109 protein-coding genes, 4 tRNA genes and 2 pseudogenes (2 of these 115 cut by a window edge) are annotated in these 112,344 nt (G+C 65.1%); 48 read left to right on the top strand and 67 right to left on the bottom strand.

Going from position 1 to position 112,344, the window contains the following annotated elements; all coding sequences use genetic code 11:
- The 7 genes from QFZ30_RS04320 to QFZ30_RS04290 all read right to left on the bottom strand — a co-directional run.
- A protein-coding gene (locus QFZ30_RS04320) for a GNAT family N-acetyltransferase (protein ID WP_307073821.1) crosses the window boundary here: on the bottom strand, positions 1-1,010 show its 5' portion. It extends 109 nt beyond the left edge of the window; only the first 1,010 of its 1,119 coding nucleotides appear in the window; it begins with the start codon at positions 1,008-1,010; its stop codon lies beyond the left edge, outside the window.
- Between the two features lie 8 nt (positions 1,011-1,018).
- Positions 1,019-2,131, bottom strand: coding sequence for a GNAT family N-acetyltransferase (locus tag QFZ30_RS04315; protein WP_307073819.1), 1,113 nt, complete (start codon positions 2,129-2,131; stop codon positions 1,019-1,021).
- Between the two features lie 181 nt (positions 2,132-2,312).
- Positions 2,313-3,020 (bottom strand): 50S ribosomal protein L1, encoded by a 708-nt coding sequence (rplA, locus tag QFZ30_RS04310; protein ID WP_307073817.1) that lies wholly within the window; start codon positions 3,018-3,020, stop codon positions 2,313-2,315.
- A gap of 213 nt (positions 3,021-3,233) precedes the next feature.
- The gene (gene rplK / locus QFZ30_RS04305; protein ID WP_024365990.1) at positions 3,234-3,665 is read right to left on the bottom strand and encodes a 50S ribosomal protein L11; all 432 of its coding nucleotides are present in this window, start codon (positions 3,663-3,665) and stop codon (positions 3,234-3,236) included.
- Between the two features lie 128 nt (positions 3,666-3,793).
- The gene (gene nusG / locus QFZ30_RS04300) at positions 3,794-4,654 is read right to left on the bottom strand and encodes a transcription termination/antitermination protein NusG (protein ID WP_307073815.1); all 861 of its coding nucleotides are present in this window, start codon (positions 4,652-4,654) and stop codon (positions 3,794-3,796) included.
- Between the two features lie 117 nt (positions 4,655-4,771).
- Positions 4,772-5,056 (bottom strand): preprotein translocase subunit SecE, encoded by a 285-nt coding sequence (secE, locus tag QFZ30_RS04295; protein WP_307073813.1) that lies wholly within the window; start codon positions 5,054-5,056, stop codon positions 4,772-4,774.
- A gap of 81 nt (positions 5,057-5,137) precedes the next feature.
- Positions 5,138-5,210, bottom strand: a tRNA-Trp gene (locus tag QFZ30_RS04290).
- Positions 5,211-5,480: 270 nt separating this feature from the next.
- Here QFZ30_RS04290 and QFZ30_RS04285 point away from each other — a divergent pair.
- Positions 5,481-6,698 (top strand): pyridoxal phosphate-dependent aminotransferase, encoded by a 1,218-nt coding sequence (locus QFZ30_RS04285; RefSeq protein ID WP_307073811.1) that lies wholly within the window; start codon positions 5,481-5,483, stop codon positions 6,696-6,698.
- 135 nt (positions 6,699-6,833) lie between these two features.
- On the opposite strand, the gene QFZ30_RS04280 is transcribed toward QFZ30_RS04285, so the two are convergent.
- Both QFZ30_RS04280 and QFZ30_RS04275 read right to left on the bottom strand, forming a co-directional pair.
- Positions 6,834-7,523 (bottom strand): LuxR C-terminal-related transcriptional regulator, encoded by a 690-nt coding sequence (locus QFZ30_RS04280; protein WP_307073810.1) that lies wholly within the window; start codon positions 7,521-7,523, stop codon positions 6,834-6,836.
- A complete protein-coding gene (locus QFZ30_RS04275; RefSeq protein WP_307073808.1) occupies positions 7,520-8,983 on the bottom strand; it encodes an ATP-binding protein in 1,464 nt (487 codons plus the stop codon). Before QFZ30_RS04275 ends, QFZ30_RS04280 begins: the two co-directional genes overlap by 4 nt.
- A 124-nt stretch (positions 8,984-9,107) precedes the next feature.
- Between QFZ30_RS04275 and QFZ30_RS04270 the strand changes: the two genes are divergently transcribed.
- The 5 genes from QFZ30_RS04270 (at position 9,108) to QFZ30_RS04250 (ending at position 13,133) form a co-directional block, all read left to right on the top strand.
- Complete coding sequence (locus QFZ30_RS04270) at positions 9,108-10,610, top strand: PspC domain-containing protein (protein ID WP_307073805.1); 1,503 nt, start codon at positions 9,108-9,110, stop codon at positions 10,608-10,610.
- Between the two features lies 1 nt (position 10,611).
- Positions 10,612-10,902: a hypothetical protein gene (locus QFZ30_RS04265; RefSeq protein ID WP_307073803.1), complete on the top strand. Its 291-nt coding sequence runs from the start codon at positions 10,612-10,614 to the stop codon at positions 10,900-10,902.
- Between the two features lie 3 nt (positions 10,903-10,905).
- Positions 10,906-11,163 (top strand): PspC domain-containing protein, encoded by a 258-nt coding sequence (locus QFZ30_RS04260; protein ID WP_307073801.1) that lies wholly within the window; start codon positions 10,906-10,908, stop codon positions 11,161-11,163.
- Positions 11,164-11,363: 200 nt separating this feature from the next.
- On the top strand, positions 11,364-12,389 hold the full coding sequence (locus QFZ30_RS04255; RefSeq protein ID WP_307073800.1) for an ATP-dependent 6-phosphofructokinase: 1,026 nt from the start codon (positions 11,364-11,366) through the stop codon (positions 12,387-12,389).
- 27 nt (positions 12,390-12,416) lie between these two features.
- The gene (locus QFZ30_RS04250; protein WP_307073797.1) at positions 12,417-13,133 is read left to right on the top strand and encodes a GNAT family N-acetyltransferase; all 717 of its coding nucleotides are present in this window, start codon (positions 12,417-12,419) and stop codon (positions 13,131-13,133) included.
- A gap of 67 nt (positions 13,134-13,200) precedes the next feature.
- Here the strand turns inward: QFZ30_RS04250 and QFZ30_RS04245 are convergent, their stop codons facing one another.
- The 4 genes from QFZ30_RS04245 to QFZ30_RS04230 form a co-directional block, all read right to left on the bottom strand.
- Complete coding sequence (locus QFZ30_RS04245) at positions 13,201-13,587, bottom strand: ankyrin repeat domain-containing protein (RefSeq protein ID WP_307073795.1); 387 nt, start codon at positions 13,585-13,587, stop codon at positions 13,201-13,203.
- Positions 13,587-14,669: a CAF17-like 4Fe-4S cluster assembly/insertion protein YgfZ gene (gene ygfZ / locus QFZ30_RS04240; RefSeq protein ID WP_307073793.1), complete on the bottom strand. Its 1,083-nt coding sequence runs from the start codon at positions 14,667-14,669 to the stop codon at positions 13,587-13,589. The genes QFZ30_RS04245 and ygfZ overlap by 1 nt, the downstream gene beginning before the upstream one ends.
- Positions 14,670-14,758: 89 nt before the next feature.
- Positions 14,759-15,373: an FABP family protein gene (locus tag QFZ30_RS04235; RefSeq protein ID WP_307073791.1), complete on the bottom strand. Its 615-nt coding sequence runs from the start codon at positions 15,371-15,373 to the stop codon at positions 14,759-14,761.
- A gap of 168 nt (positions 15,374-15,541) precedes the next feature.
- Positions 15,542-16,309 (bottom strand): permease, encoded by a 768-nt coding sequence (locus tag QFZ30_RS04230; protein ID WP_307073789.1) that lies wholly within the window; start codon positions 16,307-16,309, stop codon positions 15,542-15,544.
- A gap of 347 nt (positions 16,310-16,656) precedes the next feature.
- On the opposite strand from QFZ30_RS04230, the gene QFZ30_RS04225 reads away from it, so the two are divergent.
- The 13 genes from QFZ30_RS04225 to asd all read left to right on the top strand — a co-directional run bounded on the left by QFZ30_RS04225 (position 16,657) and on the right by asd (position 29,203).
- A complete protein-coding gene (locus QFZ30_RS04225; protein WP_307073788.1) occupies positions 16,657-17,355 on the top strand; it encodes a winged helix-turn-helix transcriptional regulator in 699 nt (232 codons plus the stop codon).
- A gap of 238 nt (positions 17,356-17,593) precedes the next feature.
- Positions 17,594-18,577, top strand: a complete 984-nt coding sequence (mshD, locus tag QFZ30_RS04220) for a mycothiol synthase (protein WP_307073786.1) — start codon at positions 17,594-17,596, stop codon at positions 18,575-18,577.
- Positions 18,578-18,695: 118 nt separating this feature from the next.
- Positions 18,696-20,945: an RNA degradosome polyphosphate kinase gene (locus QFZ30_RS04215; RefSeq protein ID WP_307073785.1), complete on the top strand. Its 2,250-nt coding sequence runs from the start codon at positions 18,696-18,698 to the stop codon at positions 20,943-20,945.
- A 9-nt stretch (positions 20,946-20,954) separates the two neighbouring features.
- Positions 20,955-21,923: an NUDIX hydrolase gene (locus QFZ30_RS04210; RefSeq protein ID WP_307073783.1), complete on the top strand. Its 969-nt coding sequence runs from the start codon at positions 20,955-20,957 to the stop codon at positions 21,921-21,923.
- Between the two features lie 82 nt (positions 21,924-22,005).
- The gene (locus QFZ30_RS04205) at positions 22,006-23,655 is read left to right on the top strand and encodes a hypothetical protein (RefSeq protein ID WP_307073781.1); all 1,650 of its coding nucleotides are present in this window, start codon (positions 22,006-22,008) and stop codon (positions 23,653-23,655) included.
- Positions 23,652-24,077, top strand: coding sequence for a GntR family transcriptional regulator (locus QFZ30_RS04200; RefSeq protein ID WP_307073779.1), 426 nt, complete (start codon positions 23,652-23,654; stop codon positions 24,075-24,077). The genes QFZ30_RS04205 and QFZ30_RS04200 overlap by 4 nt, the downstream gene beginning before the upstream one ends.
- 2 nt (positions 24,078-24,079) lie before the next feature.
- Positions 24,080-24,883: a thymidylate synthase gene (locus QFZ30_RS04195; RefSeq protein WP_307073777.1), complete on the top strand. Its 804-nt coding sequence runs from the start codon at positions 24,080-24,082 to the stop codon at positions 24,881-24,883.
- A complete protein-coding gene (locus QFZ30_RS04190) occupies positions 24,880-25,464 on the top strand; it encodes a dihydrofolate reductase (protein ID WP_307073775.1) in 585 nt (194 codons plus the stop codon). Before QFZ30_RS04195 ends, QFZ30_RS04190 begins: the two co-directional genes overlap by 4 nt.
- 1 nt (position 25,465) lies before the next feature.
- Positions 25,466-25,684 (top strand): NF038396 family protein, encoded by a 219-nt coding sequence (locus tag QFZ30_RS04185; RefSeq protein WP_307073773.1) that lies wholly within the window; start codon positions 25,466-25,468, stop codon positions 25,682-25,684.
- A 168-nt stretch (positions 25,685-25,852) separates the two neighbouring features.
- Entirely contained in the window at positions 25,853-26,938 is a 1,086-nt protein-coding gene (locus tag QFZ30_RS04180) for a WXG100 family type VII secretion target (RefSeq protein ID WP_307073771.1), read from the top strand.
- 9 nt (positions 26,939-26,947) lie between these two features.
- A complete protein-coding gene (locus QFZ30_RS04175) occupies positions 26,948-27,601 on the top strand; it encodes a hypothetical protein (protein ID WP_307073769.1) in 654 nt (217 codons plus the stop codon).
- Positions 27,588-27,989, top strand: a complete 402-nt coding sequence (locus tag QFZ30_RS04170) for a hypothetical protein (protein WP_307073766.1) — start codon at positions 27,588-27,590, stop codon at positions 27,987-27,989. The genes QFZ30_RS04175 and QFZ30_RS04170 overlap by 14 nt, the downstream gene beginning before the upstream one ends.
- A gap of 83 nt (positions 27,990-28,072) precedes the next feature.
- The gene (gene asd, locus QFZ30_RS04165; protein WP_307073764.1) at positions 28,073-29,203 is read left to right on the top strand and encodes an aspartate-semialdehyde dehydrogenase; all 1,131 of its coding nucleotides are present in this window, start codon (positions 28,073-28,075) and stop codon (positions 29,201-29,203) included.
- Positions 29,204-29,296: 93 nt separating this feature from the next.
- On the opposite strand, the gene QFZ30_RS04160 is transcribed toward asd, so the two are convergent.
- Positions 29,297-30,259 carry a type IV toxin-antitoxin system AbiEi family antitoxin domain-containing protein gene (locus QFZ30_RS04160; protein ID WP_307073762.1) on the bottom strand — a complete coding sequence of 321 codons (963 nt, stop codon included), beginning with the start codon at positions 30,257-30,259 and terminating at the stop codon, positions 29,297-29,299.
- A 207-nt stretch (positions 30,260-30,466) separates the two neighbouring features.
- Positions 30,467-31,573, bottom strand: a complete 1,107-nt coding sequence (locus QFZ30_RS04155; protein ID WP_307073760.1) for a winged helix DNA-binding domain-containing protein — start codon at positions 31,571-31,573, stop codon at positions 30,467-30,469.
- Between the two features lie 86 nt (positions 31,574-31,659).
- Here QFZ30_RS04155 and QFZ30_RS04150 point away from each other — a divergent pair, with 86 nt between their 5' ends.
- Positions 31,660-32,145, top strand: coding sequence for a hypothetical protein (locus QFZ30_RS04150; protein ID WP_307073759.1), 486 nt, complete (start codon positions 31,660-31,662; stop codon positions 32,143-32,145).
- Here QFZ30_RS04150 and QFZ30_RS04145 read toward each other — a convergent pair.
- The 3 genes from QFZ30_RS04145 to QFZ30_RS04135 are packed head-to-tail and all read right to left on the bottom strand — an operon-like array spanning position 32,142 to position 34,118.
- Positions 32,142-33,209, bottom strand: coding sequence for a UDP-N-acetylmuramate dehydrogenase (locus QFZ30_RS04145; RefSeq protein WP_307073757.1), 1,068 nt, complete (start codon positions 33,207-33,209; stop codon positions 32,142-32,144). The two genes, QFZ30_RS04150 and QFZ30_RS04145, sit on opposite strands and share 4 nt — an antisense overlap.
- 7 nt (positions 33,210-33,216) lie before the next feature.
- Positions 33,217-33,654 carry a MaoC family dehydratase gene (locus QFZ30_RS04140; RefSeq protein WP_307073756.1) on the bottom strand — a complete coding sequence of 146 codons (438 nt, stop codon included), beginning with the start codon at positions 33,652-33,654 and terminating at the stop codon, positions 33,217-33,219.
- Between the two features lie 2 nt (positions 33,655-33,656).
- Entirely contained in the window at positions 33,657-34,118 is a 462-nt protein-coding gene (locus QFZ30_RS04135) for an FAS1-like dehydratase domain-containing protein (RefSeq protein WP_307073755.1), read from the bottom strand.
- Between the two features lie 108 nt (positions 34,119-34,226).
- Between QFZ30_RS04135 and QFZ30_RS04130 the strand changes: the two genes are divergently transcribed.
- Both QFZ30_RS04130 and QFZ30_RS04125 read left to right on the top strand, forming a co-directional pair.
- Complete coding sequence (locus QFZ30_RS04130) at positions 34,227-34,604, top strand: ArsR/SmtB family transcription factor (RefSeq protein WP_307073753.1); 378 nt, start codon at positions 34,227-34,229, stop codon at positions 34,602-34,604.
- Positions 34,601-36,277: a SulP family inorganic anion transporter gene (locus QFZ30_RS04125; RefSeq protein ID WP_307073751.1), complete on the top strand. Its 1,677-nt coding sequence runs from the start codon at positions 34,601-34,603 to the stop codon at positions 36,275-36,277. The genes QFZ30_RS04130 and QFZ30_RS04125 overlap by 4 nt, the downstream gene beginning before the upstream one ends.
- Here the strand turns inward: QFZ30_RS04125 and QFZ30_RS04120 are convergent.
- From QFZ30_RS04120 to QFZ30_RS04110, 3 genes are read right to left on the bottom strand one after another with little or no spacing between them, the layout of a single operon-like run.
- The gene (locus QFZ30_RS04120; RefSeq protein WP_307073750.1) at positions 36,267-36,491 is read right to left on the bottom strand and encodes a DUF3188 domain-containing protein; all 225 of its coding nucleotides are present in this window, start codon (positions 36,489-36,491) and stop codon (positions 36,267-36,269) included. The two genes, QFZ30_RS04125 and QFZ30_RS04120, sit on opposite strands and share 11 nt — an antisense overlap.
- Positions 36,492-36,513: 22 nt before the next feature.
- Positions 36,514-37,455 carry a DUF2797 domain-containing protein gene (locus QFZ30_RS04115; protein ID WP_307073748.1) on the bottom strand — a complete coding sequence of 314 codons (942 nt, stop codon included), beginning with the start codon at positions 37,453-37,455 and terminating at the stop codon, positions 36,514-36,516.
- A gap of 34 nt (positions 37,456-37,489) precedes the next feature.
- On the bottom strand, positions 37,490-38,353 hold the full coding sequence (locus QFZ30_RS04110) for an HpcH/HpaI aldolase/citrate lyase family protein (RefSeq protein WP_307073746.1): 864 nt from the start codon (positions 38,351-38,353) through the stop codon (positions 37,490-37,492).
- A gap of 336 nt (positions 38,354-38,689) precedes the next feature.
- Between QFZ30_RS04110 and QFZ30_RS04105 the strand changes: the two genes are divergently transcribed.
- Positions 38,690-39,712 (top strand): ABC transporter substrate-binding protein, encoded by a 1,023-nt coding sequence (locus tag QFZ30_RS04105; RefSeq protein ID WP_307073744.1) that lies wholly within the window; start codon positions 38,690-38,692, stop codon positions 39,710-39,712.
- 103 nt (positions 39,713-39,815) lie between these two features.
- Here QFZ30_RS04105 and QFZ30_RS04100 read toward each other — a convergent pair whose 3' ends face one another.
- The 4 genes from QFZ30_RS04100 to QFZ30_RS04085 are packed head-to-tail and all read right to left on the bottom strand — an operon-like array spanning position 39,816 to position 44,781.
- A complete protein-coding gene (locus tag QFZ30_RS04100) occupies positions 39,816-41,543 on the bottom strand; it encodes a glycoside hydrolase family 13 protein (RefSeq protein ID WP_307073743.1) in 1,728 nt (575 codons plus the stop codon).
- 51 nt (positions 41,544-41,594) lie between these two features.
- On the bottom strand, positions 41,595-42,521 hold the full coding sequence (locus tag QFZ30_RS04095) for a carbohydrate ABC transporter permease (protein ID WP_373462810.1): 927 nt from the start codon (positions 42,519-42,521) through the stop codon (positions 41,595-41,597).
- Positions 42,521-43,459 (bottom strand): carbohydrate ABC transporter permease, encoded by a 939-nt coding sequence (locus QFZ30_RS04090; protein WP_307073741.1) that lies wholly within the window; start codon positions 43,457-43,459, stop codon positions 42,521-42,523. Before QFZ30_RS04090 ends, QFZ30_RS04095 begins: the two co-directional genes overlap by 1 nt.
- A gap of 26 nt (positions 43,460-43,485) precedes the next feature.
- Positions 43,486-44,781 (bottom strand): ABC transporter substrate-binding protein, encoded by a 1,296-nt coding sequence (locus tag QFZ30_RS04085; RefSeq protein ID WP_307073739.1) that lies wholly within the window; start codon positions 44,779-44,781, stop codon positions 43,486-43,488.
- Positions 44,782-45,016: 235 nt separating this feature from the next.
- Here QFZ30_RS04085 and QFZ30_RS04080 point away from each other — a divergent pair, with 235 nt between their 5' ends.
- Entirely contained in the window at positions 45,017-46,213 is a 1,197-nt protein-coding gene (locus QFZ30_RS04080; RefSeq protein WP_307073736.1) for an ROK family transcriptional regulator, read from the top strand.
- A gap of 13 nt (positions 46,214-46,226) precedes the next feature.
- Here QFZ30_RS04080 and QFZ30_RS04075 read toward each other — a convergent pair whose 3' ends face one another.
- The 6 genes and pseudogenes from QFZ30_RS04075 to QFZ30_RS04050 all read right to left on the bottom strand — a co-directional run bounded on the left by QFZ30_RS04075 (position 46,227) and on the right by QFZ30_RS04050 (position 51,339).
- Positions 46,227-46,886 (bottom strand): SDR family oxidoreductase, encoded by a 660-nt coding sequence (locus QFZ30_RS04075; RefSeq protein WP_307073734.1) that lies wholly within the window; start codon positions 46,884-46,886, stop codon positions 46,227-46,229.
- A 52-nt stretch (positions 46,887-46,938) separates the two neighbouring features.
- Positions 46,939-47,496 carry a dihydrofolate reductase family protein gene (locus QFZ30_RS04070; RefSeq protein WP_307073732.1) on the bottom strand — a complete coding sequence of 186 codons (558 nt, stop codon included), beginning with the start codon at positions 47,494-47,496 and terminating at the stop codon, positions 46,939-46,941.
- Between the two features lie 40 nt (positions 47,497-47,536).
- Positions 47,537-48,358 (bottom strand): annotated as a pseudogene (gene yidC, locus QFZ30_RS04065) (membrane protein insertase YidC); the annotation flags it as partial.
- Between the two features lie 91 nt (positions 48,359-48,449).
- Complete coding sequence (locus QFZ30_RS04060; protein WP_307073728.1) at positions 48,450-49,799, bottom strand: permease prefix domain 1-containing protein; 1,350 nt, start codon at positions 49,797-49,799, stop codon at positions 48,450-48,452.
- The gene (locus QFZ30_RS04055; RefSeq protein WP_307073727.1) at positions 49,799-50,161 is read right to left on the bottom strand and encodes a PadR family transcriptional regulator; all 363 of its coding nucleotides are present in this window, start codon (positions 50,159-50,161) and stop codon (positions 49,799-49,801) included. The genes QFZ30_RS04060 and QFZ30_RS04055 overlap by 1 nt, the downstream gene beginning before the upstream one ends.
- A gap of 209 nt (positions 50,162-50,370) precedes the next feature.
- Positions 50,371-51,339 (bottom strand): hypothetical protein, encoded by a 969-nt coding sequence (locus tag QFZ30_RS04050; RefSeq protein ID WP_307073725.1) that lies wholly within the window; start codon positions 51,337-51,339, stop codon positions 50,371-50,373.
- A gap of 307 nt (positions 51,340-51,646) precedes the next feature.
- On the opposite strand from QFZ30_RS04050, the gene QFZ30_RS04045 reads away from it, so the two are divergent.
- Both QFZ30_RS04045 and QFZ30_RS04040 read left to right on the top strand, forming a co-directional pair.
- The gene (locus QFZ30_RS04045; RefSeq protein WP_307073723.1) at positions 51,647-51,784 is read left to right on the top strand and encodes a hypothetical protein; all 138 of its coding nucleotides are present in this window, start codon (positions 51,647-51,649) and stop codon (positions 51,782-51,784) included.
- An 18-nt stretch (positions 51,785-51,802) separates the two neighbouring features.
- Positions 51,803-51,958, top strand: a complete 156-nt coding sequence (locus tag QFZ30_RS04040) for a hypothetical protein (RefSeq protein WP_307073722.1) — start codon at positions 51,803-51,805, stop codon at positions 51,956-51,958.
- Between the two features lie 596 nt (positions 51,959-52,554).
- On the opposite strand, the gene QFZ30_RS04035 is transcribed toward QFZ30_RS04040, so the two are convergent.
- The 6 genes from QFZ30_RS04035 to QFZ30_RS04010 all read right to left on the bottom strand — a co-directional run bounded on the left by QFZ30_RS04035 (position 52,555) and on the right by QFZ30_RS04010 (position 57,355).
- Positions 52,555-52,628, bottom strand: a tRNA-Met gene (locus QFZ30_RS04035).
- Positions 52,629-52,690: 62 nt separating this feature from the next.
- Positions 52,691-52,762, bottom strand: a tRNA-Thr gene (locus QFZ30_RS04030).
- A 131-nt stretch (positions 52,763-52,893) separates the two neighbouring features.
- Entirely contained in the window at positions 52,894-53,400 is a 507-nt protein-coding gene (locus QFZ30_RS04025) for a LysM peptidoglycan-binding domain-containing protein (protein ID WP_307073720.1), read from the bottom strand.
- Positions 53,401-53,543: 143 nt separating this feature from the next.
- On the bottom strand, positions 53,544-53,837 hold the full coding sequence (locus QFZ30_RS04020) for a hypothetical protein (RefSeq protein ID WP_307073719.1): 294 nt from the start codon (positions 53,835-53,837) through the stop codon (positions 53,544-53,546).
- A gap of 278 nt (positions 53,838-54,115) precedes the next feature.
- Positions 54,116-56,293, bottom strand: coding sequence for a DEAD/DEAH box helicase (locus tag QFZ30_RS04015; RefSeq protein WP_307073716.1), 2,178 nt, complete (start codon positions 56,291-56,293; stop codon positions 54,116-54,118).
- A 405-nt stretch (positions 56,294-56,698) separates the two neighbouring features.
- Positions 56,699-57,355, bottom strand: a complete 657-nt coding sequence (locus QFZ30_RS04010; RefSeq protein ID WP_307073714.1) for an MOSC domain-containing protein — start codon at positions 57,353-57,355, stop codon at positions 56,699-56,701.
- 182 nt (positions 57,356-57,537) lie between these two features.
- On the opposite strand from QFZ30_RS04010, the gene QFZ30_RS04005 reads away from it, so the two are divergent.
- From QFZ30_RS04005 to QFZ30_RS03990, 4 genes are read left to right on the top strand one after another with little or no spacing between them, the layout of a single operon-like run.
- A complete protein-coding gene (locus QFZ30_RS04005; RefSeq protein ID WP_307073712.1) occupies positions 57,538-58,173 on the top strand; it encodes a Tat pathway signal protein in 636 nt (211 codons plus the stop codon).
- Position 58,174: 1 nt separating this feature from the next.
- On the top strand, positions 58,175-59,386 hold the full coding sequence (locus QFZ30_RS04000) for a glutathionylspermidine synthase family protein (RefSeq protein WP_307073710.1): 1,212 nt from the start codon (positions 58,175-58,177) through the stop codon (positions 59,384-59,386).
- Between the two features lie 31 nt (positions 59,387-59,417).
- Positions 59,418-60,950 (top strand): APC family permease, encoded by a 1,533-nt coding sequence (locus QFZ30_RS03995; RefSeq protein ID WP_307073708.1) that lies wholly within the window; start codon positions 59,418-59,420, stop codon positions 60,948-60,950.
- Between the two features lie 9 nt (positions 60,951-60,959).
- The gene (locus tag QFZ30_RS03990) at positions 60,960-62,168 is read left to right on the top strand and encodes an acyl-CoA dehydrogenase family protein (protein WP_307073706.1); all 1,209 of its coding nucleotides are present in this window, start codon (positions 60,960-60,962) and stop codon (positions 62,166-62,168) included.
- 65 nt (positions 62,169-62,233) lie between these two features.
- Here QFZ30_RS03990 and QFZ30_RS03985 read toward each other — a convergent pair whose 3' ends face one another.
- The 5 genes from QFZ30_RS03985 to QFZ30_RS03965 form a co-directional block, all read right to left on the bottom strand.
- Entirely contained in the window at positions 62,234-63,661 is a 1,428-nt protein-coding gene (locus QFZ30_RS03985) for a glycosyltransferase 87 family protein (protein ID WP_307073704.1), read from the bottom strand.
- Positions 63,662-63,810: 149 nt separating this feature from the next.
- The gene (locus tag QFZ30_RS03980; protein ID WP_307073702.1) at positions 63,811-65,163 is read right to left on the bottom strand and encodes a glycosyltransferase 87 family protein; all 1,353 of its coding nucleotides are present in this window, start codon (positions 65,161-65,163) and stop codon (positions 63,811-63,813) included.
- Positions 65,160-66,323, bottom strand: coding sequence for a cystathionine gamma-synthase (locus QFZ30_RS03975; protein ID WP_307073700.1), 1,164 nt, complete (start codon positions 66,321-66,323; stop codon positions 65,160-65,162). Before QFZ30_RS03975 ends, QFZ30_RS03980 begins: the two co-directional genes overlap by 4 nt.
- Before the next feature lie 52 nt (positions 66,324-66,375).
- The gene (locus QFZ30_RS03970; RefSeq protein ID WP_307073698.1) at positions 66,376-67,761 is read right to left on the bottom strand and encodes a cystathionine beta-synthase; all 1,386 of its coding nucleotides are present in this window, start codon (positions 67,759-67,761) and stop codon (positions 66,376-66,378) included.
- Positions 67,762-67,782: 21 nt separating this feature from the next.
- On the bottom strand, positions 67,783-68,220 hold the full coding sequence (locus tag QFZ30_RS03965; RefSeq protein WP_307080034.1) for a VOC family protein: 438 nt from the start codon (positions 68,218-68,220) through the stop codon (positions 67,783-67,785).
- A gap of 154 nt (positions 68,221-68,374) precedes the next feature.
- Between QFZ30_RS03965 and QFZ30_RS03960 the strand changes: the two genes are divergently transcribed.
- The 5 genes from QFZ30_RS03960 to QFZ30_RS03940 all read left to right on the top strand — a co-directional run bounded on the left by QFZ30_RS03960 (position 68,375) and on the right by QFZ30_RS03940 (position 73,175).
- Positions 68,375-69,391, top strand: a complete 1,017-nt coding sequence (locus QFZ30_RS03960) for a DNA-3-methyladenine glycosylase family protein (RefSeq protein WP_307073696.1) — start codon at positions 68,375-68,377, stop codon at positions 69,389-69,391.
- A gap of 116 nt (positions 69,392-69,507) precedes the next feature.
- On the top strand, positions 69,508-70,476 hold the full coding sequence (locus QFZ30_RS03955; RefSeq protein WP_307073694.1) for an ATP-binding cassette domain-containing protein: 969 nt from the start codon (positions 69,508-69,510) through the stop codon (positions 70,474-70,476).
- Positions 70,476-71,282: an ABC transporter permease gene (locus tag QFZ30_RS03950; protein WP_307073692.1), complete on the top strand. Its 807-nt coding sequence runs from the start codon at positions 70,476-70,478 to the stop codon at positions 71,280-71,282. Before QFZ30_RS03955 ends, QFZ30_RS03950 begins: the two co-directional genes overlap by 1 nt.
- A 106-nt stretch (positions 71,283-71,388) precedes the next feature.
- Entirely contained in the window at positions 71,389-72,768 is a 1,380-nt protein-coding gene (locus QFZ30_RS03945; protein ID WP_307073690.1) for a hypothetical protein, read from the top strand.
- A gap of 107 nt (positions 72,769-72,875) precedes the next feature.
- Positions 72,876-73,175, top strand: coding sequence for a hypothetical protein (locus QFZ30_RS03940; RefSeq protein ID WP_307073689.1), 300 nt, complete (start codon positions 72,876-72,878; stop codon positions 73,173-73,175).
- A gap of 83 nt (positions 73,176-73,258) precedes the next feature.
- Here the strand turns inward: QFZ30_RS03940 and QFZ30_RS03935 are convergent, their stop codons facing one another.
- Positions 73,259-74,935, bottom strand: coding sequence for an AMP-binding protein (locus tag QFZ30_RS03935; protein WP_307073687.1), 1,677 nt, complete (start codon positions 74,933-74,935; stop codon positions 73,259-73,261).
- A 103-nt stretch (positions 74,936-75,038) separates the two neighbouring features.
- On the opposite strand from QFZ30_RS03935, the gene QFZ30_RS03930 reads away from it, so the two are divergent.
- Positions 75,039-75,317: a putative quinol monooxygenase gene (locus QFZ30_RS03930; protein WP_307073686.1), complete on the top strand. Its 279-nt coding sequence runs from the start codon at positions 75,039-75,041 to the stop codon at positions 75,315-75,317.
- Positions 75,318-75,382: 65 nt separating this feature from the next.
- Here the strand turns inward: QFZ30_RS03930 and QFZ30_RS03925 are convergent, their stop codons facing one another.
- Positions 75,383-75,826, bottom strand: a complete 444-nt coding sequence (locus QFZ30_RS03925) for a thioredoxin family protein (RefSeq protein ID WP_307073684.1) — start codon at positions 75,824-75,826, stop codon at positions 75,383-75,385.
- A 251-nt stretch (positions 75,827-76,077) separates the two neighbouring features.
- On the bottom strand, positions 76,078-76,644 hold the full coding sequence (locus tag QFZ30_RS03920; RefSeq protein WP_307073682.1) for an acyl-CoA thioesterase: 567 nt from the start codon (positions 76,642-76,644) through the stop codon (positions 76,078-76,080).
- Positions 76,645-76,720: 76 nt separating this feature from the next.
- Between QFZ30_RS03920 and QFZ30_RS03915 the strand changes: the two genes are divergently transcribed.
- On the top strand, positions 76,721-77,455 hold the full coding sequence (locus QFZ30_RS03915) for a potassium channel family protein (protein WP_307073680.1): 735 nt from the start codon (positions 76,721-76,723) through the stop codon (positions 77,453-77,455).
- A gap of 346 nt (positions 77,456-77,801) precedes the next feature.
- A complete protein-coding gene (locus QFZ30_RS03910; RefSeq protein WP_307073678.1) occupies positions 77,802-78,803 on the top strand; it encodes a LysM peptidoglycan-binding domain-containing protein in 1,002 nt (333 codons plus the stop codon).
- Positions 78,804-78,880: 77 nt separating this feature from the next.
- Here QFZ30_RS03910 and QFZ30_RS03905 read toward each other — a convergent pair.
- Together QFZ30_RS03905 and QFZ30_RS03900 are read right to left on the bottom strand one after the other, a co-directional pair.
- Positions 78,881-78,962 (bottom strand) — tRNA-Tyr (locus tag QFZ30_RS03905).
- Positions 78,963-79,133: 171 nt separating this feature from the next.
- Positions 79,134-79,388, bottom strand: coding sequence for a hypothetical protein (locus tag QFZ30_RS03900; protein WP_307073676.1), 255 nt, complete (start codon positions 79,386-79,388; stop codon positions 79,134-79,136).
- A gap of 217 nt (positions 79,389-79,605) precedes the next feature.
- Here QFZ30_RS03900 and QFZ30_RS03895 point away from each other — a divergent pair, with 217 nt between their 5' ends.
- On the top strand, positions 79,606-80,097 hold the full coding sequence (locus QFZ30_RS03895; RefSeq protein ID WP_307073674.1) for a YajQ family cyclic di-GMP-binding protein: 492 nt from the start codon (positions 79,606-79,608) through the stop codon (positions 80,095-80,097).
- A 94-nt stretch (positions 80,098-80,191) separates the two neighbouring features.
- On the opposite strand, the gene htpX is transcribed toward QFZ30_RS03895, so the two are convergent.
- A complete protein-coding gene (htpX, locus tag QFZ30_RS03890) occupies positions 80,192-81,058 on the bottom strand; it encodes a zinc metalloprotease HtpX (RefSeq protein ID WP_307073672.1) in 867 nt (288 codons plus the stop codon).
- A gap of 58 nt (positions 81,059-81,116) precedes the next feature.
- Positions 81,117-82,387 (bottom strand): annotated as a pseudogene (locus tag QFZ30_RS03885) (MFS transporter).
- Between the two features lie 76 nt (positions 82,388-82,463).
- On the opposite strand from QFZ30_RS03885, the gene QFZ30_RS03880 reads away from it, so the two are divergent.
- From QFZ30_RS03880 to QFZ30_RS03865, 4 genes are all read left to right on the top strand, one after another.
- Positions 82,464-83,210: a hypothetical protein gene (locus QFZ30_RS03880; RefSeq protein ID WP_307073669.1), complete on the top strand. Its 747-nt coding sequence runs from the start codon at positions 82,464-82,466 to the stop codon at positions 83,208-83,210.
- Positions 83,211-83,240: 30 nt separating this feature from the next.
- Positions 83,241-83,726, top strand: coding sequence for a Fur family transcriptional regulator (locus QFZ30_RS03875; protein WP_307073667.1), 486 nt, complete (start codon positions 83,241-83,243; stop codon positions 83,724-83,726).
- Positions 83,727-83,733: 7 nt separating this feature from the next.
- Entirely contained in the window at positions 83,734-85,221 is a 1,488-nt protein-coding gene (locus QFZ30_RS03870; RefSeq protein ID WP_307073665.1) for a catalase, read from the top strand.
- A 149-nt stretch (positions 85,222-85,370) separates the two neighbouring features.
- Positions 85,371-86,006, top strand: a complete 636-nt coding sequence (locus QFZ30_RS03865; RefSeq protein WP_307073663.1) for a DUF2461 domain-containing protein — start codon at positions 85,371-85,373, stop codon at positions 86,004-86,006.
- Here the strand turns inward: QFZ30_RS03865 and QFZ30_RS03860 are convergent, their stop codons facing one another.
- Entirely contained in the window at positions 86,007-86,612 is a 606-nt protein-coding gene (locus tag QFZ30_RS03860) for a TetR/AcrR family transcriptional regulator (RefSeq protein WP_307073661.1), read from the bottom strand. It abuts the gene before it with no gap.
- 175 nt (positions 86,613-86,787) lie between these two features.
- On the opposite strand from QFZ30_RS03860, the gene QFZ30_RS03855 reads away from it, so the two are divergent.
- Entirely contained in the window at positions 86,788-87,222 is a 435-nt protein-coding gene (locus tag QFZ30_RS03855; RefSeq protein WP_307073659.1) for a hypothetical protein, read from the top strand.
- Positions 87,223-87,293: 71 nt separating this feature from the next.
- Here the strand turns inward: QFZ30_RS03855 and QFZ30_RS03850 are convergent, their stop codons facing one another.
- From QFZ30_RS03850 to QFZ30_RS03820, 7 genes are all read right to left on the bottom strand, one after another.
- Positions 87,294-88,862 (bottom strand): amino acid permease, encoded by a 1,569-nt coding sequence (locus QFZ30_RS03850; protein ID WP_307073657.1) that lies wholly within the window; start codon positions 88,860-88,862, stop codon positions 87,294-87,296.
- A gap of 189 nt (positions 88,863-89,051) precedes the next feature.
- Positions 89,052-89,501, bottom strand: a complete 450-nt coding sequence (locus QFZ30_RS03845) for a DUF779 domain-containing protein (protein WP_307073655.1) — start codon at positions 89,499-89,501, stop codon at positions 89,052-89,054.
- Positions 89,501-90,523, bottom strand: coding sequence for an alcohol dehydrogenase AdhP (gene adhP / locus QFZ30_RS03840; RefSeq protein WP_307073653.1), 1,023 nt, complete (start codon positions 90,521-90,523; stop codon positions 89,501-89,503). The genes QFZ30_RS03845 and adhP overlap by 1 nt, the downstream gene beginning before the upstream one ends.
- Before the next feature lie 46 nt (positions 90,524-90,569).
- Positions 90,570-92,093, bottom strand: a complete 1,524-nt coding sequence (gene exaC, locus QFZ30_RS03835; protein ID WP_307073651.1) for an acetaldehyde dehydrogenase ExaC — start codon at positions 92,091-92,093, stop codon at positions 90,570-90,572.
- 122 nt (positions 92,094-92,215) lie between these two features.
- Positions 92,216-93,607, bottom strand: coding sequence for a helix-turn-helix domain-containing protein (locus QFZ30_RS03830; protein ID WP_307073649.1), 1,392 nt, complete (start codon positions 93,605-93,607; stop codon positions 92,216-92,218).
- Between the two features lie 143 nt (positions 93,608-93,750).
- Positions 93,751-95,184 carry an FAD-dependent oxidoreductase gene (locus QFZ30_RS03825; protein ID WP_307073648.1) on the bottom strand — a complete coding sequence of 478 codons (1,434 nt, stop codon included), beginning with the start codon at positions 95,182-95,184 and terminating at the stop codon, positions 93,751-93,753.
- A 102-nt stretch (positions 95,185-95,286) separates the two neighbouring features.
- A complete protein-coding gene (locus tag QFZ30_RS03820) occupies positions 95,287-96,285 on the bottom strand; it encodes a DNA topoisomerase IB (protein ID WP_307073646.1) in 999 nt (332 codons plus the stop codon).
- Between the two features lie 120 nt (positions 96,286-96,405).
- On the opposite strand from QFZ30_RS03820, the gene rarD reads away from it, so the two are divergent.
- Complete coding sequence (gene rarD, locus QFZ30_RS03815) at positions 96,406-97,455, top strand: EamA family transporter RarD (RefSeq protein ID WP_373462881.1); 1,050 nt, start codon at positions 96,406-96,408, stop codon at positions 97,453-97,455.
- Between the two features lie 134 nt (positions 97,456-97,589).
- On the opposite strand, the gene QFZ30_RS03810 is transcribed toward rarD, so the two are convergent.
- From QFZ30_RS03810 to QFZ30_RS03775, 9 genes are all read right to left on the bottom strand, one after another.
- Positions 97,590-98,279, bottom strand: coding sequence for a spherulation-specific family 4 protein (locus QFZ30_RS03810; RefSeq protein WP_307073642.1), 690 nt, complete (start codon positions 98,277-98,279; stop codon positions 97,590-97,592).
- A 110-nt stretch (positions 98,280-98,389) separates the two neighbouring features.
- Complete coding sequence (locus QFZ30_RS03805) at positions 98,390-99,148, bottom strand: hypothetical protein (RefSeq protein ID WP_307073640.1); 759 nt, start codon at positions 99,146-99,148, stop codon at positions 98,390-98,392.
- 79 nt (positions 99,149-99,227) lie between these two features.
- Positions 99,228-100,238 (bottom strand): hypothetical protein, encoded by a 1,011-nt coding sequence (locus tag QFZ30_RS03800; RefSeq protein ID WP_307073637.1) that lies wholly within the window; start codon positions 100,236-100,238, stop codon positions 99,228-99,230.
- Positions 100,238-101,890 (bottom strand): hypothetical protein, encoded by a 1,653-nt coding sequence (locus tag QFZ30_RS03795; RefSeq protein WP_307073635.1) that lies wholly within the window; start codon positions 101,888-101,890, stop codon positions 100,238-100,240. The genes QFZ30_RS03800 and QFZ30_RS03795 overlap by 1 nt, the downstream gene beginning before the upstream one ends.
- Positions 101,874-103,265: a GT4 family glycosyltransferase PelF gene (gene pelF, locus QFZ30_RS03790; protein ID WP_307073632.1), complete on the bottom strand. Its 1,392-nt coding sequence runs from the start codon at positions 103,263-103,265 to the stop codon at positions 101,874-101,876. The genes QFZ30_RS03795 and pelF overlap by 17 nt, the downstream gene beginning before the upstream one ends.
- Positions 103,220-103,324, bottom strand: a complete 105-nt coding sequence (locus QFZ30_RS21945; RefSeq protein WP_373462809.1) for a DUF3492 domain-containing protein — start codon at positions 103,322-103,324, stop codon at positions 103,220-103,222. Before QFZ30_RS21945 ends, pelF begins: the two co-directional genes overlap by 46 nt.
- Positions 103,321-103,749 carry a hypothetical protein gene (locus QFZ30_RS03785; protein WP_307073630.1) on the bottom strand — a complete coding sequence of 143 codons (429 nt, stop codon included), beginning with the start codon at positions 103,747-103,749 and terminating at the stop codon, positions 103,321-103,323. Before QFZ30_RS03785 ends, QFZ30_RS21945 begins: the two co-directional genes overlap by 4 nt.
- Positions 103,750-104,474: 725 nt before the next feature.
- Complete coding sequence (gabT, locus tag QFZ30_RS03780) at positions 104,475-105,845, bottom strand: 4-aminobutyrate--2-oxoglutarate transaminase (protein ID WP_307073628.1); 1,371 nt, start codon at positions 105,843-105,845, stop codon at positions 104,475-104,477.
- Positions 105,846-105,872: 27 nt separating this feature from the next.
- Complete coding sequence (locus tag QFZ30_RS03775; protein ID WP_307073626.1) at positions 105,873-107,303, bottom strand: gamma-aminobutyraldehyde dehydrogenase; 1,431 nt, start codon at positions 107,301-107,303, stop codon at positions 105,873-105,875.
- 156 nt (positions 107,304-107,459) lie between these two features.
- On the opposite strand from QFZ30_RS03775, the gene QFZ30_RS03770 reads away from it, so the two are divergent.
- Positions 107,460-108,896, top strand: a complete 1,437-nt coding sequence (locus QFZ30_RS03770; RefSeq protein WP_307073624.1) for a PucR family transcriptional regulator — start codon at positions 107,460-107,462, stop codon at positions 108,894-108,896.
- Between the two features lie 23 nt (positions 108,897-108,919).
- On the opposite strand, the gene QFZ30_RS03765 is transcribed toward QFZ30_RS03770, so the two are convergent.
- The gene (locus QFZ30_RS03765) at positions 108,920-110,605 is read right to left on the bottom strand and encodes a CYTH and CHAD domain-containing protein (protein ID WP_307073622.1); all 1,686 of its coding nucleotides are present in this window, start codon (positions 110,603-110,605) and stop codon (positions 108,920-108,922) included.
- 165 nt (positions 110,606-110,770) lie between these two features.
- Here QFZ30_RS03765 and QFZ30_RS03760 point away from each other — a divergent pair, with 165 nt between their 5' ends.
- On the top strand, positions 110,771-111,991 hold the full coding sequence (locus QFZ30_RS03760; protein WP_307073619.1) for an MFS transporter: 1,221 nt from the start codon (positions 110,771-110,773) through the stop codon (positions 111,989-111,991).
- Positions 111,992-111,997: 6 nt separating this feature from the next.
- A protein-coding gene (locus QFZ30_RS03755) for a FadR/GntR family transcriptional regulator (RefSeq protein ID WP_307073617.1) crosses the window boundary here: on the top strand, positions 111,998-112,344 show its 5' portion. 334 nt of this gene lie beyond the right edge of the window; 347 of the gene's 681 nt are visible here — the first part of the coding sequence; the start codon lies at positions 111,998-112,000; the stop codon falls past the right edge of the window.

Raw genomic sequence — 112,344 nt, 5'->3', positions numbered from 1 at the left:
GGAGCGTTCCAGGTGTAGATGACCCGGGCGTCCGGAAACTGCTCGGTCAGCCGTTCCATGTTGGCCACTTTGATCAGCAGTCCCAGTTTGTTGCCCCGGTGCTCCTGGAGCACCAGCGTGTCATCCTGGAAGACGACGTCCGCGCGGTGGGCCAGCACACTGATCGTGGTCAGGCCCACAAGCGCTCCAGTGGCCAGATGTTCAACCGCCGTGACCACCGTCCGCCGGCCTTGCGCAATGGTGGCCTCCTCCGCTTCACGAAGGATACCGCCGTCGAAAATCATGTCCTGCTCAACGGGAGTCTCAAGGGAGGGGTCGACGTCGGCGCCCGCCTGGTTCTCTAGGACGGCCACGGCTTCCAGCCACTGATCCGGGCAGCGGTCAGTCCAGTGATGCAGGGCGTAGCGGCCGTTGTTGGCTTCATCAGCCTCCGATTGGAGGTCGGCCACCAGCTTGGTGTCCAGCGGCAGGGCGCACGAACTGAACTGTTCGATGTGCTGCAGGGTGTATCCCGTCTTGCGGGCAAACTCGACCTCCCTGCTGGCGAGGGGGACAAAGCCCTGCCCCGATCCAGGTACCAGTTGGGCCTTCTCGAACTCATGCAGCGAAGCCCCGGGATGGTTCGTGTCCACCAGGATCATGGTGCGGCCCTCGCCCCGTGCCATATGTTCAGCCGCGAGGAGCAGTTTCCGGCCCACCCCCTGCCGCTGGAATTCCGGCAGGATGTCAAGGGTGAATTCTGCGAGGTCAAGGTTGTCCGCCAGCGGAAGGGCAATGTCTACCGTTCCCACGATTTCACCGTCAATCTTGGCCACGAGGATGATCTGGCGTTCGTAAGGATCGGCCAGTTCCAGGAGTTTTTCCAGCGGCGCGTACGCCAGATCGTCGCTTCCCCACGTCTGCATCCGGACCTTGCGCCCCACCTCGACCGCGGCCACGAAGTCCGCCGCGTCCGGCGCGTCAAGCGAATCCGGAATCCAAAGCTGCTCGATCTTTACATCTCTTGTCATAAGGGGCATCATCCCAGCCGTTTCTGCCACTCACCTTCATAGCCAGCAGGCCTGAATCCAAGCGAAATATTTATCGCCAGCATATGCTGGTTTTCGCTGGCGTTCCATGTAAGTAGCGACCGGGCAGCAGGCCAGCGCTGCTGGGCGGAGCGAAGATTCGCAACCTTGACCAGCATCCCCAGGCGGTGTCCCCGATGCGCCGCGGACACCAGGGTGTCCTGTTGGGTGACGGCCGCCGGCACTCCCGGCCGCCAGGTCAGGACCGTGTATGCCACCAACTCCCCGGTGGCCTTGTGCATCGCGGCGGCCACCAGGCTCTCGACGCCACTGCGGATGAGGACCTGTTCCTCCTGGCGCACCCTGGCCGTATCCCAGACCTCGGCTTCCCAGTTCATCCCCGCCACCGGCACATCGGTGCTCATATGGCGCTTGAGGACAGCGTATTCGGCCACGAGTTGCTCCGGACACGTGTCAGCCCAGCCAACAGTGGTGTAGCTTCGCGCAAATGCGGCGGCCTCCGTTTCCAGTGCGGCAAGGTGCTCAGACGGCACCGGCAGGTACAGCCGGCTGGATCTCTCCACCTGCTCCAGTTCGTAGCCGGCGCCCGAAGCAAAGGCAACGGAAGCCTCCTCCGCGGGGAGTCCGCCCGCCCCGGATTTGGCGGGCAGGATACGGCCGGCACGCTCCACCGGCTCCGCGGGGAGTTCGCAATAGGCGTCAAGGGACGTCCTGCCGCGTTCCGCCGCAACCCCTTCGGCATGTTCCAGCAACCGGCGCCCCCAGCCCCGCCTCCGGTATGCAGCCGCCACCAGCACATCTATCCCTGCGGTGACGGTGTTTTCGCGCAGCGGCAAGGTCACGGAGCACGTGCCCACTATTTCCCGGTCCAGCCGTGCTACAAAAAGCAGCCGCTCCTCATAGTCGTTGCCACGCCAGTACTCCAAGCTCTCCAGGGCCGTGGGGCAGCGGTCAAGGTTGCCCCATTTCTCCAGCTCGTGCGCTTCCCTGAGTGCCTGGATGTCGTGGAAGTCCGTGTGGGGCCGGGTGCCCCCTGCAAGGGTTTCCCTCCTGCCGTCGGATGGCGGAGGGATGACGACGGCGGTAATCGCCAGGGCGGTCATGCCCCCAGCCTAGTAGCCAGCCGCACGGTTCAGTCGAAGGCACGGTTCAGTCGAACGCGCGGTTCAGTCGACGGCTTGGTGGGACTTCAGCCGGTGGCGTCGAAAAACAAAGGACCGCCCGGCGCAATGCCGGACGGTCCTTTGTGCGCCGGAAGGGATCCGGCACCAGGAACTGAAAGGATCAGACCTCGGTCAGAACCTTGGTGACGTTCGGGTCAACCGAGATACCCGGGCCGAACGTGGTGGCCACGGTAGCCTTCTGGATGTAGCGGCCCTTGGAAGCGGACGGCTTCAGGCGAAGCACCTCTTCCAGTGCTGCTGCGTAGTTCTCGGCCAGCTTGATGGCGTCGAAGGAAACCTTGCCGATGATGAAGTGCAGGTTGGAGTGCTTGTCGACGCGGAAGTCGATCTTGCCGCCCTTGATGTCGTTGACAGCCTTGGTGACGTCTGCCGTGACGGTGCCGGTCTTCGGGTTCGGCATCAGGTTACGCGGACCAAGGACCTTACCGAGTCGGCCAACCTTGCCCATGAGGTCAGGGGTGGCGACGGCTGCGTCGAAGTCGGTCCAGCCGGCTGCGATCTTCTCGATCAGGTCATCGGAACCAACGAAGTCGGCGCCAGCAGCGATTGCTGCTTCGGCCTTGTCGCCCGTTGCGAAGACGAGGACGCGGGAGACCTTGCCGGTACCGTGGGGCAGGTTGACGGTTCCGCGGACCATCTGGTCAGCCTTACGCGGGTCAACGCCCAGACGGAAGGCGACCTCAACGGTGGCGTCGAACTTGGACGGGTTGGTGTCCTTGGCGAGCGTTACTGCCTCGTACGGCGCGTAGAACTTCTCCGCGTCGATCTTGGCGGCTGCTGCCTCATATGCTTTGCTGCGCTTTGCCATGCTGCTTATTTCTCCTTGTGCAGTTGTGGTCTGCGGACCGCGCTGGGCCCTGCCACAGTTGGTCATCCGGGGTTTGTCCGGCGTTATATCCGGACGGGACTTCCAACATTTCCGATGGTGCCGGTTGTCCGGCGGTGGTGCCGGTTACCCGGCGGTGCTGCCCGTCGTCGTCGTCGGTTTCCCGATCCCGGCGCCGCTGCAGCGATGAGGGAATTAACCCTCGACGGTGATACCCATGGAGCGGGCGGTGCCGGCGATGATCTTGGCTGCGCCTTCGAGGCTCGTGGCGTTGAGGTCTTCCATCTTGGTGGTGGCGATCTCGTTAACCTGGGCCTGCGTCAGCTTGGCAACCTTGACGGTGTGCGGCGTGGGCGAACCCTTGGCAACGCCTGCAGCCTTCTTGATGAGCTCTGCAGCCGGCGGGGTCTTGGTGATAAACGTGAATGAACGGTCCTCGTAAACCGTGATTTCCACGGGGATGACGTTTCCGCGCTGGGCTTCTGTGGCAGCGTTGTACGCCTTGCAGAATTCCATGATGTTGACACCGTGCTGGCCAAGCGCAGGACCAATCGGCGGAGCCGGGTTAGCGGCACCTGCCTGGATCTGCAGCTTGATGAGGCCGGTGACCTTCTTCTTGGGAGCCAATGTAGGGTCCTTCTCTCAATTACGTCCTGGGACACAGGAGCGTGCCTCAGGTTTGTGGCCGCCATGGCGAGGCGGCCGGCCGTCCCGGGACTGCTAAGCGGGCAGTCCCGGAGCGAATTCTAGGGTGGTCAGATCTTGGTGACCTGGTTGAACGCCAGGGTGACCGGGGTTTCGCGTTCGAAGATGGAGACCAGGACCACGAGGGTCTGGGATTCCACCTTGATCTCGGAGATCGTGGCAGGAAGGGTCTCGAACGGACCTTCCTTGACGATGACGGACTCGCCGACCTCGAAGTCAACGTCAACCGGGGCGGCAGCGTGCTTGACCGGCTTGCCCTTTTCAGCCTGCTCTTCTTCGAAGACCGGGGCAAGCATGGAGAAGACTTCGTCCAGGCGCAGCGGGACGGGGTTGTGGGCGTTGCCCACGAAGCCGGTGACGCCGGGGGTGTGGCGGACGGCGCCCCAGGAGGCATCCGTCAGGTCCATGCGGACCAGCACGTAGCCGGGGATGCGGACGCGGTTGATGACCTTGCGCTGAGCGTTCTTGATCTCAACGACCTCTTCCATCGGCACCTGGATTTCGAAGATGTAATCTTCCATGTCCAGGGTCTGGATGCGGGTCTCAAGGTTGGCCTTCACGCGGTTTTCGTAACCGGCGTACGAGTGGATGACGTACCAGTCACCCTCCTGGCGGCGCAGCTTGCCCTTGAATTCCTCAGCTGGATCCACTTCAGCGGCAGCAGCAGCCGCCGCAAGGGCGTCGGACTCTTCTTCGGAGCCGCCTTCGGCATCGTCAGTGGCATCGCCGGCCTCTGAAGAGTCAGCTTCATTTTCCCCTGAGGGGTCAGCATCGTCAGAATCGGCATCGGCGGATTCGGGCGCAGCGGACTCAACCTCAGACTCTTCACCGGCTTCTGCCGTGGGGGCTGCCGTGATGTCCGTGGACTTTTCCTGCTCAGTCTCGGTTACCTCGAGCTCCTGCTCAGACACTTGGTCTCCTGCTTCCTCATTGCCTAACATGCCTATTTAAATGGCTCAATTCCGCACGCCCCGTGGATTCCCTCCGGTTACCCGGACAGGACCACGCAGCCTGCGGACGAATTCGCCTTAGCGGTCCGTGGGGGCGATGCCGCCGAAGACCCAGCTGACCGCGGTTCCAAAACCGAGGTCCAGCAGGCTGACGATGACCATCATGATGGCCACGAACACCAGCACCACGAGCGTGTAATTGATCAATTCCTTGCGGGTAGGCGCAACGACTTTCTTCAGTTCGCCGATGACCTGGCGGACAAAAAGTGCAATGCGAGCGAAGAAGTTTGCCTTGGCGTCCTTCTTAGCTGGGCGGCCCTTGGAGCTGCTGGCAGCTGTTTCGGTCACCTGGTCCTCACTCATCTTTGCAATGTTGGATTACCCGGTCCTGATCAGAACCATGGTTGCTGCGCTTGCTCCGGCATTCCGCCGGAACAGCTTGCGCAGGGCAGACAGGACTCGAACCTGCAACCTGCGGTTTTGGAGACCGCTGCGCTACCAATTGCGCCACTACCCTATGGATCGAAAACTGCACATTGCCGAACTTGCCAGTTTTCACTGGGGCGCACGCCATCATCCGTGTTTTCAACACCGGAGAACCAGTCTACGCAACAACTTCGCGTACGTCGAACCAGCTTCCATTCGGACCATCCGCCCCGCCGGGAGTCGATCTGACCTGCAGTCACATCCACGCCGGCAACCCGAAGGATCCGCTGAACAGCATAGAGTAGATCACGTCGAATTCCACCATTCAGCCAACGAGCTGCAAGCGAAGAACGGACCCGCCATGTCTGCCGCCCGCGTTTCCCAGCGCATTTCCGCTATTGCCGAATCCGCAACCCTGGCCGTTGACGCCAAGGCCAAGGCGCTTAAGGCAGCAGGCCGGCCGGTCATTGGCTTCGGTGCCGGGGAACCGGACTTCCCCACACCGGACTACATTGTTCAGGCCGCCATCGATGCCGCCAGCCAGCCGAAGTACCACCGATACTCCCCTGCCGGCGGCCTGCCGGAGCTCAAGAAGGCCATCGCGGAAAAGACCCTGCGCGACTCCGGCTACGCCGTGGACGCATCCCAAGTGCTGGTGACCAACGGAGGCAAGCAGGCCGTCTACAACACCTTCGCCACGCTGGTGGATCCGGGCGACGAAGTGATTGTGCCCACCCCGTTCTGGACCACTTACCCTGAGGCCATCAGGCTAGCCGGCGGTATCCCCGTTGAGGTCTTCGCTGGCCCGGAACAGGACTACCTGGTCACCGTCGACCAGCTCGAGGCGGCCGTTACGGACAAAACCAAGATCCTGCTTTTCGTATCGCCGTCAAACCCCACCGGCTCCGTTTACTCCCCTGAGCAGGTCGCTGAGATCGGCCAATGGGCCGCATCCAAGGGGCTGTGGGTGGTGACCGACGAAATCTATGAGCACCTGACCTACGACGGCGTCCCGTTCACCTCCATCGCCACCGCAGCTCCGGAGCTGGGCGACAAACTGGTGATCCTGAACGGTGTGGCGAAGACCTACGCGATGACCGGTTGGCGGGTGGGCTGGATGATCGGTCCGGCCGATGTCATCAAGGCCGCCACCAACCTCCAGTCGCACGCCACCTCCAACGTCTCCAACATCCCGCAGATCGCCGCCCTCGCAGCAGTCTCCGGCCCCCTGACCGCAGTCAATGAAATGAAGGTGGCGTTCGACCGCCGCCGCAAGGCGATCGTGGCCGGGCTTAACGCCATTGACGGCGTGGAATGCCCGACGCCGAAGGGCGCCTTCTACGTGTACGCGGACGTCCGTGCCCTGCTGGGTAAGGAATTCCCGACCGCGGCCGGTACGTCCACGCCGTCGACCTCCGCAGAACTGGCCACCCTTATCCTTGACGAGGTTGAAGTGGCCGTGGTGCCGGGTGAGGCCTTTGGGCCTTCGGGCTACCTCCGTCTCTCCTACGCCTTGGGCGATGACGACCTGGCCACGGGTGTGGCCCGGTTGCAGGACTTCCTAGGCAAGGCCAAGTAGGCACCCTCTCTCACTTCCTGCCTGAAAACGCTAAACGCTCTCTCACCCGTGAGAGAGCGTTCGGCGTTAAGCCACAGGAAGTGAGAGAGGGTTGGGGAAAAAGCGGCAGGACGTGAGAGAGCGTCTGCAAGGGGCTTAGAGGAGGCGGCGCTCGGCAGCCCACTTCGTCAGTTCATGCCGGCTTGAGAGCTGGAGCTTTCGCAGGACAGCCGAGACGTGTGTTTCCACTGTTTTGATGCTGATGAACAGCTCCTTGGCCACTTCCTTATAGCTGTAGCCGCGGGCTATCAGGCGCATGACTTCGAGTTCGCGGGCGGAGAGCCGGTCCAGTTCGTTATCGGCGATGTCTGCCGGGGCCGTGCCGAAGGCGTCCAGGACAAACCCCGCCAGCCGGGGCGAAAAGACGGCGTCTCCACCGGCCACCCGGAAGACGGCGTCCGTGATCTCGGCCCCGGAAATGGTTTTGGTGACGTAGCCCCGGGCGCCCGCCCGGATGACCGCCACGACGTCCTCGGCCGCGTCCGAGACGCTGAGGGCCAGGAATTTTGTGTTGGCCAGGAGAGCTGCCGAGCCGGCGATCACTTCCCGGCCGCCGCCGCCCAGCCCACCCGGCAGGTGAACGTCCAGGAGCACCACTTCCGGACGTTCCTGCGCGATCACGGCAATGGCCTGCTCCACGGTGGCGGCCTCGCCCACCACCTGGATGCTCGCATCAAGGTCAGCCTTGAGGCCGGAGCGGAAGATGGCGTGGTCATCCACAATCACCACCCGGACAGTGTTCATCGGGCGGACCGGACCGGTACCGGCCCCCTGTACGTTGTTCATGTCTTCCCTTCCCCGTTGTCCGTTTGGATCCCCGGCAGTCCCAGCCGCACTTCAGTCCCGTCAGGGGTGCTGGTGATGGAGGCACTGCCGCCGTGGCGCTTCATCCGGCCGATGATGGATTCCCTGACGCCCAGACGGTCCTCGGGCACGTCCTGGAGCGTGAAGCCGGGCCCCCGGTCCTTGATAAAGACCTCGGCGCGGCCGCCGGAAACTTCGAGGTAAACAGAGACGGTTCCGCCGCCGTGCCGGGAGGCATTAAGCATGGCTTCCCTGCTGGCCTGGACCAATGCCTCGTACGCTTCAGTCATGGCGGTGTCTCCCACGCTCACCACTTCCACAGCGTTGCCCAGGAAGTCTTCCACCTCCGCTGCGGTTGCCTTGATCCGGTCCGAGAGCTGGCCGGCGTCCTTGCCTGGATCCTGGAACAGCCAGCCCCGGAGTTCCCGTTCTTGCGCCCTGGCCAGCCGCACCACATCGTGCTCGTTGCCGGCGCGCCGCTGGATCAGGGCAAGGGTCTGAAGCACGGAGTCGTGAAGGTGGGCTGCGATCTCGGCCCGTTCGGTCTCACGGATCCTGCCCGCACGTTCGGATTCCAGATCGCGCCAGAATTTCAAAGCCCACGGGAGCAGCACCAGCACCACCCCGCCCAGGACCGCCACCGACGCCAACAGTGCCAGCCAGGTCTGCTCCCACGACCCGGAGCCGGACACCATCACCAGCACACCGGCCACCACCAGCGCCAGCCCGGCGGCGAGCCGCGCCCAACCACCGGCCTGGTCTGCCTTGGTCTTGTCCACCAGCCCCGCCCGGCGGGTCTCGTCCAGCTGCATCCAGGCGATGGCCGCGCCGCCCAGCACCGCCGCAGCCGGGATCAGGGTGCCCAGCGGCACGTTAACACCGAGGAGCTGGGCGATCAGGATGCCCGCGACCAAGAGGAGGCCGGAACCCAGCAGGATCTCCTTGCCGTACCGCATGCTGCGGGCCCTGAACCAGGGCGGACGGGCGGCCTCACCGTAACTGGCCAGAGGCGGGGAAACAGGCGAAGAACCGACCGCAGCGGGCATAGCCCCGGCAACAGAGGCGGCGGCAGCAGAGGCGGCGGCAGCACCGGCGTCGGGATTTTCCCAGAGCGGCCGCGCGGCGGCGTGCGGCCCGGCGTTCGAAGCAGCCGACGCTGACGCGGAGGCGCCGGCGGCTGGCGGCGGTTGGCTCACGGCCGGCGCAATGGGCGACGCCGGGCGGCGGGCGTTGCGCCGGGCACTTTCGTCAGCGGTGGGAACCATGATCCATAGCCAGGCGTAGAACGCCAGGCCCGCGCCGCCGGCCAGCGATGCCAGGACCATGCCGATCCGGACATTCCTCACTGGCCAGCCCAGATGCGCCGCAAGGCCGGCGCATACTCCGGCGATGAGGCGCTCGCTGCTGCGGACCAGCGGCGGGCGGGCCAGGGCGGTTGTCATGAGTCAATCCAAACACGGATCAGGGTTGCCCGGACCTGTTTCCGGCCCGAACCGGGGGTATCTCAGGGGCAGCTCAGGGTGTTACCCAGTAGAGCGGGCTGGTCCCAGACGGCAGGATCGAAGTATGAACTCGCAGACCCCCACCCCGGATGACAGCCAGCCCACGGAACCTCTCCCTGACTCGCGAAAGGAACAGCCCACCGAACCGCTCGTGCCACCTCCGCCGTCCACTCCGCAGGACGCACCACAGGATGCACCACAGGACGCACCGCACCAGGCGCCCTACAGCCAATACCCCGGCCCTTACCCCGGCGCCAAAGCGCCTGGCCAGCCACAGGATTTCTTCACGTGGATCCGCAGCCATGGTATCCAGCGCGGCCGCGAGCGCTGGATCGGCGGCGTTGCCGGCGGGATAGCGCAGCGGATGGGAATCGATCCCTTGATTGTCCGCGGCATCTTCATTGTCCTTACCCTTTTCGCCGGAATCGGTGTCCTGCTCTACGGTCTTGCCTGGGCTTTCCTCCCCGAACCTGATGGACGCATCCATGTCCAGGAGGCGGGCGCCGGACGCTGGTCCAGCGGAATGACAGGATCACTGATCACCACGGTGATGGGGCTCACGGGCCTCGGCGGCGGATTCTGGGGCTGGAGGGGCAACGGCTTCGGAGGCTTCTTCTGGACCGTGTTCTGGGTGGGCGGCGCCATGTACCTCATCTACTACCTGACCCAGCGCAACAAGGCCCGGAACGGAGCTCCGATGGGCACCACCCCGCAACGGGCCGGTCCAGGCGGGAACGCCGCCTTCGCCGCCGCCTACCCGTCAACCCCCTTCCCTTCTCAGTACTCGGCACCGGACGCCACCTCAACGGGCAACGGGCCCTACGCGCCCACGCCGCCCTCCGGTCCCACCGCGCCCTTCGGCGGCGGACCCTACAGCGGCGGATCGTACGGCGGTGGCTACCAACCGCCGCAGGGCCCGGCCCGCGCCCCAAAGGTCCGCCCCGGCGGCCCGGGCGCTCCGGCCGTGGCAATCACCGCGGGAGCAGCACTGCTGGTGGGCGGAGGCCTCAAAGCCCTCGATGCCGGCAACGTGATCAATCTGGGCGACTCCGCCAATGCCATCGTCTGGGCCAGCGCAGCAGCCGTCCTGGGCCTGGGCATCCTCCTGGCCGGGTTAAGGGGCCGGACCTCGGGTGTTCTGGGGTTCTTCGCCATCGTGGCCCTGGTGATCGGCGGAATCTTCAATGTTGCGGGCAACGGCGACCGGGTCCGCTTCGAGCAGGTTGACTGGACACCCTCGAGCCTCGAACAGGCCCGCGAAGGATTCGCTGTCACCGCCGGACGCGGAACCGTTGACCTTACGGCACTGGGCTCGAATGCCCCGCTGAGCTCCGACGTCGTGATTCCGCTGGATATCACGGCGAGCAACGTGACAGTGGTCATTCCCAACACCGTCCCCGTGGACATCAAGGCCGACATGACCCTGGGCAACCTCAACGAAGGGACCAGCCACCGCAGCGGCATCTCCACACGGGAAAGCACCTACAACACCGACAAGCCCGGCAGCCACCTGGTCATCCAGATCGACGGCACCGTCAGCAACGTCACCATCCAGGAAGGGCACTGACATGAGCAACGTTGATCCGTCACCGGATTCATACAACGCGGAAACCCAGACGGCGGACCAAGCCGGGGCAGACTCGGCCCGGCCAGCATCGGCCAGGGTGGGGACGGTGGTCTGGGGCCTGGTCATCCTGGCCCTCGCCGCCCTGATCATCATCGCCCAGTTGGGCATTGTGACCCTCAACGGCACCTATGTGCTGATCGGCCTCATGCTCGGCGCTGGCGCCGCCTTGGTGGTGGGCGGGCTGCTATCGGCCCGGAAACGTGACAACGAACCAAGAACAGGGAAGTCTTGAACCATGGATAAGTTCTTCAGCATCGTCAGGGGCTTCGGCCTGAAACGCGGACCACAGCGCTGGGTGGGCGGCGTGTGCGGAGGTATCGCTGACAAGCTCAACGTGGATGTGGCCTTTGTGCGCATCGCCTTCCTGGTCTTCTGCCTCCTGCCGGGCCCTGCAGTGGTCTTCTACCTCGCCGCATGGCTGATTCTTCCGGACCAGAAGAACTCCATCCCGCTGCAGACCTTCCTGGACAGACGATCCATCAACGGATCCTGACCCCGGACCCGTAACCGCCAGCCACAATGGCCCCCGCTCTCCTGAGCGGGGGCCATTGGAGTTCGCGGGCTGTGGTCCTGCAATGGAACGGGGCCTCTTGTAACGGGTTTGTGTCGTAACCCACACTCACCACTACAATCTAGGTGAGCTCAGCGTGGCGCTCTGCCTGTACACCTTCACACCAGGATTTGAGCAGAGACATGAAAATAGGAATTCTCACCAGCGGTGGCGACTGCCCCGGGTTGAACGCCGTCATCCGCGGCGCCGTCCTCAAGGGCATCGCCATCCACGGCCACGAATTCGTCGGATTCCTCGATGGCTGGCGCGGCGTTGTCGAAGGCGACATCATCGACATCCCCCGCACCATGGTCCGCGGCATCGCCAAGCAGGGCGGCACCATCCTGGGCACGTCCCGCACCAACCCGTTCGACAATGGCGGCGGGCCCGAGGTCATCAAGGCCCACATGGAGCGGCTTGGCATCGACGCCATCATCGCCATCGGCGGTGAGGGAACGCTCGCGGCGGCTAAGCGACTCACGGACGCCGGTCTCAAGATCGTAGGTGTCCCGAAGACCGTGGACAACGACCTGGACGCCACGGATTACACCTTCGGTTTTGATACTGCCGTTCAGATCGCCACCGAGGCCATCGACCGGCTGCGGACCACCGGCGAGTCCCACCACCGCTGCATGATCGCTGAAGTGATGGGCCGTCACGTGGGCTGGATCGCACTGCATGCGGGCATGGCTGCCGGAGCCCATGCCATTCTGATTCCCGAGCAGAAGGTCAGCATCGAACAGATCACCGAGTGGGTGCGCGAAGCCCACGACCGCGGCCGTGCGCCGCTGGTGGTGGTTGCGGAAGGCTTTGTTCCGGACCACATGGAATCCCCGCACTCCGAGCGCGGCCTGGATACCTTCGGCCGGCCACGACTGGGTGGTATCGCTGACCGGCTTGCCCCTGAGCTTGAGGCCCGCACCGGCATCGAGACCCGTGCCACGATCCTGGGCCACATCCAGCGCGGCGGAGTCCCGTCGGCCTTCGATCGGGTCCTGGCCACCCGGCTGGGAATGGCCGCCATCGACTCCGTGGTGGAGGGTTATTGGGGCACCATGGTGGCACTCAAGGGCACCGATATTGAGCACGTCGGCTTCCAGGAGGCCCTGGGCAAGCTGAAGACGGTCCCGCAGAAGCGCTATGACGAAGCCGCGGTCCTGTTCGGCTGAGCCGCCCGCCCGCCCTAGGCTGGGGACATGACTCTTGACCCCGGTTCCGCCGCCATCATCCAGCTCGCTTGGGCCAGGCGCCTGGGGCTCGACGACGATGCTTTCGGTGCGGCGCTCACATCCGGCGAGCGGATTGTCAGGGCCGACGACTCGGTGCAGACGGTGGAGTTCGTCCGCCTGTTCGGGAGTTCCGCCCTGGTGGGTCCGCAGTGGGTAATCGACGCTGCCGCAGGGATAACCGACCAAGAAATGGCACAGCACGTCACCCTGCTGACCCTGACCCGGTCCCATGGCGGGTACGGCCTTGGCGCTGCTGCACTCTTCTTCGCTGATGACCTGCCGCTGCGCCAACCGTCAGAGGAGTTGACCGTATCCCACGGCAATGCTGAAGCGATCGAGCTGGAAGGCCTGTGCCCGCCGGACGACGTCAATGAGGTTGGGCTTTCAGACCTGGAGAACCGCTACACCATCATCCATGAGGTAGAGGGCCGCAGGGTTCCCGTCGCCTGCGGAGCCTACACGGAATGGGAAGGGCTACTCGGCCAGCTGGGCGTCCTGGTGGACCCGGAATGGCGGCGCCGCGGGCTGGGATCCCTGGCGGCGTCCATCGCAGCCCACGAAGCGCTGGTTGCCGGGCTCACCGTCCAGTGGCGCGCCGAAGTCAGCAACACCGGAGCCGTGGCACTGGCGCGGAAACTTGGTCTGGCTGCCGGAGGCATCCAGACCAGCGTCCATCTGGGCTGAACTTCTCTGCTGGGGGCGGCGGGCCGGCGGTGGAACGGTCTAACGTGCCGATTATTGGCCGGGCAGGTTATTGGCCGAGCAGGTCAAGGATCTCAGTGCGGGCAAACATCTGCGCGGCCGCCCGCGCGGACGGCGAACCGGCGTCAGGATCAGCGCCCGCGTCCAGCAGCACCCGGGCCACGTCCGTGTAGCCCTTGAAGGCTGCCCCGGCCAACGGGGTCTGCCCGCGGTCGTTGACCGAGTTGGCCTCTCCCCCATGCTTGAGGATGAGCTGCACGGCCTCGGCGTGGCCGTGGTAAGCGGCCAGCATCAGCAGGGAATCCCCCGCGGCGTTGGTCATGGTGGCCGGCGCCCCGGCGTTGAGGTAGCTGCGCAGGAGAGCGGTATCGCCCTCCCTGGCGGCTTGAAACAGGGTGTGTGCGAGGGCCACGGCCTCTTCGTCGGGTCCAGTCATCAGTGGGTCCCCCTGAGGAATCCTGTCTGGCGCCCGACCACCTGGCCGGCGTCGGGGGCAACGATCACTTCCTGGGCGGCGACGTAGGCTTCCTCACCGTCCATCACGGTCAGTATTTCATCAGGCCCTACGGACCGCTTAATAAGGGCCAGCGCCACGGGGCCCATCTCATAGTGCTGGGCCACCGAGGTCACTACCCCCACTTTGCGCTCACCCAGCAGCACCTGGCTGCCCGGCACCGGCATGGTGTGCTGGGACCCGTCCAGCTGCAGGAACACCAGGCGCCGTGGCGGATGGCCCAGGTTATGGACGCGTGCAACCGTTTCCTGGCCCTTGTAGCAGCCCTTTGCCAGGTGAACGGCGGTCCGCAGGAGATCGAGCTCGTGCGGGATGGTTTTGTCGTCGGTCTCCGCGCCCAGGCGCGGACGCCACGCAGCGATCCGGAGGGCTTCCGCGGCCAGGACGCCGGCCAGCGGGCGGTCTCCCGCGGTCACTGCCAGGTCGGCCGCCGGAACCAGGTATTCGATCCAGGGCCGGTCCAACCCGGGGTGGTCCGCTTCCGCCACCACCGAATACGCATACCCGCCAGTACCGACGTGCGGCCACGGGTCGCGCCAGGACAGGAGTCCCGACCATTCCTCAACGGCCTTGGTGGAGCCGATCACGGCCCAATCTTCGGAGACGTCCTCGATCACGACACGCAGCATGAACTTCATCCTGTTCAGCCACTCCGCCAGCGGTGCCGCCTCGGCGGCCTCGACGATCAGCCAGGTGGTCCCGCCGTCGTCCACTACCCGGGCGTCAAACTCGATCCGGCCCTGCACGGTCAGCAGGAGCAGCTCGCTGGATTCACCCGGCTGCAGCCCGGTGAGCTGCTGTGAGGACAGCGTGTTCAGCCAGCTCAGCCGGTCGGGTCCGGTGACGGTCACCACGCCGCGGTGCGAAAGATCGACGACGGCGGTGCCTGCCGCCAGCGCGCGCTGCTCCCGCAACGGTTCACCATAGTGGGATGCGACGCCGGCGTCCGCGCCGGCTGCCTCAACGGCGCCAGGGCGCGACAGCAGTGGGCTGTGAGTAGTCATATGTAGTAGAAGTCCTTGATGGTCGGCGGTATTCCGGGTTTTCGGTATGGGATCGCGTTCCGGCCTTCTACATCGGGTCCGGTGGGGGGTCAGGAGACCTTCTTCAGGAAGGCTGAGGCGTGGGCCTCAAGTCCCCTGCCGGGCTGCGAGGTTCCGCCGGTGGCGACATCCCAGCGCCAGAGCAGATTACCGTCCACCAGGCCAAAGATCCGGGTGGCGGCGCTGTAGTCCTTGGAGTGGCTGCCGCGCATCACCATGTCCGTGGTGAGCTGGATCTGCGGTCCTTTGATCTGGCCGTAGTACAGCTCCGAGATCCCGCCGGGGTGCGAGATGGACACCGAGATGTCGAATCCGCCGTCGCTGTTGCGCAGGGCTTCGACCTCGTCGGCGCTCTTGAGGGCCGGGACGATGTCCGCCGGCACCAGGCCGGGACCGCCGTCGGCATCCAGCTGTTTGCGCTCCAGTGCCCAAAAGCCGGTCTCAACGGTGAGCGGCCGGAGCCGCGTACCGTCGTCGTCGGTCAACCAGCTTTCCGCGCGGTACTGCAGGTAGGCCAGCCCGTTATGCGTGAAGGATACGTGCTGGAAAAAGTGCTCCGAATCCTCGTCCCCGCTGCCGAGCCGGCCGTGGCCTTCCCACTCACCAATGAGCCAGGAAAGCGGAACAAGTTCTGGAGTCAGGTCTGTTGGAATCTCAATCGGCACGACAATTACCTCGGGAAATGGCTAGCTCGTCGAACGGACTACTTCTGGCCTTTGAAAAGGCGGTAGACCACATAGCCGGCGAACCATGCCATGGAAAGGCTGGCGATGCCGAGCAGGACAAGGAAGAAGATTTCAAATGCAAGTACGGACATGATGCCATCCTAACGCTTAGTAGATGAGTAGTTTGTCTATGAAGTAGGCCAGGGAACCGACCGCTGAGACCGGCGCCAGACCCATGCTAAGGGCCGCGGGAAGATTAAGCGGGGCGCCCCGAAGTGTGACGAGCCGGCGGAAGCTGACCAGCACGGCCCCCACCACCACACCGAAGATTGCCGCCGGCAGCACGGCAACATCCGAGAAGACCAGGCCCGCCAGCGGACCGGCAAGTCCTGCGAGCACGATGCCCAGCGGCGCCACAATGCTGTCCGGCCACCGGATCAGGCCGGCAAGCAGGGCCACCGCGGCGCTGACGGCTGCCACTAACAGCATCTCCCGGACGCCGTTGAAGCGCGCGCCGGCGATCCAGCCTGCGCCGAGGCAGGAAAGCAGCACGCCGGCGCAACAGCCCAGGGTGGACTCCAGCCGCTGCGCCTGTCCGGTGCCGCGGATCAGCTGCACCACAAATACGGCCATCATCCCCAGGGCGATGAAGGCTGGCGTCCAGTCCAGGAAACCAGGGGCCGGGACCAAACCGGCGGCCAGCGCCGACCCTGCACCCGGGAGGCCGATAACGGCTGCCAGCGTCTTTTTCGCAGGTATCCGGAGGAAGTGGGGCCAGCCGATGCCTACCGCCAAGGCAACAATGACTGCCACGGCGATCAGCGCCTCCCGGGAGCTGTACACGCCGGCAATGATGGCGGCCAGTCCGGCCATCCCGAACAGGCCGATGGTCCAAGAGCCCAACGAACGCACTGGGGTCTGCAGGTCCGCGGTCATACGTATCCCGGCCCTGGCGTGCCCGGCCTCGACTCTGCACTCAATTCGCTGCATTCCCATTCTGGCGGTGGTTCCGGGAAGGCAGCTGCGCCCTCCGTGGCAGGGCTTTGTACCCCTGGATCAATCCTGCCCTATGTGACCGGGATATGTCGCAAAACGAATACCCAGATGGGCCGGATCCATATCCGCGGGGCGGCCGTTGGGTATACTCGAAGCTCAGCTACGCTTCCTGTTAGGTTGCCGGCCGGTAGATCCATCACGGCCAAGACCGCAGCAGTGAGACAGTACCGGCCGGTGAAATCCCGGTTCAGTCGCCCAATGATGCGCGGACGGCCCTTGGAGGAATAATGTCGCACATCCTGTTATTGACGAACAGCACCGGCTCATCGGTGGACATCCTGCCTGCCCTCGAATTGCTGAACCACCGCGTGCACATCCTCGCCGCCGAGCCCACCGCACTGCTTGAGACCGACCCCTGCGACATCGTACTTCTGGACGCCCGCAAGGACCTGGTGGGCGCCCGTTCCCTGACCCAGCTGCTGAAGGCCACGGGCCTGAGCGCGCCGCTGGTGCTCATCCTGACCGAAGGCGGCATGGCTGCCGTTTCCTCCGCCTGGGCCGTGGATGACATTGTGCTCGACTCAGCGGGGCCAGCCGAAGTGGAGGCCCGGATCCGGCTCTCTGTGGCACGGGCCGTTCCGGACAAAGAGGACGTCCCCACGGAAATCCGGGCAGCCGGCGTCGTGATTGATGAAGCGAGCTACACCGCCCGCGTCAACGGCGCGCCCCTGAACCTGACATTCAAGGAATTCGAACTTCTCAAATACCTGGCCCAGCATCCGGGGCGTGTATTCACCCGCCAGCAGCTGCTCACCGAGGTGTGGGGCTATGACTACTACGGCGGCACCCGCACGGTGGACGTGCACGTCCGCCGCCTTCGGGCCAAGCTCGGCGCCGACCACGAAAACCTGATCAGCACAGTCCGCAACGTGGGCTACCGCCTCACCTTGGTACGGCAGCAGGAAGACGAACTGACCGAGGCCTGAAGGCAGCGACTACGCAATAAGAGCAACAGCCCCGGACCAGCGGTCCGGGGCTGTTGCTCTCGGTGGTGGAGGACATACGGGTCGAACGTATCGAGGCCACCCCAGTGGTGGATCCCCCTCGCATCCGGCGTCATGCTGCAAATCTCTGCCGGACGAGATATCGACTATACGTGCCTCCCCGCCGCCCATCAAATCGGCACACGCCCACCCTTGGGCGCATAGCGTATAGCCTAGCTACATGAGTCCTGCGCATCCGGAGAAGTGGCCTGTCCTTGTTGTCAAAGGCGGGGTGGATGACCAGCTGCTCAAAGACTGCAGGGCCCTCCTTGCTGCGGCCGAGGAATCGGACGGCACGCCCTCCTTGTCCGAGCAGACCGTCGTGACGCTTCGGGCCGGAGACTCGGCCGAGCATTCCCTTCTGACGCTTGCCCTGTATTCGCCGGACGAGGATTCGGACCCCGCCTCCGGCCAGGACCTGGCCGGGTTCGCCGTGGTGGTCGAGGAGGCAGACGGCAGCGGGGTGCTCGAAATTGCGGTCCACCCGAGCTACCGCAACCAGGGCGTCGCGGACCGCCTTGTGGGTGCCCTGAAATCCAGCCGGGGTTTTAGCGGGCTCAAGGCCTGGTCCCACGGCAACCACGAGGCCGCCGCTGACCTCGCCGCCCGCTACGGCTACGGCCCAGTGCGGGAACTGTGGAAGATGAGGCTGACTGCGGCTACCGCAGAACTTCCCGACGCCGGCCTCCCGGAGGGTGTTTTGCTGCGCGCCTTTGTGCCGGGCCAGGACGAGGACGCCTGGCTGGCCGCCAACCGCGCCGCTTTTGTCCACCACCCCGAACAGGGCGCGATGAGCCGCGCAGACCTGGACGCCAGGATGCAGGAGGACTGGTTTGATCCGGCAGGGTTCCTCCTGGCCGTGGACGGAGACGGCCGGCTGCTGGGTTTCCACTGGACAAAGGTCCATCCCCGGCACGGCGCCCACCCGGCGATCGGCGAGGTCTATGCGGTGGGTGTGACTCCGGCGGCGCAGGGCATGGGCTTGGGCAAGGCACTAACGGTGGCCGGCATCAGGTATCTGCAGGATCTTGGCCTTCACGCCGTCATGCTTTACACCGATGCGGACAACGCGCCGGCTGTGTCGCTGTACCGGAACCTTGGCTTCACACGCTGGGACACGGACGTGATGTACGGTCCGCTCGCGGGGGTTAGTCCAATCGACTGACGCATGGCCTCCTTAGCCCGAAACCTAGGGTTGCTGTGTACGGAATGATTGTAAGGTTGAAAGAGAACCGCGCCGGCCATGAGCGCCAGCAAATTAAGCGCCAGGTAGAAGGAGAGCCATGAAACCGGAACCCGCCGGAACAGTCACATCCGAAGGTGCTGCTGTGCCGGTGCGCGCCCGCTTCGGCTCATCCGAAGTACCCGCCTCACGCGCGACGCAGGACCGGATCGACATTCCTGAGTTCGCCCCCAACCTTGAGCCTGAAGGGGACATCCGCCCGGACCGGTTCCTGGACCGTGAACTGAGCTGGCTGGCATTCAACTCCCGCGTCTTGGAACTGGCCGAGGACCCCAACCTCCACCTGCTGGAGCGGGTCAGCTTCCTGTCCATCTTCGCCTCCAACCTGGACGAATTCTTCATGGTCCGCGTTGCCGGGCTGAAGCGCCGCATCGCGACCGGGCTGGCAGTGCCCTCACCGGCAGGTCTCAGCCCTGTGGAGGTGCTGGAAAAAATCGGCGAGGAAGCCCACCGGCTCCAGCAGCGCCACGCCCAGGTCTTCTCGGAGCAGATCCGCCCTGCCCTGGCTTACGAGCACATCCACCTCATGCATTGGGATGAGCTCGACGACGCCGCCAAGCAGCAGCTCAGCGCGATGTTCGCCGAAAAGGTGTTCCCCATCCTGACGCCGCTGGCGGTGGACCCGGCGCACCCGTTCCCTTACATTTCAGGGCTTTCCCTTAACCTTGCAGTGGTGGTCCGGAACCCGGTGAGCGACAAGGAACTGTTCGCCCGCCTGAAAGTGCCGGACCAGCTGCCGCGCCTCATTTCCATCGACGGGCCCCGGGCCGGAGCCGTTGCCGGGCGGGTGGCCCGCTTCATCGCACTCGAAGAAGTCATCGCCGTCCATCTCGACAAGCTCTTCGCCGGGATGGAAGTCCTGGAGCACCACATCTTCCGTGTCACCCGCAACGAGGACGTGGAGGTGGAAGAGGACGACGCCGAGAACCTGCTCCAGGCCCTGGAAAAGGAACTGTTGCGCCGCCGGTTCGGTCCTCCCGTCCGGCTTGAAGTCACCCACGACATCAACCCCAACATCCGTGCCCTGCTGATCCGCGAACTGGGAGTGGAGGAGTCCGAGGTCTACTCGGTCCCGGCACCGCTGGACCTCCGCGGCCTGTCCGTCATTGCGGGCATTGACCGGGCGGACCTGCATTACCCCAAGCACGTGCCGCACACCTCCCGGTACCTCAACGAGTCAGAGACGTCCAAGGCGGCCAATGTTTTCGCTGCCATGCGGCGCCGCGATATCCTGCTCCACCACCCGTACGACTCCTTCTCAACCTCGGTACAGGCATTCCTGGAGCAGGCAGCCGCGGACCCGAAGGTACAGGCCATCAAGCAGACCCTGTACCGGACGTCGGGTGACTCCCCCATTGTTGACGCCCTGATCGATGCAGCGGAGGCCGGCAAGCAGGTCCTGGCCCTGGTGGAGATCAAGGCCAGGTTCGATGAGCAGGCCAACATTTCATGGGCCCGCAAGCTGGAGCAGGCCGGCGTCCATGTGGTCTACGGAATCGTGGGCCTCAAGACGCACTGCAAACTTTCGCTGGTGGTCAGGCAGGAAGTGGACGGGCTCCGCCGGTACTGCCATATCGGCACCGGCAACTACCACCCCAGGACGGCCCGCTACTACGAGGACCTCGGCCTGCTCACGGCCAACGAACAGGTGGGAGAAGACCTCTCCAAGCTCTTCAACCAACTCTCCGGCTATGCGCCCAAGTCAACCTTCAAACGCCTCCTGGTGGCGCCGCGGTCGGTGCGTTCAGGTTTGATCGACAGGATCGAGACCGAGATCCGCAACGCCCGGGCGGGGCTGTCCGCCAGGGTCCAGATCAAGGTCAATTCGATGGTGGACGAGGCGACAATCGACTCCCTGTACCGCGCATCCCAAGCGGGAGTGAAGGTGGACGTGATTGTCCGCGGCATCTGTTCGCTGCGTCCCGGCGTGCCGGGCCTCAGCGAGAACATCACCGTTCGCTCGGTACTGGGCCGTTTCCTGGAACACTCCCGTGTGTTTGCCTTCGCCAACGGCGGCGATCCGGTGGTGTACATCGGCTCGGCCGACATGATGCACCGCAACCTGGACCGCCGCGTTGAGGCACTGGTCCAGCTGGCCAGCCCGGACGACGTCACCTACGTCCTCGAACTGCTGCGCCGCTACATGGATCCGGAAACGGCCAGTTGGCACTTGGACAACCAAGGCGACTGGATCCGCCACTACGTTGCGGACGACGGCTCCCACCTCGACGACGTCCAGTCGTGGCTGCTGGCATCGCGGCCCCGCCAGCGCAGCCTGAGCCGGCGGTAGGGCCGGAGCTTGTCGAGCGACGCACTCGTAGCAGACCAGACAGACCATCCGGGCGAACCGGTAGCGGTCACCGCTGCCGGAGCCCTGCCGTGGCGGGTCAACAAGGACGGGCTTGAAGTCCTGCTCATCCACCGGCCGCGGTATGACGACTGGTCCTGGCCCAAAGGCAAGATCGATGCCGGCGAGACTATTCCCGAATGTGCCGTCCGTGAAGTTCAGGAGGAGATCGGGCTATCCGCGCAGTTGGGCATTCCGCTTCCCCCCATCCACTACCACGTGGCTTCCGGATTGAAGGTGGTCCACTACTGGGCAGTCCAGGTGAACGGCGCCCGGCTCATTCCGGACGGCCAGGAAGTGGACAGCGTTATGTGGTGCACCCCCGAAAAGGCCGCCACACTGCTCTCCAACCCCTCCGACGCCGTCCCGCTTGAGAACCTGCGGGCGGCCCATGAACGCGGGGAACTGGACACCTGGCCCCTGATTGTGGTGCGCCATGCGAAAGCCAAACCGCGGTCATCCTGGAGCAAGGCCGAAGGCGAGCGGCCGCTGGCTGCTACTGGAATCAGGCAGGCGCAGGCTGTGGGACGGCTGCTGCAGGCCTGGAAGCCGCCGCGTGTGGTGAGCAGCCCGTGGTTGCGCTGTGTGGCCACGGTTGTGCCGTACTCAAAGGCCGCCGGGGCCAAGGTGAAGCTGGTGGACGCCCTGACGGAACATAAGCACGCCCGAAGTCCGAAGAAAACCGCGGCGGTCATTGAAGCACTCTTTGATAAGCAGCGCGCCGTCGCCGTGTGCACGCACCGCCCTGCCCTGCCCACGGTGATGGACCAGCTGGCCAAGCACATGCCGCCGGCGCTCCGCGCGCTTCTGCCCTCCTCCGAGCCTTACCTGTCGCCGGGAGAAGTGGTGGTGTGCCACGTGGTCCAAGGCAACAAAAACCGGATCGTGGCAGTGGAACAGTTCAAACCGTTCGACGACTAGGGTGCCACCGCGATCATCGCTTGACCCGGAAAGCTTTGTATCAAATACTTGGTACATTGATACAAAGTCTCTGGGGGATGAAGTGCCTGATACAAATGGATTTGATCTGGCGTTCCAGCATGTAGCGCCCATGGTCCTGCTGTGGCCCTTCCTCCTGGCCGCCGGTCTGTATGTCCTGCTGCGTTGGGTCATCTCGGCACCTGACGGCGGAACGTCCCGGGTCACTGTCTCCCAACACGCCCTCTGGATTGGTGTCATCGGCTGGCTGGCCAGCTCGCTGCTGCCAGCCGGGAATGCCGGAATTCTTCCCGCAGGCAATACGTCGCCCACTTTGGCCACCCCGGAAGCCATCCTGTCAGTGCTGGCCTGGCCCATCCTCGGCTGCCTCGGCGTACATGCCGTCGGCAAGTTGAGCTACCCCAGGCCGAGACTCCCCCAACGGCTGGCCACGCTCGAAGTCCGCCGGATCCGTGACTTCCTGCCACGCTCCCTGGCTTGGACTGTCGCTGCCGTGTTTGCCGGCTCCGCCTTGCTGATCTGCTGGGCGGGAACACTTCCCGGCTACGAGGCCATTCCCTACGACACGCTGCAGGACGGACCGCAGGGCTTCACCCGGCAAGGCGGGGACGGACGCATCCCCGGCCCCGTCTTTGCTGCTTGCCTGGGGACCGCCTGGCTGGTGCTGGCCTTGGGAACCGGGCTTGTCCTCTGGCTCATTGCAAGGCGCAGGCAACTGGAGGCCCTGGATGCAGACGAGAATGACCTGCTGCGCGCGATCGCCATGAACAGGCTGTTGCGCACGGTGGCCACCATTGCCGCCGGGCTCGCCGCAATCGCCGGGAACTTTGCGGTCCGGCCCGATCCTGCCGAAAACCCGGGCAGCTGGACCAATGCGGCCGGAATCGCGGCAATGGCAGTCCTGCTGGTGATGTGGTGGTGGGCTCCACCCAAGCTTGCCAGTGCCCAGGCTGGCGGTAGGGGACAGCCGCTGCCCGAATCGGCTGCGGCAACCCAACCGGCCACCAGGCTTTCCGTCTCGCTGGGCGCGGCCCTCGGCCTTGCCCCGGTGATATCCGCTGTTGCAGGTTTGTTCTTTCCCGGCGGGCTGATGTGGGGACAGCCCGCATTGTTGGTGGCTTTGGCAGCGGCTGCCGCGCTGGCCGTCGTTGCTGCCGGGGAGCTTCTGATGCACCGCAACCACGGATCCGTGGACGAACCCAGGACATGGCAGCGGCAGCCGGTGAGCCCGGCACTACTGACAGCCGCCATCGTCACCCTCACACTCCTGATCGCGGTGGAGGTGATTACCGCGGCAGGTGAGGCGCTGTCGACCAGGCCGACAGGCTGGACCACAACGGCACTGGCCACTGGCGCCGTCGTCATCCTTTCGGGGCTGCCCCTTGCTGCCACCCGGATGCGCCGCAGCGTCCCCTCAGCTGTTCCTGGCTTGGACGCGGCGCTCCGCGCGATCACAGTGCACCGGGTGGTCCGCACACTGGCAGCCTGCTTTGCAGTCCAGGCCGGGGTCCTACTGATCATGGCCAACCGAGCCTGGCCGCCGGTCCTTGGACTGCCGATGACCACGTGGCAGTCCCATTGGGAGCCTGCGGTCACCGTAGGTGCCCTGCTGGTCACTGCTGGAGTGGTCATTGCAGTGATTCCTGTCAGGGGCTTTGCGCGCACTGCGGCCTCCTCGCCGCAGCACAAAGCATCAGCTGAAACAGTGAAATGAACGCCGGCATCTCTATCGACTTACGGTCCGCGACGCCGCCGTATGAGCAAATCCGTTCGCAGATCAGCTCTTTGATTGCCATGGGCACCCTGGTCCCGGGCGGTCGCCTGCCCACGGTTCGCAGCCTGGCCGCTGATCTGGGCATTGCCGCCGGCACTGTTGCCCGGGCCTACAAGGAGCTGGAGGCCTCAGGCCTGATTGAATCCCGACGGCGGCGGGGTACGGTGGTTGCCTTCGGCACCCCGGGCGGGACCGGCGGAACTGGAACCGTCCCGGAATCGGTGACTGGCGCCGTCGACCTCCTGATCAGCACTGCACGTGATGCAGGGCTGAGTGACGAACTCCTGCTCGACCTCGTCCGCGGAAAACTCGGTAAGGGCCGACCCTCCACGGAACCAGGGCTGGGGCAAAGTAGACTTTAGCCGTGAGCATTCCTACGCCTTATGAAGACCTCCTGCGCGACGTCATGGCACATGGCACGCACAAATCCGACCGAACCGGGACCGGCACCAGCAGCGTGTTCGGCCGTCAGCTGCGCTTTGACCTGAGCCAAAGTTTTCCGCTGGTCACCACCAAGCGGGTGCACTTCAAGTCCGTCGCGGTTGAGCTGTTGTGGTTCCTGCGCGGCGAATCGAACGTGAAGTGGATGCAGGACCAGGGTGTAACCATCTGGAATGAATGGGCGGACGCCGACGGAGAACTTGGTCCCGTGTACGGCGTCCAGTGGCGCAGCTGGCCCACCCCGGACGGCGGCCACGTCGACCAGATCGCCGAGCTGGTGGCGAACCTCAAATCCAACCCGGACTCACGCCGGCACATCGTATCCGCCTGGAATGTCTCCGAGCTCAAGGACATGGCGCTGCCCCCGTGCCACGCGTTCTTCCAGTTCTACGTGGCGGATGGGAAGCTGTCCTGCCAGCTGTACCAGCGTTCAGCGGACATGTTCCTGGGCGTGCCCTTCAACATTGCCTCCTACTCGCTGCTGACCTGCATGATCGCCCAGCAGGTGGGGCTGGAGCCTGGCGAGTTCGTCTGGACCGGCGGGGACGTCCACATCTACGAGAACCACATGGACCAGGTCCTCAAGCAGCTGGACCGTGAGCCGTACGAATACCCGCAGCTGAAGATCACCCGGAAGCCGGCGTCGATCTTCGACTACACGCTGGATGACTTCGAAGTAGTGGGCTACCGTCATCACCCTACGATCAAGGCTCCGATCGCCGTATGAGTACAGAAAATACCGCCGACCCCCAGGCATTCACCGCTGAGCTTGCCGGTTCCGTGACCGGTGTAGGCGTCGTGTGGGCGCAGACCCCGGACGGCGTCATCGGCAAAGATGGCGACATGCCCTGGCACCTGCCCGAGGACCTGAAGCACTTTAACCGGCTGACGGTCGGCCACCCCGTCATCATGGGGCGAAAGACCTGGCTGTCCTTCCCGGACAAGTACCGGCCCCTGCCCGGCCGGACCAACATCGTCATCACCCGGCAGAAAAGCTGGGCCGAGACGCCCGAGGCGGAGGGCGCCGTCGTGGTCCCCTCCCTGGATGACGCCCTCCTGGAGTCCCAGTTCGTTGAAGGCGGCGAGACGGTGTGGATCCTGGGAGGAGGCGAGATCTTGAAGCAGTCCACCGACCTCGCCAACGTTGCCGTGGTCACCACGATCGATGTGAAGGCCGACGGCGACACGTTTGCTCCCGAACTCGGCGAAACCTGGGAGGCGGCCGCCTCCGTTCCTCCCGATGGCTGGCTGACGGCGGCCAACGGAACGCGGTACAGATTCACCAAATGGGTCAGGACGGAGGGCTGAGATGCTGAAGAAACCGGAAACGCTCTTTGTCCTTGGTTATATGCTGCTGCCCCTGCTTGCACTCCTGTCCGCGATCGTTGGCCTGACCATGATCCTGGGCGGCAACAAGCTCGCCGGCATCATCGTGCTGGTCGTTGTGACGCAGGTGTTCGCCTTCGGCGCCTTCTTCGCGCTGCGTGCCCGCAAGCGTGCCCTGTCGGCGGAGACCGCCGGCCGGTAGCGGCTTGAGCTGTGTAACCTTGAGCTGTCTGCCCTTGAGCTGTTTTCCCAGGTCCACGGCCGGATGGGGAGGACAGCCCATCGCAGCCATGGCAGGGCTCAACTAGAGTTACGCCAGTATTCTGCAGCATACGAGAACCTGCAGCTCAGACATTGGGGAAGGTGCCTTGTGGCAGGAAACATGTGGGGCGCCGACGTCGCCGGGCTCCGGACGCTCGCACAGCAGTTCGGAAAGGTGTCCGACAACCTGCTCCAGCAGTCCTCACGGCTGAGCAGCCAGATCAACAACACCCCTGCCTGGAAGGGCCAAGACGCTGTTAAGTTCCGCTCTGACTGGAACGGAAGCCATCGGGCTCTGCTCCAGCGGACGGCATTAGCACTCAAGCAGGAATCCAAAAAACTGCTGGAGAACGCCAATGAGCAAGAGAAGACCAGCCAGGACGGCGCGGCCGGCTCTGTGCGAGGCGCGGACATGGGTTCAGCAGGATTCGCGGTGGCGGGCGCTGTGCTGCTCGGTGCCGTCGGCGGCCTGAAAGCCGGCATGAACATCCAGAAGTACATCAAGGCCCCCCTCACCCTTGCCAAACACGTAGGGCAGTACGGCTGGGTCCTGAAGAACCGGCCCACGGAACTAGCCCAGGCCTTACTGTCGAAAGGCCAGCACCGGCTCGGCGGGCCGGTTTTCGACAGCCGCCACCTACTGGGGAACACCGCGGGGAACACCGCCCTCGACGACCTGCTCAGGGAATCGACCAAGGCAAACCGGGGCCTCGGGCTCATCGATAAAGCGTCAGACATCGCGTCGCTGAAGAACCTGGACAAGTACATCGGGCCGCTGAGCAAGGCCGAGGGTTTCTTTGCAGAAAAGCCGTGGATCGGTGCGGGCACCAAGTTTGAGTGGCTCGGCAAGTCCGGGCTGGCACGCGGATTGGGCTGGGCCGGCGTCGGCTTCAGCGCCGTGGATTCGGTCCGCAGCTTCGCGGATGGGGACATCAAAGGCGGCGTGGGGAGTGCCCTCAAAACGGGCCTCGGCATCGGCTGCTTCCTGCCGCCACCCGCCGGTACAGTGTGCCAGGTGGCCAGCGTCGGGGTTGCGATCTACGAGAACTGGGACACGATCAGCAGCGTGGGGAAGAACGTGGGCGACGGAATTGCCAACGCCGTCAAGGACCCGGGCAAGTTCGTCAGTGACGCGGGCAACACCGTTAAAGATGCAGGCAAGTCCGTTGCGAAGTTCTTCGGCTTCGGAGGATAGGAGACTTTCATGACCACACAGGATGAAACCCAGCAGGAACCTCGGCTCGGTGTTGACGTCATCGGCTTTGGAGTCGGTGAATTTGCGTATCTGTTGAATGTATTCGAGGGTCCAGCCCGCGACCGTTCAGTGAGCGTCTTCCGCGCCGAAGACATGGTGGATGACTCCACGCTGTCCACCGCAGGGGCTTCTTCGCTGATGGCCCGCGACATGGCAACTGTCAATGCGGAAGGCGACCTCGGTGTGACCGGTGTCGCCGCCGCGGTCGCCACGGCGCTTGGACAGGCTACGCGCTGGACCGAAATTTCACTTTTGACTGCTGACACCATGGACAACGTGGCCCTCCTCGAAGCCCCTGGCGTAGCCCTCATGCTTCAGCCCCGGCTGCTGGGCACATGGTTTGTCTTCGCCCAGGACCCGTCGATCTCCTCGGCCGAGGCCACCCTCCGGGTACTCCGTCAGCATGTTGAAGAGAATCCGGCTGGCTCGGCCTACATCGTGCTCAAGACGTTGGACAGTGAGAAGAACCTGCTGGTCCGACGCGAGGGCGACTCCTGGGTCACAGGTATCCCTGACTTCGACGCCGATGCGGTCGCTGAATCTCCGGGGCTCGACGACGCCGGGCTGCTGCGGGCCATCGAGGAGTCCCGTGGCAAGGCGTAGCAACGACGTTCCCCAGGATCCGGACTACATCCCCTCTGAAACAGACCGGAGGGAAACGATGTACCGTCGCGCCGAAAGCGGTGAGCTCATCGCCTACACCCCTGAGGAGTACGGAGTCCGAAAGGACGACGGCCTCAGCCTGGTGAAACCCGTGAACAGCTCCGCCGGTTTGCTCGTCCTGGCAGTCCTGATCACCCTCGCTTTCGGCGGGATGCTCTACGGGATCGTACAAATGGCCATCACCGATCAGTGGGAGATCCTGGCTGATATCTGGTGGATGTACCTGTTGATCCTCATACCCCTCGTGGCCGGTTGGTCCGGCTACTTCAAGGAACGCAAGGCCGAGAAGCTGCGCAAGGCCCGCAATCTCCCCCGCCCCGTGGAGTAGCTCCGGCCTGATGTTGCCTGCCTGCCGCCGGGCAGTGACGTAACCGACTGCGCCGTGCCGGTTCCAAAGTCTAAACTGGACGAATGACTACAGCAGCTACTCCGTCCGTTGGACTTGTCGGTTGGCGTGGCATGGTCGGTTCCGTCCTGATGCAGCGCATGCAGGACGAGGGCGACTTCGCCAGCATCAACCCGGTGTTTTTCTCCACCTCGAACGCAGGAGGTGCCGCCCCGTCGTTTGCTGATGGGGCCGGCAAGCTCGGGGACGCGTTCGACGTCGACACCCTGGCTAAGCTGCCCATTATTGTCACCGCCCAGGGCGGGGACTACACCAAGCGCGTCCACACCGAGCTGCGCAGCCGCGGCTGGGACGGCCTGTGGATCGACGCCGCCTCCACGCTGCGCATGAACGACGACTCGATCATCGTGCTGGACCCGATCAACCGCGACGTCATCGACAAGGGCCTGGTCAACGGCACCAGGGACTTCATCGGCGGCAACTGCACCGTCTCCTGCATGCTGATGGGCCTCGGCGGGCTGTTCAAGAACGGCCTCGTCGAATGGGGCACGTCCATGACCTACCAAGCTGCCTCCGGCGGCGGCGCCCGGCACATGCGCGAACTGCTCAGCCAGTTCGGCACGCTCAACGCCGAGGTCAGCTCGGAACTGGACGACCCGGCGTCGGCCATCCTGGAAATTGACCGAAAGGTCCTGGCCCACCAGCGGACCGACATCGACGCCACCCAGTTCGGCGTGCCGCTGGCCGGCTCCCTGATCCCCTGGATCGATGCGGACCTGGGCAACGGACAGTCCAAGGAAGAGTGGAAGGCCGGGGTCGAGACCAACAAGATCTTGGGCACGTCCGAAGAGAACCGCGTGATCATGGACGGCCTCTGCATCCGGATCGGCGCCATGCGCTCCCACTCGCAGGCCCTCACCCTCAAGCTCCGCGAGGACCTTTCCGTGGCCGAGATCGAGAAGATCGTGGCCGAGGACAACGAGTGGGCCAAGGTGATTCCGAACACCAAGGAAGCCTCCATGGCGGGCCTGACTCCGGTGGCCGCGTCCGGCACGCTGGACATCCCGGTGGGCCGTATCCGCAAGCTCGACATGGGCCCGGAGTACATCAGCGCGTTCACCGTAGGCGACCAGCTCCTCTGGGGCGCCGCCGAGCCGTTGCGCCGCATGCTCAACATCGCCACCGGGAACCTTTAGCCCCAACACGTACATAGGCGGCCCTGCCCCGCACGAACGGTGCTCCCCCAGCACCGCTCGTGCGGGGCAGGGCCGCTCTTGCGCTGAAGACCGTCACGCGCTCAGTCTTTTTGAGCGGTCCATGATGGCGAGCAGCCGTCGCCTCAGCTCGGCAGGCTGGGCCAAGTGCTTCCACTCAAGCCGGAGGACCTGCCAGCCTTCTTCCACCATGGCATTCTCTCGGCGGCGCTCAGCGAGAAGTACCTCCTCGGTGGGTTTGTAGTCGGTGTATTTTCCGCTGCCATCGAACTCGATCACGATTTTGGTCGCTGGATCCGCGAAGTCCGCCCGGAAGAGGCCGCGCGGCGTGGGGATCTCGAACTGCGGCAGGAACATCGTCAAGCCAAAGGAGCGGAGCAGCAGCCTTGTCCGGGTCTCCCCTACCGATTCCGACCGGCCATCCAGGACATCCAATAGATCCAGGGCCCGCCGACTCCCGCGTTTGGCCGGGCACTGGACCAGCAGCTGGCGCATGCTGTTGATACGGGCTCCCTTGCGCAGCGCATGGTCGCCGATCACAGCTGCCTGTTCAAGCGTCAGGATACGGGCACAGTCCAGGACGGTCCGCTCGAGGCTTGTGGTCAGGATTTCCCTGCCGTCCGACGTCCACAACGTTGTCAGTTCCGAGGATGCCAAGGCCGCCCGGTGCGTCCGGACGTCGTTCCCGGCACTTTTCAAGGAGTTTGCGTAGTCCGTGGTGACGTGGATCCGGGGCCCAACATCCCAGACATGGCATTCGTGCAGCCTGGCAGCACTGACATGGCTGTAGCGGGAGAGCCCTCCGGTGGACTCAAAGTGCGCCTGAATCTGCAAAGCGTCTCTGGTCCACGGTTCGGCCCCTTGCCAAAAGGCGCTTCGGACGTAGGCGCCCCGCCGAAGCCGGAGGAGGACACCGCTGCGGACTGCTGTGGTCAGAACCCGTTCCTCCAGCCCTGCCGCGGTCAGCTGCCGTGTGGATGCCACAGGAAAGGCAGGCCAGCGCGCGTCCACGAGCGCACGGATTTTGTCACCGTTCATGTTCCAAGACTTGTTGACCGCCGGTGGCCAAGGTAGCGCGCAGCGACTCTATGTGGAAAAGGCCCACCGGTTCGCGTTTTCCGCCGGTTCGGTATGACTTGGGCGGCCCTGCCCCGCACGAGCGGTGCTGCCCAGCACCGCTTTTGCGGGGTGGGGCCGCTCCTGCGTGGCTGGCCGCTCCTGCGTGGCGGGGCCGCTTCTTTGCGCTCAGCCCGCCAGGAACGCCACGTACTGCTCGGCGGCTTTGTCGAAGGCAGCGCGGGCACCGGGGCCGAGCGGCTTGGTTTCGTCAAAGAGCTCGGGCACGACGGCGGCGCCCGGGGTTGTGCCAGCACGTGCCCAGGTGCCAATCACCTCTCCCCCGGCCACGATGGTCTTCTTGAACACGCCGTTGCCGCCGGGGACGATCTTGTTGGCGTGCTCCGGTGCCAGGACAAGACTCCGGTCCGTGTAACCGAGCACAAACTCATCGAAGCCGGGCAGCAGCAGGACGGACCGCTGGCCGGGCACACCGTCATCGAGCAGTGACGCGGTCTCCGGTGACAACCAGTAGCTGGTGTCGCCGAGTTCAAGCTCGACCAGCTGCCCGCGGACGAGCTCAAAAGCGGACCGCACTTCGGTCAGGGGAATCTGCGTCCACCATGCAAAGTCACGTAGGGTGGCCGGGCCGTGGCTGCGGAAGTAGCGCAGCGCAAACTCCGCGATCCCCTCCTGCCGCTCAAGGTTCCGCGAAACCGGGATCCACTCGTCGAAGGCCACCAGAAGCTGCTGGTTGCCGACGAGCGGGCCCTGGACCAGCCATCCGTGGCGGCACAGTGTTCCCAGGACGTGGATCCCCCGCTGGCCGGTGGTTTGCTGCCCGGCTGCCTCAAACGCAGCAAAGAGCTCAGCCCTGCTCAAGGAACCACCGCCGGCCACGCGCTCAAGGGCAACGTCGCGGCACTTCTCGATGTCCGCCCAGGTGATATCCAGCTCCCGGTGCCTGCCCGCAATGCTGCGGGTGAGCCGCTCGGCAGTGAGGCCAAGCATCCACCGCAAGTCCTCGGGGGCCACCAGGTGCAGGGTCCCCCGCATCGGCCACGAGCGGACCACAGTGGCGCCGTCAATTGCCGCACGGACGTCGCTCACAGCGGCCCCGGGCACCCTCAGGCCCGCGGCCCACAGCGCCGCCTGCAGATCCTGGGCCTGCGTGGCGGTCATCCAGCGCACGGCGTCGGGAACCGAGCCGAGTCCGGGCCCCACCAGGCCCTGCGACGCCAAGCGCAGCCTGCCCATGATCTTCCGGCTTACGCGGTTTCCTGCCGTTGCTGCCATGCCCTCATCCTAGGACCTGACAGCGACAATTTCCCCGGTGCAGGGCGTGGTCCGGGAGCGCAAGACACTGCCGCTAGGGTAGAACCATGACTTTGGGGAGTTTGTGGCAGTTGCTCGCGCGCGAAACAAAAAGATGGATGGTGGGCGGGACCGTTTCGGTCCTGGTGGGGGTGGCCATTGGAGTGGCCGCCGTTTCCGCATATCCGGCCGACGGTAAATCCGACCTGGGCCTGCTGCTGCCTTCCTTGGGTTTCGCCCTCGGCGGTGGATATGCAGTCCTCTTTCCCGGCATCCGGGTGAGCCGCCAAAGGCTCCACATCTACCGCGACTGGCGGCACCACCCACTCAGCGGCAGGCTCCTCTGGATCCTTTCCCTCGCCATTTCGGTCATCGGACTGGTGACCTGCATTCTGGCTGGGGTAACAAATCCATCCATGCCGGGGCTCCTGGTCTGGCTTTTTATGGGCCCCTACCTTGCCCTCACCGGCTGGGCCTCGGCTGTCCTGGGTATGGCAGCAAATGTCCGGCTGGCGGATGGAGCTCCGAATCGGCATTCCGCCGATCGGCGCTAGAGTGTCAGCCCGATAAGCAACGGTTCCGGATGCAGTTCAATACCAAAATGCTCCACGACGCCGGCGCGCACCTCGCGCGCGACCGCCACCATATCCTTCGCGCTGGCTGAGCCGCGGTTGGTGATGGCCAGCGTGTGCTTGGTGGACAGTGAGGCCCGTCCGCCGGAGACACTGCCTTCTTCCAGGCCAAATCCCTTGCCGAATCCCGAGTGGTCGATCAGCCACGCGGCGGACAGCTTCACCAGCCCGTCCTGGCCGGAAGGATATTGCGGTGCCGAAGCGGGCAGCCCGGCCGCCACGTCCTCAGGAACGATGGGGTTGGTGAAGAATGAACCGGTGGAATACGTATCCCGGTCGGCCGAGTCCAGCACCATGCCCTTGGAGGCCCGCAGCCGCAGCACTTCGCGGCGGACATCGTTCGAGTAGGCCCGTTGACCCGGCTCTACACCGAGTGAACGCGCCAGCTCGGCATACCGGATGGGGGCACTCATCCGGCCGAGGGGCAGCTGGAACTCAACCGTCAGCACCACGTAACGGGGCGAACCGTTGACGGTGGTCTGCTTGAGGATGGAATCGCGGTAGCCGAATTTGAGCTCGGAGTTGGTGAAGGTCTGCACGGCGTTCCGCGAACGGTCCCAGGTCCGCACGGCGGCGATGGTCTGCGAAACGTCAGAACCGTAGGCGCCCACGTTCTGGACCGGCGTGGCGCCGGTGGCACCCGGGATGCCGGCAAGGGCTTCAATTCCTGACCAGGCATGCAGCACCGCGTGTTCCACAAAGGCGTCCCAGTTATGGCCCGCCTGGACCACCACGGCCACCCCGCCGCAGGAATCCTCGGCGCTGACGGTGAACCCTTCCGAAGCGATCCTGACCACCGTACCGGGGAACCCGTCGTCGGAAATCAGGAGGTTGGAACCGCCCCCGATGATGAGGACCTGCTCCCCTGCAGCGTCCGCGGATTGGACGGCGTCGATGATCCCAGCCTCGGTCCTGGCCTCGATGAACTTGCCGGCGGGGCCTCCGACGGCAGCCGTGGTCAGGGCGGAAAGCATTGTCTGGGTCACTTGTGGCTCATGCCAGCCTGACGACGGCCTGGGCCTTCATCAATACCTTCTGGCCGGCCGAAACCACGGTCAGGTCGACGCGGGCGGTGCCGGCATCGGCGTCGAGCTTGCCAACGGCGCCGCTGACCTCAATGGTGGCGCCGGGTTCCGGGGTGCCGGTGGTGTCGGTTACCAGGACCGGTTTGGTGAAGCGGGTCTGGAAGTCGACGACCGCGGCGGGGTCGCCGGCCCAGTCGGACACCAGCTGCACTGCGGCACCCATGGTGAACATGCCGTGGGCGATGACGCCCGGCAGCTCCACCCCCGTGGCGAAGGCTTCATTCCAATGGATGGGATTGAAGTCGCCGGAGGCACCGGCGTACTTGACCAGGTCCGTGCGGGTGACCTCGATGGTGCGGCTGCCGATGTCCTGTCCGGCGCTGAGTTCGTGGAATCTGGGGCTCATGGCTACTGTCCCTCTCCGCGGACCAGGATGGATGATGTGGTGGTGGAAACGCTCTCCCGCGTCTCATCACCGGCGAGGGCAAAGATTTCCGAGCGGGTGGTGATCATGGCACCGCCGCCCATGGCACGGACACCGTCCACGTGCAGTTCGGCAATCAGCCGGTCGCCGGCCACAATGGGCCGGTGGTGGGTGAAACGCTGGTCCGCGTGGACCACCCGCGAAAAGTCGATGCCGGAGTCAGGATCTTCGATCAGCTGGGCATCGGCACGCTGGGCGATGATGATGGCGAACGTCGGCGGAGCCACGAGGTCGCTGTGTCCGAGGGCCTTGGCGGCCTCGACGTCAAAGTGGGCTGGGTGGGTGGCCTTGACGGCGCGGGCGAACTCGCGGATTTTCTCGCGGCCGACGTCGTACACCTCTGCGGCAGGGTAGCTGCGGCCCTGCAGGTCCGGATTGATAGTCATGGCCTCAAGCCTATCGTTCCCGCCAGACGCGAAGGCCCTTGTCCGCCACTGGTATGATGGAATCATCAACCCATCAACTCGTGGCGCTCTGGCGCAGGAGAGGCCCAGATGCTGTCGCCCGCCCAGGCTCCGCTGTATGAGATCAAAGCCAACCTGTTCAAGGCCCTGGCGCACCCCGCCCGGATCAGGATCCTGGAGCTGCTGGCTGCCGCCCCGGACAACGCGGCCCAGGTGAGCCATCTGCTGGCCGAAACCGGCCTTGAGGCGTCCCATCTCTCCCAGCATCTGGCCACCCTGCGCAAACACAAAGTGGTCACGTCCGTACGTACCGCCAATGTGGTGACCTACCGGCTGGCCCACCCTGGTATTTCGGAACTGCTTGCCATAGCCCGGATCTTCCTGCTGGACAGCCTTGCCGATTCCAACCAACAGCTCCGGCTGGCGCAGAAGCTGCCCACCGGGCACCTACCCGGGTCCCCCTCGTGAGCCTGGACGGACACGCCCGGACCCGTGGACTCAGCAGGTTCCTGCCCTCCCGGGCCGACTACAGCGGGCTGCGCCAGTCATGGCGGACGGACGTGCTGGCTGGCATCACCGTGGGAATCGTGGCACTGCCGCTTGCGCTGGCGTTCGGGGTCAGCTCCGGGGTAGGCGCAGAGGCCGGCCTGATCACGGCGATCGTGGCCGGGCTGGTGGCCGCCGTCATGGGCGGATCCCACGTCCAGGTATCCGGCCCCACCGGCGCCATGGTGGTGGTCCTGGCTCCGGTTGTGGCAGTGCACGGGACCGGCAGCGTGGCCCTGGTCTCCCTTCTGGCGGGGCTGCTGGTCTGTGCCCTCGGCATCAGCGGCCTGGGCCGGGCGGTGGCCTTCATCCCCTGGCCCGTGGTGGAAGGCTTCACGCTGGGCATTGCGGCCATCATCTTCCTCCAGCAGGTCCCTTTGGCGACCGGCACGGCCGGCATTCCGGGCCACAACACCCTGCTCGCAGCCATCGAGGCGGCATCCGGCGCCGCGGCCCCCACGGTCCTGCTGACACTGGCTCTCGTGGCGGGCGTCGCCGTCGTGATGGTCCTGGTGCAAAAGCTGTTCCGGGCCCTTCCGGCGAGCCTGATCGCCGTGCTGCTGACGACGGCGGCTGCCGAGGTACTGCGGCTGGATGTCCCCCGGATCGGCGCGCTGCCGCACTCCCTTGCAGCGCCGTCCGTGCCCGCCGTCGATGTGGCGTCCCTGGGCAGCCTGGCCATGCCGGCCGTGGCCATCGCCTGCCTGGCGGCCATCGAATCCCTGCTTTCGGCCCGCGTGGCCGCAGGCTTGGCCGGCCCGGATGGGACGCCCAGCGGAGCCTACAGCCCGGACCGCGAACTGACCGGCCAGGGGCTGGCGTCCATCGCGGCCGGCCTCTTTGGTGGCATGCCTGCCACCGGCGCCATCGCACGGACGGCAGTCAACGTGCGCTCAGGCGCCAAGACCCGGCTGTCCGCCGTGGTGCACGCTGCTGTGCTGCTGGGCATTGTCTACCTTGCCGCAGGGCTTGTCAGCCGCATCCCGCTGGCAGCCCTGGGCGGCGTCCTGATGGTCACCGCGGTGCGCATGGTGTCCCGGCGCACGGTTGCCGCTATCCTGCGGTCCACGCATTCGGATGCGGCCGTTTTTGTCCTCACTGCAATCATCACTGTGGCCTTCGACCTGATCGTCGCCATCCAGATCGGCCTGGCCGCTGCAGCATTCTTCACCCTGCGCAAATTCGCGTCGCTAAGCGCCGTAGAGCGGGAGGAAATCTCCGGTCCGGCCATCGACGGTGACGAGCATATTGCCGTCTTCCGGCTGGACGGTGCCATGTTCTTTGGCGCTGCAGAACGGGTCCTCCAGGAAATCAGCCAGGTGAAGGACATCCAGGTGGCCATCATCAGGCTCTCCCAGCTGCGGATGCTCGACGCCACCGGCGCCCACGCGCTGGTAGAGGTCATCTCAGCACTGGAGTTGCGTGGCATTACGGTATTGCTCAAGGGGGTCCAGCCGGATCACCTGGCGCTGGTGACAAACGTTGGCGTTATCCGCTCCCTGCGCCACCATAAGCATTTGTTCTCGGACCTTCCTGCAGCCATAGAACACGCCCGCAGCCACGTGCGGCGGAACGCGGCCTCTGCTAGCGCTTGAGGCTCTTCCGGATCTGGCGGCCACGGTACCCGAAGCCCACCAGGTGCAGGATGAGCCCCAGCCCGATCACCGGCAGCGATGCCGTGGCCAGGCCCGGGTTCTGGGTGCTGTTGCCTGCGATATTCAGGATCAGCCCGACGGCGAGGAGTCCCATGGCAGTAAAAACAAGGACCTTGTATGTGGTGGACGCGGTGGCCCAGAATTCGTTCAGCACCGTGCCATTCTACCGAGCCCGCTCAGAACAGTGATTCCTGGACGGCAGGCACCTCCGAGGCGAAGTCACCCAGGACTATGGCCTGGGCAGCCAGCTGGCCGAGGTTCACCACAAACCGTGAATCGGTTCCGTGAAGGGTGGCGAGTGCGTTGGGCCCGCAGAGCGCCGCAACCTGGAACCCGTGCTCCCCGCTGTCCAGGGCGTGGGGATAGGCGTGCCGGGGCGCCGGGCCGCAGAGGCTTGCCGCCTGCGCAGGCCTCACCCACGCTTCATCCACCACTTCAAAACCGTCGACGGCGGCCTGCGCCAGTATCGCGCGGACGCCGCCGGCAAGCCCGTGGTTGATGGTGTCGAGTTCGGCCGCCGGCCGGGGCTCCGTCAAGGCCTCCGCTTTGGCCGCCGAGCGCACTTGCTGGGCGAGTCCGGTTTCCCGCGTGACCATGTCCTCCAGGATCCGCACCACCCGGCCGTCCCGGGCTTTGGCCACATACCTGGCCACCACAGCCCCCTGTTCAGCCAGCCGGTTCCACTTCCTGATATTGGAGGCAGTGCCCACCTTGCTGGCCCCGCCCGCGAAGGTGGCCACGTACAGCCAGTGCGCCTGCATGAGGTAGGTCCTCAGCCCGTCCGGGACCCGGCCGCCGCGGTGGAAATCGTGGATGAGCCGGGAATCGTCCAGCACAAAACAACGTTCGCACTGCTTGCCCCTGGCTGCCTGGGCATTGCTGGGGCAAAGGAGGTGCTCACGGCTTGAGGCTGAGAAGACCCTGTGATGCCCCAGGCAGAATCTGCCTTCGGAAGCGAGGCGGAAGCCGAGGGCGGCACCCGGCTGGAGGCTGACGTCCTTAAGCGCCCCGGAGACCGACTGGAGCCGTAAAACCGGGTTGCCGCCGTCGTGCTCCGGGCCCTGTGCCGGGGCACCATCCCAAAAGACCCCGTGGACCAGATAGCGGGCATCGGTCACGGGGTCTCCTGCACTTCTCGTGAAATACGCGGCGCTACAGCGCCGGCTGCACCCCGAAGGCAACCGCAAGCTTCATGATCTTCTCGGCGCGGCCCAGGCGGGGGAGGTCGGAGCCGTCGCGGATGACGCGGCCGTTGGCTTCGAAGTCGGCCATGAAGTCCGTAGCCCAGGCGACATCCGAGGGCGTGGGGCTGATGACCTCGTTGATGATGGCGGTCTGGTCAATGGCCAGGCACAGCTTGCCGGTCATGCCCATCATGACAGTGATGCCGGTCTGCTCGCGCAGGATGGGGTGGTTGGTGCCCACCGTGGGGCCGTCGATGGGTCCCGGCAGATTGCCGACCCGGCTGGCCACCACCAGCTTGGCGCGGGGGTAGGCCATGGCCTCCGCGGTGGCCGCCATCCCGGTGTCGCGGCGGAAATCACCCGAACCGAAGGCGAGGCGGAACGCGCCCTGGGCCTTGGCGATGTTGTTGGCTTCCTCGATGCCCAGGGCCGATTCCACCAGCGCAATGACGGGGGTTTTTCCGTCCATCCGGTGGTAGCTCTCCGTCACCTGGTCAGCAGATTCGGTCTTGGCGAGCATGACACCGAGGAGTCCGGGCGTTCCCCGCAGCCCTGCGAGGTCGTCAGCCCAGAACGGGCTGGTGGCATCGTTGATCCGGACCCAGGCCTTTCCGCCGCCGGTGAGCCAGTCCACCACGTTGCCGCGGGCGTGATCCTTCTGCGACGGGTCCACCGCGTCTTCGATGTCCAGGATGATCGAGTCCGCACGCGAAACGGCCGACTGGTCAAAAAGCTCGGTTTTCATCGCATTGACAAGAAGCCACGAGCGGGCGATTTCTGCGGGGATGTGCCGTTCAGGCCGTACGGTCTCGGTGGCGGTGATAGAGGTCATGCATCTACGGTATCCGCCCCGCCCGCGTCAAGGCGAAGAAAATAGCCTTCGTGTGAGGATCAATACGAACAAAACCGGATGTGACAGTGCGCAGTGGCGCTGCCGCGGCTTCAGACGTATTGGTTCGTGTTCCCCAACCCGGCAGCCAATTTCGGAGTTGTGAAGCCCCGTTACCCCGGATTTCGGGCTGTTTCCTGCGGTTTCCTCCCGTTGCCCGCGGTTTCCAAGCTTTACCCCCGGGCTTTCCGCTGCGCCGGCGGTGCGCTTACATCGTTTCCAAGGTCCGGCCGATCCGGGCGGAACCCAACACATCGAACTCCACGGAAAGAACCTCCCATGAAACTGCGCGTTCCCCTCGTAAGCCTCGCGGCCGCCGTCGTAATTTCGCTGACTGCGTCCGGCTGCGGCGGAACAGCCGCCGGTGGTGAGGCTGCCCAAGGGCCAGGGGCGGAAGTGAAGGAACTCCGCTACCAGGGCTGGGCCAACACGGTGACCCTTCCCGAACTTGCCGAGGACCTCGGCTATTTCGGTGATGTGAAACTGAACTGGGTGGGCAACACCATCAGTGGCCCGCAGGATATCCAGTCAGCGGCTACCGGGCAGACCGACTTCGGCGGAGCGTTCGCCGGAGCCGTGGTGAAGCTCGTGGAGGCCGGCGCACCGGTAAAGGCCGTCATCAACTACTACGGCGAAGACGAGAAGACCTTCAACGGTTTCTACGTCAAGGAGGACAGCCCCATCAGGACTGCCCGCGACTTCATCGGTAAGAAAATCGCCGTGAACACGCTCGGGGCGCACGCCGATGCTGTGATCAATACCTACCTCCAGCAGAACGGACTGAGCGCGGAGGAAATCAAGCAGGTCCAGCTGGTCGTGGTACCGCCCAACGACACCGAGGAGGCGATTCGGCGCGGGCAGGTGGATGCCGGTTCCCTGGGCAGCATCCTGCAGGACAAGGCAGTGGCCGCGGGTGGCCTGCGTTCAGTCTTCAACGACTACTCTTTCTTCGGAACGTTCGCCGGCGGCCCCTACGTCCTCCGCGACGACTTCATCGCCAAGAATCCCAACACCACCAGGACCTTCACCACGGGCGTTGCCAAGGCCATCGAGTGGGAACGGAACACTCCCCGCGAGGAAGTGATCGCCCGGTTCACCAAGATCCTCAATGAGCGCGGCCGCAACGAGGACCCCGCTGCCCTGCAGTACTGGAAGAGCGTGGGAGTCCCGCCCAAGGGTGAGATCAAGGACGAGGATTTCACCCGGTGGGAAAAGTGGCTGGCGGACACCGGAATCATCAAGGACCAGCTCGATCCGAAGAAGCTCTACACCAACGAATTCAACGGGCTGGTGAATCCGTAGGACAGCACCCAGCCGACGAACAGGCTGCGGGTCCGGGGAACTCCCCCGGACCCGCAGTTGTTCACTTCAGGGCGTTGGCGTGGTGGGGCCGCCGGTCACGGCATCAGCGAAGCCACGCCGTGCTGTTGGCCGGCAGCTTGCCGTCTTCCAGCGGCCAGCTGCTGACCAGGACGGTTCCGGCGGGCAGTTCGACGGCGGTGTCCCCGAAGTTGGTCACCGATTGCCAGCCCCCGGGGCGCCTGAAATGCAGGACCTCCGGGTTGCCCGTCTGAATCCATTCCAGTTCCTCCGCAGCCTGCAGTTCGCGGCGAAGCTTCAGAGCGGAACGGTACAGCTCCAGGGTGGAGCCGTCGGTGCCGTCCTGTGCCTCCACGGCGTACTTGCTGAACCAGTCCGGCTGCGGCAGGTGCGCGCCGGCGTCGCCAAAGCCGAAGGAGGTCCCTTCAACCTTCCACGGCAGCGGCACACGGCAGCCGTCGCGGCCGATTTCGACGCCCTTGTTCCGGAAGAACGACGGGTCCTGGCGCTCGGATTCAGGGATCTCGGCGACCTCCTGGAGGCCCAGTTCCTCGCCCTGGTACAGGTAGGCGGAACCGGGCACGGCGAGCATCAGCAGGGTTGCGGCACGGGCGCGGCGCTCACCGAGCTCCGCGTCCAGTTCCTCTGCTGGTCCGCCGGCCAGCAGCCAGTCCTTGCCGTCCTGGCCCTTGGCGTGCTTCTTGCCCTTGGAACCCTGGTCTTTGGAAAACTGCGGCAGGCCGTAGCGCGTGGCGTGCCGGACGACGTCGTGGTTGGAAAAGACCCAGGTAGAGGACGCGCCCGTAGCGGCAGCCTCGGCCAGGTTGCGGGTGATGATCTCGCGGAACTCCCCGGCGTCAAAGTCGGCCTGCAGAAGGTCGAAGTTGAAGGCCTGGCCCAGTCCCTCCGGGCTGGCATAACGACCGCGGCGGGTAGCGTGCACCCAGGCCTCGGCGACGGCAGTCCGCGGCGGGTTGTATTCGTTGAAGACCTCACGCCATTCGGTGTAGACCTCGTGGACGTCGTCGCGGTCCCAGAACGGGTGCGTGCCGTCGTCAAAACCGTCGGTGCCGGTGTTGGCCTCGGTCAGCTCGAGCTTGGACAGCAGCGGTTCGGTGAGGTCCTTGGTCAGGGCATGCGCAACGTCCACGCGGAACCCGTCCACGCCGCGGTCCGACCAGAAGCGCAGGGTCTTGAGGAAGTCGTCGCGGATTTCCCGGTTGGCCCAGTTAAGGTCCGGCTGCTCCTTGGCAAAGATGTGCATGTACCACTGGCCCGGAGTGCCGTCAGGTTCGGTGATGCGCTCCCAGGCAGGGCCGCCGAATACGGAGTCCCAGTCCGACGGCGGGAACTCGCCGTTCGGGCCCTTGCCGTCCCGGAAGATGTAGCGGTCACGGGCGGCAGAGCCCTTTGGTGACGCGAGTGCCTCCCGGAACCATTCGTGCCGGTCCGAGGAGTGGTTGGGGACGATGTCGGCGATGAGCCTGATGCCGGCGGCGTGCAGCGCGTTGGCCATCTCGTCGAAGTCCTCCAGCGTCCCGAGCTTGGGGTCGACGTCGCGGTAGTCATCGACGTCGTATCCGCCGTCGGCGAGCGCCGAAGGATAGAACGGGCTCAGCCAGACGGCGTCTATCCCCAGCGACTTCAGGTACGGGACCTTGGCTGTGATGCCCTTGATGTCACCCAGCCCGTCGCCGTTTGAGTCGGAGAAACTGCGCGGGTAGATCTGGTAGACGGAAGCCTGGCGCCACCAGTTCGGATCGGCGAGGCGGTCTGAATCGGACAGGGTTGCCAGTGTGGCAGTGGTGGACAAGGGATGATCCTTTTCTTCTTGTTGGAGTTGTTTCCGGGTGGAATATTGGGACTACTTGACGGCACCGCGCATGACTCCGGACAGTACCCAACGCTGGGCCAGGATGTAAACAACGAGCGTTGGTGCCATGGCCATAAGGTACGACGCGAAGGCGAGGCTGTAGTTGGTGTTGAATTCGCCTTGGAAGAGCATCTGGACCACGGGAAGTGTCTGCAGGGCCGGGTCCGCGATCATCATTTGCGGCAGCAGGAAGTCATTCCATGAGCCGAGGAAGGCGAAGATGCCCACCGTCGCGTTCATCGGCGCCAGCAGGGGGAAGATGATCTTGCGGAATACCTGCCAGGTGGTGGCGCCGTCCATCCGGGCAGATTCCTCCAGCTCCACCGGAATGGAGCGGACGAAGGCGATGTAGAGCAGCGCGTTGAAGGAGATCCCGCCCAGTACGTGCAGGAAGACGACGCCGGCCGGGTTGTCCAGGCCAAGGAGGGCCGTCTGCTTGATCAGCGGCAGGATGATCACCGGGAAAGGGATGAACATGGCGGAAAGAAGGTACACAAACGAGCCGCGGAAAAACCTGTGGTTCCAGTTCCGGGCAATGGCGTAGGCCACGAGTGAGCTGCAAGCCAGCGAGCCCAGGACGCTGAACACGGTGACAAACACCGTGGACATAAATGCCCGGGGGAAGTTCGTGGCCACGTACGCGGCGGCGAAGTTTTCCCAGTTCATCGGGCTCGGCCATGCGAGGCCCGTCCCGGTGCCGATCTGCTCAGGGGTTTTCAGCGCCATGGCCACGGTGAAGTAGAGCGGAAGCAGGACTGTCAGGGAGGCCACCAGCATCAGCGCGGTGAGCCACCAGTTGATCCTGTAGCCTTCGCGCCCGGACCTGCGGCTTTTGCCTGCGGGAGGTTTGCGTGCGGGAGCCTTTTGTGCGGGAGCCGCGGCTCCGGCCATGGTTTCGGGATGTGTTGATGCGGTCATTACAGGGATACCCCCCGGCGCTGGATGAGGCGCAGCTGGATGACGGAGATCAGCAAGGTGATCAGGAAGTAGATGACGGCATTGGCCATCTGGTAGGCGTAGTCGCCGCCCGTGAAGCCGGAGAAGATGCGCATGGCCACGGACTGCGTCGCCATGCCAGGTCCCCCGCCGGTGAGGCCCACGATGATCTCGTACGTCCCCAGGAAGCCCTTGAAGCCGAGGATCACGTTGATCACGAGGTACCCGAGAATGAGCGGCAACGTGAGGCTGAGGAACTGCCGGAAACTGCCGGCACCATCCAGGTCTGCCGCTTCATAGACCTCCGCGGGCACACTCTGCAGCCCTGCCAGGTAGATGATGGTGGCGCCGGGCGCCGCCTGCCACACGGTGACCAGCACGATGGCCAGCCAGGCAAGGTTCTCGTTGGCCAGGACGCTCGTGGCCAGCGGGGTGAGCCCGAACCTCTCAGCCAGTACCGGGAGGGTGTTCGAGAACAGGTAGTTGAACACGAAGGACACAATCAGTGCCGAGAGCACCATGGGGATGAAGAACACGGTGCGGATGCCGGTGCGCCACTTGATCTTCGCGTTGAGCCCAAGGGCGATCGCGAGTGCCACGATATTGACCACAACAGTGGTGGTCAGGGCAAAGACGAACGTGAAGATGTAGGACTGCAGTACCGCCGGGTCCTTAAAGATGTTGACGTAGTTGGACAGTCCAATGAACTTCCAGTCCCCGTAACCGGCGTAGTTGGTCAGGCTGAAGAAGACGCCGACAAGTGCGGGCAGGGTGATGAAGAAGGCGAACAGTGCGAGGACCGGCACCACCATCCAGTAATACGTGGGGTCGATCCTGCTTTTGGAACGAACAGGTGGCATACCGGCGGACTCGGTCCGTGGGGACGGGGCTGCCTCGGCCGCCAGTGAAGTTGTGGTCATGGGGGCTCCTGGATTCGAGGTGGGCATCAGACCGCTGTCCGTTCAGCGACACGGCGCCATTCGTCGTCGAGTGCGGAGAGGAACTGGTCGCCGTTCTTGCTGTACACAAACGACTGGATGTAGTTGTTCACGGGGACTGACGGCGGGAAGTACGTCACGGCGCCCTGGAAATAGCGGGCTTCCTTGATGGAATCGTTGAGCCCGCTGATCTGCGGGTTCGTCACGGCCGGGGCGTCCTTGAGCGGCGAGAAGGCGGCGTTCTTTTCGTTGTAGGTGTTCACTACGGCCGGCTCCAACAGGTACCCGACGAACCGCTGCGCAGCTGCCATGTTTGGCGTGTTCCGCGCGATGGAGAGCGCCATGTCCACGTTCACGCGTGCCTTGGTCTCCTCCGGATTGTTGGTGACGGGCAGCGGGAAAGTTCCCAGCCGGATCTCCGGACGGGCGGCGACGAGCTGGGAAAGAGCCCACGGACCCTGCAGGTACATCGCCGCCTGGCCTTTGGCGAACGCGGCATTGCCGTCCGCATAGTTCTTGCTTTCGGCACCGCCCTGCGAGTAGGACGTAAGCTGCAGCATTTTGGGCAGGGCCGGACCAAAGTTGTTGGTGAATGATTCAGGTGCGGCCGTGCTGACGTCGGCGCCGGCGGCCGTGAGGTTCGCAAAGAATTCGGCAACGTCCAGCGAGCCGCCGGCCACGTAGTCGAACATGCCCTGCGCAAGCGTCCAGGGGTCCTTGTAGGTCCCGTAGACCGGAACGGTTCCGGCAGCCTTGAATGTTTCACAGGCTGCCACGAATTCGTCCCACGTGGTGGGGACGGAGACGCCGTGTGCCTCGAAGATGTCGCGGTTGTAAATGACTCCGGCCGCAGCCACGGAGAACGGGAGGGCGCTGGTCTCGTTGCCGTTGTACCGGCCCCAGGAGCTGATGAGCTCCTGCATCTCCGGGTTGATGGTGGAGGCTGCAGGGAGGTCGCTGAGGTCGGCGAAAATGCCCTTCTTCACGAAGTCGGCAGTGGCCTGCGCGAAGCCGCGGGTCACGACGTCGGGCGGATCGTTCCGCACCAGGCCGGGGACGAAGTTGCCCTCGTTGAAGTCCTGGATCACGCGGATGTCCGGGTTAAGCGCCTCGAAGTCCTTGATCACCTGATTGAAGTAGTCCACTACCTCCGGCTTGTTCTGCATAAAACGGAGGGTAGTGATGCCGTTCTGCTGGCTGGCGTTGGTGCCGCAGCCAGTGAGGGGAAGAATGGCGGCTGCCCCGGCCAGGCCGGTGGCCCGGAGCAGGGAACGCCGGGTGAGGAGTGTGGCCTTCAAAGACACGTTCACAGGGCGGTCACTGCCGCGTGGCTTCGGCGCGTGGTCAGGTGGGGTTGGAACGGGCAGTGCTTCAGGATGCGGTTCACAGTTGCTCCTTTGCAAAAGGGGTACGGGGCGGGAAATAAGCCGGTGGTCGGCGGCCGTCCGGCACCTGCTCTGATGAATTCTCAAGTAAATATGGAGTCTAAATTTAGTTCCTCAAGTATTATGTGGTGCAAAGCACAGAAAGGTCAACACCATGTCTGAAATGACCTCGGCAACGCCCCAGCTGCTGCGCCGGGTGAGCGCGGGAGCCGTCCTGGATTTCATGCGCGCTTCCCAAGCTGTGACGGTCACGGAAGTCATGGATGCCACAGGCCTCACCCGCGCCACCGCCATCTCCGTGTGCGAAGACCTCATGGACCGTGGCTGGATCAGGGAGCTGGAAAACCAGCGGGCCTTCGGCGGCTACCAGAAGGGCCGGCCGGCACGCCGTTTCGAGCTCAACGAACGCGCCGGCTATGTCCTGGGCATGGACGTGGGCGTCGCCAAGGCAACAGTGGTGGTGTCAGATCTCCGGGGGAAGGCACTGGGCCGCTCGAGCCAGCCGTTCGCCGGTGCAGAGATTTCCGCGGAAGAACGCATAGCCGTCATCGACAGCACGGCCATAAAGGCGCTGCACAGCGTGGGCGCCTCCCCCGATTCCGTGCTTGCAGTCTGCGCCGGCATCGCCGCCCCGGTGGACCGCAACGGGGACGTGCTGGTGACCCAGCACTTCTGGGGACTGTTCGACGTCGGACTGAAGGCTGCGCTGCAGGAATTGCACGGGTGGACTGTGCTGCTGGAAAACGACGCCAACCTCGCTGCCCTCGGTGACCGCTGGCGCGGCGCGGCCGCCGGCGTGGACGACGTCGTGGTCATTCTGGCCAGTGAACGCCTCGGTTCGGGAGTGATCGACGGCGGGCGGCTGCTGCACGGCCGCGGCGGCGGCGCCGGTGAACTTGCGTTCCTCGACATGGTGGACGGTGTGGGTGATACGTTCGGCATCGCCACCATGGCCAGGCAATGGGCGGCAGAGGCCGTTGCCGGGAAGGCCAGAACATCACTCCGTGAGTATGCCCGGGAAGGGGCCGAGGCGGAGCAGGTTTTCGCCGCCGCCGCCGCGGGCGATGCCGTGGCTGCGAAAATCCTGGACCGGCTGGCCGACAGGATGGCCAGGGTCATTGGCGCCGTGGCCACCATCATCAACCCCGAACTGGTGGTCATCGGCGGTGCCGTGGCAAACTCTGCCGGCGTGCTGCTTGAACCGATCGCCGAACGCCTCAAGGAGTTCACCGCCACTCCGCCACGGGTCGCAGTGAGCCCGCTTGGCGACTCGATTGTGACCGTGGGCGCAGTCAGGTGCGCCCTGGACTACGTGGAGAAAAACTCCCTGGATTTGGAGCTGATGCCCTGAACCTCCACCCCTGCTAGGTGAGCGGCTGCAGTGCTGCGGACACCGGCAGGGTGCCGTCGCGGAATTCGATGGTGCGGCCCGCAGTTTCGGGCAGGTCCAACACCGCCGCGGCCACAATTGCCGTGTTTCCGCGCGAGGTTTCCCTGCCTCCCTCGCCCGGCGCGGGGTCCACGTCGATGCGCCCGGTTCCGGGCTTGTCCGTCAGGGATCCGGGGCCCAGGATGGTCCACGCCAGCTGGGTGCCGCGCAGGTATTCATCGGCGGCCGCCTTGGCCTCGGCGTAGGCAAAGAAGCTGTTGTCGGCCGGAACCCCGTGGTCCGGCCCCGCACCGAGGTAGGACACCATGATGTACCGCCCGACGCCGGCCTCCGCCGCCGCGTCCATCGACCGGATGGCGGCGTCCCGGTCCACGGCGTAGGTGCGTGCCGGGTTCCCGCCGCCTGCGCCGGCAGACCAGACCACGGCGTCGTGGCCGCCGAGCGCCTCGGCAAGGGCCGCCGTCGTCGAGTTTTCAACGTCAAGGACCGAAGGCGTTGCGCCGGTTGCCGCGACGTCGCCGGCATGATCCGGGTTGCGGATGAAGGACGTGACGCTGTGGCCTTCGGCCGTGAGCAGGGCGGACAGGTGGAGGGCCACTTTGCCGTGGCCGCCGATGATTGCGATGCGGGTCATGGACCCATTCTGCCCCTCCTGTGGAGCAGCGTGGACTTCAATACGGCGGATGTCAGTAGAGGGTGCGGTAGCGGAGGTAGACCACGCCGTTTCCGAACCTGTACTCCTCGAGGAGTTCAAGCTTCAGGCCCAGGCCCTCCGGCAGGTACGGCGTGCCACCTCCCACCACCACGGGGCTGATGAACAGCCGGCATTCGTCCACGAGTCCCGCGGAAAGCGCTGAGGCTGCCAAGGTGGCCCCGCCGACGCTGATCTCGCGGTGGCTGCTCTCCTTCAACTGCCGGACGGCTTCCGGGTTGAAAGTCTGTTCGATCCGTGTCCGCGCTGTGGAGGCCGCGGCGAGCGTGGTGGAATAGACGATCTTGTCCGCTGCCTGCCAGATCCGGGCATAGTCCTGGATAAAGCCCGACTCCTCTTCTGACCCGAGGGTTTCCCAGGCAGACATCACACCGTACATGCGGCGCCCGAAAAGGTAGGTGCCCACGGCGCGCTCGAGATCGTTGACGAAGGTATGGACTTCCTCATTCGGCTCGCTCCAGCTGAAATCACCGTCCCGGTCCGCAACATACCCGTCCAGCGAGGTAATGCCTGTGTACGTCAACTGAGCCATGCGCCCATTCTGTCGTGTTCGCCGGTGGTTGGATAGGTCACCCTGGGGGCGGAACCCTGCCGTGGCCAGGCGCCCGCGGGTCAAGGACGAAGAACTGCTGCCCCATGGTCCAAAGGTTGGTGATGGTCCAGTAGATCAGGACGCCGATGGGGAAGATGATGCCACCCACACCGAAAACGACCGGCAGGATGTAGAGCACCATCTTCTGCTGCTGCAGGAACGGGCTCGCCACAGCCTCTTCGGGCATGTTCCTGGCCATGATCTGTTTCTGCGTGATGAACTGCGAGGCCGTCATGGCAAGGATCATCAGGATGGTCAGCACTGCCACGGCAACAGGATCCCCGCCGCCACCGTGGAGCAGGGACGCAGACAGCGGAGCGCCGAAAATGCTGGCTTCGTCGAACTGCACCACTTGCTCGTGGCTCATGGCCCCGAGGCCTTTGCCCTGACCGGCTGCAGTGGTGATGCCGGAGAGCACCTGGAAGAGGGCGAAGAAAAACGGCATCTGGATCAGCATGGGCAGGCAGGCCGAGAACGGGTTGGTGCCGTGCTTCTTGTACATGGCCATCTGTTCCTGAGCCATGGCCTGCCGGGAAAGCGGATCGGTTTTGCCCTTGTACTTCTCCTGCAACCTCTGCAGGTCAGGCTGCAGGAGCCGCATACGGCGCTGGGCGTTGAGCTGCTTCAGGAACACCGGAATCAGGGCGGCACGGATGACCAGCACAAGCCCGATGATGGAGAGTGTCCAGGTCCAGCCGTTGGCCGCTGGCATGCCGATGGCACTTAGGCCCCCATGGAATCCCAGCATGATGACGGACACAAGCCACTTGAACGGAAACAGGATTGTTTCGAAGAAGTCCACTGGTATCCCCATTCGGCCGGTGCTGCCAAGCTACGGCGAAACGGGGCACTTGTCACGATCCCGTATTGCAAGGGGACATCTGGGCTACTACTTAGGCGAAGCTGAAGACGGGCGGGAAGACCACCACCACGATGGCCGCCCAGGCGCCGTAGACCGGGAGGTACTGCGTCTGCCAGCGCTCAAGCGCGGTGAACCGGCGCTGGCCCCGTAGGAACCCGACAGTGAGCCAGCCCGCACGGACCAGATGCACCAGCAGCAGGAGGTTCAGGCCGAGCGCGGCGATCTTGTTGGGGCTGAAACCGAACTCGGCGATACGGGTCAGCATCGCGGTCAGCATGACGGCGTCGACGGCGAGGGCCGTGACCACGAGGGCCAGCTGCAGCGCATCGGACAGCCCGGGTGGCGCGAGCGAGTCGCGGGCGGAAATGGAGTAGAGCAGCAGGCAAAGGACGAGCACAAGGATCGCGTCCATGAGGATGAGCAGGTTCCGGTCGATGTCGACAAGGCCGCCGGCAGCCGCAAGCACGGCCAGGATGGCTAGCAGCATGGCAATGGTCAGGGGCGTGAAGACGCGCGTGAGGACGGGGGCGATGTTCTCGACGACGTTCTGCTTGGCCTCGACGAGCCAGGCGGCGACCACGAGCGCGCCGGGGATGGCGAACGGCAGGATCCATTCCGCCAGGAGCGGTTCGGGGTCGGCACCGACGATCTGGAGGACCGCGAACGTGAGACCGATCAGGACGGCACCGCCCAGGGCCAGGAGGGTGTAGTAGATCGCCAGCTCCCCGGTGAACCGGGCAAAGTCCATGCGCCGTCCGTCGGACCGCCACCTCCCTCCGACGTACGCCACCCCGGCCAGCAGCCACAGCACCACCGGAGCGTGGAGCACGGCGAGTATCTCGGTGGAGCCGCCGGGAGCGAACGGGTAGATATTGAGCACCACCGCCAGCGCGGCGAACGGGACGAGCAGCGCAGCGGCCACCTGCACGGTGAGCCGGCGCTTCCACACGAAGTACGAGGCGAGGAAGGGGAAGACGAGCAGGCCGAGGTTGCGCGCCAGCCCTGCGCCGCCGTCCATCCAGGCAACGCCGGCCTTGACCGCCAACCCCGCCCCGACGGCGAGTGCGAGGACTACCGCCAGCTCGCGCCACGGTGGCGCGCCGCCGTCGTCGGAGCCCTCCGGGACGAGCGCGAGCTGCTTCCACAGCCGCTCGGAGTGCTCCCGTGCAAACTCGCGTGACACGGCGTCGAGATTGCCCAGGCGCTTGATCGCGACGAGGAAGGCTTCCTCGTCGTCGAGACCTGTCGCCTGCCGGTCGGCGATCTGCTCGCGCAGGTGGTCCTCCAGCTCGTCGATGTCGGCGGCGGAGATCGCCTGCCGCCGCTGGACGTACCCGCGCCACCGGTCAATCTGGGCCTCGAGCTCAGCGTGTAACTCCATCACGCCCACCCCTCGGCCGCGGCGGGCGGGCGCTGCGCGGTCTGCCACACCTGCCGCAGCGCGTCGGCAACAACCGTCCACTGCTCCTGCCGTTCGGCGAGCACAGCACGGCCCTCCGGCGTGATCGCGTAGTGCTTGCGCCGGCGCCCGGCCTCGGACGTGCCCCACGAGGATGAGACGTAGCCCAGCCGCTCGAGCCGGTGCAGCAGCGGATAGAGCATCCCGTCCGTCCACTGCATGCTCCCACCCGACAGCTCGCCCACCCGCTTGAGGATCGCGTAGCCATACAGCTCACCGTCCATCAGTATTCCCAGCACCAGCGGGGTGGCCGCTGCCGCGACCAGGTCCTTCTCGATGCGCACCGCGCCTCCTATACCTAGATCTGCAATGTATTAAACCCTAGCAGTTCTAGGTATGGCAATGGCCAAGGGGATTCGGCGCCAACGCGCCCGAAAGTCAACACCGAAAAGCCCCGGAATCTTGGGGATTCCGGGGGCTTGACCCGTAGCGGTGGGCAGGTTCGATCTCCCGAGGGGCTGCCCTTGGGTCTGGGAGGGCTTGGCGGTGGCTTTTACTGTGGTGCGGAACGCGTACCTGCGTCCGTGCCCGGCCCCGACGTTGGAACGAAGTTCCAGTCGAAAGACCCGTTATCTCGGAGTGTCATCCGAAGGAACCCGTGAGTGTCGCTGAACCGCTTCACGATGTACGACGGACTGCTAGTGAAGGAGCGGAGATCGATACCTCCCGTGGAAACCTGGAACGCTGTCATCCCGTCACTGACGCACTGGTCAGCGTTGTTCACCGGACATGACCGTTCGTAGTTGTGTTGTGACCCTGACAGGGTCAGACGGACCCGGTGCTTCCACATCACGTCGATCCACGGCTTGTGGTCAGCGGCCCGCTCATGTTCGTTCGTGTTCGACGTGAAGTACGGTTCGTGGTACACGACTGCCAGGTGCTTACCCGCCGCCTTAGCAGCAGCGAGGTCGTTGTCCAGCCACGTCGTCAACACCCGAGCCTGCGTGGGGTTGTACCGCCAGTGCGCGGACGACAGGAACGCGAAGTGCCAGTTCCCGAAGTCCTTCGAGTACGGTTCCCCGTTCCCGATGAACCCACGCTGCTGGTTGATCGCAGCCTTCGCCGGAGATCCCGGGCATTCGCCATTCATGAAGTTGTCGAGGTCTTGGTTGCGGCCGGGTTTCCAGTCGTGGTTGGGGGCGGACACCCAGTACAACTTGGGCTTCGTGCCACCCCACAGCCGCGTCCAGTAGTTCACGTAGTCAGCGCAGTACGCGGTGTCGTACTGGAAGTCCCCGAGCCCTAGGAACGCGTCAATCTCGTTGTTCTGCACGAGCCGCGTGATCGCCGCACCGTTCCGACCGGACGGGCTATCAGGCGCATAGGTCTCGACGCCGTTCATGTCACCGACAGCAGCGAGCCGAACATCGTTCCCACTGCCGATAGCGAGGGACACGGCAAAAAGGGCAGTGACGCCTAAGAGGAGAGCGGACGTTCCAGCGATAACACGATTACGGCGCATGGAGTGCGCCTCCCTTCGCCGGGGGGCGGTGTGTACTGTTTCGGGCAAATTAGGGGTACGCCGCTAAGTCTACTTTCGAGTGTAGAACAACCCTGCGCACGTCAAGTTTTGAGACCGCCATCACACAGAACCTTGTCAGTGCGCTCAACGCGGTGGCCGGAGGCGAGAAGTTCGACGAAGCCAAACTGCTCGCCGGCATCGAGAAGACGGCATATGCGCACCAAAGGCTGGTGCGGCTGCGGGTGTGCAGGAGTCCATTGACACAATTGAGAAGACCACAACCGTCAACATCAAGGAGGGCTGACCCGTGGCTGATCACGTCGCTCTCTCCACCCAGGAGCGCAACCCGCGCTCGGCTGTGGCCCGGACGCTCGCCGCGTTCGCCGCTCTCATCCCGCTCCTAAACCTCGTCCTCGCAGTGGTCATCGAAACGCTCGAGCCCTAGGTATACCTGCCGGTCTGGGTGTTTCCCGCACTCAACGGCGTCCTCGTGGCCACGGCCGTGCTCACGGCCTTCGTGACACGCATCCTGGCCATCCCAGGCGTCAACACCTGGCTCCGAGAGTACTTGCCTATCCTCGCTCCAGAGGACAAGACTCCACGGACGATCGAACAGTAGGAATCAAAGCGCCCGCCCACTTCGGTGGGCGGGCTCTTTCGTCGTTAAGTGTTGAGTGCCGGCGAGGGCTGGGGGAAACCTCTGGTCTCCAAAGGTCTCTCCTCGCCGGCACTCACATTCAATCACCCAGAAATGGAACCCCACACGAGTACCGAGTACTCCATTGTCGGCGCCCTCGACACCTGCTCGGTTCGGGACTACTGAGAAGGCTCCTTGGAGCGGATCACGCCGATGAGTTTCACCGCTCCACCTTTAGCGCCCGCCCACGAACGTGGGCGGGCGCCCTCTTTCGCGTCTGCATCCGCATGCCGCTCGCAGTCCTCGCAAAACAACGTCTCGGCCAGCTCCCCACAGCACTGACACCTATGCTCCTCATATGCCATACCTCAAGGTCTACCCCCGCTGGCTGGGATCTACCCGCCGGGCTGCTGTACAAAGCCTGAAACGTCCTCGACAGTCCAGGTCATGGTCCGATCGGCTCGTAGACTCTTGCTATGCCGAGCCGCGCATAGACCCGGAGGCGATAGGCTACAGCGGGGCTAACCCGGAAGTTCCCGGATACGAGAAAATCCCCGCCGTAGCAGGGATTTTCAGAGTAGCGGTGGGGAGGCTCGATCTCCCGACCTCACGATTATGAGTCGTGCGCTCTAACCAACTGAGCTACACCGCCACGAATGAGAAAAACCTGCACCAAGCCGGTCAAAAACCGCCTTGACACAGGCCCTCATCCAGAGCCCCCCACCGGAATCGATCCGGTGACCTCGTTCTTACCAAGAACGCGCTCTACCACTGAGCTAGGGGGGCAACGAGTAAATACTCTACCGGAAGATTTCACCACCAACAAATCGGCATACGGGCCGGTTAAAGGGCGCCGAGACAGTTGCATCGGCGCCCTTTTGCCGGACTCCTCCGGCGCTGCGAAACGCGGTGCGGAGCTAGGGCAGGCGGATCACCTGTCCGGGGTAAATCATGTCCGGATTCGGGAGCGTATCAGCGTTGGCGGTGATAAGCGCATCAAGGTCCACCCCGAACTGCACCGCGATGCCGGCGAGGGTATCGCCTGCCTCGACCACCACCTCGGAAACGCCCGTTAGCTGGTCTGCGGGTGCAGGAGCCACGGGAGGTGCAGGGTCCGCTCCCTGTGCCGCCACAGCATCAGCAGCGGCCTGGGCGGCAGCGGCCTGCTGGGCAGCGGCTGACTCCTCTGCGGCGTGTTGCTGGGCCGTCTCACGCGTTGCTGCATCCTGCTGGGTCGTGGCCTCCGCAGGCGCCTCAGCAGGCGCCTCAGCAGTGCCGGCCCCGGTGCTCGGGGCAGGAGCGGGGGCGGGAGTTCCGCCGGTGACGTTGGCGTCCAGCCCTACTCCAGGCTGAGGCTCGTTGTGATGCGGTACTTCTTTAGCCCCGAAGCCGAGGTTCTTTTTCAAGTCGTCAAGGAATCCCACAAGTGATGCCTTTCGCTAAGCTGTGCAGGCTCTGACCAGGAAACCAGTCCAGGAAAGTCCGCAGCTACGCCGTCGGTAGCACTTCGATCGTATGGCCGCCAGCATGCTCCTCCAAGGAACCCGCTCCCCCGGGCGGGCCGGAATCACGACGACGGCACCACCTTGCTCCTGAGAGGCACCAGTTGTGGGTGGATTTTTTGTTTCGCCCAACGCCCGCCGCCCCCTCGATTCAGGGAAAACTGGCCGGCCCAGATTCGACCTTCGCGCTCCGCCGTAAGCCATGTCCTGATCGCGTAGGCTACCGAAGACGCGGCGTTCTCCCCGTATCCAATCTCCAGGACCCATTCTTCGTCATCCGAAGGAGGCATCGACCCGCCTTCGGAGTCCATCAGCCGGACATCGATCACCAGACCTGACGCGACGAGCGGTCCAGCCACTCCAACCTCGCTATCAAGGCAGGCTCGTCATACACACGCATCACGCGTCGAACTTCGTAAGCGTGATTACGTATCGGTCGTTTCCCGACTCCTCGACTACATCGACCGATCCATCTCCCTGGACGAACATCGACTGGAAATCACGACGGCGGCACGCGCTCACCCCGGAATTGCACGCTGCGGCGGCAGGCCGCCGTCGTGCAATACATCGATGGATTAAACGCCGATGGGCCGGCTCGAAAGCCGGCCCATCGGGAAAGTGTCAGACTAGCTGACGGTTACCACTTGCCCTTGCGGTTGAAGTCGCGCTGTCCGCCTTCGTTGCCGTGGCGGGGCTTGCGTGAGCCGTCACCGTGGCCGCCGAAGCGGGAATCGCTGGCCTGGCCGCGGGTGGCTCCGCTGTCGGCGCCAACGCTGCGCTCCGAACGCTCGCTGTAGGAGCGGCCGCCGCGGTCAGCAGCGCCGCCGTCGGTCTTGCGGAATTCCTTCTTGAACCCGCCGTTGCCCTTGAAGTTACCGCCGCGGTCTCCACCGGAGTAACCGCCGCGGTCGCCGCCGCGGTTGCCCTGGTAGCCGCCGCGCTCGCCCCCGCCGGACGGCTTGCGGCCGTTGTCCAGCTCGAGGTGGATCAGCTCGCCGCCGATCCGGGTGCGGGACAGGGCCTTCAGCTGGTCGGGGCTGAGGTCAGCCGGGAGCTCCACGAGGGAGTGGTCCGAGCGGATGTCGATGCCGCCGATCTGGGCCGAGGAAATGCCGCCTTCGTTGGCAATGGCGCCGACGATGGAGCCCGGCATGACGCGCTGGCGGCGTCCGACGGCGATCCGGTAGGTGGCGTTGCCCTCGGTGAGCGTGCGGGTCGGGCCGCGGGAACCGAAGCCGTCCTTGGCGCGTTCACGCTTCTGGAATTCAGGAGCCGCAGGCAGTTCCTTGACCAGGAGCGGCTGTCCACCCTGTGCCATAACGGCCAGCGCGGCAGCGATCTCTGCAGCCGGAACGTTGTGCTCTTCCTCGTAGGAAGCGATCAAGTCGCGGAACGCTGCCACGTCTTCGGACTCGAGGGTCTCCGTGATGCGCTCAGCGAACTTGCCCAGGCGCAGCGTGTTGACGGTCTCGGCGGTGGGCAGGTGCATCTGCTCCACCGGCTGGCGGGTTGCCTTTTCGATGGAACGCAGCAGGTACTTTTCCCGCGGGGTCATGAACAGCACGGCGTCGCCGCTGCGGCCTGCACGGCCGGTGCGGCCGATGCGGTGGACGTAGGACTCGGTGTCGTGCGGGATGTCGTAGTTGATCACGTGGCTGATGCGCTCAACGTCAAGGCCACGGGCCGCGACGTCGGTGGCAACCAGGATGTCGATGCGGCCTTCCTTCAGCGCCTCGACAGTCCGCTCGCGCTGCTGCTGCGGGATGTCGCCGTTGATAGCGGCAGCCTGGAAGCCGCGAGACCTCAGCTTGTCAGCCAGGTCCTCAGTGGCCATCTTGGTGCGCACGAAGGCGATGACGCCGTCGAACTCTTCAACCTCGAGGATGCGGGTCAGGGCGTCGAGCTTGTGCGGGCCCATGACCTGCAGGTACCGCTGGCGGGTGTTGGCGCCGGTGGTGGTCTTGGACTTGACCGAGATCTCCGCGGGGTTGTTCAGGTACTGCTTGGACATCCGGCGGATCTGGCTTGGCATGGTGGCCGAGAACAGCGCCACCTGGCGGTCGGACGGTGTCTGCTGGAAGATCTGCTCGACGTCCTCGGCGAAGCCCATGCGGAGCATTTCGTCGGCCTCGTCCAGCACCAGGTACTGGAGTTCGGACAGGTCCAGGGAACCCTTGGAGATGTGGTCGATCACACGGCCGGGAGTACCGACAACCACCTGGGCGCCGCGGCGCAGGCCAGCGAGCTGGGGGCCGTAGGCGGAGCCGCCGTAAACCGGGAGGACGGTGAAGTCATCGATGTGCTTGGCATAGGAGGTGAAGGCCTCGGCAACCTGGAGCGCGAGTTCGCGGGTCGGAGCGAGGACCAGTGCCTGCGTCTTGCGGGAGGGGCCGTTGAGGTCGTGGAGCTCGGCCAGGCGGGACAGTGCCGGTACTGCGAATGCTGCAGTCTTACCGGTGCCGGTCTGGGCGAGGCCCACGACGTCGCGGCCTTCGAGCAGCAGCGGGATGGTTGCTGCCTGGATGGGGGAAGGCTTTTCGTAACCGACATCCTGCAGGGCTGCAAGGACGCGGGGATCGATGCCGAGGTCCACAAAGCGGATTCCTTCGGCTTCGGTGTCAGCTTCACCGCTGGCCGGGTCGGCCTTGGGGGCCTCTTCAGCCTTGGCTTCTTCAGCCTTGGGAGCTTCTTCGGCGGCGGGGGCCTCGGCCTGGGGTGCTGCTTCAGCCTGGGGCGCTTCGGTGAAGACGATGGGGGCTGCGGTCTCGCTCACGGTGTTTTCCGTGTCGAAGGCGTCGTTCTGATTTTCGGGCATAGGGAAATTTCCTCATCCATAGGGGGCCAGGCGGCACTACCCGAGGTGAGCGGAGCCGCAGTACGTGTGCCGTGGGTGCCGGGCATACGTTGACCGGCCGGTCACTAGAAGCCCGGCGCTTTCGCAATCCCGTGGCAGGACTTCCCGCTGCATCTCTTGGCTGCTATCCCAGCAGTCTGTACAGCGTTTTCTTTAGCCGGCTCTCCCTATGAAAATGCCCGCAATCACATTGTCGGGCCCCAACACTTGCCAGTCCTGCCTCAAAAATTGGGCAAGAATAAGGGATTTCCGGAGTGGGGGATGTTTCAAGTGTAGGGCAAAGATCTGCCCAGGCGTAATCGAAGGGCCGACGCCGGCGGTGAGCTTGCGCACATCCCTACCGTTCCGTGCTGGTGCAGTGCGCTGCTATCGGCCCATTCGGCGTAGCAGCGACTCAAACTTCTCGTCGAATTCTGGCTGCTGGAGGCGGATCTCACCGTCGGCGTCGGCGTCCCGCAGGGCTTCCATGGATTCAAGGTCTGGCTCGCTGAACCACTGGCCCACGGTGATGCCGTGTTTGGGAACGAACAAGCGGTGCACGTGGTCGCCGGCCTGGATGGTCCCGGTGCGGACCACCCGGAGGTAGGCACCCACCCGCCCCGCATCGGTGAAGCGCTTGACCCACCGCGGCTCCCCCATCCGGCGCTGGAAAGCGGCGCATGGCGTGCGCGGCGAGGTGACTTCCACTTCGACGTCGAGCCCGATCTTCCAGCGCTCCCCGATAACGGCACCGGTCGTCTCGATACCGGACACCCGGAGATTCTCGCCGAAGATCCCCGGCGGAAGGTCGCGCTGAAGCTCATTGGCCCAGTACTCGGCATCGGCCTGGGAATAGGCGTAGATCGCCTGGTCTTCACCGCCATGGTCGATCCGGCTCGCCTGAACATCACCGTGGACGCCCAGCTTGTGGACCTTGATCGGCCCCTCAACCGGCCGCTTGTCGATGGCCGTCACTCCCACGTTGCCTTCGTCGGGCAGGAGCTGGTGAACGCGGCAGACGGCAAGCACAGATGCGGTTTCCATGGCTCAAGTGTAGGTTCCCCGGTACATGTACGGGCTGGTAACCGCAGATGGCGCCTCTCGCCCGTTTCTGCTCGCAGCCGGACCGGGCAGGGGCTACGCTGATTTTAGGATTGGGATTCCGGCGCGGCCGCGCCCACATCGCCGTATGAACTACCGAGCATGGACTACCGAGGGGGGACGCCATGGATCCGACCCGGGATCCTGAACACGATCCGAAAAAGCGCCGTGACGGCGACGGTCAGAACGCCGCCAGTGACAGCCAGCAGGGTCCCGGTACCAATGACGATGGCACTACGCCACCGGATGCACCGAAGCCTCCGCCATGGCAGGTGCCCAAGCCGGAACTGCATCCAGAGCTCCTGAATCAGCCGCCTGCGGTGGTGGACCCCTTCGCCAAGGACCGCGAGCGCGAGGTCAATGAGGCCGCCGCGCGCAAGAAGCGTTCACAGCGGCGCACCGTGGTGGTGGGCCTGGGCGTCACGGCGCTCCTCGCTGGCACCATCACCGCCGTAGTGGCCAGCAACCAGGACGAGGCCGATTACGCCCAGGTGTGTTTCAACGACGAAACCGGCGAGCGCGTGGACGACACCCAGTGCAACAGCTCGGCCGGGCGCAGCGGCGCCCTGTTCGCGTGGTACTTCTACTCCCGCGGCTCAAGCGTCCCGGCCGTAGGCCAGAACCGTTCCGCCTACCCCAGCTACACCTCCACGATCCCCAGCGGGGCCAAGGCCTCCACCGGCTACAGCACCAAGGGCGGCACCGTCAGCCGGGGCGGCTTTGGCAGCAGCTCCAAAGGCGGCGGAAGCACGGGGGGCTAGGGTGAAGCGGTTGTTATCGGAGCCCAGGCCGGACTGGAAGCAGAAAATCGAAGAGCAGGGCCTGGTCTTTTCCACCACCACCATGCCCGATGGCCGGAAAATCGAATACTGGCATGAAGCCGCCTACTACGAATTCACCATGGACGAGGTGGAGGCCCTCGAAGTGACAGCCGAGGACATGCACAAGATGTGCCTGGAAGCGGCAAAGTTCCTGGCCACCGGCGCGATGGGAAACATCGGCATCGGCCCCCAGGCCATGGAGCTGGCAGCGGATTCACTTCAGGCCGGGGACATGGACGTCTACGGCCGGTTCGACTTTGTGTATGACGGCCAGGGCGGCCCCGCCAAGATGCTGGAGTACAACGCCGACACCCCCACCGGGCTGATCGAGGCGGCGGTGGCGCAATGGTTCTGGCTGCAGGACGTCTTTCCGGAAAAGGACCAGTGGAACGGCATCCACGAGGCACTGATCCGGCAATGGAAGAAAATGCAGTACCGCACCGGCATGAGCACCCTCCACATTGCTCATTCCGAAGCCGAGGAATCCGGCGAGGACTGGATGACTGCCGCCTACATGCGCGATGTGGCGAGCCAGGCAGGCTGGACCACCATCGGGATCAACATGTCGGACATCGGCTGGGACCCCAACCTGAACCGCTTTGTTGACCTGGACAACTTCATGATCAGCACCATGTTCAAGCTGTACCCATGGGAGCTGATGATGAAGGAGCCGTTCGGGCACCGGCTGCTGCAGCGGGCCCACAATCCGCGCTGGGTGGAGCCGGCCTGGAAGATGCTGCTCTCCAACAAGGCGCTCCTCGCGGCCCTGTGGCACCTCTACCCGGACCATCCCAACCTCTTGCCGGCCTACCTGAACGAGCCCGGCCCGCTGAAGGAATGGGTGGCCAAGCCGCTCCACGGGCGCGAGGGCGACAACATCAAGATCCACGCCCAGGGCATCAGCCTGGAACAGCCAGGCGGCTACGGGCGTGAGGGCTGGTGCTACCAGCAGTTCCATTCGCTGCCCGATTTTGACGGCAACCACCCGGTTCTGGGCCTCTGGGTGGTGGACGGCGAGTCGGTGGGCTGCGGGATCCGGGAATCGGACGGGCCCATCACCGACTACTTCTGCCGTTTTGTGCCCAACACCATCGACGCCCCGGCTCCGCTTTCGGCGCAGGCCCACTCCAGCAAAGCAGGTATCGCACTATGAGCCCGGTAACCCTTACGACCACGGTGACACTATGAGCACAGAGACGACGACGGCGGGCGGCGGCCCCGGGGGGCCGTCCGGAAGCACCGTTCCCGCCAAAGGTCTCCGCGCCGGCATCCTGGATCTCGGCGACTCCGTCATGCTGGGGCTCGCTTCCACGGCCCCTGTATATTCCCTGGCCGCCACCCTGGGCCTGATTGTGGCGGTGAACGGAAACTACACTCCCCTGATCCTATTGCTGGGATTCATTCCCGTCCTGTTCATCGCTTATGCGTTCCGGGAACTCAACAGCGCCATGCCGGACTGCGGCACCACCTTCATCTGGTCAAGGCGGGCCTTCGGGCCGTGGGCCGGCTGGCTGGGGGGCTGGGGTGTTGCCCTGGCCGGAATCGTGGTGCTCGCCAACCTGGCCCAGATAGCAGGACAGTACTTGTGGCTCCTCATCGGGGACGGTTCGTTGGCGGAGAACAAGGTGGTGGTCACGGCCACGGGCGTGGTGTTCATCGCCTTTATGACCCTGGTGAACTATCGCGGCATCCGGCTGGGCGAGCATGTCCAACGCGTGCTGACATATGTGCAGTACATCGCCCTGGGGATCTTCGCACTGGCCATCATCATCAGAATCGCGGGCGGGGCACCGGAAGGCCAGGCCTTCGACCTGGAGTGGTTCAATCCAGCCGGCGCCTTTGCTGATCCGGGCGCTGTGGTGCACGGGGCGCTCCTGGCCCTATTCATCTACTGGGGCTGGGATACGTGCCTGGCGGTGAACGAGGAAACCGAAAACCCCACCACCACCCCGGGCCGCGGCGCCGTCATCTCCGCCTTTGTCCTGGTGGCCATCTACGTCTCGGTGGCACTCCTGGTGATGATGTACGCAACGGTGGGCACGGAGGGAATAGGCCTCGGCAACGAGGCCAACCAGGCCGACGTCTTCCTGGCCATGAAAGACGTTGTCCTTGGCCCCTGGGGCTGGCTGATTGTGGTAGCCGTTCTGGCCTCGGTGCTGTCGTCCACGCAGACCACCATCCTCCCGACCGCACGCGGCACGCTGTCCATGGGGGTCCACGGTGCCTTGCCGCCGAAGTTCGGCGAAGTCCATACCAGGAACCAGACACCGGGCTTCTCCACCCAGGTGATGGGCGCCGCGGCTGTGGCCTACTACGTGGCCATGAGCTTCCTCAGCGAGAACCTGCTCTCCGATTCCATCAGCTCCATTAGCCTGTTCATTGCGTTCTACTACGCGCTCACGGGCTTCGCCTGCTTCTGGTATTTCCGCGGCACCCTGCGCGGTTCCGCCCGGAATCTCTGGTTCCGCGGCATCCTGCCCCTCCTCGGCGCACTGATGCTGACCGCGGCCTTCTTTATCTCGGCCGTGCAGATGTGGGATCCGGCCTACGGTGACACCCAGATCTTCGGCGTCGGCGGGGCATTCGTGAGCGGCGTGGTGCTCCTGGCCCTCGGCGTCGTGCTCGCTGTTGTCTGCCGGTTCCTGCCGTCAACGCGCGGGTACTTCGTGGCGAGGCGGCCCAGCACCCCCAGCACCAGCCGCACCGCCAACCCTTAGGATGCCCACATGAGCGAGGCTGCCGATGTGCCCGGGGTTTCCGACGGATCGGATCCCTCCGACGTCCTGGCCCTGGATTCCCTGCTGACCGCCAACGAGCTTGCGGTACGGGAGCGGATCCGCGATTTCACGGAACAGCGGATCAAACCGGGGATCGCACGCTGGTATGAGGACGCCGTCTTTCCCCTGGAGGTTGTTCCGGAGCTGGGCGAGCTCGGCGTACTGGGGATGCATCTGGAGGGTTACGGCTGTCCCGGCCGCTCCGCCGTCGAATACGGCCTGGCGGCGATGGAACTGGAGGCCGGAGACTCCGGGATCAGGACGTTTGTCTCGGTGCAGGGCTCCCTCGCCATGACCGCCATCCACAAGTGGGGATCTGAGGAGCAGAGGCAGGAGTGGCTTCCCCGGATGGCAGCCGGCGAGCTGATCGGCTGCTTCGCCCTGACCGAACCCACTGCGGGCTCGGATCCGTCCTCCATAAGCACCTTTGCCCGCAGGGACGGGCCCGGAGACGACGCCGGCTGGGTGCTGGATGGTGCCAAACGCTGGATCGGGTTCGCCTCCGTGGCCGGTGTCATGGTGGTGTGGGCCAGGACCGATGATGGCGTCCGCGGTTTCCTGGTGCCGGCCGGAACCCCGGGTGTCAGGGCCACGCCCATCGCTCAGAAGCTGTCGATGCGTGCCTCCATCCAGTGCGATGTGGTGTTCGACGCCGTCCGGCTGGGACCGGAGGCCCTTCTCCCGGGCGCCCGCGGCCTGCGTGGCCCGTTTACCTGCCTGAACGAGGCGCGCTATGGCATTGCCTGGGGTGCGATGGGGGCCGCGCGCGATTCGTACCAGGCAGCCCTGAACTACTCACAGGACCGGCTCCAGTTCGGCAAACCGCTGGCCGGTTACCAGCTGACGCAGGAGAAGCTGGTCAACATGCTCCTGGAGATCCAGAAGGGCACCATGCTGGCCATCCACCTGGGACGCCTGAAGGGCGCCCGAAAACTGCAGCCGGAGCAGATCTCACTGGGCAAGCTGAACAACGTGCGCGAGGCCATCGCCATCGCGCGGGAAGCCCGTTCCATCCTGGGCGGGAACGGCATCACGCTGGACTATTCGCCGCTGCGGCATGCCGCCAACCTGGAATCGGTGCGCACGTATGAGGGCACCGATGAGGTCCATACCCTGGTGCTGGGCAAGCACATCACCGGCATCGGCGCGTTCCGCTAAGCCCCGTCCCAGCCCAACTAGCTCGCATTTAACGCACTCAAACGACGGTTTCACGACGTTAATTGCTACCTAGTTGGGGCCGCGTCCAGGGGGTCCGTCTCGGCGGCGCGAAGCTTCCCGGTGTCAGGTGCCTCGACGTCAGGCTCCGCACTCGCCAATGCGCCGCGGCGGAGGGCCGCCAACCAGCACAGCAGGATGGCTCCCGCGCAGAAGGCTCCGGCGCTGGATGCCATGATCCACAGCCCGGGCGTCTGGATGTCCAGGTCTTCGGCGTCGAACGCCATCCCGATTGATTTCGGTGAGAAGACGAACACCAGAACCGACAGCAGCAGCACCGAGGTCATCGCGGATCGCAGCAACCGGTTCCGGTCCGGAGTCTCACGCAGCGTCCAGGCGAAAGCGGGCAGGACGGCCGCAACCCAGACCCAGTGGTGGGACCAGGACACAGGGCTGATCAGGAGCATGGCCAGCGCCGTGGCGGACACCGCCACCGCCCGCGAGCCCTGGTCGCTGGCCAGCCTGATGACTCCTGCTGCCAATGCCACCGCCAGCAGGCTCAGGATCAGCCACGGCACCGTCACCGAGGACGCGGGAACACCGAAGTGCAGGAGCGCACCCTTGATGGAAAGGTTGTCCACATATCCCGCCCCGCCGATGCGCGACGTATCGGGCAGGATTTCAAACCAGAACTGAAGCGACTCAGCGGGGCGCAGCAGCCAGCCCACGACGACAGTCGCCGCAAATCCCGCGCCCATATTCATCAATCCGCGCCAGTCCTTCCGGACCAGGTAGTACAGGCCGAATACCAGGGGCGTGAGTTTGATGCCGGCGGCGACGCCCACCAGGAAGCCACTGCCCGGCATGCTCCGGTGCCAGCGGTGGTTCCGGGACAGGAGGTCCGCCGCCATGAGGCCCATCAGGAGGATGTTGATCTGGCCGAAGGCAAGGGTTTCGCGCCAGGGGCCAAGGGTCAGCATGGCCAGGAGCGCAGCCGCAGCGATCCAGCGGCTGCGGGGTGTCTCGAACGCCGTGCGCCAGTCCGCCTTGGAGTTCCAGTAGCGGACGGCCAGCGCGGACAGCCAGACGGCCACAGCCACGCCCGCCGCGTTGAACAGTTGCAGGGCGGAGACCTCCGGGAGCCGTGCCAGGAGGCTGAACACCAGCGCCGCGAACGGCGGATACGTGAACGGCAGGCCGGGTCCGCCCGCCCACTCCACGGAGGGGCCGTAAAGGGCTGACGCCGACCAGCCGGCTTCGTTCAGGATCTTTCCGCCATGCCAGTAGACACTGAAGTCGATGCCCTGCTTGTTCCAGGCGGACAGCAGGAACCAGACAGGGACTGCGACCGCAATTGCCGGCAGCCACAGGGCCACCATCCTCCACAGCCGGAAGACAGCCGTTGGTACCACGGGAGTGCCGTGGGGCGCGGTGACGGCGGGGCGGGCGGTTGGCTGCGTGCCCACGGCCGGTAAGTCCAGGTCACGCTGTGCCATCCGTTGTCCCCCATGGGTGCTTGCTGTGGGTGGCCGTGCTCCGCCGTCTGAACACAACGGCGGAATGGCATACCTGTGGAACGGCGAACAGCCGTAGCCACATACTACATATGCACCTGAAGTATTCCCGGATATTTCCTACGTTGCCGTCACCGGAGCCGTCTCCCGTGAAGCGGCGTCCCGGCTGCATTGCCACGACGTGTCACGTCATCGGAGGGAGATGGTGATCCCTGCCGCAGGGCTGAGCGGGACGGCCTGTATGCCAAAGCCCAGTAGACCAGGAGCGCCACGCCACACAGCACGCCCAGGCTGGTGACCATCAGCTGCCACTGGGTTTGCGGATCCTTGCCCCATTCCTGGGCGCCGGCCATCATGGCAAGGTATTTGGGCGTGAGGCAAAAGGCCACCGCCGAGACCGCCACGATGATCCAGCCTGCCAGCCTCATTTTCCCGCTCCGGGAGGGCACCCGGTGCATGGCGAAGGCCATGGACGGCAGCGCCACCGCAATCCACACCCAGTGGTGGGACCAGGAAACGGGGCTGATCAGCAGCATCAGCACAGCGGTGGCGGAAACCGCCACGAAGTTTTCGTCGGCCGTCACGGCCCACTTGATCACCAGCGCCGCCACTGCCGCCAGCGCCAGGGACAGCACCAGCCAGAGCACACTGGTCAGGCCCGAATCCGGCAGGCCCACGTGCAGGAGAAGTCCCTTGACGGACAGGTTGTCCAAGTACGCGGGACCGCCGATCCGGCCGGTGTCCGGGAGGATCTTGGTCCAGAAGGTCAGCGAGGCGTTGGGAAGCACGGCCCAGGCCAGGGCGATGGAACCGAAGAACCCTCCCGCCATCCAGCCGAGCGCCTTGAAGTCCCGCCGCACCAGGAAGTAGAGGCCGAAAGCCAGCGGAGTGAGCTTGATCGAGGCCGCGATGCCAATCAGCAACCCGGCAGGCCAGCGGATCTCCCCCGCCCGGTCCTTTCCATGGAGCGCGAAGTCGGCCAGGACCAGTCCCATCAGGATGATGTTGATCTGCCCGAAGTCGAAGGTATCCCGCCACGGGCCCAGCAGCAGGATGGCCGCGGTTCCTGCGAGTGCCACGGCCCGGAACCGCCAGTCGGCGAAGGACTCCGCCCAGCCACGGTGCCCGAAGTAGTGCCGGGCCAGCCAGGCGGCCACCACGGCGGCCCCGGCGAGCGCCGTCGTGATGAAAATCAGGCCGCTGGTGCCGACGGGCAGCAGGGCAAGCCCGGCGAACATGAGTGCCGCGAACGGCGGGTAGGTGAACGGCAGGCCATCGCGGGGCGCGTACAGCTCGTTCACGCCGGTCTCCCCCGTCTGGAGTACCCGGCTGCCGCCGTAGTAGTAGACCTCGAAGTCGTTCATCAGGGGGATGTAGGAGGAGTACAGGACCACCAGGGCTATCACGACGGCGGCAGCACCCGCCGCCGTCGCGATCCAACCGCGGGTGGTTACGGACGCCACTGCCGGGGAGGACGCGGTCACTGGATGAACGTGAAGGCGTGCTCGAGGTCCGCGATGAGGTCCTCGACGTCCTCGATACCGCAGGACAACCGGATCAGGTTCACGGGAACAGCCAGCTCCGTGCCCTTGACCGAGGCATGGGTCATTTCCGAGGGGTAATTCATCAGCGACTCGATGCCGCCCAGGGATTCCGCCAAAGTGAACACCGACGTGGACTCGGCCACCTTGCGGGCCGCCGCCTCGCCGCCCTTGAACTGGACAGAAACCATGCCGCCGAACCTCTTCATCTGCTTCTTCGCCAGCTCGTGCCCGGGGCTGCCCACCAGCCCCGGATAGTGCACTGCCTCCACCTCCGGGCGTTCCAGGAGCCATTCGGCCACGGCCTGCGCGTTGTCGCTGTGCCGGTCCATGCGCACGCCCAGGGTCTTCAGGCCACGGGTGGTGAGGAACGCGTCCATGGGGCCGGACACCGCGCCCACGGCGAACTGCACAAAGCCGATCTTTTCCGCGAGCCCGGCGTCCTTCACCACCAGGGCACCGCCCACCACATCGGAGTGCCCGCCGATGTACTTGGTGGTGGAGTGGACCACAACGTCGGCACCGAAGGCGAGCGGATTCTGCAGGTAGGGGGACGCAAAGGTGTTATCGACCACCAGGAGGGCCCCCGCGTCGTGCGCCACCGTGGCGAGCGCCTCCATATCGGTGATCTTCATCAAGGGGTTGGAGGGGGTTTCCACCCAGACGAAGCGGGTCTTGTTGGCTGCCACCGTTTTGCGCACAGCGTCGAGGTCGGACATGTCCACCGGGGTGTTGCCGATCCCCCACTCGCCCAGCACGCCGTTGATCAGCCGGTAGGTTCCGCCGTAGGCGTCGTTGCCGAGCACAATGTGATCGCCCGGACGGGTCAGGGCGCGGATAAGGGAGTCCTCCGCGGCCAGCCCCGAGCTGAAGGAAAACGCGTGGGTTCCGCCTTCCAGGGCCGCGAGCTGTTCCTGCAGGGCGTCACGCGTGGGATTGGTGCCGCGGCCGTACTCATAGCCGTCGCGGAGCCCGCCGATGCCATCCTGGGCGTAGGTGGAGCTGAAGTGCACGGGCGGGACCACGGCGCCGGTGCGGGGCTCGAAGGCCTGGCCGGCGTGGACGGCGCGGGTGTTGAAACCTTGGTGTTCAGAGACAGACATGGTGCTCCTGTTCAGTGGTGAAGCAGTTTGACGCTATCAGCGGGGAAGCAGTTCAGTTGCTGAGGTACGCGAGGAGGTCGTGGCGGGTCAGGATGCCCACCGGGGCGCCGACGAACGTCACCATCACGGTGTCAACGTCGGAGAGCAGCTCACGGGCCGCCGAGATGGTTTCCAGCGATCCGATCACGGGCAGTTTCGGCCCCATGTGCTCGGAGATCTTGTCCGTCAGCTTGGCCTCGCCGCGGAACAGCTTTGACGTCAGGGTGCGTTCATCCACGGCGCCCAGGACCTCGCCCATCACCACGGGAGGTTCCTGGGAGAGGACCGGGATGTGGCTGACGCCGAATTCGGTCATGATGTTGATGACGTCACGGACGGTCTCGTTCGGGTGGATGTGCACCAGATCGGGCAGTTCGCCGGTCTTGGACTTAATCACCTCACCCACTGACGTTTCCTCGCCGCCGGAGAGGAAACCGTAGGAGCGCATCCACTGGTCGTTGAAGATCTTGGCCAGGTAGCCGCGGCCGGAGTCGGGCAGGATGACCACCACGACAGCGCTTTCGGGGAGGTCGCGGGCAGTTTGCAGCGCGGCCACCACGGCCATGCCGGATGAGCCGCCCACCAGCAGTCCCTCCTCGCGGGCCAGGCGCCGGGTCATGGCGAACGAATCGCCGTCGCTGACGGCGATGACCTCGTCCGGAACCGACTTGTCGTAGTTCGCAGGCCACATGTCCTCGCCCACGCCCTCCACGAAATACGGGCGCCCCGTGCCGCCGGAGTAGACCGAGCCCGCGGGGTCCGCCCCGATGATCCTGACCCGGCCGCCGTCGGACTCCGGACGGTCAGCGGAAACCTCCTTGAGGTACCGCCCGGTGCCCGTGATGGTCCCCCCCGTTCCGGCGCCGATCACGCAGTGCGTGACCCGGCCGTCGGTGTCGTGCCAGATCTCCGGCCCGGTGGACTCGTAGTGGCTTCCGGGGGCGGCCGGGTTGGAGAACTGGTCTGGCTTGTAGGCGCCGGGCGTTTCGGTGACGATCCGGTCCGAAACGCTGTAGTAGCTCTGCGGGCTGTCCGGGGTGACGGCGCTGGGCGTCACCACCACCTCGGCACCATAGGCCTGAAGGACGGCGCGCTTGTCCTCGCCCACCTTGTCCGGCACCACGAAAATGCATTTGTAGCCCTTTTGCTGGGCAACCAGGGCCAGTCCCACGCCGGTGTTTCCGGACGTAGGCTCCACGATGGTTCCGCCCGGGAGGAGCTTGCCGTCCCGTTCGGCTTCCTCAATCATCTTGGCCGCAATGCGGTCCTTGATGGAACCGCCGGGATTCAGGTACTCCAGCTTGACCAGGACCGTGGCCTTAATGCCGTCCGTTACGTGGTTGAGCTTGATGAGCGGGGTATTGCCGATGAGGTCCAGGATGGACTGGGCGTACTTCATAGGTACAAAGTTACCGTCTCCTCAGCCGCCCATGCCCTCCGCAGCGCCCTCGCCGGCACCCTGGCCCGTGGCCTGTCCCGCCGGGAGGTTCTCCCAGAGCCCCATGATGTTGCCCTCAGTGTCCTTGAAGTAGGCGTAGTAGCCCATGCCGGGGATGGCGTCCTTGGGCATGACCACCGATCCGCCGAGCTGCTCGACCGTCTTCAGCGTGGCATCGATGTCCTCCACGTCCACCGTGATGACCGGGGTTTTCAGGTCGCCTTCGCGGGCCATCATCCCGCCGTTGATGGCCCCTGGCTCGGTGGGCCGGCCGGTCTGTTCGTCCATCGGGGTGGTGATGACCACGTTGTAGTTCATCTCCGGCATGGGGTCGATCCTCCAGCCAAGGGCCTCCTTGTAGAAGTTCCTCGCGCGCTCCTGGTTATCCGCGGGGATTTCAAAATGCACCACTCCACCCATTGCATTCACCTGACTGCTCGAAGGGAAAGCGCGGCGGACCCGCGCCACATCTGGGAGTCTAGTCCTTCGCACGGCGCCGGTTAAGGGCTGCTGGAAAGCTGCCGCCGAGACCTCCCTGGGCGGTTTTGTCAGCCACGCGTGGGACGATGATTGCATGACCATCGCAGATGCCCCGGCCCGGCTCGCAGCCGCCGCGGACGCGTCCCTGCGGTGGCATCCCGGCGGGCCCTACAGCCTGCACCAGACCCTTGGCGTCCTGCTGCGGGGCAACGGGGATCCGTCCTTTTCCCTACGGCCGGACGGGCTGTGGACGGCTTTTACGACGGCGGACGGTCCGGTAACCCTGCGCCTTGCCGGCCCGGCCGGCAGCTCCGGTGGCAGCGAAAGCGGCGCTTGCAGTGACCCCGGCGAGCCGCACATCGATGTGCAGGCATGGGGTCCCGGCTCCGCTGCGGCCCTGGCCGACGTGCCGGCCCTGCTGGGGGCCAGGGACGACTGGTCCGCCTTTGACGAGGCGGGCTTCCATGCCACGCTCCCCCGGATGGTCCGGGACGCCCGACGCCGGAACCCCGCCGTGCGCCTGCCGTCCACCGGGCGCGTGGTTGATTCGCTGGTGCCCACCATCCTTGAGCAGAAGGTCACGGTCATCGAAGCCCGCCGCGGCTACCGGTACCTGATGTACCGCTTCGGTTCACCCGCCCCTGCTGCCGGGTTGTCCGCTCCCGCCGGCCTGCTGGTCCAGCCCACGCCTGAGCAGTGGCTGCGTATCCCCTCCTGGGAGTGGCACAAGGCCGGGGTGGGCCCACAGCGTTCGGCCACCGTCATGCGGGCACTGCGTTCCGCCGTCGCGCTTGAACGGCTGGCGGCGTTGCCAGCGGCGGACGCGGCAGCCAAGATGCAGACCATTCCCGGCATCGGCATATGGACTGCAGCCGAAGTGGTGCAGCGGACCCACGGCTGCCCGGACTCCATCGCGGTGGGCGACTATCACCTGGCCGCCTATGTGGGGGCGGCCCTGACCGGACGCCGGACGGACGACGCCGGAATGCTGGCCCTGCTGGAACCGTGGAAGGGCCACCGGCAGCGCGTGGTCCGCATGCTCGGACTGAGTGGTTTCCGTAAACCCACGTTCGGGCCGCGGATGACCATCCAGGACCACCGCGGCCACTAAGCCGCCCCCCTTGGAACTGCGCCCGAGGCGTGGACGCGCCCTGCCGATGGGTATAGCGTGGCGCCCATGGAGCCCGTACCAGAGCCCCGGCATCCCCGCACCCTCTGGAGTCACCCATGATCCACACGGACAAGCTGAGCAAGAACTTCACCGTCAAGAAGGAAACCGTTGAGGCCGTCAAGGCGGTCAACATCGATGTTGCCCCCGGCGAGCTGGTGGCCTTCCTTGGCCCGAACGGCGCGGGAAAGTCCACCACCCTCCGGATGCTGACCACCCTGCTCAAGCCCACCTCCGGCACCGCCACTGTGGCCGGGGTGGGCGTCTCCTCGGACCCGGCCGGGGTGCGGGCACGGATCGGGTACATCGGCCAGGGCAACGGCGGCGGACACAGCTACCGGGTGATCGACGAACTGGTCATGCAGGGCCGCTTCTACGGGATGAACACCACGGACTCCACCGCCCGGGCGCAGGAGCTCATGAAGTCCCTGGATCTCACGGACCTCGCCAAGCGCACGGTCATCAAGCTGTCAGGAGGGCAGCGGCGCAGGATGGACGTTGCCCTGGGACTCATGCACTCGCCGCGGCTGCTGTTCCTCGACGAGCCGTCCACCGGCATGGATCCGCAGAACCGGGCCAACCTCTGGGAACACATCATGCGGATGCGGGCCGAGCACGGAACCACCATCGTCCTGACCACTCACTACATGGACGAGGCTGACTCCATGTCCGAGCGGGTGATCGTCATCGACCACGGACAGATCATCGCGGACGATACCGCGGCCCGGCTCAAGGCAAACCTGGCCGGTGATCTGCTGGCCGTGGAAGTGGCGGCGGACTCCGCCCCGGACGTGCGCGGGCTGTTGGGCCGCGCCGCCGCGGGTGGCGAACTGCAGGAGAACGCCTACGACGGCGTGGTCCGGTTCCGCCTCCGGCTCACCCACGGCGCCCGGCTGGCGCCCGGGCTGCTGAAACAGATGAACGACGCCGGCGCTCCCGCCCAGTCCCTGGAGCTGAAGCCTCCCACCCTGGACGATGTGTTCCTTGAGCTGACCGGCCGCAACCTGCGCGAAGGAGCTGAAGTCTGATGGCTGTCCAGGCTACTCCGGAGGTCCTCAAGAAGCCGGGCCTTGGCCAGGTCCTCAATGACACCCGGCACGTGTTCTGGCGGGAGATGCTGCTGCCGTTGCGGGACCCGTTTTCGCTGATATTCTCGCTGCTCCAGCCGCTCGTTTTCCTTGGCCTGTTCGGGCCATTGCTTGGCTCCGCTGTGGGTGCGCCTGCATTCGGCGGCCAGTCCACGCTCCAGTGGTTCCTGCCCGGCGTCGTAGTCATGATTGCCCTCTTCGGAACCTCCATGACCGGCTCCAACCTGCAGTATGAGCTGATGACCGGTTCCTACGAGCGGATCCTGGCCACCCCTTTGTCCCGCTCGTCGCTGATGATCGGGCGCGCGCTGAAGGAATGGGCGCCGCTGGTGGTGCAGGGACTGCTCATCTCGGTGGTGTGCATCCCCTTCGGCTTTGTCTTCTATCCGCTGCACGTGCTGTTCGGGCTGGTCATCCTGGGAATCTTCGGCATCGGGCTCGGTGCGCTCTCCTACGCCCTGGCCCTGGTGTCGCAGAACAAGGAATGGATCTTCTGGGGGGTGCAGCAGACTCTCCTCTTTCCGCTGATGATCCTCTCCGGCATTATGCTTCCCATCGAGGCCGGTCCGGACTGGATGAAGACGGCAAGCTGGTTCAACCCGCTGACCTACCTGGTTAACGCCGAACGCGAACTCTTCGCCGGCAACGTCGGGACGGACACGCTCCTGGGGCTCCTCGCCGCGGCGGTAAGCGCCGCCGTCGGACTGGTGGTTGGAGTCCGGACCATCAGCCGGAACACCAACTAGGCTCTCGAACGTCAGACCCCTGGAAGACCGAGCAGTTCTCCCCATCCGCGGTTTTACCCTCATGCCCTACGCTGTAGAAGCTATGCGATAAAAACTGGGGGGAACCATGGCAGGGATCTATGGAGCGGATGTCGTCCAGCTTCGGGCGCTCGGCAAGGCGTTGAACGACGCCTCAGCCAAGATGGCGTCCGCGAAGAATTTGTTGTCTGGTCACGTCCAGGCTTCCGCTGCCTGGAAAGGCTCCGATGCGAACAGGTTCCGGACGGACTGGGATACGCGGCATCGTGTTCTTCTCGAACACGTCATCCAAGGGCTGGCAGCCGCCGGCAGGATTGCCAGCGCCAATGCTGACGAGCAGGAGAAGGCCAGCACTGGATCGGGAACCGGCGGCGTTGTTGGCGGCGCCAGCCGGCACGGGACGTCCCCATCGCAGGGAACCGACCTCACTCCGGACCAAATCAAGGAACTGGCCCGGTTGGCGGACGATGTGGCCGACTCCGGCGATTTCTGGACCGGCAACGACAACGACGTAAGGGAGCTCCGGGATGCCCTGGCGAATCTGACTCCCGCCCAACTTGACCAGTTCCTGAAGGCCCTCTCGGATGAGCAGTTGCGGGCTCTGGCCGGCGGGGCCGCCACCGAAGGCAGGGGCGTCTTTGATTTTGAGGGCACCACTCCCTTCGAGCGCCAGGGGCTGTTGAACGAGTTGCTGGCCAAGGCCTCCCCGGAAGAGGCTGCGCGGATCAAGGAGCTCTTTCCGTGGGCGCAACCGGATACGGGCAAGGACGGCGTCGGATTCAGCGAGCCCGCCGGCGGTCTGGGCGGCAGCCCCTCGTACCGGGACGTGCACCAGCAGGACTACGGTGATTGCGGAACCCTTGCGACCCTGGCTTCACTTGCCCAGGCGGATCCAGGCTATGTACAGGACCACCTCCGGGACAACGGCAACGGCACCGTCTCCGTCAAGCTTTACGACAAGGACGGCAATGAGAACTGGGTGACCGTGACCAGCGATCTTCCCTCCCGAGACGGCAACTACTTTGGAGCCAACGGCGGCGGCCGGATGGATGATCCCGCTGCCGCCAACTGGCCGGGCTACTTCGAAAAGGCCATGGCGCAGGTCTACGACGACGATTCCGACGGCTTCCACGCCGGCGACTACCGTGTGCTCGAACGCGAATTTCCGGACAAATTGGCTCCCTATCTCTCAGGAAAACCAGCCGAGATCATGGCCGGTACCGACGCGACGTGGGACGCGGCGCAGGATGGCAAAACTATGGTGATCTCCACCAACGTCCCCGATCCGAAAGACACCGAACGGCCAGCGGGCCTCTATGGCGCGCACGTGTACTTCGTGAAGGGCGTTGACGGCGACGGCAACCTGTTGCTGGGAAATCCGTGGGGCGAGCTGAAAAACGACGTGACCATTACCAAAGCCGACTACGAAAAGTACGTGACCCAAGGCGCGGTGATCGGCAGCCGATGAAAAGGCACTCCCTCAGCCTGGCAGGCATCCTGGCATCAGTCCTCTGCATCACCTCATGTGCTGCTACAGCCACCTCACCCCAACCTCACACCAAGGAGACCACCACCATGACCTCATCCTGCACGGAGCGGGGGGCGTACCTCATCCGGATGAGCATTCCCTACCCGGATCCCCACCTCCCAGCGCCGACGGACGGAACCACAGCGCCCGGCTTTTCGGTCATCACCATGGACGCCACAGCGACCCCGGCCCTGGTCAGCATCGTAGGACACTCGCCGAAGTTTCCGAATGAAGAATTCAATGCCAAGGAACTGGGCGATGAAATCAGCTACGCCGGCTACACCATCAGGATCACCTCGATTTGCGAGGGCGAAGCCCGGTTCGACATAGTGGCTCAGCCGGACTAGGGATCCCCGGGACCGAAGATCCGCGCGCGGCAGGGCGATCTTGTCGAGGTTGTGTTCGCCAACGAATCGGTCGCGGCCGGCGATCACAGCCCCAGCCGGGCCACCGCTTCCTCGCGCATCTCCACTTTGCGGACCTTCCCGGACACCGTCATGGGGAAGCTGTCACGGATATCGACATAACGCGGGATCTTGTAGTGGGCCAGGCGTCCCCGGCAGAAGTCGGCGACGGCGCCGGCGTCCAGGGGATCTGCCTCCGGCTTGAGGATGATGCAGGCCACCAGTTCCTCGCCGTATTTGGCGTCCGGAACGCCGATCACCTGGACATCCTGGATGGACGGGTGGGTGTACAGGAACTCCTCGATTTCGCGGGGATAGATGTTTTCGCCCCCGCGGATCACCACGTCCTTGATCCGGCCCTCGATCACCACGTACCCGTCGTCGTCCATGCGGGCGAGGTCCCCAGTGTGCATCCAGCCCTCATTGTCGATGGCCTCGGCGGTTTTGTCAGGCTGGTCCCAGTACTCCTTCATGACGGCGTAGCCCCGGGTGCACAGCTCACCGATCTGCCCGCGTTCCAGCACCTCGCCGGAGCCGGGGTCCACGATCTGGCTTTCCAGCCGCGGCATGGTCCGGCCCACGGTCTCGGTGCGCTGCTGGAGCGTGTCCCCGGCGCGCGTCATGGTGGACACTGGCGACGTTTCGGTCATGCCGTAGCAGATGGCCACATCTTTCATGTTCATGTCTGAAATGACGCGGTTCATCACCTCGATGGGGCAGAGCGACCCCGCCATGACTCCGGTCCGGAGCGTGGACAGATCGTAGGAGGCGAAGTCAGGGAGGGCGAGCTCGGCGATGAACATGGTGGGAACCCCGTACAGTGACGTTCCGCCGAAATCCTGGACCGCTTCGAGCGCCGCGGCCGGAGTGAAGCCGCGGCCGGGGATGATGGTGGCGGCACCGTGGCTGAGCGCGTTCAGGTTGCCGATCACCATGCCGAAGCAGTGGTAGAACGGCACCGGAATCACCACCCGGTCGTGTTCGGTGTAGCCCAGCAGCTCACCGATTGCGTGGCCGTTGTTCAGGATGTTGTGGTGCGTCAGCGTTGCGCCTTTGGGAAATCCCGTGGTTCCCGAGGTGTACTGAAGGTTGATGGGATCGTGCGGATCCAGCTCCGCCATCCGGGCCTTCAGGCCGGAATGTCCGACGTCGTCAGCCCGCTTGAGCAGCTCGGCGTAGGTCAGCTCGGCGTCACTGAGGGGGATTCCGGCGTCGAGCCCTTCCACGCCGGAATCCGGCAGGAAAACCAGCTCACGCAGGTCCGGGCAGCCAGCGAGTGCCTGGCGCGCCATTCCCACGTAGTCGCTGCTCCGGTCTGACGGGGCCGTCACCAGCATCCGCATGCCGTTCTGCCTCACCACAAACTCAAGTTCGTGGCTGCGGTACGCCGGATTTACGTTCACCATGATCGCACCGGCCTTCGCCGTGGCGTACTGCAGGAGCGTCCATTCGGCGCAGTTGGGGCTCCAGATGCCCACCCTGTCCCCTTTGGCCACACCCAAGGCCAGAAGCGCACGCGCGAGCCGGTCGACGTCGTCGTTCATCTTGGTGTAGCTCCAGCGGCGGGCGTCAGCGCCCGGAACCGCAGCGGCCTCAATCAGCGCGTCGTGGAAGGGAAATCTGGCCACCACCTGCTCAAAGTTCCGGCCGATGGTTTCCTCGAGCAGCGGGACGTCAGTGTCCCCGGCTGTATAAGCGCGCATGATGGAACGCTACCAACAGGACCTTCCCAAAAGAAGCGCAACAGTGGAGTGTCCGGCCTCAACAGGACGGGTCCCCCGGGCAGCGGCCGGTATTGTGAATTGCATGAGTGCACCCATCGACCTGCAGGCAACGTTCATCCCCAACGAGGGCGAGTTTTTCCGTGTGAAGCTCGCCTTGGAAATCGCCATCGATGACGTGGTGAACGAGCCCGGCTGCATCCGCTACGAACTGACCGAGGCCACCGAGGAGAAGCTGGTCCTGACGGAACAGTGGGCGTCCGAGGAGGACTTGGACAAGCATTCCAAAGGCACCGCCGTCCAGGACCTGAACGAATCCCTGAGCGCCCTGCTGGCCGAACCCGTCCAGCTGGAACGCCTCTAGCCCTTCCGCCCAAAACAACGCGGGGCCTCTCAGTGAGAGGCCCCGCGTTGCTGCTGCTGGAAGTCTTAGAGGTCGGGGATCTGGGAGCCGTCCTGCGGGCCGGCGCTAGTGCTTGCCTTGTTCGTGCTTGCGGACGCGGCCTCGGATTCGGCCTGTGAGCGGGCCACGTGGGCGTGCACTTCCTCCATGTCCAGTGCCTTGACGGCGTCCACCACCTGTTCCAGTTGCTGGGCATTCAGCGCGCCAGGCTGGGAGAAGACCAGCACCTTTTCGCGGAAGGCCATCAGCGTGGGGATGGAGGTAATTCCTGCCTCGGCTGCGAGCTGCTGCTCGGCCTCGGTGTCCACCTTCGCGAACAGGACGTCCGTGTGCTTCTCGGAGACAGCGCTGTACGTGGGCCCAAACTGCTTGCAGGGACCACACCATTCGGCCCAGAAGTCCACCAGGACGATGTCGTTGCCCTCGATGGTCGATGCGAACTGTTCACCTGTGATGTTAACGGTAGCCATGGTTCCACGGTACGCGAGGGCGCCGGGGATGTCGCGGCCAAGGCCGGTCTGTTCGCTTCGCGCGTCATCGGGAATATCCGCGGTTAGCGTGTACAGTGCGCGTCGCCAAGCCTATCCTTGGCTTCATCAGACGCCGGACGAAGCACAGGAGGCCGCATGTCCCACTGGGCGGCGGCCGGCTGGCTGTGGGGCATCTCTGCGGCCTTGATTGTGCTGGGGGCGGCAGTGCTGAACCGCCGCGACGTGGGGGCTTAGCCCTTCGCCTGGACCTTTGTTCCCCACAGGTGGGGGGCCGGCGTGCGGCTGCCGGGCAGGGCGTTTTCCTCGCGCCATTCGTGGATCCACTCCGGGAGTTCCAGGTCCGCGGGCGGCTGGCCGAATTCGTCCAGGATCTCCTCCTGGCTGACAGGCCTGCCCTTGCTCACCAGTCGGGTGGCGATGTAGGCACGGGCGTAGATCTCGCCGTCCGCCACCATGCGCTGCTCAAAGTAGATCGCTTTGGCGTCCAGCCCGATGATCCTGGACTCGATGGTGTACTGCTGCCACAGCTGCAGGGACTTGCGGAAGGCTATGGTCTCCCCGGCGGCCACCGGGCTCCAGTCCCGCTGGCGCATTCTCTTCCACACGCCGCTGCGCACCATCAGGTCGAACCGGCCCAGGTCCATCAGCGAAAAGTACATGCCGTTGTTGACGTGCATGGCGATGTCGATGTCAGTCGGCAGGACCCGCAAGGGAAGGGACGAGGTATCCCAGATGGTCAGCGCCGAGCGGCGGGAGGACGTGAACAGCATCAGGAGGGTTCGCAGAAGCAAGTGCATCCCACAATGTTACCCATCAGTAACTTAGGGGCAAGCCGTGAGTTACGGGACCGGACCACCCGCGTAGGATTCCCCCATGACGCAACAACGCTACCGGGACCTTGCCGAGTGGCCGCTGATGGGGACAGCACTGGTCTTCCTGGCGGCATACGCGTGGCAGGTGATCGGCCGCGTTGAGGGCAGCGGCGCCGACTTGCTCGAGGCCGTTCTGTGGCTCACCTGGGGCGTCTTTGCCGTCGACTACGCTGCCAACCTCTGGCTGGCCAAGGACCGCCGGCACTGGTTCCTGTGGAACCTGCACGAGCTCCTGATCGTGGCACTCCCGTTCTTCCGCCCCCTCCGGCTGCTGCGGCTGGTGACTTTGCTGTCAGTGCTGCACCGCACTGTGGGCGAAACCCTGCGCGGCCGGGTAGTGACATATGTGGCCGGAGCCGCCGCGCTGTTGGTTTTTGTCGGCGCCCTGGCCGTCCTGGACGTTGAGCAGTCCGCGCCTGAGGCCAAGATCCTGACCTTCGGCGACGCCGCCTGGTGGGCCATCACCACCATCACCACCGTGGGCTACGGCGACATGTACCCGGTGACGGCCGCCGGCCGACTGGTTGCCGCGGCGCTCATGATGAGCGGAATCGCCGTCCTGGGTGTGGTCACGGCCTCCATCGCCTCATGGCTCGTCCAGCGCGTCGAGGAATCCACCGAAGCTGCCGCCGAGTCCGCCGAAGAACCCTTACGCGCTGAACTGGGTCAGCTGGTGACAGAGATTGCTGACCTGCGGCGTGAGATCGCAGAGCTCAAGGACCGTCGCGGCCTCTAGGTGAAGCGGACACTGCCGCAAGTAGTCACCGCCAATAATTTGAGTAGAGGCCCCCTCCTGCCCGAGTATGCCGCGGGAATATTCGGGTAATCCCTACTCGTGCCGCGCCCCTCCGGACTTCCTAGACTCGAAACTCGTAAGGCAAGAACAAAATCGTTGGCGGATCCCCAGCTGGGGGGTGATGCTGCTCATAGCGGAGCTTCCGTGCTTTCTGGGTGTACGGGCGCATCCCATCATGCGTTGCGCGGTTCCGGTCGCTGACCGGATCCCCGCAGCGCATCACACCTCGATCCGTCCTGCAGCACCTGCTTCTGGGTTGCCGGGACCGAATCTCGATGGGCCACCCATGAGCCAGCTGAACGTTAAAATTTCGGAACCACCTCGCCGGAACTTCGAAACCGATGTCCCCAGGGCCGATCTCGCCCCAGGCCGCCAGCAGGTCAGTAAAAAACTGTGGGCGGGAATGGCGGCCGCCGCCGTGGTAGCCGCGATCGGTGTTGGTGCTTTGGCAGCCCCCTCCCGCCCGTCTGCCGCCGAAACTCCGACGGCGTCCGCACCGGTTGTGGGCGTCGCCCGGCCTTTGGCTGTTGCTCCCTTTGAAGAGGCTGACGGTGGCGCAGGCACGGGGTCGCCAAGCCTGGGTTTGCCAGGCACTGTCCAGCAGGAAGCAACGGCGCCGGCAGAAGCAGTTGCAGCCCCCGTTGCTGCAGCACCGGCCGAGGCGCCTCCCGCTCCGGAACCTCCCCCGGCTGCGCCGGCCGGTGACCCGAACCTCTATACCGTGGTGCCCGGCGAAACCGTGGGCGCGATTGCGGCCCGGTTTGGTGTGGACCTGAACACCATGCTGGCGGCCAACGGACTGGGCGGCTACAGCATCATTGTCCCCGGGCAGACACTGAAGCTGTCCGGTCCCGCCGTCCCAATGCCTGCACCCGCACCGGCCCCCGCACCAGCGGCGGCCCCGGCCCCGGCATACGTTCAGGCGGCACCGGCGCCGGCATTCGTTCCGGCGGCTCCGGCGGTCCGGACCATCTACGTGGCAGGGGCGGGTGGCCAGGCGCTGGTGGACAGCTGCATCGGACCCATCCACTACACGCCCAACGACGGATACTCGCTCTTCATCACGGAGCACGACTTCTGCGGCGGCTGGGCGCGCTTCTCCGGCATCGGGCTGGGCGAGACCATCAGCATCCCCGGCTACGGAACGTACACGGCCACGGCCAGGGGGCAGGTGCCCAATCCCGGCACCACCAACGACGTGATCGCAGTCTTCGGCGGATTCCCGAGGGCTATCCTGCAGACGTGCATCCCGGGCACAAACCAGATGCTGCTGATCGCGCTGAACTGATTGGCCGCGCGGCCCAGAGCACCCCAGGGCACAAAAAAGCCTCCGGAACCATCAGGTTCCGGAGGCTTTTCCTTGGGTGGCAGATGAGGGATTCGAACCCCCGTAGGCGTTGCCAGCTGATTTACAGTCAGCCCCCTTTGGCCGCTCGGGTAATCTGCCGAACTTCACAAGAAGTCACCCCCGGCTGCAGTCTTCAGAACGTCCGTTTCCGGGCCGTTCCGCTTCCAGTAACCGCGGGCAAGACAACTTTACAGAACTTCTGCCGAAGAATCGAATCGGGACCTCAACGCCTGGAAAAGCCCTGAAACTCCGCGGAAATGCCGCCGAGCATCAGGCCTCCCCAAGGATCCGGCCAGCCAGCCGGGCCTCGAATTTCACGGCCTGTTCCTCCGTGATCTGGTTGAGCTGCACCGCGCGCAGCAGGTCCTCGCTCACTCCGTCCATGCGGGCGGAAGCATCCGCCACCGGGCTGAGGATGATGGACGCTGCCAAGGCGGCAGCCGCGACTGACGTGGCTGCGGTGGCAACGGCGCCTGCAGCTGCGGTGGTGGTTCGGGTGACGTAACGGACGGCTTTGCGGTGCATGGGCTTTCCCTTCGAACATCTTCCAACTCGTCCAACTCTCCATGGCCACGCTTCGTTCCCGCAGGGCGTCCGCTAGGAGTGAACTGTGAATCCGGCAGCAACTTCACAAAGGAGGCATCCGTACTAGGCTTGAATGCAGACATCCATGCCCTGTCCGGGCCGGCATTAACCCAACCCGAGCTATCCGAACAAGGCACCCACCAGCACAAGGAGAATCATGGCAGGCGAGTCAACGTTCGACGTCGTAAGCAAAGTGGACAAGCAGGAAGTCGCCAACGCACTGCACCAGGCCCAGAAGGAACTGGCGCAGCGCTACGACTTCAAGGGCGTCGGCGCTGAGGTTGATTTCAGCGGCGAGAAGCTCCTGATGAAGGCCAACTCGGAGGAACGCGTCCTTGCCGTGCTGGACGTCCTCCAGTCCAAGCTGATCCGCCGCGGCATCTCCCTGAAGTCCTTGGACACGGGTGAGCCTTACGCGTCCGGCAAGGAATTCCGGCTGGAGGCCTCCATCAAGGAAGGCATCGAGCAGGACCTCGCCAAGAAGATCAACAAGCTGATCCGCGACGAGGGCCCCAAGGGTGTCAAGTCCCAGATCCAGGGCGACGAACTGCGGGTCTCATCCAAGTCCCGCGATGATCTCCAGACCGTCATGGCGCTGCTGAAGGACTTTGACGAGGCCGACCTGCAGTTCGTCAACTTCCGCAGCTAGCGCTAATCGGGCCGGTGACACCCAATCGGTCTGAGGACACGCGACATTCCGTGTCCCGGGGCCGAGTCTGTGTCCTCGGTCCGAAAGCGCGTCCTCAGTTACGTGGCCGGCCCGCCATCCGCTCGAGGCGGGAGATCCGCTCCTTCATGGGCGGGTGCGTTGCGAAGAGCTTGGTCATCGCCCCGCCGCGGAACGGGTTGGCGATCATCAGGTGCGAGGTATTCACCAGCTTCTGGTCCTGCGGGAGCGGCGCGATCCGGACCCCTTGCTCAATCTTGTGCAGGGCTGAGGCGAGCGCCAGCGGATCGCCGGTCAGCTCCGAACCGTCCTCGTCGGCGTCGTACTCCCTGGTGCGGGAGATGGCCAACTGGATCAGCGAGGCAGCAAAGGGCGCCAGCAGGGCCATGGCCAGCATGGCCAGCGGGTTGGCGTTCCGGCGGTCGCCGCCGAAGAACAGCAGCATCTGCCCCACTGACGTGATCACGCCGGCCACGGCAGCTGCCACCGAGGACGTGAGGATGTCCCGGTTGTAGACGTGCATCAGCTCGTGCCCCAGGACACCCCGGAGTTCACGGGCGTCCAGCAGCTGCAGGATTCCTTCGGTGCAGCAGACCGCGGCGTTCTTGGGATTACGGCCCGTGGCGAAGGCATTCGGGTTCATGGTGGGTGAGAGGTAGATCCGGGGCATCGGCTGGTTGGCGCGGACGGAAAGTTCGCGGACAATCTGGTGCAGCTGCGGCGCCTGGGCTTCGCTGACCGGGTAGGCCTGCATGGAGCGGATGGCGATCTTGTCGCTGTTCCAGTAGCCGTAGGCAGTGGTGGCAACACCGATGACGGCCATGATCCAGATGGGCGCCGAACTGCGGGTGTTGATCCCGATCAGGCCGCCCAGGCCCAGCAGGACGGCCCAGAGCACGCCAAAGAGCGCCGCAGTCTTCAGGCCGTTGTAATGCTTGTGCACTCCACTCCTCCATCTCCAGGCACCAAATTCGAGGCTGGCCTGCCAGGACCCGCGCCCCCTAGGGGACGGGATTGCGGGCGTCGTACTTCCGGAACCCCGGCTGCAGCCACGCCGCCAGCCACGCCCCAGCAATGCAGAGCAACCCGCCCAAAAGCAGGACCCAGCCCTCATTCAAAATCTTAGTCGCACCGCCGGCCAGCAGGTCTCCCACCCGGGGCCGCCAGCCACCACCACGATGAAGACGCCCTGGAGCCGTCCCCGGAGGTGGTCCGGGGTTGCGGCCTGAAGGATGGTGTTGCGGAAAACACTGCTGATGGAATCGGCGATCCCGGCCAGGGCACAGCACAAAGCTGCCGGAAGCAGCCAGACGGTGACTCCCCCGGTGCCGGAATGCCCTGCCAGCAGCACCACCACGCCGAAGCCCGCAATCGAGGCGCCCCACCCCATCACCGACCAGACCACGGCACTCCCCTGCCACCTGACGTGGCCGAGGGGTCCGGAAAACAGGCCCGCGAGGAAAGCGCCGACGGCCGTCGAGGCCAACAGCACGCCCACGGTGGCTTCGCCCCCGCCGATCATCACGGCGCCGATGGCGGGCATAAGGGCGCGCGGCTGGGCCAGGATCATGGCCACGAGGTCGATGATGAAGGTCATGCGCAGGTTGGGCCTGATGCCTAGAAAACGAAAGCCTTCAACAACGGACCGGATACCGGCCCGTCCTGCGCTCTTCCCCGGCGGCAGAGACGGAAGCCGGTAAACGGCCCAAAGGACAAACGCGAAGGTGACAAAGTCAATGGTGTAGGTCCAGCCGAATCCCACCCAGGCCACCAGCACGCCCGCCAGCAGCGGACCCACCGTCATGGCCAGCCCAAAGGAAACCATGCTGAGCGCGTTGGCCGCGGGCAGCAGTTCCTTGCGGATCAGCATCGGGATGATGGCGCTGCGTGCGGGCTGGTTGATGGACTGCGCACCGCTCTGCAGGGCAATGAGGACGTAGAGAACCCAGACATTTCCCAGTTGCAGCCACGATTGGAGCGCGACCAGCCCCGTGGTGAGCCACAGCACCGAGGTTGCCAGGAACGCCACCGTGCGGCGGTCGTGGGAATCGGCGATGGAACCGCCCAGGAGCCCGCCGAACACCAGGGGCACCAGTGCAAAGATCCCCAGCAGGCCTACGTAGAAGCTGTCCTGTGTGACGCGGTAGACCTCCAGGCTTACGGCCACCAGGGTGAGCTGGCTGCCCACCGCGGACACAGCAGAGCCGAGCCAGAGCCGGCGGAAATCAGGGCTCTCCCGGAGCGGTGTGATGTCGGCCAGCAGTTTTCCCACCCTGCAACCCTAATGGTGCGCGGATGTCCCTCGTGGCGCGCGCTTGGTATCCTCAGGCGGGGAAGGGAGTTGGCTCATGAGTCTGTCCAGGCGGCTTCTTTTTGCATCGGCAGTCTGGGAAGTGGCACGACCCCGGACCGCCCTGACCGCCGGCCACCTCCTCATCCGGCTCAGCAACCCCGCCGTTGCCTTCGATCTCCGGTCAGCTGCCGACTGGCTGGTGTGCCACAACGCTGCCCGGCAGGCCCTCACGGACGTGCTTGGCGCCGGGACCTGGTCCGTGCTGTTTGCCCATCAGTGGCATCCGATCGGCGCTGCGATCGGTGAACCGGAGGCGGAATCCTCCACCCCCACCTTCCACCTGTTCGGGCGCTGGGACGGGGAGACTGTCAGCCCGGGCGAGCAGTTGCGGCTCCCGGCGCAGCGACGCGCGCCGCTGGCCCCGGAAGTTCTCACCACGTACGACGCCGGCCTCCGCACTGCCCTGGGCCGCTCGGCGTTGAATCACTCAGCAGAGGTTCCGGAAGGCAGCACCCTGCCGGAGGTGGTTTTGATGCCACCCCGGGTCAAGGCCGGTCCGCACCATACTGTACTGGCGCCGGAACCTGGCGGATCGGGCATAACCCCCGGAGGGCTGCTGGCCGTCGCCGCTGCGCTCCAGGGCCTTACCAGCCGCCGGGGTGTGAGCGGGCTCAGCTGCGTGGCTTTGGACGCGGCCGGCGGGGGGCTTGAAATCCATGCCCTGGGCCGGACCGCTGGCGAACCTGTCAATCCGATGGAGCGGCTGCTGGATCTGCCGGAGGTTAGCCAAGCCTTATTGTGAGATATTCATAATAAGTGATTCAATGGATTCATGACGGAACACTTTGGCGGTCAGGAAGCGTGGGCTGCCGCCCTGCGTGCCCACGGCCGCCGGGTGACCAAACAGCGGCTGGCCGTGCTGGCCGCCGTCGAACGTCACCCCCATTCCCCGGCGGAAAGCATCCTCGCTGCCGCCCGCACCGAGCTCCCCGAGCTCACCGCCCAGTCCGTCTACGTGGTCCTGGGGGACCTGACCGATCTGGACATGCTGCGCCGCTTTGAGCCGCCGCATTCCCCCGCTCTCTACGAGACCCGGGTGGGAGACAACCACCACCACGCCATCTGCATCAGCTGTGGCCGTGTTGAGGACGTGGAGTGCGCCGTCGGTCACGCACCCTGCCTCACGCCGCACTGGGACGAGAATTCCAAGCCCATGACCATCCAGATCGCCGATGTGATGTACCAGGGCATCTGCCAGGACTGCCAGCAGTCCCAAAAACTTCCTTCCGAACGTCAATCACAAGTAATCGAGAAATAGGAGAAACATGACTGCCATTTCAACCACCCAGTCAGGTGCGCCCGTCACCTCCGACGCGCACTCCAAGTCAGTTGGTGCCGACGGTGCCATCATCCTGACTGACCACTACCTGGTGGAAAAGCTCGCCCAGTTCAACCGCGAGCGGGTGCCGGAGCGCGTAGTGCACGCCAAGGGCGGCGGCGCATTCGGAACGTTCAAGACCACCGAGGACATCTCGGCGTACACCAAGGCTGCTTTCCTGCAGCCGGGTGTTGAAACCGAAATGCTCATCCGTTTCTCCTCGGTTGCCGGCGAGAACGGTTCCCCGGACACCTGGCGCGATCCCCGCGGTTTCGCCGTCAAGTTCTACACCTCCGAGGGCAACTACGACCTCGTAGGCAACAACACCCCCGTCTTCTTCATCCGCGACGGCATCAAGTTCCCGGACTTCATCCACTCCCAGAAGCGCCTCCCGGGCACCCACCTGCGCGACGCTGACATGCAGTGGGACTTCTGGACCTTGTCCCCCGAGTCCGCACATCAGGTCACCTGGCTCATGGGCGACCGAGGCCTGCCGGCTTCCTGGCGTGAGATGCAGGGCTACGGCTCGCACACCTACCAGTGGATCAACGCCGAGGGCGAGCGCTTCTGGGTCAAGTACCACTTCAAGTCCAACCAGGGCGTCAAGACCATCACCGGTGACGAGGCTGCAGAGCTGGCCGGCTCGGACGCGGACTTCTACATCCGCGACCTGCAGGAAAACATCGACGCCGGCAACCTTCCGTCTTGGGACCTGCACGTCCAGGTCATGCCGTACGAAGACGCCAAGACCTACCGCTTCAACCCGTTCGACCTCACCAAGGTGTGGCCGCACGCTGACTACCCGCTGATCAAGGTGGGCACCATGGAGCTGAACCGGAACCCGGAGAACTACTTCGCGCAGATCGAGCAGGCCACGTTTGCGCCGTCGAACTTCGTGCCGGGCATCGCCGCGTCGCCGGACAAGATGCTGCAGGCCCGCATCTTCTCCTACGCGGATGCGCACCGTTACCGCGTGGGCACCAACCACGCCCAGATCCCGGTGAACCAGCCGAAGAACCAGGTCAACAACTACAGCCAGGACGGTGCGGGGCGTTACCAGTTCAACGCTCCTTCTGTTCCGGTCTACGCACCGAACTCCGTTGGTGGGCCGGCTGCCGTTGAGCCGCAGAACCCGGCCGGCGGCTGGGAGAACGACGGCGAGCTGACGCTCTCCGCGCACACCCTGCACGCTGAGGACAGCGACTTCGGCCAGGCCGGAACCCTGTACCGCGAGGTGTTCGACGACGCCGCCAAGGCCCGTCTGCTGGACACCATCACCGGCGCGGTTGGCGGCGTGAAGAGCCCGGGCATCAAGGAACGCGCCATCCAGTACTGGACGAACGTTGACGCCGAGCTCGGCGCCAAGCTGCGCGCCAACCTGGGCGCTGCCTCTGCTGGCGACTCCGACGCTGAGGCTGCCAACAAGATCGGCTAGTCCTGCTGATCCAGCGTGCAGCAGCCTTGCTGCACACAACCGCCCCGTCACGGTCTCCGTGGCGGGGCGGTCTGCTTTGCACGGCTTCGTTTTCCACATAATGGCCACGGTCTATGGCCGGGGCCGGGCGCGGTCCATAGGATCGCAGCATGACTACATTCCAGGGCATTCCTGCAGGGGCCTTCGCGTTCTATGCGGAGCTTGAGGACAACAACAACCGGGAGTGGTGGCTTGAGCACAAGGACAGCTACAACAGCCTGGTCCGGGATCCGCTCACGGCCCTGCTTGCGGAGCTGGAACCCAGGTTCGGGCCCGCCAAGATCTTCCGGCCCAACAGGGACATCAGATTTTCGCAGGACAAGTCGCCCTACAAGACCGCCCAGGGCGCGTTTGCCTCAGCCCAGGAAGGCGTGGGCTATTACCTGCAGGTAAGCGCCGACGGCCTGCTGGTGGGCGGCGGCTACCATTCCCACTCCCCGGCGCAACTGGTGAGGTTCCGAAACTCTGTTGACGCCTCCGGGACGGGTGAGTCGCTCCGGAAGATTGTCGACGGCGTGTCCGCGGCAGGCTTCGCGGTGGAAGGCGAAAGACTCAAGACCGTCCCGCGCGGTTATTCCCCCGACCACCCCAGGGGAGAACTCCTCAAGCACAAGTCCCTGTCAGCCAGCATGGAGCTGGGCGAGCCGGAGTGGGTGGACACTCCGGAGGCGGCACGGGAGATCGCCACGCTCTGGGAACGGCTTCGCCCGCTGGTGGAATGGGTCGGGCGCCACGCAACTCCCTGATCAGGGCTGGGGGCCGGCCGCTGCCAACCGGCTTTCCAGGTTGTTGAAAAACACAGTCAGCATCAGTTCAAAGGCCTTGGTCGCGGCCTCGGGCTGGTTCATCACCACAAAGTCGAACTGCAACCCGTAAAAGGTGGAAGTGAACAGGCGGGCATCCGTGTCCGCGAACTCCGCCGGAATTCCCTGCACCAGAAGCCAGTCCCTGGTCTTGTGATGGAGCATGCGGAAGTTCTCCTGGGACGTACCCCGGGGCTCGGCCGCCACTATGTCCTGTGCCGTGGCCTCGAATTCCAGCCTTGCCAGATGCCGGTTCCGCTGCGCCATGGTCCACTCCCAGGACTCCAGCAAATAGGCCTTCCAGGCCTCGCGGTCAATGTCGCGCACATCCGTACCGCGCATGCTGTCCAGCCGGGACTCAATGGAGCGGATGATCTCGTTGACCAGCTGCTCCCTGCTGCCGAAGTGGTACACCAGGACATAGGCGCTGATGCCAAGGCCCTCGGCCAGGCTGCGGAAGGTCAGTTCCGCCAGCGTCTTGTCCATCAGGTAGTCCAGGATCGCGGAGAGCAGCTCTGCCTTACGTTCCGGTTTTGCGGGGCGGGCCATGACTCAATCTTACGGAGCGCCTGTACCGCCCCTCCCGGCACTTCGTGAGGCAGGCTATGCATGGAACTGGCGAACACCTGCGGGCACTCTGAAGAGCCTGTGGAGCCTGGCCAAAATCCTTGAGCCATGCTCTGATGAATAGCGAAAGTACAGGGATTTAGCACCGGGAGCAGCCATGAGCAGCAATCTCGAAACACCGATTCCAACTCGTCCACCTACGCGAACGATGTTGGTGGTTCTCACTGGCTTTACTGCGGCACTGTGCTGGTGGATCGGGATGGTCGGAGTGGTGAACAGCGGAGGCGGCGCTCAAGTCTTCCTCACCATCCCCGTCCTGGCAACCATCGGAACGCTCCTGGCCGCACGTCGACGGGGGCGCCAGAAGGCCAAACACGTCAGCCAACCGCCCGGCCACGCTCGCGGGGCTCTTTCCGAGAATCGCCGATCCTTGGTGGTTCTCAGCGGCTTTACTGCGGCACTGTGCTGGTGGATCGGGATCGTCGGAGTGGTGAACAGCGGAGGCGGCGCTCAAGTCTTCCTGACCATTCCCGTCCTGGCAACCATCGGAACGCTCCTGGCCGCACGATATAAGGGCCGGCTTGCGGCCTGACGAAAGCACGAAACCGCCCGCTGGTCCGAGGACCATCGGGCGGTTTCAGGGCTCCACCAGCCGCGCGTGCATCAGGCGCGGGAGAATTCGTCCTCGTCATCGGCAGTCTTGTCTGCGTCAGCCTTCGGAGAGGCCCCCTCGGCCGGGCCGTTAACCGCTTCTTTAGCCTCGGTGAAGCGCTCGTTGAGGCGTGAGTGGCGCTGGCCGTAGGAGAAGTAGATGATGATGCCGATAACCAGCCAGACTGCAAAGAAGATCCAGGTCTCCACCGCCAGGTTGGTCATCAGGTAGAGGCAGAGCACTGCGGATACCACCGGAAGGACCTTGCCGAACGGGACGCGGAAAGCAGGCTTCAGGTCGGGGCGCTTCTTCCGCAGCACCAGGATGCCCAGGCTCACCATGACAAACGCCGACAGGGTGCCGATGTTGATCATCTCTTCCAGCAGGTCCACGTTCGTGAGGCCGGCCACGACTGCCACCGCGGCGCCGCAGATCACCTGGAGGCGTACCGGCGTCGAACGCTTTTCACTGGTCTTGGACAGTGCGCGCGGCAGGAGGCCGTCGCGGCTCATGGCCAGCACCACCCGGGACAGGCCCATGAGGAGCACCATGATCACGGTGGTCAGGCCCACCAGGGATCCGAACGCAATGACCTTGGCCGCTGAGGTGTCGCCCACTGCTTCGAAGGCGGTGGTGAGGGTGGGGTTCTCGGCTTGGGCCAGATCGGTGTAGGAGACCATGCCGGTGAGCGCGAGGGACACCAGGATGTAGAGCAGCGTCACGACGGCCAGTCCGCCGAAGATCCCGCGGGGCAGGGTCTTCTGCGGATTCTTGACTTCCTCAGCGGAGGTTGCAACGACGTCGAAGCCGATGAAGGCAAAGAACACCAGGGCCGCGCCGGCAAAAATGCCCAGCGTTCCGTACTGGGCCGGCGCTGCGCCGGTGAGGAAGCCGAAGAACGACTGCTTCAGCACATCCGCTGTGCCTGCCCCGGTGGGTTCAGCCGCGGGGATGAACGGGGCGTAGTTTTCGAACTTTACGTAGGTGAAGCCCACCACGATCACAAAGAGGACCACGGCGATCTTGATCAGGGTGAAGACGTTGCCGACGCGGGCGGAGAGCTTGGTGCCCAGCACCAGAAGCACGGTGAACACGGCAACGATCAGGAAGGCGCCCCAGTAAAGATCCACCCCGCCGAGGGACAGTGCCGGGGGAACGTCGGCGCCCATCAGCGCGAACACCTTGCTGAGGTAGATTCCCCAGTACTTGGCGATCACGGCCGCGGCGGTGAACAGCTCCAGGATGAGGTTCCAGCCGATGATCCAGGCCAGCAGCTCGCCCATCGTGGCGTACGTGAAAACGTAGGCCGACCCGGCTACCGGGATGGCGGTGGCAAACTCGGCATAGCACATGATGGCCAGCGCGCATGTGACGGCGGCGATGGCGAAGGACACAGTTACGGCTGGGCCCGAAAAGTTGGCCGCGGCTTTGGCGCCAACCGAGAAAATGCCGGCCCCGACAGCAACAGCGACGCCCATGATCATCAGGTCCCAGGTGCTGAGCGACCGCTTGAGCTTGCGTCCGGGTTCATCGGCGTCGGCCATTGACTGCTCGATTGATTTGGTCCGGAGAAGGTTCATAGGGAGTTCCACAATCCTGATTTTTGTTGGAAACAGACCTATCAAGAGTAGTGTCCACCCACCGGACGGTCCCAATTGTCCCGCATGGTGAGACGGCATCGTGGGACAGGATTAGCCCGGCCTTGCGTGAACGAACAGTTGAGGCCCCCTTCGCGAAGGGGGCCTCAACTGTTCGTAGTATCAGGCAGTCTAGGCCGGCCAGTCCATCAGGGTGGACCGGATGAGGAAGCGTTTGCCCTCCGGTGACTCCACCGAAAAACCACTCCCCCTACCCGGGACCACATCCACTGTCAGGTGGGTGTGGCTCCAGTAGTTGAACTGTTCCCTGGACATCCAGAACTCCAGCGGCTGTCCGCTTCCGGCACCCTTGGGCGGATCGCAAGTCACACCGCCGCCGGTCCCTTCACCGGAGAGGTCAAACAGTCCCAGCAGGATGTCCGAATCCCCGGTGATGAATTCACCGGCCGGGTAGCACATCGGCGAGGAGCCGTCGCAGCAGCCGCCGGACTGATGGAACATCAGGGGTCCGTGCTGGAGCCACAATTTCTTCAGCAGCTCCACGGCCGCGGCGGTGAGCGCCACCCGGGAGAAGCTCTCCCCGGGCAGCGTCACTGCGGCGTCTAGCCTCGCCTTCGTCATCAGTACTTGATGACGACGCGGCCGTCGATCTTGGCGTGCTTCATTTCGTCAAGGACTGCGTTGACCTCGGAGAGTTCCCGGGTGGACACGGTGGGGTGGATCTTGCCCTCCGCGTAGAACTCAATAGCTTCCTCAAGGTCCTGCCGGGTCCCCACGATGGAGCCGCGGACCGTCAGGCCCTTGAGCACAATCTCGAAGATCGGAGCCGGGAAGTCACCCGGCGGCAGGCCGTTGAAAACGATCGTGCCGCCGCGGCGTGCCATCCCGATCGCCTGGCCGAAAGCTGACGGGTGCACTGCGGTGACCAGGACTCCATGGCAACCTCCGGTTTCGCGCTGGATAACTTCCACGGGATCCTCGTGCAAGGCATTGACGGTCAGTTCGGCGCCGTGTGCCTTCGCCAGGGCAAGCTTGTCGTCGGCGATGTCCACGGCGGCCACGCGCAGGCCCATGGCCACGGCGTACTGGACGGCAATGTGCCCCAGGCCGCCGATGCCGGAAATGGTGACCCACTGCCCTGGCCTGGCCTCGGTCATCTTCAGGCCCTTGTAGACGGTCACGCCTGCACAAAGCACCGGGGCGATTTCCACGGGATCGGAGCCGGCCGGGATGCGGGCGGCGAAGCGGGTGTTCACCAGCATGTACTCGCCGAAAGAGCCGTCAACGCTGTACCCGGCGTTCTGCTGCGCTTCGCACAACGTTTCCCAACCGGTCCGGCAGTACTGGCAGTCGCCGCAGGCGGACCAGAGCCAGGCATTGCCCACGAGGTCTCCGACAGCAAGGTCCGTGACACCTTCGCCAAGGGCAACCACTTCGCCCACTCCTTCATGGCCAGGGATGAACGGCGGTGACGGCTTGACCGGCCAGTCACCCTCAGCCGCGTGGAGGTCGGTGTGGCAGACGCCGGTGGTGATGACCTTCACCAGGGCCTCCCCACGTCCCGGAGTGGGGACGGGGAGGGTCTGGATCTGGAGATCCTTGCCGAATTCGGTTACTACTGCTGCTTGCATTGTCGTCGTCATTGGCGAAATCCTTGCGTAGGTTGAAGCGGTGGGGCGTAAACCGGGCTTAGAAGAAGCCGAGCTTGTTCTCGTTGTAGCTGACCAGGAGGTTCTTGGTCTGCTGGTAGTGGTCCAGCATCATGGTGTGGTTTTCACGCCCGATGCCGGAGGACTTGTAGCCGCCGAAGGCAGCACCGGCCGGGTAGGCGTGGTAGTTGTTGACCCAGACGCGGCCGGCCTGGATTTCGCGGCCGGCGCGGTAGGCCACGTTGCCGTTGCGGGACCAGACGCCGGCACCCAGGCCGTAGAGGGTGTCGTTGGCGATGCCCATGGCGTCGTTGTAGTCGCTGAAGCGCGCCACGGATACCACCGGCCCGAAGATTTCCTCCTGGAAGATCCGCATCTTGTTATGGCCCTCGAAAACGGTGGGCTGGACGTAGAAGCCGCCGGCAAGGTCACCTTCCAGCTGGGCGCGGGCGCCGCCAGTGAGCACCTTGGCGCCCTCCTGCCTGCCGATGTCGATGTAGGAGAGGATCTTTTCCAGCTGGTCGTTGGAGGCCTGGGCGCCGATCTGGGTGTTGGTGTCCAGCGGGTTTCCTTGGATGATCTTCTCAACCCGGGCCACGGCGTCGGCCATGAAGGAATCGTAGATGTCCTCCTGGACCAGGGCCCGTGACGGGCAGGTGCAGACTTCGCCCTGGTTGAAGGCGAAGAGCGCAAAGCCCTCCTGTGCCTTGTCATAGAACGCGTCATCGGAGTCGGCAACGTCGTTGAAGAAGATGTTGGGGCTCTTGCCGCCGAGTTCCAGGGTGACCGGGATCAGGTTCTGGCTGGCATATTGGCTGATCAGCCGGCCCGTGGTGGTTTCGCCGGTGAAGGCGATCTTCCGGATCCGGGGGCTGGAGGCGAGGGGTTTGCCTGCCTCGACGCCGAAGCCGTTGACCACGTTCAGGACGCCGGCGGGGAGCAGGTCACCGATGAGCTCCATCAGCACCAGGATGGACGACGGCGTCTGCTCGGCCGGCTTGAGGACCACGGCGTTGCCTGCGGCGAGCGCCGGGGCCAGCTTCCAGACGGCCATCAGGATGGGGAAGTTCCAGGGGATGATCTGGCCCACCACACCGAGGGGCTCGTGGTAGTGGTAGGCCGTGGTGTCGTCGTCGAGCTGGGACAGCCGGCCTTCCTGCGCACGGACTGCAGAGGCGAAGTAGCGGAAGTGGTCCGCGGCGAGCGGGATGTCCGCGTTGAGGGTTTCACGGATGGGCTTGCCGTTGTCCCAGGATTCGGCCACGGCCAGCATCTCGAGGTTCTCGTCGATCCGGTCCGCGATCTTATTCAGGACGGCGGCGCGCTCTGCCACGGAGGTCTTGCCCCAGGACGGGGCAATCTTGTGGGCGGCGTCCAGTGCCAGCTCAATGTCCTCGGCGGTGCCGCGGGCAACCTCGCAGAAGGCCTTGCCGGTAACGGGCGTGATGTTCTCGAAGTACTGGCCTTTGACGGGGGCAACCCACTCGCCGCCGATCCAGTTCTCGTAGCGGTCCTTGAAGGTGACCTTTGAGCCCTCTGTACCGGGCTGCGCGTAAACAGTCATTGCTAGCTCCTTTGCTCTGCATGATCATGGCTTTCGCCGTTGTCTTCAGACTAGGAGCCCGAAGGTTGCATTCAGGTTGCGTCGGTGTGAGCCAGCTCACGGTTCAGGTTGCAGCGCAGGGGTCAGGCGCTCAATTCGGTTTCCAGCCGCTCAAGATCAGTGACGACGGCGGCCCGCTTGGGCGAGCGCGGCGGCAGCAGCTTGAGGGCGGCGGTCCGCACGCCGACGTCGTCCCTTGCCTCAGGCAGCTCCGCATACTTGAGCAGCGTCTCGGCGCTGCCGTCGGTCAGTACCGCTTCGCGCATCAGCGACGAGACCCTGTTTCGGAGGTCGACGATGCCGGGCGCCTCGGATTTCGGCAGCACTGCTCCGCGGTAGATCTCCAGGGCGATGCGGTGGGCTCCTCGCTGCAGGCAGCTGAGCACCTGTCCGCTGTCCGGCACCAGGTCCATGCTGAGTTTGTACGGCCGGGACTCGGGTACGGCGGCGGGGTTGAGCTGCTGGAGGACCTTGCGCAGCCGGACCATTTCCGCACGGAGGGTCATGGTGGAGGCGTCTCCCGGGTAGAGCAGGACACAGAGCTCCTCCGCGCTCAGCCCGTCCGGGTGGGCGCTCAGCAGCGCCAGGATCTCGCTGTGCCGCGCAGACAGTGCCATGGTTTTACCCTCGATGCTGAGCATGGCTTGGTCGCGGCCCAGGAGCTGCAGGCTGTTGCGGTAGAGGCTGCCTTCCTTCCCAGTGCCTGCCCGCGCTGACCCCGCCGTCGACGCGGTGCCGGTGTTCCGACGTCGTGCCGGCCGGCTGGCGAGGGACGCCGCCAGCTGGAGCCGTTCAACGCGCAGCTGTGCCTGGGCGGCGGCCACAGTGGCCTCCACCAGGGAAAGCGTGTGGGGCGCCACCGCGGTGGCCGTGCCCGTGATGTCCACGACGCCCAGCAGCGCACCCGAATCGGGGTCGTGGAAGGGCACCGCGGTACAGCTCCACGGGTGCACGGACCGCTGATAGTGCTCCGCCCCGGAAATCTGAATGCCGCGGCCCAGGGCCAGGGCAGTGCCCGGCGCGCTGGTGCCCACGGTCGCCTCCGACCAGTCCGCACCCGGGACGAACATCATGCCCTCCGCCCGGCGCTGGAGGGCGGGATCGCCTTCCACCCAGAGCAGGCGGCCCACCTCGTCGCCCACCGCCACCAGCAGGCCGTTGTCGTGGCTGGGCTGGATCAGGAGTTTCTGGATTACGGGCATGATGCTGGCCAGTGGGTGCTGCCGGCGATACTCTTCCAGCTCGTCAGTGTCCATGGCCAGCGGGGCCTCGGGATTGTCCGGGTTGGCATGCAGGCGCGCCGAACGCTGCCAGGATTCCCGGATCAGCTTGCGCAGCCCGGGGATTTCCCGGGCACCCGGGTAGACCAGGCCGGCGCTGTCCCCGCCGTCGAGGCGCTCATGCCCGGCGAGGGCACGGCGCTGGATCAGCCGCGCGGCGTCCCCGGACACTGCCGGGTGAATCACGTTCCTCATCGAACTCCCACTTGCGCTTGGCCTGCAGGCACGGCACATCGCCGCCGGACAGGTTTGGGCCAAGTCTAACCCCGCACGCCCCCAGGCCGACATAGCAGCCCGTACCCTTCCCCCGGGGCAGCCCGATCGGGACAGGGTGAGGGTCAGTCGCGGGAAATGTTGATCATTTCCTCGCGCGGCACAACCTTGATGCGTTCGCGCACCGGGGTGTCGGCCGCATCCTGTCCGGTCCACTCGGCGCCTAGAGCTGCCTCGTGGGCATCCAGCTTGATCCAGCCCTCCCACGTTGTGTACTCGATGCCGCGCTCTTCCAGGAGATGGATGATGGCCTGCGGATCCGGGTTCTGGGCAGGAGGCAGGGCGGGACGGTCCTCCAGCAGCATGCCGATGGTCTCCAGGGCATCGCCCTTGGTGTGGCCGATCAGCCCCACGGGTCCGCGCTTGATCCAGCCCGTGGCGTAGATGCCCGGAACGGGATTGCCCTCGGCATCCAGCACGCGTCCGCCCTCATTGGGAACCACCCCGCGCTTGGCGTCATACTCCAGCTCATCCAGCGGGGAGCCGTGGTAGCCGATGGCGCGATAGACGGCCTGGACCGGATAGTCAACAAACTCGCCGGTGCCCTTGACGTTGCCGGTTCCGTCCAGCTTCATGCGCTCAAACTTGATGCCGGCCACCTTGCCCGACCCGCCGTCGTCGTGGATCTCCACCGGGCTGTGCAGGAAATGCAGGTGCAGCCGCCGGGATGAGGGCTGGTCCGACTCCGTGTGCTCCTCCACCAGCCAGTTGGTCAGCGTGTTCACCATGGTCTTGATCTGGTTGTTGCTGCGGATGGCGTCGTCGGAAGCTTCATCGAATTCGAAGTCCTCCGGGTACAACACAATGTCCACGTCCCTGGCGTGGCTCAGCTCGCGCAGCTCCAGCGGGGTGAACTTCACCTGGGCCGGGCCGCGGCGGCCGAAGACATGCACGTCGGTGACCGGGGAGTTCTTCAGGCCTTGGTAGACGTTGTCCGGGATTTCGGTGGTGAGGAGGTCGTCCGCGTGCTTGACCAGCATCCGGGCCACATCCAAGGCCACGTTGCCGTTGCCGATCACGGCGATCTCCTTGGCGTCCAGCGGCCAGTCACGCGGGACGTCCGGGTGGCCGTCATACCACGAGACAAAGTCCGCGCCGCCGAAGGATCCCTGCAGGTCAATGCCGGGGATGTTCAGGTCCGCATCCTTGATGGCGCCGGTGGAGAAGATCACGGCGTCGTAGAAGGCGCGGAAGTCGTGGAGGGTGAGGTCCCTGCCGTAGGTGACGTTGCCCAGGAAGCGGATGTCGCCGCGGTCCAGGACCTTGTGCAGGGCGTTCACGATCCCCTTGATCCGCGGGTGGTCCGGCGCCACGCCGTAGCGGATGAGGCCATAGGGCGCCGGGTAGGCCTCGAAAAGGTCAATGCTGACCTCCACGTCGCCGTCCTTGACCTCAGTGGACTTGGTGAGGATATCCGCAGCATAGACACCCGCCGGTCCCGCGCCCACAATCGCAACGCGGAGTGGACGCTTGGAGGTGGTTTCGCCTGGGTTGGACACCGGGAGCCCTTCTGGAACGAGGAGTGTGCGCCGAATACGTAGCGCACAGTGTTCCATTCTAATTGTCTGCAGGGCGGGACCGGGCAACCCGTGACGCAGGCCTCAGCCGCTTTTCAGCAGTGGAACAACATCGCCTTCGCGGAACAGCAGTGCCCGCAGCTCCGTTTCGGCGGCGTCCGCCCGTCTGGGGTCGATGGTCTCGCCGTCGGCGAAGTGATCCAGCAGCCGGGGATCCACGTAACTCTTGCGGGCGATCGACGGCGTGTTGCCCAGTACGGCGGCTGCGTCCAGCATGGCCACGCTGATGGCCCGCTTCCGCGGAGCCACGGTCTTCTGCGGGCCGCTGCGAGCCAGGCTGACTGCCGCCGCCACAGTTCCGCGCAGCGTGCGGAAGTCCTTGGCCGTGAAGTCCGAGCCAGTGCGCTCCTTGACGTAGCCATTGATGTCCGCGCTGGTGAGCGGCCGCCAGCTACGGCCATCCTTGAACGCCAGCAGCCTGGCGTTGCCGCCCCGGCGTTTCAGGACCCTCATCAGGGCGGCGAGGTCGGCGTCGACGATTTCCGATTCCCAGTTCTTGCCGCTCTTGGCCGGAAAGCTCAACTGCAGGCAGTCCTTCCTGACCTGGACGTGGGCGCACAGCAAGGTGGCCAGGCCGTGGCTGCCGTTCTCATTCGTGTAGCGCTCCGATCCCACCCGCAGGGATCCGCTGTCCAGCATCCTGAACGCCGCCGCCAGGACACGCTCCCGGGTGGGGCCCTCGCTGCGCAGGTCTATGGTGACCAGCCGCCGTGCCGTGGGCAGCGACTCGGCCAGTTGGAGGGCGCGGTCAAACTTCAGGCGGTCTTTCCGCTCGCGCCATTCGGGGTGGTAGATGTACTGCCGCCGGCCCACGGCATCCAGTCCGGTGGCTTGGATATGCCCGTTATCAAACGGGGCTATCCAGACATCCGTCCAGGCCGGCGGAATCCCCAGGCCTTCAAGCCGCTCCCGGATGGGCCCCGGCGGCAAGGTGGAGCCGTCCAGGTCGCGGTAGCTGAAGCCCTTGCCCGCGGCCACCCGGCGGTAGCCACGGCCTGTGGCGTTGCTGCGCCGGAGCCTCACGGGGTGGCATCCAGCCGGTTCGTCCGTGTCATAAAAGCAAGCCTACTGACTATTGGTTCGCGAACGCGAAATCCAGTGCTGGTTGGGCGTTGGTGGAATACCTATCCAACAACTGGTGTTATTGGATACGTGCCTATCCCCGACGGAACTTTCTCCTCCCCTTCGGTCTCCTCCCCTTCAGGCAGCGCCCTTGGGGGAACGGCTTCGCCAGTTCCAGCCGCGGGCGGGCCCAAGCCAGCAGGGCTTAAGGCTGTGGACAAGGAGACGACGGCGGGAGTCCTGTTCGGCATAGGGGCGTACGGCCTGTGGGGGCTGCTCCCCCTGTACTTCTTTGTCCTGATGCCCGCCGGGGCGGTGGAGATCGTAGCCAACCGCGTGGTCTGGTCCCTGATCTTCTGCGCGCTCCTGATCACGGTGACCCGGTCCTGGCCCGCCCTGGCTGGAGCCTTCCGGGACCGCTCCGTCTTCGGCACGCTGGCCATCGCTGCCGCCCTCATCGCCGTGAACTGGCTGACCTACACCTACGGCGTGACCACTGGCCAGGCTGTCGAGGCGTCACTGGGCTACTTCATCAACCCCCTGGTGTCAGTCCTGCTGGGCGTGTTCGTCCTGAAGGAAAAGTTGCGCCCGCTGCAGTGGGCCGCCGTCGGAATCGGTTTTGTGGCGGTGGCAGTGCTCACGGTGTCCTACGGCAAGCTGCCATGGATCGCCCTGACGCTCGCCGTGAGCTTTGGCCTGTACGGCTTCGTGAAGAAGCGGGTGGGTCCCAAGGTCGACGCCGTCACGAGCCTGAGCGTCGAAACCATGGTCCTGGCTCCGCTGGCGGCCGCCACCATGGTGTTCCTGGGTGTCAGCGGCGCCGCCACCCTGGCCAGCCAGGGGCCCGGGCACTTCTGGCTCCTGGTTGCTTCCGGCGTCATCACCGCGGTGCCACTGCTCTTCTTTGGCGCGTCGGCCCGCCGGCTGCCCATGACCACCATCGGACTGTTGCAGTACTTCGCCCCGGTGCTGCAGTTCGTCGTCGCGCTGCTGGTGTTCAAGGAGGCCATGACCACCGACCGTTGGATCGGGTTCGGCGTCGTGTGGCTCGCGCTGCTGGTGCTGACCGTGGACATGCTCCGCACCGCCCGAAAGAAGTCCGTGGCGAGGAAGCTGGTACGCACCTCATAAACAAGCGCGAACTGGCAGCAGATGACGTAAAATGCGAAATTTGACGTCGTTAGCTGCCAGTTCGCGCTGTGTAGTGGGGGCGAGAACACCACTCGTTCTGCCGATGCCTGGTGCGCGATGGGAGGCAACCTCCGCTACTGTCCGACGGCGTCCAGCTTGGCGGACCAGTACGGTGGGAGGCTGTCGTATGGATTCGGTTCCACGTCGTCGGTTATGTAAATCTCGTCTGCGCCGAGCTGGCGGGCGCGATCCACCACGTCATCGAGCCGGTTCTGCGGAGCACCAATAACGATGTGCCACACCTCGGCGTGCGTCTGCGTGCTAAGCCACCCTGGGTGCTCCCGGGGCTTGAGGTAAGAGTCAACCGGATCCTCGAACGTGATGATGGCATCGGCGAACTCGAAGTAGCTTCGCTCGGGGATCACCCCCGGGTTGAGCACGACGATCCCCCCGGCCTCGTGGACGGTGGCGGCGTAGCCGGCATAGGTAGGGACCTGATCGGCAACCGCCGCCGCCTCATCCAAAAAGACGTTTTCGACGCCGCACCACGCCCGCCAGCGGCCGATCTCCTCGGTGACCATCGCCGGGTCACGGTCGCCATGCCCACTCGAGACATAGCCCAGAACCCGGACGCCAGCATCACGCAGTGCCCCGATCAGCCGGAAGTACGGTTCGGACACCGCCGCCCCGGGCCCGCTGGCGGGGTTGACGATGACGTCGCGGACCTGCGGGCCGGACTGGATCACTGACTCCCAGTACACGGAGTTGCTCGGGTCGACGTAGCCGGGGACAACGATGCGCAGTTCGCCAGCTCCGGCTGGCAAGGACGTAGTCGAGGGAGCAGGCCCACCCATCCCGCATCCGGCCACTGAGCAGAGCAAGGCGGCCGCCAGTACGGCAGCAGCCGTGCGCTGACGACGAGGCACAGCCCGCGTCACCGCCTGCCCGCCAACACTGCCGGCGGCCTGATCAGGATGTTGTCCGTCGCGCCGTACATCGGGTCGCTGAGCTGCAATGCGTCGATGCGATAGCCCTGCAGCGCGGTCAGCACCCGTACCGTCAAGGCGTCGGCGTGTTGGAGATCCCCGCTCGTTGCCGTCTCGTAGAGGGTGATCCCCAGTTTCGCCTTATAAGCCGCCATCTTCGCCAGCTTCGGCTGGTAAATGGCAGGCGCCAGGAACTGACCATCGGACAGCACGTCGTTCTCCCCCATGTAACCGTCTTCAGCGCCCATCGTTACGGAGTGGGCCAGGACGTCGTCGGGGTCCCATGCGTTTGCCAGCACGCTCAACCCCAGCGAGTGAGCGTACTTCACTGTGGCGTCAAACCGGTCCCGGCTCACGCCATAGTCCGCCCCGGCGCAGTCGAAGAGCACTCCACGGGCACCGAGGCGGCGCCAGGTGTCGAGACGCGCGCGCAGCTCCTCCAAGGAGTGGTCAGGCTCCCCGTGGCTGACGCCGATGGTGACGTACCCGTACGGCTCTCCCCCGCGGGCAGCGATCCCGGCCATGATGGGGGCCGCCAAGGCGTCTCCGGCCTGGGTGGCGGTGTCATCACCGAACACCACCACCCCATAGCCGTCGAACGCGGCGATGGCTCGGGCCACGTCACCATCCGCGCCGTTCACGTAGCTCGGCCATCCGTAGTAGACCGCGAAGGGCCTGGTCGCTGCGGCCTGCTCGGAGGTGGTCACGGCACCATGCGCCGGGACGATGGGGTTACCCGGGACGACAGCCCAATGCCCGGGATGCCTGAACCGGGACCGCGGCGTATCATTTCGCGACCAACTGAAGCTCGTCGCCGCCGGCGTAGGGGAAGGGACCCAACCGGACAGTCTCGTGCCCGTCGCGGGCAATCTCCAGGGTGCCGCTGCCCTTGGCGGCGTACGGCGGCAGTTCCACTGCGGCTGTGCCATCGGCGCTGGCCGCCGCCCCGCCCAACACGCCACCCTCGTCGTTGACGAGCCTCACGTCCGCGCCGGCCGGCAGACCGGTCAGACGCATCCAGGTGTCCTCGACGACCCAGAAGTCCTGGAACGAGGCGAAGTAGGGCGTCTGCAGGGCCTGCACCTCAAGATACGGCTGGAAGGGAGCTTGGATGTCGAGCTCGAGCTGATCAGAATGGAACACCTGCTCGTCCCCGAGCCAGACTGTCAGCGAGCGACGACCGTCCGTACGCAAAGTGACCTCTTCTGTGTCCGCCGCGTTCTCCGAAGGCTCGGTTGACCAGTAGAGGATGTTCTGCGCATCGACAACGTGCCCGAACGAGTAGTCGATCTGCCACGAGGTCTTCCCGCCGGAACTGCTGGTGGTCACCTCCACGAAGTTGATCAGGCCGGTCACCTTGGTGGAGGCCGTCTGGACAGCGAACACCGCCTGCCCAGCCTCGTCATGCCCCTGGACGTTGCCGGGTGGCTTGGACATCCGCACGTGGAAGATGCTGGTGCGCGGATAGGCGTCGATCGTGACGGCAAACCACCCGGTGTGGGTGTCGGCGGTAGGGGGCGGGTCGGCGCCCACCACAAGACCGCCTTCGGTCGCTTTCACGAAGGTGCGGCTGGGATCGGTGTCGCCGTTGAACTCGTAGACGTCCTGGACATCCCTGCTGGGGATGGCCTCAGTGAACGCGTCCTCGATCAGCGTCCCGTCGGCGGTCCGCAGCAACTGCCATTGGCTGGAGGACACGACGGGCGCAGGGCTCTCCCCCATGCGTGCGGCGGCGATGCCGGCGCCGGTGAGCGCCACAACGGCGAGGGCCGCACAGATGGTGGTGCGGGTCTTCATCAGAACGCTCCGTAGTAGCTCAGGTCGAAACGGCGGAACATACGGCGGGCTGCGACCGTGGTCGCGACGGCGAAGAACGCCGAACCGCTGATGAGTCCGATAATGGCGCCAGGGAGTGGAACCCAGACCCACGAAAGCGTGAGGCCCACGACCAGAGACACCCCGACGCCGGTCCACACCGCCAGCGCCGGAACCCGGGGTTGACCGAGGCTGAACAGCAGCCCGCTATTCAGCGCTCCCACACCCAGCAACAAGTATCCGACCAGCGCACAGACGTAGATGCCTACAACCCTGTTCAGACCGGAGGTCACGAGGCTGGCCGTCGAGAGCCAGTCGGTTGCGGCCAGCAGCACCGCGCCGCTCACCAGACCAACGAGCAAGGTGAGCAGCACGTGCCGCACGTAGAACCGCATCAGCACCCGGTTGATCCCGACACTGTCTGAGACCAGGTGCCGGCGTACCTCCCGCTGCACGGTCGCCGGCAACAGATAGCTGGCAGCCGTTGCGTACGTGAGCGTGGGGATCAGGATCAGCAGCCCCGTCCCGACGGCAAGCTCGTAGTAGCCGTTGTAATTGAACACGCCCTGCCACAGCCCGCCTGCGACCATCTGGTCGACGACGATGAGGACGAAGAACCCTGTGCCGTAAAGCCAGTAGACATACACGGCACGAACGACGGCTGGGAGCCGGGGCGAGCGGACATCACGGGCGTCCGGCTGGGTAGTGCCGGCAGGTGCCGCGCCCAGCCGCCGCATGATCCGGACGTCGAAGACCACCGCTACGAGGACGGCAGTCCACAAGGCCCCGAGCTGAACCCACTGGGCGGTGTAGAGGTTGAGGTAGTTCCCCTCGGTGATCGACCACCCACCGAGCACAGCGACTAGCCCGCCGGTGCCGGCCGCAGCCAGCACCGACCAGAAGGCACGGGCCAGGTACAGGGGTGAGAATGCCAGGAGCATTACCCCGATGGAGATACCGAAAAGAAGGAACGACCGGTTGGCCGCCGGTGTGTAGGCATCGAGGACGAACTCGAGCACCACGTAACCCGCACCGACGATGGCGAGCAGCACCGCGAGCCCCACTCCCAGCGTCCACCGCAGCGTCCACCGCAGTAGCGGGCCGTTGTGCTGGAGGGCGTAGAACACCCCCCGACGGGCGAAGGCCTGCATGAACCCGCCGGTCACGACCAGCCCAACGAAAAGCGCAAGGCTGATCGCGGTGGAAAACTGCTGGGCCGTGATCGTGGACCAGAAGGATACCCGGGCGACGACCAGCGCCACCACGGCGACGATCCAAGGCGCGGAGTAGAGGACCGACCGTAGGAGGAGGCCCGGGCTCATCCGTTCCGGACCGGGCGTGTCCTCGGCGGAGCGTTCGACGATGCCGACCGGACGCTCGTCCGCCGGCCCGCCGAAGAGCGGAAGGAGTGACATCACCTTTTCCGCGAGGTCGAAGACGTCCCGGCAGCCCAGTTCACGCGCTCGCTGGTCACTGTAGCCCAGCGTCCCAAGGATCACCGCCACTTCGAAGGCATCCTGCGCGTGACGTGTGCGGCCGGCTACGGATCGCGCCTCGGTGTGCAGGTCCGGGCCCAACTCGTCGAGGTCCATGGTGAAGTCGGCGAGGACGGCGTGCTCAGGCAACGTAGTCACTGACAACTCCCAGGTAGAGGGCACGGTACTCTTCGAGGAACCGCTCCTGGGAGAACAGCCTGACGGCGCGCTCCCGAAACTCCTCTCCGATCGCCGCGCGTTCTGCGGGGGTGCGCCGGAAGAGGGCGACGAGTGCGTCGGCCAACGCCTGCGGGTTCTGCGGCTCAACGAGCAATTCGGGGCGATTCAATGCCTCGGGGACGCCGCCGACAGCGGTCGCGACGACCGGACGACCGCTGCACATCGCCTCCACCACGGTGTAGGGAAAGCCCTCGGACACCGAGCAAAGCACAACGACGTCCGCCTCCTGGTAGGCCCGGGCCGGGTCCTTCGTCGGCCCCTCGAACACGACGTTGTCCTCAAGCCCCATGGTCGCCACGGCCGCCCTGCAACGCTCGGCGTAGCCAGGGTCGTCGTCCGGACCGTGGACGCGCAGGAGTACGTCGGGAATCTCGCGGCGGACCATGCTGAGGGCGGCGATGAGGCCGAGGACGTCCTTCAGCGGTTCGATGCGGCCTACATAGGCGATGGTCGGTCGTGGCAGCTGCACCGATAGCGGAGGGAACCGCTTCGGGTCGACGCCGTTATAGACCACGCGCACTCGTCCGATGTCGGCTCCGAGCTCCTGTTCCCAGCTGGCGTTGTACTCGCAGACGGGGAGGACTACGTCGGCGTACGTGTAGGCGCAGCGAGCCACTGCCCGGTAGAAGTTGCCCAGCAGTGCCTTGCGGAGCGGCGGCGCGTCGTCCCGGACAAGCTGCAATACCCGTTCCCGTACGTACACCCCGTGCTCGGTCAACAGCAGGGGGACGCCGATCCGCACCTTGGCGGCGATCGCGGGCAGGGCGCACAGCGCGGCACCCGATGAGTGGGTCACGTCGACGTCGGGCAGGGGCACGGCGAGCGGCGTGAGGTACCGGTACAGGGACCGGGCGAGGTCGATGGCGTCGGCCATTGATAGTTCGCCGAAGAGAGGGTGCTCGGCGAACCGGCTGCTGATGAGTCGCCAGCAGCGCGGATCCCTCAGCCCGGCCCGCAGGTCGTGCTCCTCGCAGTAGTCCGCGATGTCCGCGAGCGCAGCCCCCAGGGCCAGCGGGTCACGGGGTCCGAGCAGGTTCGCGACCACCTCCCCGTAAGCCGGCAGCAGCTGGGAGACGAACGCCTGCTCGCGTGACTGCGCCAGCCGCCCACGCTGCCACCTCGCGCGCCTCGCGGGCGCGACGTACTCTTCGATGCTCTCCGTCCCCCAGAGAGGGATGGTGAGCACCTGCGTGTTTGCCGGCACGGCGAAGACAGCCGCGACGTGCGGGTTGCCGACCACCGCGCCGATCAGGAACTCTGCTCGGGCATGCCGGTGACCAGCTCGTGCGCCCAAGTGGAAACGCCTCCGCGGAAGTACGGATAGGTACCTTCAGTCGTCAGCAAGATCCTCATGATGCTGTCTGAGTGCCCCCGACGTTACGGTGGGTCTGGTAAGCGACGCGCCGGGCCGCCTCGATGCACCACGCCGTCCGGTCCAGCTCCTGCAGCTGGAGGAAGCATTTGGCCGCGGAGATCCATGCCTGGTGGGCTGCGCCCGGACTGAGCTCGTGGCGCTCCGCTGCATGCGTGTAGGCCGCTGCGGCTCGGTAGAGCAATTGCTCGCTCTGTTCCGCCAGTCCCTGCATCCGGGCCTGTTCGGCCGCCGTGCGGAAGGCAATGGCTGCACGGCCGTGGCTGCCCTGCGCGGTACGCTCCTCCGCCTCACGAACGAAGCAGGTCATGGCCCTCTCGTGGTTCCCCGAACGGGCCGCCGCACGGCCCTCTTCCCACATGTCGGCTTCCGCGCTGGCCATCGGAACGCTCTGCTCATGTGTCACATTCGCACGCTCGGCGGGGCGGTCGCCGTTTCCGGATAGGCCGCGGCTGGGCTGGCGTGGCTCGTCCGCAGACGGTAACTTCGCGGCCCCGGTGCCGCCCTTCCGATCCTCAGTTTCCGTTGACAGTTGAGTCATTTGATTTCTTCTGTTGAGCAGGATGTCTTCATTGGCTTGGGGTGACGCTTCCGCACCAGGGGCATAGCCAGATCGGCATCAAAGCACCTGTGTAGGTGGACGTTCCAACCAACAGACCGCAGCGAACCGCGGCGCCTTTGCCGGGTCGCAAGCAAACGATGAGTGCTACGGGCGGGCCGCTCTTGGCGGCCGCCAGCCGTCCGGCTTCCGGCGTGGATAACAACTTTCGGGATGACAACTTTCAGGCCCACCGCGCCACACCGCCGCGACTTCGACCCGTTCCATGGGAAATCCTCGCTGCCCACCGTTGGCGTTTCTGCCTGTTCGATAGTGTCGACGGATTTCAATGCGGGTCTCCTCAGGCTCACGAACTAATCCAAGTCGCCGCCACCCCCTTCCACGATACGGGTGGACGCAAGCCCAAACACGAGTATTGAGTACTCTAATTTCCCATTAGGGGCTACCTACGCAACGGAGAAATCGTTAGGTATACCCCTAACGGGCTACCAAGACAAGAAAGGGCAGCACCCCCTGACCGGGAGTGCTGCCCATCATCTTCAGTTCCTGCTTTTTCCTGTAACTTGATGTCCCTAGGCGAGGGCCTTGATGGCAGCGGCGAGGACGTCCAGGCCGTCGTTCAGCAGCTCGTCGGTGATCACCAGCGGCGGCAGGAGGCGGATGACATTGCCGTAGGTGCCGCAGGTGAGGATGATGACGCCCTCTTTGAGGCAGGCAGCCGCCACGGCCTTGGTGAGCTCCGGGTTGGGTTCCTTCGAACCGGCCTGGACCAACTCAATGGCCAGCATGGCGCCGCGGCCGCGGATGTCGCCGATGACGGCCGCGCCGGAACCGGCAAGGTCATCCTGCAGTCCGCGCAGCCGTGCTGTGGCAAGGGACTCGATGTGGCGGGCACGTCCTGCAAGGTCGTATTCCTGCATGGAACCGATGGCCGCAAGGGCCGCCGCGCAGGCTACCGGGTTGCCGCCGTAGGTGCCGCCCAGGCCGCCGGGGTGGACGGCGTCGAGCAGGTCCGCTCGGCCCGTGATGGCAGACAGGGGCATGCCACCCGCGATCCCCTTGGCCATGGTGATGATGTCCGGCACAACGCCTTCGTGGTTCACGGCAAACCATTCGCCGGTGCGGCAGAAGCCGGACTGGACCTCGTCCGCGATGAAGACGATGCCCTTTTCCTTGGCCCAGTCGGCCAGCGCCGGCAGGAAGCCCGCGGCCGGGACGATGAAGCCGCCCTCGCCCTGGATGGGCTCGATGATGATCGCGGCAACCTGGTCGCCGCCGATCTGCTTTTCGATCATGCTGATGGCGCGCTTGGCGGCCTCGGCGCCGGTGATGTCCGGGTTTTCCTCGCGGTACGGGTAGCTCATGGGCATGCGGTAGACCTCGGGCGCGAAGGGGCCGAAGTTGGTTTTGTACGGCATGGCCTTGGCGGTGAGCGCCATGGTCAGGTTGGTGCGGCCGTGGTAGGCGTGGTCAAAGGCGACGACGGCGTCGCGGCCGGTTGCGAGGCGGGCCACCTTGACTGCGTTCTCCACTGCCTCGGCGCCGGAGTTGAACAACACGGTGCGCTTCTCGTGCCCGCCCGGAGTCAGCCGGTTCAGCTGCTCGGCGAGCGCCACATAGCTTTCGTACGGGGTGACCATAAAACAGGTGTGGGTGAAGTGCTCGACGGCTTCCTTCACGGCCCCGACGACGGCGGGATCGGACGCGCCGACGCTGGTCACCGCGATGCCTGAGCCGAGGTCGATGAAGGAGTTGCCGTCGACATCGTGGATGATGCCGCCGTCGGCGTCCGCAACGTAGACGGGCACAGCGGAGGCGACGCCGGCTGCAACGACTGCCTTGCGGCGGTCCCCCAGTGCCACGGACTTGGGGCCAGGGAAGTCTGCGTTGACGCGGCGCTTCTGCTCCAGGCGGTAAGTGATTTCGCTTGCGGTGGTGGTCATGGAAGAGCCTTTCTTGAAAACCGGGGATCAGGCGTCGAGCGCGGACATGACGTGCTTGATGCGCGTGTAGTCCTCGACGCCGTACATGGAGAGGTCCTTGCCGTAGCCGGACTGTTTGAAGCCGCCGTGGGGCATTTCGGCGGTAAGGAGGATGTGGGTGTTGATCCAGACAGCACCGAAATCGAGGTCACGGCTGAGCCTCATGGCCGTGCCGTGGTCGCTCGTCCAGACGCTGGAGGCGAGGGCGTATTCGACGTCGTTCGCCAGCTCCACTGCCTCGTCCTCCGTGCTGAACTTCTGGACAGTGATGACCGGTCCGAAGGTCTCCTTCTGGACAATGTCGTCGGTCTGCTTGGCGCCGGTGACGATAGTGGGTTCGAAGAAGAAGCCCTTCTCCCCGGCCCGGTGGCCACCGGTGACCACCCTGCAGTTCTCGGGGAGGTGTTCCACCACGGCGCTGACAGCGTTGAAGTGGTTCGCGTTGTTGAGCGGGCCGAAGTAGTTGTCCTCATCGTTCTGCGAACCGGTGTGGAGTGTCTTGGTGTGCTCGACCATGGCTGCCACAACGTCGTCGTGGACCGAGTCCTCCACCAGCACGCGCGTGATGGCCGTGCAGTCCTGGCCGGCGTTGAAGAAGGCGAACTCGGCGATGGCCGCGGCGCTCTTCTTGATGTCGGCGTCCTTGAACACGATGGCCGGAGCCTTGCCGCCCAGCTCCAGGTGGGCGCGCTTGAGGCCCCTGGCCGCACCCGAGGCAACGGCGATCCCGGCCCGGACGGACCCGGTGATGGAGACCAGGCCGGGGACCTTGTGTTCCACCATCAGGGCGCCGGTTTCGCCGGTGCCCAGCAGGACGTTCAGCACCCCGGCCGGCAGGACCTCCCCCGCCAGGCGGGCCAGCACCAAGGTGGATTCAGGCGTGGTGTCGGAGGGCTTGAGGACCACGGTGTTGCCGGCGGCGAGCGCGGGACCGATCTTCCAGATGGCCATCAGGAAGGGGTAGTTCCACGGGGCAACCTGGGCCACCACGCCGATGGGTTCGCGCCGGACGTAGGAGGTGTGGCCTTCGAAGTATTCCCCGGCGGACTTGCCTTCCAGGATGCGCGCGGCACCGGCGAAGAATCGGAGCTGGTCGGCGCCTGCCGCCACTTCCTCGGACGCGATGAGTGAACGCACCTGTCCGGTGTTGCGGTGCTGCGCTTCCACGAGTTCATCGCTGTTGGCCTCGATGGCGTCGGCGAGCTTGAGCAGCATCAGCTGGCGCTGGCCGGGAGTGACGTGCTTCCAGGTTCTGAAGGCGTCCTTGGCGGCGGTCATGGCGGCATCAACATCGGCCTGGCCAGAGATCGGCGAGTGGGCCACCACCTCTCCGGTAACAGGATTAACGATGTCCAGCATGCCTGTGCCGGCGGGCGTGACGAACTCACCGTTGATGAAGTTCTGCAAGGTTTGAACCACGGCGTGCAACCTCTTTCATAGGGATCATCAGCTGCGAAGCGGATGGATGCGACTGCCTTGAGCCTATGCCAGCGCCTTTACCCAGGGAATAGCCACCTGCACACCCTTGACCGAATTGTTTAGTGCGGTTGACCAGCGCCCGACTATCCTTGGGACATGGCCATTTCCCTCGCTGCCCTCCTGGGCGTGAACACCCTTAAGCTGTCCAAGGCGGGCCTCGCCGAGACCACCTGGCACCAGGACATCAACTGGGTGGCGGTTACAGAACTGGAAGATCCGCAGCGCTTCATCAACGGCGGCGAACTGGTGCTCACCACGGGCATGCGCCTCCGTTCGGCGCCCGAGCAGCGGCGCTTTGTCCGTCAGGTCCAACGCGCGGGTGCGGTGGGCATCGGATTCGGCATCGGATTAACGCACGACGCCGTGCCGCCGGCTTTGGTCGCCGAGGCCAACCGCTGGGGGCTGCCGGTGGTGGAAGTCCCCTATGAGACGCCCTTCATAGCCATCGGAAAGCTGGTGGCCGACGCCCAGTCAGCGGACCACTACGCCAAGCTGGAACGGCTGATCGCCGGGCATCAGGTCCTGGCCCGTGCACTCCTGACCGGCGGCGGACTGTCCGAACTCCTGAAACACCTGGGCAGTATGCTCCGGACCGACATTGCGCTCAGCCAGTTCGCGGCACAGCTATACAACAGCACCAAGGACCACCCCTCCGCGGACACGTGGGCGTCCTATCCGATCCCCACCGGCCGCCGGGACGCGTGCACGCTCTGGATCCGCCAGCCGTTCGAGGATTCGGGCATCATCGGCTACGCGCAGAACCTCATCAGCGTGGAGCTGAACAACATGGTCAAGCAGCGCCAGGCGGAGCGGGCCCTGTGCGGCCAGGTGCTGGAAGACGTCATCCACGGGGCGCTCGAAACCAGCGAGGCCCAGCGCCGGTTGGCCGGCGTGGGTGTGGACAGCACGCGCAAGAACGTGGTGCTGCTGGCCGTCTCCACAGCGCACCACAAGGCCTTGGTGAGTACGTCGGTACCGCAGCCTCTGGAGAACGCCGTGGCCGCCGTCGTCGGGAAGGACCTGGTGGTTGTTGTCAACGACGACGGCAGCGGCGCACCGGCGCTGGCGCGGAAGCTGAGCGACCACCTGGCTGAGGCCGGCATCCACGCGACGATCGGCATCGGCGGGGCGTACACCAAACCAAACGGGCTGCGCTGGAGCTATTTCGAGGCCCGGGAGGCCGCCAATCACGGCCTGCCGGTTAACGAGCCCGAACGGCTGAGCCTGACGTCCCTGCTCCTGGCCAGCGAGGACGTGCCCCTCGCCGACATGGCCAACGAATCCCTGAACCCGCTGCGGGCCTTCGACTCCGCCCATGGTGCCGAGCTGATGACCACGCTGGAAAGCTACCTCAACAACAACGGCTCCGTGGCCGCCGTGGCCGAAGACCTGACCCTGCACCGGAACACCGTGCGGTACCGCCTGGCCCAGATCACCGAACTGACAGGCTACGATCCGGCGGTCACGGCCGACCGGGTGCAGCTGTGGCTGTCGCTGGCCGTCGCCAGGCTCGGAGCACGCCACGGGAAGTAGCCCGCGGGAAGCACTCAGGCTGGCTAGATGACCCCGCCCTTCAGGAATTTGCGGGACTTCTTCCTTGCCTTGAGGTACTTGGACTCGGCGTCCGCCGCGAGCTGCACCTGCCGCGTCCGTAGCGTGACATAGGCCGAGGCAACCGGCTCCGGGAGATCCGGCCCGGAGCCCAGCTTGGCCAGCAGGTCCGCGGCAATCACGCTGTCGTGGAACTCCCCCAGGATCTTCTGCTGCCGGTGCGCAGCCTTGGCGATTTTTGCGGCACGCTTGCCATAGACGGGATGCAGCGACTCCGCCAGGTGCCGGAGCCGTTTCGCGTCCTTGCGGACCTGGTGCAGTGCCGTTTCATGCGGCGCTCCCCGCCGGGCATCCTTGGCTGCCTTGTGCGACCGGCGCAGCCGTTTGGCTGCTTTGCCCACCAGCTTGCCGGCCACCTTCCGGGCCGGTGCGGCCCCCTCGGGCCGGACGGGCGGATGGTCGCGGAACGCCTCAAGGTCGTCGAGGAGCCGGAAATAACGCTCGGACAGGAGAACTTCCTGCAGTTTCCGGGATCCGGCGTTATACCTGTCCCCGAGTTCACGTTCCACGCGCTCCTTCACCGCCGCTGCCGCCTGCCCGGGCGGCAGCTCGTCCACGTGACCCAGCAGCCGGTCTCGCATGACCTCGGCGTCGCGCGGTCCCCCAAGGATCCGGCCGAGCCACCTCAGTTCGTCCCGCAGCCGCCTCACGGCCACCGCGCTGTACAGCCGGCGGTAGGCCGCCAGCGCCGAGCGCACCCGGCGGCATGCCGAACGCATGTTGTGCACCGCCTCCGGCTCCTCCAGCCTCACCCCCGGATCGTGCGCCAGGATTTGGTGGATCTGCCCAGCCAGATAGGCCGTGACGACGGAGGACGCCGGCGATTTCTTGCCCGGCGCCGTCCCGGCAGTGTCCTCGGTTTCAGCCGCCTCCTCATCAGCGTCGCCTTGGTCCGGCTCGCTGATTGGCCGCGTCCCGCCAAGCGCCCGCGCCAGTTTGGATCCGTGCTGTGCCGGGCGGGCTCCGGCGGCAGCCAGGGCGTCCTCCGCGGCAGGAAATAGCTCCGGCCCGCCATGGACGAGCTCCACTTCCCACTCGCGCCACCGCTGGGTCCGGCCGGCTCCGTCGGGGCCGGCTTCGTCCAGGGAAGCCCCGCCTATGGAAGCTCCACCCAGGGCCTCGGCCTGCACCCGGTCGTCGGCCAGGTCAGCCAGGTGCTCGCTGGCCTCCCCGTACAGCGGGTAGGTGGTGCGATGGGTTTCCAGCCGGACCACCGGCGCCAGGTCCGCCCCACGCAGATACGCGTACAGGTGCGCCAGCAGTATGTCGGGCACGACGGCGGGTTGGCCTAGAGGCGCGATCAGCTCGCGGCGCTGCTGGGGTTCTGCGTCACTTCCGGTCACCGTTTTGGCCCCGGATTTGGCCCCGGAAGCAGTCCCTGCGGCAGCCTCGGCAGAACTCTCCGCCGGCAGCTTAAGGTGCCAGCCGGCGTCGGTACCGCCCGTCCGCCGGCGCAGCGTGATGTGCCTGAACGCGAGGGCCTGCCGGTCGGTATCGAAATAGACAGCTTCCAGGATGGCCAGGTGGGGCTCCCCCACACGCGCCACGCCCGGCAGGTCCGCGAGGGACGGCACCACAGCCGCCTCACCGACGTCGTACTTCTTCTCGGTCTCAACTCCCTGGGAAGCCATAACTGTCCGTCCTTCCACATCGATGCAGCTCCGGCCCGGGCCCATATTTTCATCGTGGTCCCCAGAATGTGCTGTGGCCACGAGTCTATGGCCCCAACCTGAAGCGGCGGGAGAGATGAGCCACAAAAGTCTAGACATCAAACGTCTAACGTCTAACCTTAAGGAATGACCGTCTCCACCTCAGCTCCCCAGGCACCGGATACAGCCCCGCCCGCGCCGCGCACCGCCGTCGTACTCGGCGTGATCGCGCTGGTACTGATCGGGCTGAACCTGCGCGCTGGGATCACGGGGGCCTCGGCGCTGCTCCACGATCTTCAGCTGGTGCTGGGGTACGGGCCGCTGGTGGCCGCCGTCATTCCCTCCATTCCCACCCTCTGCTTTGCCGTGGCAGGTGCGGCGACGTCGTGGCTCACCGGAAGGCTCGGCGTCGAGAAATCCATCCTGCTGTCCCTGGCGATGCTGGCGGCCGGGCTGCTGATCCGAGGCATCCCGGCCACCGGCGCGCTGATGGCGGGTACGGTGCTGGGGATGTCCGGCCTGGCGGTCTGCAACGTGGCCATGCCGTCGTTCATCCGCGAGCATTTTGCCCGGCGCACCTCACTCATGACGGGCCTGTATACGGTGACCATGACCACGGGTGCGACGGCGACAGCCGTGGCCGTGGTCCCGCTGGCACAGGCGCTCGGCTCCCCTTCCGCCGCCGTGGGCGCCATCGGCATCATGGCCGTGGCAGCCTTCCTTGGCTTCCTTCCCGTCGCGCTGCACGCGCACCGCAACAAGGCCCGGAGCACCGCCGCGCGCATCTCGCCCTGGCCACTGCTACGGACCCGCAAGGGCCTGCTCCTCACCGCCATCTTCACACTGCAGGCCCTGCTCGCCTACGCGCTGTTGAGCTGGTTCCCGTACATGCTGACCACCATGGGGCTGAGTGCCTCGGACAGCGGGCTGATGTACGGGCTGATGCAGCTGGTCTCCGTCCCTGCCGGCATGGTGCTGATCGCCATCGGTTCCCGCCCCCGGATGCTGCGTCCCGCCTTTTACCTCGTGTCCGTGACCATGGCCGGCGGTGTGGCTTCGCTGCTGTTCCTGCCCGTTGGCCTGGCCATCATCCCGGCGGTGCTCCTGGGCTTCGGCCTGGGCATCTTCCCGCTGGTGATGGTGATGATCAGCCGCAGCGGGGAGAATACAGCGGAGACCACGGCGCTTTCCACGCTGGCGCAGTCCACTGGTTACCTGCTGGCGACGGTGGGGCCCTTCGGCGCCGGCCTGCTGCACAGTGCCACGGGCGGCTGGACCCTGCCGCTTGCCCTGCTGCTGGCCATCGCCCTGGTCCAGATTGTGGTGGGCCACCTGCTCACCAGCGTCCGCCCTGCCGGAAGGAAGTAGGCAACCATGGCCCTGAGCACTTCACACCGCCAGCCCCTCGCGGACGAGATCACCGCCAAGCTGCGGGACATGATCCAGTCGGGTGAGTGGCCGCTGCAGCAGCGGATCCCGTCCGAGACGGTACTGATGGCCGACCTTGGGGTTTCGCGCGGCACCCTCCGCGAGTCGATCAAGGCCCTCGCCCACAGCGGGATGCTGGAGGTCCGCCGCGGCGACGGCACCTTCGTCCGCGCCACCAGCGAGATCTCCGGCGCCGCCCGCCGCATGTACCAGGACCACACCGAGGAGCACATCCTGGAAGTCAGGGTGGGGCTGGACACCCAGGCCGCGCGCCTGGCCGCCAGGAACGCAAC

The organism is Arthrobacter pascens (assembly GCF_030815585.1).
Classification (GTDB): Bacteria; Actinomycetota; Actinomycetes; order Actinomycetales; family Micrococcaceae; genus Arthrobacter; species Arthrobacter pascens_A.
This window is presented reverse-complemented; position numbering and strand designations above follow the sequence as displayed.

What these genes read in the sequence shown, in the direction of transcription:
- QFZ30_RS04315 (WP_307073819.1), bottom strand. Translation starts at nt 2,131, where the DNA reads ATGACCGCCCTGGCGATTACCGCCGTCGTCATCCCTCCGCCATCCGAC.
- rplA (WP_307073817.1), bottom strand. Translation starts at nt 3,020, where the DNA reads ATGGCAAAGCGCAGCAAAGCATATGAGGCAGCAGCCGCCAAGATCGAC.
- secE (WP_307073813.1), bottom strand. Translation starts at nt 5,056, where the DNA reads ATGAGTGAGGACCAGGTGACCGAAACAGCTGCCAGCAGCTCCAAGGGC.
- QFZ30_RS04285 (WP_307073811.1), top strand. Translation starts at nt 5,481, where the DNA reads ATGTCTGCCGCCCGCGTTTCCCAGCGCATTTCCGCTATTGCCGAATCC.
- QFZ30_RS04280 (WP_307073810.1), bottom strand. Translation starts at nt 7,523, where the DNA reads ATGAACAACGTACAGGGGGCCGGTACCGGTCCGGTCCGCCCGATGAAC.
- QFZ30_RS04275 (WP_307073808.1), bottom strand. Translation starts at nt 8,983, where the DNA reads ATGACAACCGCCCTGGCCCGCCCGCCGCTGGTCCGCAGCAGCGAGCGC.
- QFZ30_RS04270 (WP_307073805.1), top strand. Translation starts at nt 9,108, where the DNA reads ATGAACTCGCAGACCCCCACCCCGGATGACAGCCAGCCCACGGAACCT.
- QFZ30_RS04265 (WP_307073803.1), top strand. Translation starts at nt 10,612, where the DNA reads ATGAGCAACGTTGATCCGTCACCGGATTCATACAACGCGGAAACCCAG.
- QFZ30_RS04260 (WP_307073801.1), top strand. Translation starts at nt 10,906, where the DNA reads ATGGATAAGTTCTTCAGCATCGTCAGGGGCTTCGGCCTGAAACGCGGA.
- QFZ30_RS04255 (WP_307073800.1), top strand. Translation starts at nt 11,364, where the DNA reads ATGAAAATAGGAATTCTCACCAGCGGTGGCGACTGCCCCGGGTTGAAC.
- QFZ30_RS04250 (WP_307073797.1), top strand. Translation starts at nt 12,417, where the DNA reads ATGACTCTTGACCCCGGTTCCGCCGCCATCATCCAGCTCGCTTGGGCC.
- QFZ30_RS04245 (WP_307073795.1), bottom strand. Translation starts at nt 13,587, where the DNA reads ATGACTGGACCCGACGAAGAGGCCGTGGCCCTCGCACACACCCTGTTT.
- ygfZ (WP_307073793.1), bottom strand. Translation starts at nt 14,669, where the DNA reads ATGACTACTCACAGCCCACTGCTGTCGCGCCCTGGCGCCGTTGAGGCA.
- QFZ30_RS04230 (WP_307073789.1), bottom strand. Translation starts at nt 16,309, where the DNA reads ATGACCGCGGACCTGCAGACCCCAGTGCGTTCGTTGGGCTCTTGGACC.
- QFZ30_RS04225 (WP_307073788.1), top strand. Translation starts at nt 16,657, where the DNA reads ATGTCGCACATCCTGTTATTGACGAACAGCACCGGCTCATCGGTGGAC.
- mshD (WP_307073786.1), top strand. Translation starts at nt 17,594, where the DNA reads ATGAGTCCTGCGCATCCGGAGAAGTGGCCTGTCCTTGTTGTCAAAGGC.
- QFZ30_RS04215 (WP_307073785.1), top strand. Translation starts at nt 18,696, where the DNA reads ATGAAACCGGAACCCGCCGGAACAGTCACATCCGAAGGTGCTGCTGTG.
- QFZ30_RS04200 (WP_307073779.1), top strand. Translation starts at nt 23,652, where the DNA reads ATGAACGCCGGCATCTCTATCGACTTACGGTCCGCGACGCCGCCGTAT.
- QFZ30_RS04190 (WP_307073775.1), top strand. Translation starts at nt 24,880, where the DNA reads ATGAGTACAGAAAATACCGCCGACCCCCAGGCATTCACCGCTGAGCTT.
- QFZ30_RS04185 (WP_307073773.1), top strand. Translation starts at nt 25,466, where the DNA reads ATGCTGAAGAAACCGGAAACGCTCTTTGTCCTTGGTTATATGCTGCTG.
- QFZ30_RS04175 (WP_307073769.1), top strand. Translation starts at nt 26,948, where the DNA reads ATGACCACACAGGATGAAACCCAGCAGGAACCTCGGCTCGGTGTTGAC.
- asd (WP_307073764.1), top strand. Translation starts at nt 28,073, where the DNA reads ATGACTACAGCAGCTACTCCGTCCGTTGGACTTGTCGGTTGGCGTGGC.
- QFZ30_RS04160 (WP_307073762.1), bottom strand. Translation starts at nt 30,259, where the DNA reads ATGAACGGTGACAAAATCCGTGCGCTCGTGGACGCGCGCTGGCCTGCC.
- QFZ30_RS04155 (WP_307073760.1), bottom strand. Translation starts at nt 31,573, where the DNA reads ATGGCAGCAACGGCAGGAAACCGCGTAAGCCGGAAGATCATGGGCAGG.
- QFZ30_RS04150 (WP_307073759.1), top strand. Translation starts at nt 31,660, where the DNA reads ATGACTTTGGGGAGTTTGTGGCAGTTGCTCGCGCGCGAAACAAAAAGA.
- QFZ30_RS04140 (WP_307073756.1), bottom strand. Translation starts at nt 33,654, where the DNA reads ATGAGCCCCAGATTCCACGAACTCAGCGCCGGACAGGACATCGGCAGC.
- QFZ30_RS04135 (WP_307073755.1), bottom strand. Translation starts at nt 34,118, where the DNA reads ATGACTATCAATCCGGACCTGCAGGGCCGCAGCTACCCTGCCGCAGAG.
- QFZ30_RS04130 (WP_307073753.1), top strand. Translation starts at nt 34,227, where the DNA reads ATGCTGTCGCCCGCCCAGGCTCCGCTGTATGAGATCAAAGCCAACCTG.
- QFZ30_RS04110 (WP_307073746.1), bottom strand. Translation starts at nt 38,353, where the DNA reads ATGACCTCTATCACCGCCACCGAGACCGTACGGCCTGAACGGCACATC.
- QFZ30_RS04105 (WP_307073744.1), top strand. Translation starts at nt 38,690, where the DNA reads ATGAAACTGCGCGTTCCCCTCGTAAGCCTCGCGGCCGCCGTCGTAATT.
- QFZ30_RS04095 (WP_373462810.1), bottom strand. Translation starts at nt 42,521, where the DNA reads ATGACCGCATCAACACATCCCGAAACCATGGCCGGAGCCGCGGCTCCC.
- QFZ30_RS04090 (WP_307073741.1), bottom strand. Translation starts at nt 43,459, where the DNA reads ATGACCACAACTTCACTGGCGGCCGAGGCAGCCCCGTCCCCACGGACC.
- QFZ30_RS04080 (WP_307073736.1), top strand. Translation starts at nt 45,017, where the DNA reads ATGTCTGAAATGACCTCGGCAACGCCCCAGCTGCTGCGCCGGGTGAGC.
- QFZ30_RS04075 (WP_307073734.1), bottom strand. Translation starts at nt 46,886, where the DNA reads ATGACCCGCATCGCAATCATCGGCGGCCACGGCAAAGTGGCCCTCCAC.
- QFZ30_RS04070 (WP_307073732.1), bottom strand. Translation starts at nt 47,496, where the DNA reads ATGGCTCAGTTGACGTACACAGGCATTACCTCGCTGGACGGGTATGTT.
- QFZ30_RS04060 (WP_307073728.1), bottom strand. Translation starts at nt 49,799, where the DNA reads ATGGAGTTACACGCTGAGCTCGAGGCCCAGATTGACCGGTGGCGCGGG.
- QFZ30_RS04050 (WP_307073725.1), bottom strand. Translation starts at nt 51,339, where the DNA reads ATGCGCCGTAATCGTGTTATCGCTGGAACGTCCGCTCTCCTCTTAGGC.
- QFZ30_RS04015 (WP_307073716.1), bottom strand. Translation starts at nt 56,293, where the DNA reads ATGCCCGAAAATCAGAACGACGCCTTCGACACGGAAAACACCGTGAGC.
- QFZ30_RS04010 (WP_307073714.1), bottom strand. Translation starts at nt 57,355, where the DNA reads ATGGAAACCGCATCTGTGCTTGCCGTCTGCCGCGTTCACCAGCTCCTG.
- QFZ30_RS04005 (WP_307073712.1), top strand. Translation starts at nt 57,538, where the DNA reads ATGGATCCGACCCGGGATCCTGAACACGATCCGAAAAAGCGCCGTGAC.
- QFZ30_RS03995 (WP_307073708.1), top strand. Translation starts at nt 59,418, where the DNA reads ATGAGCACAGAGACGACGACGGCGGGCGGCGGCCCCGGGGGGCCGTCC.
- QFZ30_RS03990 (WP_307073706.1), top strand. Translation starts at nt 60,960, where the DNA reads ATGAGCGAGGCTGCCGATGTGCCCGGGGTTTCCGACGGATCGGATCCC.
- QFZ30_RS03985 (WP_307073704.1), bottom strand. Translation starts at nt 63,661, where the DNA reads ATGGCACAGCGTGACCTGGACTTACCGGCCGTGGGCACGCAGCCAACC.
- QFZ30_RS03975 (WP_307073700.1), bottom strand. Translation starts at nt 66,323, where the DNA reads ATGTCTGTCTCTGAACACCAAGGTTTCAACACCCGCGCCGTCCACGCC.
- QFZ30_RS03970 (WP_307073698.1), bottom strand. Translation starts at nt 67,761, where the DNA reads ATGAAGTACGCCCAGTCCATCCTGGACCTCATCGGCAATACCCCGCTC.
- QFZ30_RS03965 (WP_307080034.1), bottom strand. Translation starts at nt 68,220, where the DNA reads ATGGGTGGAGTGGTGCATTTTGAAATCCCCGCGGATAACCAGGAGCGC.
- QFZ30_RS03960 (WP_307073696.1), top strand. Translation starts at nt 68,375, where the DNA reads ATGACCATCGCAGATGCCCCGGCCCGGCTCGCAGCCGCCGCGGACGCG.
- QFZ30_RS03955 (WP_307073694.1), top strand. Translation starts at nt 69,508, where the DNA reads ATGATCCACACGGACAAGCTGAGCAAGAACTTCACCGTCAAGAAGGAA.
- QFZ30_RS03950 (WP_307073692.1), top strand. Translation starts at nt 70,476, where the DNA reads ATGGCTGTCCAGGCTACTCCGGAGGTCCTCAAGAAGCCGGGCCTTGGC.
- QFZ30_RS03945 (WP_307073690.1), top strand. Translation starts at nt 71,389, where the DNA reads ATGGCAGGGATCTATGGAGCGGATGTCGTCCAGCTTCGGGCGCTCGGC.
- QFZ30_RS03940 (WP_307073689.1), top strand. Translation starts at nt 72,876, where the DNA reads ATGACCTCATCCTGCACGGAGCGGGGGGCGTACCTCATCCGGATGAGC.
- QFZ30_RS03935 (WP_307073687.1), bottom strand. Translation starts at nt 74,935, where the DNA reads ATGCGCGCTTATACAGCCGGGGACACTGACGTCCCGCTGCTCGAGGAA.
- QFZ30_RS03930 (WP_307073686.1), top strand. Translation starts at nt 75,039, where the DNA reads ATGAGTGCACCCATCGACCTGCAGGCAACGTTCATCCCCAACGAGGGC.
- QFZ30_RS03925 (WP_307073684.1), bottom strand. Translation starts at nt 75,826, where the DNA reads ATGGCTACCGTTAACATCACAGGTGAACAGTTCGCATCGACCATCGAG.
- QFZ30_RS03920 (WP_307073682.1), bottom strand. Translation starts at nt 76,644, where the DNA reads ATGCACTTGCTTCTGCGAACCCTCCTGATGCTGTTCACGTCCTCCCGC.
- QFZ30_RS03915 (WP_307073680.1), top strand. Translation starts at nt 76,721, where the DNA reads ATGACGCAACAACGCTACCGGGACCTTGCCGAGTGGCCGCTGATGGGG.
- QFZ30_RS03910 (WP_307073678.1), top strand. Translation starts at nt 77,802, where the DNA reads ATGAGCCAGCTGAACGTTAAAATTTCGGAACCACCTCGCCGGAACTTC.
- QFZ30_RS03900 (WP_307073676.1), bottom strand. Translation starts at nt 79,388, where the DNA reads ATGCACCGCAAAGCCGTCCGTTACGTCACCCGAACCACCACCGCAGCT.
- QFZ30_RS03895 (WP_307073674.1), top strand. Translation starts at nt 79,606, where the DNA reads ATGGCAGGCGAGTCAACGTTCGACGTCGTAAGCAAAGTGGACAAGCAG.
- QFZ30_RS03880 (WP_307073669.1), top strand. Translation starts at nt 82,464, where the DNA reads ATGAGTCTGTCCAGGCGGCTTCTTTTTGCATCGGCAGTCTGGGAAGTG.
- QFZ30_RS03875 (WP_307073667.1), top strand. Translation starts at nt 83,241, where the DNA reads ATGACGGAACACTTTGGCGGTCAGGAAGCGTGGGCTGCCGCCCTGCGT.
- QFZ30_RS03870 (WP_307073665.1), top strand. Translation starts at nt 83,734, where the DNA reads ATGACTGCCATTTCAACCACCCAGTCAGGTGCGCCCGTCACCTCCGAC.
- QFZ30_RS03865 (WP_307073663.1), top strand. Translation starts at nt 85,371, where the DNA reads ATGACTACATTCCAGGGCATTCCTGCAGGGGCCTTCGCGTTCTATGCG.
- QFZ30_RS03860 (WP_307073661.1), bottom strand. Translation starts at nt 86,612, where the DNA reads ATGGCCCGCCCCGCAAAACCGGAACGTAAGGCAGAGCTGCTCTCCGCG.
- QFZ30_RS03855 (WP_307073659.1), top strand. Translation starts at nt 86,788, where the DNA reads ATGAGCAGCAATCTCGAAACACCGATTCCAACTCGTCCACCTACGCGA.
- QFZ30_RS03850 (WP_307073657.1), bottom strand. Translation starts at nt 88,862, where the DNA reads ATGAACCTTCTCCGGACCAAATCAATCGAGCAGTCAATGGCCGACGCC.
- QFZ30_RS03845 (WP_307073655.1), bottom strand. Translation starts at nt 89,501, where the DNA reads ATGACGAAGGCGAGGCTAGACGCCGCAGTGACGCTGCCCGGGGAGAGC.
- adhP (WP_307073653.1), bottom strand. Translation starts at nt 90,523, where the DNA reads ATGACGACGACAATGCAAGCAGCAGTAGTAACCGAATTCGGCAAGGAT.
- exaC (WP_307073651.1), bottom strand. Translation starts at nt 92,093, where the DNA reads ATGACTGTTTACGCGCAGCCCGGTACAGAGGGCTCAAAGGTCACCTTC.
- QFZ30_RS03830 (WP_307073649.1), bottom strand. Translation starts at nt 93,607, where the DNA reads ATGAGGAACGTGATTCACCCGGCAGTGTCCGGGGACGCCGCGCGGCTG.
- QFZ30_RS03800 (WP_307073637.1), bottom strand. Translation starts at nt 100,238, where the DNA reads ATGAAGACCCGCACCACCATCTGTGCGGCCCTCGCCGTTGTGGCGCTC.
- QFZ30_RS21945 (WP_373462809.1), bottom strand. Translation starts at nt 103,324, where the DNA reads ATGAGGATCTTGCTGACGACTGAAGGTACCTATCCGTACTTCCGCGGA.
- gabT (WP_307073628.1), bottom strand. Translation starts at nt 105,845, where the DNA reads ATGACCACCACCGCAAGCGAAATCACTTACCGCCTGGAGCAGAAGCGC.
- QFZ30_RS03770 (WP_307073624.1), top strand. Translation starts at nt 107,460, where the DNA reads ATGGCCATTTCCCTCGCTGCCCTCCTGGGCGTGAACACCCTTAAGCTG.
- QFZ30_RS03765 (WP_307073622.1), bottom strand. Translation starts at nt 110,605, where the DNA reads ATGGCTTCCCAGGGAGTTGAGACCGAGAAGAAGTACGACGTCGGTGAG.
- QFZ30_RS03760 (WP_307073619.1), top strand. Translation starts at nt 110,771, where the DNA reads ATGACCGTCTCCACCTCAGCTCCCCAGGCACCGGATACAGCCCCGCCC.